Annotated in this window: 103 protein-coding genes, 1 other RNA gene, 2 pseudogenes and 1 riboswitch; of the genes and pseudogenes, 60 read left to right on the top strand and 46 right to left on the bottom strand. The window is 68.0% G+C overall.

Features of this window, described 5'->3' with window-relative positions:
- Positions 1–443: 443 nt before the first annotated feature.
- Entirely contained in the window at positions 444–1,241 is a 798-nt protein-coding gene (gene pcaD, locus EV666_RS13635) for a 3-oxoadipate enol-lactonase (protein ID WP_165910021.1), read from the top strand.
- Between the two features lie 52 nt (positions 1,242–1,293).
- On the opposite strand, the gene EV666_RS13630 is transcribed toward pcaD, so the two are convergent.
- Positions 1,294–1,989 (bottom strand): cytochrome c biogenesis protein CcdA, encoded by a 696-nt coding sequence (locus tag EV666_RS13630; protein ID WP_132009012.1) that lies wholly within the window; start codon positions 1,987–1,989, stop codon positions 1,294–1,296.
- A gap of 246 nt (positions 1,990–2,235) precedes the next feature.
- Between EV666_RS13630 and EV666_RS13625 the strand changes: the two genes are divergently transcribed.
- The gene (locus EV666_RS13625; protein WP_132009009.1) at positions 2,236–3,225 is read left to right on the top strand and encodes a P1 family peptidase; all 990 of its coding nucleotides are present in this window, start codon (positions 2,236–2,238) and stop codon (positions 3,223–3,225) included.
- A gap of 31 nt (positions 3,226–3,256) precedes the next feature.
- Here the strand turns inward: EV666_RS13625 and EV666_RS13620 are convergent, their stop codons facing one another.
- On the bottom strand, positions 3,257–4,561 hold the full coding sequence (locus EV666_RS13620) for an NAD(P)/FAD-dependent oxidoreductase (RefSeq protein ID WP_132009006.1): 1,305 nt from the start codon (positions 4,559–4,561) through the stop codon (positions 3,257–3,259).
- A 327-nt stretch (positions 4,562–4,888) separates the two neighbouring features.
- Here EV666_RS13620 and EV666_RS13615 point away from each other — a divergent pair, with 327 nt between their 5' ends.
- The 8 genes from EV666_RS13615 to EV666_RS13580 all read left to right on the top strand — a co-directional run bounded on the left by EV666_RS13615 (position 4,889) and on the right by EV666_RS13580 (position 12,188).
- On the top strand, positions 4,889–5,860 hold the full coding sequence (locus EV666_RS13615) for a hypothetical protein (protein WP_132009003.1): 972 nt from the start codon (positions 4,889–4,891) through the stop codon (positions 5,858–5,860).
- 89 nt (positions 5,861–5,949) lie between these two features.
- Complete coding sequence (gene rpe / locus EV666_RS13610) at positions 5,950–6,633, top strand: ribulose-phosphate 3-epimerase (protein ID WP_132009000.1); 684 nt, start codon at positions 5,950–5,952, stop codon at positions 6,631–6,633.
- Positions 6,634–6,721: 88 nt separating this feature from the next.
- On the top strand, positions 6,722–8,029 hold the full coding sequence (purB, locus tag EV666_RS13605; protein WP_132008997.1) for an adenylosuccinate lyase: 1,308 nt from the start codon (positions 6,722–6,724) through the stop codon (positions 8,027–8,029).
- 211 nt (positions 8,030–8,240) lie between these two features.
- Positions 8,241–8,810 (top strand): RBBP9/YdeN family alpha/beta hydrolase, encoded by a 570-nt coding sequence (locus EV666_RS13600; protein ID WP_132008994.1) that lies wholly within the window; start codon positions 8,241–8,243, stop codon positions 8,808–8,810.
- A gap of 229 nt (positions 8,811–9,039) precedes the next feature.
- Positions 9,040–9,270, top strand: a complete 231-nt coding sequence (locus tag EV666_RS13595) for a hypothetical protein (protein WP_132008991.1) — start codon at positions 9,040–9,042, stop codon at positions 9,268–9,270.
- 165 nt (positions 9,271–9,435) lie between these two features.
- Positions 9,436–10,434 carry a bile acid:sodium symporter family protein gene (locus EV666_RS13590; protein ID WP_132008988.1) on the top strand — a complete coding sequence of 333 codons (999 nt, stop codon included), beginning with the start codon at positions 9,436–9,438 and terminating at the stop codon, positions 10,432–10,434.
- A gap of 254 nt (positions 10,435–10,688) precedes the next feature.
- The gene (locus tag EV666_RS13585; RefSeq protein ID WP_132008985.1) at positions 10,689–11,348 is read left to right on the top strand and encodes a hypothetical protein; all 660 of its coding nucleotides are present in this window, start codon (positions 10,689–10,691) and stop codon (positions 11,346–11,348) included.
- A 234-nt stretch (positions 11,349–11,582) separates the two neighbouring features.
- Positions 11,583–12,188 carry a hypothetical protein gene (locus EV666_RS13580; protein ID WP_132008982.1) on the top strand — a complete coding sequence of 202 codons (606 nt, stop codon included), beginning with the start codon at positions 11,583–11,585 and terminating at the stop codon, positions 12,186–12,188.
- A 95-nt stretch (positions 12,189–12,283) separates the two neighbouring features.
- On the opposite strand, the gene rpsD is transcribed toward EV666_RS13580, so the two are convergent.
- From rpsD to glk, 5 genes are all read right to left on the bottom strand, one after another.
- Positions 12,284–12,901, bottom strand: coding sequence for a 30S ribosomal protein S4 (gene rpsD / locus EV666_RS13575; protein WP_132008979.1), 618 nt, complete (start codon positions 12,899–12,901; stop codon positions 12,284–12,286).
- A 279-nt stretch (positions 12,902–13,180) separates the two neighbouring features.
- Positions 13,181–14,038 carry a glutamate racemase gene (murI, locus tag EV666_RS13570; protein WP_132008976.1) on the bottom strand — a complete coding sequence of 286 codons (858 nt, stop codon included), beginning with the start codon at positions 14,036–14,038 and terminating at the stop codon, positions 13,181–13,183.
- An 88-nt stretch (positions 14,039–14,126) separates the two neighbouring features.
- Positions 14,127–15,461, bottom strand: coding sequence for an alpha/beta fold hydrolase (locus EV666_RS13565; protein ID WP_165910020.1), 1,335 nt, complete (start codon positions 15,459–15,461; stop codon positions 14,127–14,129).
- A gap of 261 nt (positions 15,462–15,722) precedes the next feature.
- Positions 15,723–16,547 carry an RNA methyltransferase gene (locus tag EV666_RS13560; protein ID WP_132008970.1) on the bottom strand — a complete coding sequence of 275 codons (825 nt, stop codon included), beginning with the start codon at positions 16,545–16,547 and terminating at the stop codon, positions 15,723–15,725.
- Positions 16,548–16,820: 273 nt separating this feature from the next.
- On the bottom strand, positions 16,821–17,834 hold the full coding sequence (gene glk, locus EV666_RS13555) for a glucokinase (RefSeq protein WP_132008967.1): 1,014 nt from the start codon (positions 17,832–17,834) through the stop codon (positions 16,821–16,823).
- Between the two features lie 314 nt (positions 17,835–18,148).
- Here glk and EV666_RS13550 point away from each other — a divergent pair, with 314 nt between their 5' ends.
- Entirely contained in the window at positions 18,149–19,363 is a 1,215-nt protein-coding gene (locus tag EV666_RS13550) for an NADP-dependent isocitrate dehydrogenase (protein ID WP_132008964.1), read from the top strand.
- Positions 19,364–19,697: 334 nt separating this feature from the next.
- Positions 19,698–20,093 (top strand): response regulator, encoded by a 396-nt coding sequence (locus EV666_RS18285; RefSeq protein WP_165910019.1) that lies wholly within the window; start codon positions 19,698–19,700, stop codon positions 20,091–20,093.
- Between the two features lie 118 nt (positions 20,094–20,211).
- On the opposite strand, the gene EV666_RS13540 is transcribed toward EV666_RS18285, so the two are convergent.
- Complete coding sequence (locus EV666_RS13540) at positions 20,212–21,297, bottom strand: acyltransferase family protein (protein WP_132008958.1); 1,086 nt, start codon at positions 21,295–21,297, stop codon at positions 20,212–20,214.
- 149 nt (positions 21,298–21,446) lie between these two features.
- Entirely contained in the window at positions 21,447–21,956 is a 510-nt protein-coding gene (gene hutX / locus EV666_RS13535; RefSeq protein WP_132008955.1) for a heme utilization cystosolic carrier protein HutX, read from the bottom strand.
- Between the two features lie 325 nt (positions 21,957–22,281).
- Between hutX and EV666_RS13530 the strand changes: the two genes are divergently transcribed.
- Positions 22,282–22,884, top strand: a complete 603-nt coding sequence (locus EV666_RS13530) for an SCO family protein (protein ID WP_165910018.1) — start codon at positions 22,282–22,284, stop codon at positions 22,882–22,884.
- On the opposite strand, the gene EV666_RS13525 is transcribed toward EV666_RS13530, so the two are convergent.
- The gene (locus EV666_RS13525; RefSeq protein WP_132008948.1) at positions 22,829–24,826 is read right to left on the bottom strand and encodes a glycosyltransferase; all 1,998 of its coding nucleotides are present in this window, start codon (positions 24,824–24,826) and stop codon (positions 22,829–22,831) included. The genes EV666_RS13530 and EV666_RS13525 overlap by 56 nt on opposite strands.
- Positions 24,827–24,841: 15 nt before the next feature.
- Between EV666_RS13525 and EV666_RS13520 the strand changes: the two genes are divergently transcribed.
- The 4 genes from EV666_RS13520 (at position 24,842) to EV666_RS13505 (ending at position 29,703) form a co-directional block, all read left to right on the top strand.
- Positions 24,842–25,813, top strand: coding sequence for a transporter substrate-binding domain-containing protein (locus EV666_RS13520; RefSeq protein ID WP_245514423.1), 972 nt, complete (start codon positions 24,842–24,844; stop codon positions 25,811–25,813).
- 238 nt (positions 25,814–26,051) lie between these two features.
- Positions 26,052–27,803 (top strand): lysine--tRNA ligase, encoded by a 1,752-nt coding sequence (locus EV666_RS13515; protein ID WP_132008945.1) that lies wholly within the window; start codon positions 26,052–26,054, stop codon positions 27,801–27,803.
- 398 nt (positions 27,804–28,201) lie between these two features.
- Positions 28,202–28,579: an FKBP-type peptidyl-prolyl cis-trans isomerase gene (locus EV666_RS13510; protein WP_245514422.1), complete on the top strand. Its 378-nt coding sequence runs from the start codon at positions 28,202–28,204 to the stop codon at positions 28,577–28,579.
- A gap of 320 nt (positions 28,580–28,899) precedes the next feature.
- Positions 28,900–29,703: an enoyl-CoA hydratase/isomerase family protein gene (locus EV666_RS13505; protein ID WP_132008937.1), complete on the top strand. Its 804-nt coding sequence runs from the start codon at positions 28,900–28,902 to the stop codon at positions 29,701–29,703.
- A gap of 71 nt (positions 29,704–29,774) precedes the next feature.
- Here EV666_RS13505 and EV666_RS13500 read toward each other — a convergent pair whose 3' ends face one another.
- On the bottom strand, positions 29,775–30,449 hold the full coding sequence (locus tag EV666_RS13500) for a S24 family peptidase (RefSeq protein WP_132008934.1): 675 nt from the start codon (positions 30,447–30,449) through the stop codon (positions 29,775–29,777).
- A gap of 602 nt (positions 30,450–31,051) precedes the next feature.
- Here EV666_RS13500 and apaG point away from each other — a divergent pair.
- Together apaG and argE are read left to right on the top strand one after the other, a co-directional pair.
- A complete protein-coding gene (apaG, locus tag EV666_RS13495; protein WP_132008931.1) occupies positions 31,052–31,459 on the top strand; it encodes a Co2+/Mg2+ efflux protein ApaG in 408 nt (135 codons plus the stop codon).
- Positions 31,460–31,611: 152 nt separating this feature from the next.
- Entirely contained in the window at positions 31,612–32,760 is a 1,149-nt protein-coding gene (gene argE / locus EV666_RS13490) for an acetylornithine deacetylase (RefSeq protein WP_280990843.1), read from the top strand.
- A 182-nt stretch (positions 32,761–32,942) separates the two neighbouring features.
- Here the strand turns inward: argE and EV666_RS13485 are convergent, their stop codons facing one another.
- From EV666_RS13485 to EV666_RS13475, 3 genes are all read right to left on the bottom strand, one after another.
- Positions 32,943–33,977, bottom strand: a complete 1,035-nt coding sequence (locus EV666_RS13485) for an Hsp33 family molecular chaperone (RefSeq protein WP_132008925.1) — start codon at positions 33,975–33,977, stop codon at positions 32,943–32,945.
- On the bottom strand, positions 33,977–34,918 hold the full coding sequence (gene argF, locus EV666_RS13480; RefSeq protein ID WP_245514421.1) for an ornithine carbamoyltransferase: 942 nt from the start codon (positions 34,916–34,918) through the stop codon (positions 33,977–33,979). The genes EV666_RS13485 and argF overlap by 1 nt, the downstream gene beginning before the upstream one ends.
- Positions 34,919–34,992: 74 nt before the next feature.
- Complete coding sequence (locus EV666_RS13475) at positions 34,993–36,195, bottom strand: aspartate aminotransferase family protein (RefSeq protein ID WP_132008919.1); 1,203 nt, start codon at positions 36,193–36,195, stop codon at positions 34,993–34,995.
- Positions 36,196–36,922: 727 nt separating this feature from the next.
- Between EV666_RS13475 and EV666_RS13470 the strand changes: the two genes are divergently transcribed.
- On the top strand, positions 36,923–37,486 hold the full coding sequence (locus EV666_RS13470; protein WP_132008916.1) for a GcrA family cell cycle regulator: 564 nt from the start codon (positions 36,923–36,925) through the stop codon (positions 37,484–37,486).
- A 381-nt stretch (positions 37,487–37,867) separates the two neighbouring features.
- Here the strand turns inward: EV666_RS13470 and phoB are convergent, their stop codons facing one another.
- The 8 genes from phoB to EV666_RS13430 form a co-directional block, all read right to left on the bottom strand.
- Positions 37,868–38,566 (bottom strand): phosphate regulon transcriptional regulator PhoB, encoded by a 699-nt coding sequence (gene phoB / locus EV666_RS13465; RefSeq protein ID WP_132008913.1) that lies wholly within the window; start codon positions 38,564–38,566, stop codon positions 37,868–37,870.
- Positions 38,567–38,785: 219 nt separating this feature from the next.
- Positions 38,786–39,496 carry a phosphate signaling complex protein PhoU gene (gene phoU / locus EV666_RS13460; RefSeq protein WP_132008911.1) on the bottom strand — a complete coding sequence of 237 codons (711 nt, stop codon included), beginning with the start codon at positions 39,494–39,496 and terminating at the stop codon, positions 38,786–38,788.
- A gap of 149 nt (positions 39,497–39,645) precedes the next feature.
- Positions 39,646–40,491, bottom strand: coding sequence for a phosphate ABC transporter ATP-binding protein PstB (gene pstB, locus EV666_RS13455; RefSeq protein WP_132009152.1), 846 nt, complete (start codon positions 40,489–40,491; stop codon positions 39,646–39,648).
- A gap of 20 nt (positions 40,492–40,511) precedes the next feature.
- Positions 40,512–41,360, bottom strand: a complete 849-nt coding sequence (pstA, locus tag EV666_RS13450; RefSeq protein WP_132008908.1) for a phosphate ABC transporter permease PstA — start codon at positions 41,358–41,360, stop codon at positions 40,512–40,514.
- Between the two features lie 3 nt (positions 41,361–41,363).
- Positions 41,364–42,362 carry a phosphate ABC transporter permease subunit PstC gene (gene pstC, locus EV666_RS13445; protein WP_132008905.1) on the bottom strand — a complete coding sequence of 333 codons (999 nt, stop codon included), beginning with the start codon at positions 42,360–42,362 and terminating at the stop codon, positions 41,364–41,366.
- A gap of 181 nt (positions 42,363–42,543) precedes the next feature.
- Entirely contained in the window at positions 42,544–43,590 is a 1,047-nt protein-coding gene (gene pstS / locus EV666_RS13440; RefSeq protein ID WP_280990842.1) for a phosphate ABC transporter substrate-binding protein PstS, read from the bottom strand.
- A 234-nt stretch (positions 43,591–43,824) separates the two neighbouring features.
- The gene (locus tag EV666_RS13435) at positions 43,825–45,249 is read right to left on the bottom strand and encodes an ATP-binding protein (RefSeq protein ID WP_280990841.1); all 1,425 of its coding nucleotides are present in this window, start codon (positions 45,247–45,249) and stop codon (positions 43,825–43,827) included.
- Positions 45,250–45,350: 101 nt separating this feature from the next.
- Entirely contained in the window at positions 45,351–46,442 is a 1,092-nt protein-coding gene (locus tag EV666_RS13430) for a lysylphosphatidylglycerol synthase domain-containing protein (protein ID WP_132008902.1), read from the bottom strand.
- A gap of 244 nt (positions 46,443–46,686) precedes the next feature.
- Here EV666_RS13430 and EV666_RS13425 point away from each other — a divergent pair, with 244 nt between their 5' ends.
- The 3 genes from EV666_RS13425 (at position 46,687) to EV666_RS13415 (ending at position 48,671) form a co-directional block, all read left to right on the top strand.
- Positions 46,687–47,715 (top strand): NAD-dependent epimerase/dehydratase family protein, encoded by a 1,029-nt coding sequence (locus tag EV666_RS13425; RefSeq protein ID WP_132008899.1) that lies wholly within the window; start codon positions 46,687–46,689, stop codon positions 47,713–47,715.
- 118 nt (positions 47,716–47,833) lie between these two features.
- Positions 47,834–48,262 carry an Hsp20 family protein gene (locus EV666_RS13420; protein ID WP_132008896.1) on the top strand — a complete coding sequence of 143 codons (429 nt, stop codon included), beginning with the start codon at positions 47,834–47,836 and terminating at the stop codon, positions 48,260–48,262.
- A 157-nt stretch (positions 48,263–48,419) separates the two neighbouring features.
- Positions 48,420–48,671, top strand: a complete 252-nt coding sequence (locus tag EV666_RS13415; protein ID WP_132008893.1) for a BQ00720 family protein — start codon at positions 48,420–48,422, stop codon at positions 48,669–48,671.
- A 209-nt stretch (positions 48,672–48,880) separates the two neighbouring features.
- Here the strand turns inward: EV666_RS13415 and EV666_RS13410 are convergent, their stop codons facing one another.
- On the bottom strand, positions 48,881–49,657 hold the full coding sequence (locus EV666_RS13410; protein ID WP_132008890.1) for an alpha/beta hydrolase: 777 nt from the start codon (positions 49,655–49,657) through the stop codon (positions 48,881–48,883).
- Between the two features lie 320 nt (positions 49,658–49,977).
- On the opposite strand from EV666_RS13410, the gene EV666_RS13405 reads away from it, so the two are divergent.
- The 7 genes from EV666_RS13405 (at position 49,978) to EV666_RS13375 (ending at position 57,422) form a co-directional block, all read left to right on the top strand.
- Entirely contained in the window at positions 49,978–51,180 is a 1,203-nt protein-coding gene (locus EV666_RS13405) for a glycosyltransferase family 4 protein (RefSeq protein WP_132008887.1), read from the top strand.
- 324 nt (positions 51,181–51,504) lie between these two features.
- Positions 51,505–52,029, top strand: a complete 525-nt coding sequence (gene infC, locus EV666_RS13400; RefSeq protein ID WP_245514420.1) for a translation initiation factor IF-3 — start codon at positions 51,505–51,507, stop codon at positions 52,027–52,029.
- Between the two features lie 316 nt (positions 52,030–52,345).
- Positions 52,346–52,546, top strand: a complete 201-nt coding sequence (rpmI, locus tag EV666_RS13395; protein WP_132008881.1) for a 50S ribosomal protein L35 — start codon at positions 52,346–52,348, stop codon at positions 52,544–52,546.
- Between the two features lie 43 nt (positions 52,547–52,589).
- The gene (gene rplT, locus EV666_RS13390) at positions 52,590–52,952 is read left to right on the top strand and encodes a 50S ribosomal protein L20 (protein WP_132008878.1); all 363 of its coding nucleotides are present in this window, start codon (positions 52,590–52,592) and stop codon (positions 52,950–52,952) included.
- Between the two features lie 283 nt (positions 52,953–53,235).
- Complete coding sequence (gene pheS, locus EV666_RS13385) at positions 53,236–54,354, top strand: phenylalanine--tRNA ligase subunit alpha (protein ID WP_132008875.1); 1,119 nt, start codon at positions 53,236–53,238, stop codon at positions 54,352–54,354.
- A 19-nt stretch (positions 54,355–54,373) separates the two neighbouring features.
- The gene (pheT, locus tag EV666_RS13380) at positions 54,374–56,788 is read left to right on the top strand and encodes a phenylalanine--tRNA ligase subunit beta (RefSeq protein ID WP_132008872.1); all 2,415 of its coding nucleotides are present in this window, start codon (positions 54,374–54,376) and stop codon (positions 56,786–56,788) included.
- 217 nt (positions 56,789–57,005) lie between these two features.
- The gene (locus EV666_RS13375) at positions 57,006–57,422 is read left to right on the top strand and encodes a hypothetical protein (protein WP_132008869.1); all 417 of its coding nucleotides are present in this window, start codon (positions 57,006–57,008) and stop codon (positions 57,420–57,422) included.
- 102 nt (positions 57,423–57,524) lie between these two features.
- Here EV666_RS13375 and EV666_RS13370 read toward each other — a convergent pair whose 3' ends face one another.
- Complete coding sequence (locus EV666_RS13370; RefSeq protein WP_132008866.1) at positions 57,525–58,313, bottom strand: HesA/MoeB/ThiF family protein; 789 nt, start codon at positions 58,311–58,313, stop codon at positions 57,525–57,527.
- Between the two features lie 394 nt (positions 58,314–58,707).
- Here EV666_RS13370 and EV666_RS13365 point away from each other — a divergent pair, with 394 nt between their 5' ends.
- On the top strand, positions 58,708–59,856 hold the full coding sequence (locus EV666_RS13365; RefSeq protein WP_165910017.1) for a BMP family lipoprotein: 1,149 nt from the start codon (positions 58,708–58,710) through the stop codon (positions 59,854–59,856).
- Positions 59,857–59,997: 141 nt separating this feature from the next.
- Here the strand turns inward: EV666_RS13365 and EV666_RS13360 are convergent, their stop codons facing one another.
- The 4 genes from EV666_RS13360 to EV666_RS13345 form a co-directional block, all read right to left on the bottom strand.
- Positions 59,998–60,900, bottom strand: a complete 903-nt coding sequence (locus EV666_RS13360; protein WP_132008860.1) for a C40 family peptidase — start codon at positions 60,898–60,900, stop codon at positions 59,998–60,000.
- A gap of 92 nt (positions 60,901–60,992) precedes the next feature.
- The gene (locus tag EV666_RS13355) at positions 60,993–62,384 is read right to left on the bottom strand and encodes a leucyl aminopeptidase family protein (RefSeq protein ID WP_132008858.1); all 1,392 of its coding nucleotides are present in this window, start codon (positions 62,382–62,384) and stop codon (positions 60,993–60,995) included.
- Between the two features lie 190 nt (positions 62,385–62,574).
- Entirely contained in the window at positions 62,575–62,754 is a 180-nt protein-coding gene (locus tag EV666_RS13350; RefSeq protein ID WP_132008855.1) for a hypothetical protein, read from the bottom strand.
- 248 nt (positions 62,755–63,002) lie between these two features.
- Entirely contained in the window at positions 63,003–63,425 is a 423-nt protein-coding gene (locus tag EV666_RS13345; protein WP_132008852.1) for a MerR family transcriptional regulator, read from the bottom strand.
- A 75-nt stretch (positions 63,426–63,500) separates the two neighbouring features.
- Between EV666_RS13345 and EV666_RS13340 the strand changes: the two genes are divergently transcribed.
- Positions 63,501–65,825: a heavy metal translocating P-type ATPase gene (locus tag EV666_RS13340; RefSeq protein WP_245514419.1), complete on the top strand. Its 2,325-nt coding sequence runs from the start codon at positions 63,501–63,503 to the stop codon at positions 65,823–65,825.
- Between the two features lie 216 nt (positions 65,826–66,041).
- Here the strand turns inward: EV666_RS13340 and EV666_RS13335 are convergent, their stop codons facing one another.
- From EV666_RS13335 to EV666_RS13315, 5 genes are all read right to left on the bottom strand, one after another.
- Entirely contained in the window at positions 66,042–67,700 is a 1,659-nt protein-coding gene (locus EV666_RS13335; RefSeq protein WP_132008850.1) for an ABC transporter ATP-binding protein, read from the bottom strand.
- Entirely contained in the window at positions 67,697–68,893 is a 1,197-nt protein-coding gene (locus EV666_RS13330) for an ABC transporter permease (protein WP_132008847.1), read from the bottom strand. The genes EV666_RS13335 and EV666_RS13330 overlap by 4 nt, the downstream gene beginning before the upstream one ends.
- A gap of 3 nt (positions 68,894–68,896) precedes the next feature.
- On the bottom strand, positions 68,897–69,985 hold the full coding sequence (locus tag EV666_RS13325) for a microcin C ABC transporter permease YejB (RefSeq protein ID WP_132008844.1): 1,089 nt from the start codon (positions 69,983–69,985) through the stop codon (positions 68,897–68,899).
- A gap of 40 nt (positions 69,986–70,025) precedes the next feature.
- On the bottom strand, positions 70,026–71,867 hold the full coding sequence (locus EV666_RS13320; RefSeq protein WP_245514429.1) for an extracellular solute-binding protein: 1,842 nt from the start codon (positions 71,865–71,867) through the stop codon (positions 70,026–70,028).
- A gap of 396 nt (positions 71,868–72,263) precedes the next feature.
- Complete coding sequence (locus tag EV666_RS13315) at positions 72,264–72,887, bottom strand: c-type cytochrome (protein ID WP_132008841.1); 624 nt, start codon at positions 72,885–72,887, stop codon at positions 72,264–72,266.
- Positions 72,888–73,032: 145 nt separating this feature from the next.
- Between EV666_RS13315 and EV666_RS13310 the strand changes: the two genes are divergently transcribed.
- The 3 genes and pseudogenes from EV666_RS13310 to EV666_RS18685 form a co-directional block, all read left to right on the top strand.
- Positions 73,033–73,770, top strand: a complete 738-nt coding sequence (locus tag EV666_RS13310; RefSeq protein WP_132008838.1) for a 3-deoxy-manno-octulosonate cytidylyltransferase — start codon at positions 73,033–73,035, stop codon at positions 73,768–73,770.
- 109 nt (positions 73,771–73,879) lie between these two features.
- Positions 73,880–74,797 carry a prephenate dehydratase gene (locus EV666_RS13305; protein WP_132008835.1) on the top strand — a complete coding sequence of 306 codons (918 nt, stop codon included), beginning with the start codon at positions 73,880–73,882 and terminating at the stop codon, positions 74,795–74,797.
- A 437-nt stretch (positions 74,798–75,234) separates the two neighbouring features.
- Positions 75,235–75,633: pseudogene (locus EV666_RS18685) on the top strand (N-acetyltransferase family protein); the annotation flags it as partial.
- A gap of 115 nt (positions 75,634–75,748) precedes the next feature.
- Here the strand turns inward: EV666_RS18685 and nudC are convergent.
- A complete protein-coding gene (gene nudC / locus EV666_RS13295) occupies positions 75,749–76,720 on the bottom strand; it encodes an NAD(+) diphosphatase (RefSeq protein ID WP_245514418.1) in 972 nt (323 codons plus the stop codon).
- A gap of 155 nt (positions 76,721–76,875) precedes the next feature.
- On the bottom strand, positions 76,876–77,298 hold the full coding sequence (locus EV666_RS13290) for an HIT domain-containing protein (RefSeq protein ID WP_132009134.1): 423 nt from the start codon (positions 77,296–77,298) through the stop codon (positions 76,876–76,878).
- Between the two features lie 222 nt (positions 77,299–77,520).
- Here EV666_RS13290 and ffs point away from each other — a divergent pair.
- From ffs to EV666_RS13260, 6 genes are all read left to right on the top strand, one after another.
- Positions 77,521–77,618: signal recognition particle sRNA small type (gene ffs / locus EV666_RS13285), an RNA gene on the top strand.
- Positions 77,619–78,013: 395 nt separating this feature from the next.
- Positions 78,014–80,014, top strand: coding sequence for a DNA polymerase III subunit gamma/tau (locus EV666_RS13280; protein WP_132008829.1), 2,001 nt, complete (start codon positions 78,014–78,016; stop codon positions 80,012–80,014).
- A gap of 113 nt (positions 80,015–80,127) precedes the next feature.
- Positions 80,128–80,448 (top strand): YbaB/EbfC family nucleoid-associated protein, encoded by a 321-nt coding sequence (locus EV666_RS13275; protein ID WP_132008826.1) that lies wholly within the window; start codon positions 80,128–80,130, stop codon positions 80,446–80,448.
- Positions 80,449–80,582: 134 nt separating this feature from the next.
- Complete coding sequence (locus tag EV666_RS13270; protein WP_132008823.1) at positions 80,583–81,104, top strand: hypothetical protein; 522 nt, start codon at positions 80,583–80,585, stop codon at positions 81,102–81,104.
- Positions 81,105–81,356: 252 nt separating this feature from the next.
- Positions 81,357–81,959 carry a recombination mediator RecR gene (recR, locus tag EV666_RS13265; protein ID WP_132008820.1) on the top strand — a complete coding sequence of 201 codons (603 nt, stop codon included), beginning with the start codon at positions 81,357–81,359 and terminating at the stop codon, positions 81,957–81,959.
- A gap of 243 nt (positions 81,960–82,202) precedes the next feature.
- Positions 82,203–83,141, top strand: a complete 939-nt coding sequence (locus EV666_RS13260; RefSeq protein ID WP_132008817.1) for a hypothetical protein — start codon at positions 82,203–82,205, stop codon at positions 83,139–83,141.
- 348 nt (positions 83,142–83,489) lie between these two features.
- Here EV666_RS13260 and EV666_RS18280 read toward each other — a convergent pair whose 3' ends face one another.
- Both EV666_RS18280 and EV666_RS13255 read right to left on the bottom strand, forming a co-directional pair.
- Positions 83,490–83,657 (bottom strand): hypothetical protein, encoded by a 168-nt coding sequence (locus EV666_RS18280; protein ID WP_165910016.1) that lies wholly within the window; start codon positions 83,655–83,657, stop codon positions 83,490–83,492.
- Positions 83,658–83,948: 291 nt separating this feature from the next.
- A complete protein-coding gene (locus tag EV666_RS13255) occupies positions 83,949–85,082 on the bottom strand; it encodes a DNA recombination protein RmuC (RefSeq protein WP_245514417.1) in 1,134 nt (377 codons plus the stop codon).
- Positions 85,083–85,260: 178 nt separating this feature from the next.
- Between EV666_RS13255 and def the strand changes: the two genes are divergently transcribed.
- From def to truA, 3 genes are read left to right on the top strand one after another with little or no spacing between them, the layout of a single operon-like run.
- Entirely contained in the window at positions 85,261–85,782 is a 522-nt protein-coding gene (def, locus tag EV666_RS13250; RefSeq protein WP_132008811.1) for a peptide deformylase, read from the top strand.
- 19 nt (positions 85,783–85,801) lie between these two features.
- On the top strand, positions 85,802–86,803 hold the full coding sequence (gene fmt, locus EV666_RS13245) for a methionyl-tRNA formyltransferase (protein WP_132009131.1): 1,002 nt from the start codon (positions 85,802–85,804) through the stop codon (positions 86,801–86,803).
- A 46-nt stretch (positions 86,804–86,849) separates the two neighbouring features.
- Complete coding sequence (truA, locus tag EV666_RS13240; RefSeq protein ID WP_132008808.1) at positions 86,850–87,617, top strand: tRNA pseudouridine(38-40) synthase TruA; 768 nt, start codon at positions 86,850–86,852, stop codon at positions 87,615–87,617.
- Here the strand turns inward: truA and dapE are convergent.
- A complete protein-coding gene (dapE, locus tag EV666_RS13235) occupies positions 87,587–88,780 on the bottom strand; it encodes a succinyl-diaminopimelate desuccinylase (RefSeq protein WP_132008805.1) in 1,194 nt (397 codons plus the stop codon). The genes truA and dapE overlap by 31 nt on opposite strands.
- 253 nt (positions 88,781–89,033) lie before the next feature.
- On the bottom strand, positions 89,034–89,894 hold the full coding sequence (gene dapD, locus EV666_RS13230) for a 2,3,4,5-tetrahydropyridine-2,6-dicarboxylate N-succinyltransferase (RefSeq protein ID WP_132008802.1): 861 nt from the start codon (positions 89,892–89,894) through the stop codon (positions 89,034–89,036).
- A 255-nt stretch (positions 89,895–90,149) separates the two neighbouring features.
- Between dapD and EV666_RS13225 the strand changes: the two genes are divergently transcribed.
- The 3 genes from EV666_RS13225 (at position 90,150) to EV666_RS13215 (ending at position 92,309) form a co-directional block, all read left to right on the top strand.
- Positions 90,150–90,605: an MliC family protein gene (locus EV666_RS13225; protein ID WP_132008799.1), complete on the top strand. Its 456-nt coding sequence runs from the start codon at positions 90,150–90,152 to the stop codon at positions 90,603–90,605.
- A 331-nt stretch (positions 90,606–90,936) separates the two neighbouring features.
- Positions 90,937–91,830 (top strand): alpha/beta fold hydrolase, encoded by an 894-nt coding sequence (locus EV666_RS13220; protein ID WP_132008796.1) that lies wholly within the window; start codon positions 90,937–90,939, stop codon positions 91,828–91,830.
- A gap of 155 nt (positions 91,831–91,985) precedes the next feature.
- Positions 91,986–92,309 (top strand): YXWGXW repeat-containing protein, encoded by a 324-nt coding sequence (locus tag EV666_RS13215; RefSeq protein ID WP_132008794.1) that lies wholly within the window; start codon positions 91,986–91,988, stop codon positions 92,307–92,309.
- Positions 92,310–92,390: 81 nt separating this feature from the next.
- Here EV666_RS13215 and EV666_RS13210 read toward each other — a convergent pair whose 3' ends face one another.
- Both EV666_RS13210 and thiC read right to left on the bottom strand, forming a co-directional pair.
- Complete coding sequence (locus EV666_RS13210; protein WP_165910015.1) at positions 92,391–93,068, bottom strand: YoaK family protein; 678 nt, start codon at positions 93,066–93,068, stop codon at positions 92,391–92,393.
- Between the two features lie 105 nt (positions 93,069–93,173).
- Positions 93,174–95,051, bottom strand: coding sequence for a phosphomethylpyrimidine synthase ThiC (thiC, locus tag EV666_RS13205; protein ID WP_132008788.1), 1,878 nt, complete (start codon positions 95,049–95,051; stop codon positions 93,174–93,176).
- Positions 95,052–95,254: 203 nt separating this feature from the next.
- Positions 95,255–95,390: riboswitch (TPP riboswitch) on the bottom strand.
- A gap of 190 nt (positions 95,391–95,580) precedes the next feature.
- Between thiC and EV666_RS13200 the strand changes: the two genes are divergently transcribed.
- The 3 genes from EV666_RS13200 (at position 95,581) to EV666_RS13190 (ending at position 97,514) form a co-directional block, all read left to right on the top strand.
- Positions 95,581–96,357, top strand: coding sequence for an SDR family oxidoreductase (locus EV666_RS13200; RefSeq protein WP_132008785.1), 777 nt, complete (start codon positions 95,581–95,583; stop codon positions 96,355–96,357).
- A gap of 89 nt (positions 96,358–96,446) precedes the next feature.
- Positions 96,447–96,716, top strand: coding sequence for a hypothetical protein (locus EV666_RS13195; protein ID WP_132008782.1), 270 nt, complete (start codon positions 96,447–96,449; stop codon positions 96,714–96,716).
- A 3-nt stretch (positions 96,717–96,719) separates the two neighbouring features.
- A complete protein-coding gene (locus EV666_RS13190; protein WP_132008779.1) occupies positions 96,720–97,514 on the top strand; it encodes a hypothetical protein in 795 nt (264 codons plus the stop codon).
- 57 nt (positions 97,515–97,571) lie between these two features.
- Here the strand turns inward: EV666_RS13190 and EV666_RS13185 are convergent, their stop codons facing one another.
- From EV666_RS13185 to EV666_RS13175, 3 genes are all read right to left on the bottom strand, one after another.
- Positions 97,572–98,420 carry a class I SAM-dependent methyltransferase gene (locus tag EV666_RS13185; RefSeq protein ID WP_132008776.1) on the bottom strand — a complete coding sequence of 283 codons (849 nt, stop codon included), beginning with the start codon at positions 98,418–98,420 and terminating at the stop codon, positions 97,572–97,574.
- A 31-nt stretch (positions 98,421–98,451) separates the two neighbouring features.
- The gene (locus tag EV666_RS13180) at positions 98,452–99,219 is read right to left on the bottom strand and encodes a pyrimidine 5'-nucleotidase (RefSeq protein ID WP_245514416.1); all 768 of its coding nucleotides are present in this window, start codon (positions 99,217–99,219) and stop codon (positions 98,452–98,454) included.
- 339 nt (positions 99,220–99,558) lie between these two features.
- Entirely contained in the window at positions 99,559–100,479 is a 921-nt protein-coding gene (locus EV666_RS13175) for a crotonase/enoyl-CoA hydratase family protein (RefSeq protein ID WP_132008773.1), read from the bottom strand.
- Between the two features lie 200 nt (positions 100,480–100,679).
- Between EV666_RS13175 and EV666_RS13170 the strand changes: the two genes are divergently transcribed.
- Positions 100,680–101,465, top strand: a complete 786-nt coding sequence (locus EV666_RS13170; protein ID WP_132008770.1) for an SDR family NAD(P)-dependent oxidoreductase — start codon at positions 100,680–100,682, stop codon at positions 101,463–101,465.
- 124 nt (positions 101,466–101,589) lie between these two features.
- Here EV666_RS13170 and EV666_RS13165 read toward each other — a convergent pair whose 3' ends face one another.
- Entirely contained in the window at positions 101,590–102,489 is a 900-nt protein-coding gene (locus tag EV666_RS13165) for an extensin-like domain-containing protein (protein ID WP_132008767.1), read from the bottom strand.
- Positions 102,490–103,168: 679 nt separating this feature from the next.
- Here EV666_RS13165 and rpmH point away from each other — a divergent pair.
- The 6 genes from rpmH to argB all read left to right on the top strand — a co-directional run bounded on the left by rpmH (position 103,169) and on the right by argB (position 108,123).
- The gene (gene rpmH, locus EV666_RS13160; protein ID WP_132008764.1) at positions 103,169–103,303 is read left to right on the top strand and encodes a 50S ribosomal protein L34; all 135 of its coding nucleotides are present in this window, start codon (positions 103,169–103,171) and stop codon (positions 103,301–103,303) included.
- A gap of 25 nt (positions 103,304–103,328) precedes the next feature.
- Positions 103,329–103,814 carry a ribonuclease P protein component gene (rnpA, locus tag EV666_RS13155; protein ID WP_132008761.1) on the top strand — a complete coding sequence of 162 codons (486 nt, stop codon included), beginning with the start codon at positions 103,329–103,331 and terminating at the stop codon, positions 103,812–103,814.
- Positions 103,811–105,634, top strand: coding sequence for a membrane protein insertase YidC (gene yidC, locus EV666_RS13150; protein WP_132008758.1), 1,824 nt, complete (start codon positions 103,811–103,813; stop codon positions 105,632–105,634). Before rnpA ends, yidC begins: the two co-directional genes overlap by 4 nt.
- Positions 105,635–105,876: 242 nt before the next feature.
- On the top strand, positions 105,877–106,605 hold the full coding sequence (gene yihA, locus EV666_RS13145; protein WP_132008755.1) for a ribosome biogenesis GTP-binding protein YihA/YsxC: 729 nt from the start codon (positions 105,877–105,879) through the stop codon (positions 106,603–106,605).
- Positions 106,606–106,738: 133 nt separating this feature from the next.
- Positions 106,739–107,122 (top strand): DUF423 domain-containing protein, encoded by a 384-nt coding sequence (locus EV666_RS13140; protein WP_132008752.1) that lies wholly within the window; start codon positions 106,739–106,741, stop codon positions 107,120–107,122.
- 113 nt (positions 107,123–107,235) lie between these two features.
- A complete protein-coding gene (gene argB, locus EV666_RS13135; protein ID WP_132008749.1) occupies positions 107,236–108,123 on the top strand; it encodes an acetylglutamate kinase in 888 nt (295 codons plus the stop codon).
- Positions 108,124–108,207: 84 nt separating this feature from the next.
- On the opposite strand, the gene EV666_RS13130 is transcribed toward argB, so the two are convergent.
- The gene (locus tag EV666_RS13130; protein ID WP_132008746.1) at positions 108,208–111,984 is read right to left on the bottom strand and encodes a hydantoinase B/oxoprolinase family protein; all 3,777 of its coding nucleotides are present in this window, start codon (positions 111,982–111,984) and stop codon (positions 108,208–108,210) included.
- Between the two features lie 244 nt (positions 111,985–112,228).
- Here EV666_RS13130 and EV666_RS13125 point away from each other — a divergent pair, with 244 nt between their 5' ends.
- From EV666_RS13125 to EV666_RS13115, 3 genes and pseudogenes are all read left to right on the top strand, one after another.
- Positions 112,229–112,708, top strand: a complete 480-nt coding sequence (locus tag EV666_RS13125) for a hypothetical protein (RefSeq protein WP_245514415.1) — start codon at positions 112,229–112,231, stop codon at positions 112,706–112,708.
- A 106-nt stretch (positions 112,709–112,814) separates the two neighbouring features.
- Positions 112,815–113,456 (top strand): ribonuclease T2 family protein, encoded by a 642-nt coding sequence (locus tag EV666_RS13120; RefSeq protein ID WP_132009122.1) that lies wholly within the window; start codon positions 112,815–112,817, stop codon positions 113,454–113,456.
- 145 nt (positions 113,457–113,601) lie between these two features.
- Positions 113,602–113,706, top strand: a pseudogene (locus EV666_RS13115) (23S rRNA (adenine(2030)-N(6))-methyltransferase RlmJ); the annotation flags it as partial.
- Between the last annotated feature and the right edge of the window lie 94 nt (positions 113,707–113,800).

Below are 113,800 nucleotides of genomic sequence, written 5' to 3'. Positions count from 1 at the left end.
TCGTCGCATTGCAGCATAAATTTTGCGCATACGCCGTGCGTCGGCGGCATGGGAAGCCGCCTGCTCCAGCGGCGACGTCCCGGCCGGACGCAGCGCATAGCCACAGTAAATCAATTGATATCAAACCTTTAATCACTGCCCCGCGCGTCGGGGTCGTCGCGCCGTTCAAGACGGACAGTTCAGGTCGCCAGTTCTTGCCCTGCCTTTGGGGCGCCCCTGCGGGGGATAACCTGCGCCCTGCGCAGCCCACAGCCACGCGCACGATCGCATCCGCGCGCAAATTGCAGGAGCCAACTCCTGCCCCTGGACACCGTGCATCACGCCAGCGCATGCTGGAGCGGCCCTCGCCCGGTGACCGCGGCTCCGCATGTTTTGGGAAAGCGGCCGGTTTGCGCAATCCTCATTTTTCGGGCCGCCCCGCCCCTTGCGCCCAGGAGACCACGATGCCGATGCTCCAGACCTCCCGCCAGCCGTTTCACGTCGCCATTGACGGCGCTGACGATGCGCCGCCGCTGGTGATGGCGCATCCGCTGGGTGCGGCGCTGACAGTCTGGGAGCCGCAGGCAGCGGAACTCGCGAAGCATTTTCGTGTGATCCGCTATGACGCGCGCGGCCATGGCGCCTCACCTGTTCCGCCGCAGGCCGCCGCAGATGCGGCGCGGGACGGCGTCGGCGCGCTGGGGCGGGACGCGCTCGCCATCATGGACGCGCTGGGGCTGACACAGGCGCACTGGTGCGGCCTGTCAATGGGCGGCATGGCCGGACAATGGTTGCTGGCGCATGCGCCGCAGCGGCTGCGCCGGGTGGTTCTCGCCAATACGGCCGCGGCGACGGGGCCAGCCACCGCATGGGACGAGCGCCTTGCCCTCCTGAAAACCGCTGGCATGGCCGGACTGATCGACGGCGTCATGGCGCGCTGGTTCACCCCAGGCTTTGCGGCGGCGCATCCGGCGACGGTCGCCGGCGTGCGTGAACTGGTGTTGCGCACGACGCCGGAGGGTTACGCCGCCTGCGCCATGGCGTTGGCCGGCATGGACCTGCGGGAGGCAATCAGGGGCGCCGCGCCGCCCACGCTGGTGATCGCCGGATCGCAGGACGCCGGCACGACGCCGGAGGAGGCGCGCTTCATCGCCGGGCAACTGGCCGACGCACGCCTGCTCACCCTGGAGGCGGCGCACCTGTCCAATGTGGAGCAGGCGGCGGCGTTCACCCGGGCGGTCAGCGATTTTCTGCGCGGCTGACGCGCCGCGCAGGTGGCGGCGCGGAGGGTCATGGCGGGGAGCTGGCGGCGCATTAGCCCAGCGCGGACGCGCCCGAGGCCAGCGCCAGCACGCCGGCGCGCCAGGCGCCGGTGAGCATCAGCAAGCCGCATAACACCAGAATGGCGGAGGCGATGACGCCGCCAGCGACGCCGCGGGCGTCGCGGCGCGCCAGGATGGCCGTTAGCGCCCACAGCACGGCGGCGGCGAGCAGGAACGGCAGGGCCTGCGCCAGCACATAGGCGGCCAGTGACGCGGCGCCTCCCTGCCGGGACTGGCCAACCAGCACCTTCGCCAACGCCGGGCCAATGACCGGCGTCCAGTTCAGCCCACAGGCAACGCCAAGCAGCCAGCCCCCCCACAAGCCGCCAGGGCGCGGCAGGTTGGCCCAGGCGGGACCGGGCCGACAGAACGACGCCAGCAGCGACAGGCCGGTGAGCACGATGGCCAGCGCGCCCACCTGACGCAGCACGCCCAGATGCCGCAGCAGCGGCGAGCCGCCAGCCAAAGCTGCGACCAGAACGGCCAGGGCGACGGCGAAACCGAAGGCGAAGGCCACGCACAGCATCAGCGCGCGGCCGCCGGCGCGGCGGGGGCGCCACGGCGGCGGCGCGTCGTGGGCCTCGGCGACGAGATAGGCCAGCAACGGCGCCAGCATCAGCGCCACGCCCGGCTGCAGAAAGCCGCTGAAGCCGCCAGCGATTGCCCTGAATATATCCGTCAGGCCCATGAATGCCCCTTCTGCGCTCGCTGTGGCAAACCCGTGCGGTCGCTGCGCCGTTGGCTGTTTATATGCGAGAATGACGACGCCGCCTGTCAAATCAGCATGGCGCGCTGTCAGACCATCCACAGGGCCGGATATATGGCGGACCCGCCGCAGGTTGCTGTTGTCATGGCGCGCGTGCGGGCTGGATTATGCTGTCCGCGAAGACGGATCACGTTCTGGCGTGGTGAAGCGCAACGGGGAAAGGGCGTCATGAGTCGCAATCTGATCACCGACGTGGCGGGGCTGACGGTCGGCAATGCTTCCGACGCGCGCGTGGCCACCGGCGTCACCGCCGTGGTTTTCGACACGCCAGCGACGGCTTCGGTCGCCGTGCTCGGCGGCGGGCCGGGCGGACGCGAGACTGACCTGCTGTCGCCGGAAATGACGGTGCAGCAGGTGGACGCCATTCTGCTGGGCGGCGGCTCGGCTTTCGGCCTCGCGGCGGCGGATGGGGCAATGATCGAGCTGGCGGCGCGCGGGCGCGGTTTCGCCGTGGGCGACGCCCGCATTCCCATCGTGCCCCAGGCCATCTGCTTCGACATGATGAACGGCGGCGACAAGAACTGGGGCGACGCGCCGCCATATCGCGACCTTGGCCGCCAGGCGGTGGCGTCGGCGGGCGTGGATTTCGCCCTCGGCAGCCATGGCGGCGGCCTCGGCGCCACCACCGCAAATCTCAAGGGCGGCCTCGGCTCGGCCAGCGCCGTTACCGCGAGCGGCCATACGGTGGGGGCGATCGTCGTCGTCAACGCCATCGGCTCGGTGCTGGTCAACGACGGCCCGCATTTCTGGGCGGCGCCGTTCGAGCGTGACGGCGAGTATGGCGGCCTCGGCTGGCCGGCGCAGGTGTCGGCCGCCAACCTGAAAACGCCGCTGAAGGGCGTAGTCGCCAACACCACCATCGCCGTCATCGCCACCGACGCCGTGCTGTCCAAGGCGCAGGCAAGGCGCATGGCCCTGTCGGCGCATGACGGCTTCGCCCGCGCCATCCGCCCGGCGCATACGCCGCTCGACGGCGACATCGTGTTCGGCGCATCCACCGGCCAGCGCACCCTCGGCGATCCGGTGATGGAGCTGACGGAGCTGTGCATATACGCCGCCGACGTGATGGCGCGGGCGGTGGCGCGCGGCGTCCACGCGGCGACCGCCCTGCCCTTCCCGGGCGCCCTGCCAGCGTGGCGCGACCGTTTCGGCGGATAAACGGACGCCGCGTCTTTCGCCGGACGAAGCCTTAACTGAACCGCGTCGCCCGGAACGGGGCCGGATCGACGAACGGGGGCTCGCCGGTGACCATGTCGGCGACGAGGCGACCGGTCACCGGGCCGAGGGTCAGGCCATGGTGGGCGTGGCCGAAGGCGAACCAGAGGTGATGGTGGCGCGGCGCCGGGCCGATGATCGGCAGCATGTCCGGCGTGCACGGCCGGGCGCCCATCCATGATTGCGGCTCCAGCCGCTCGCCCAGCGGGAAGAAATCGCGGGCGATCGGCTCGGCCCTTCCAAGCTGCACCGGCGTGCGCGGCGCGTCGCGCAAGGCGAACTCCGCGCCGGTGGTCAGACGTATCCCCTGACGCATGGGCGCGAGAAAATAGCCGCGCTCCACATCGAGCACCGGATGGTTGAGCCGGGCCTCCCCCGCCGGGCGATAGTGCATGTGATAACCGCGCTTCACGGCCAGCGGCAGATTGTAGCCGAGCGCGCGGGTCAGCACCTCCGCCCACGGTCCCAGCGCCACCACCGCGTCGCGGGCGGTGACCGGACCGCCCGGGGCCTGCACCCGCCAGCCGGCGCCGTGGGGGGCGAGCGAGCCGGCGTTGGCCTGAACGAAACGGGCGCCATGCCGCTCGGCCAGGCGCATGTAGGCGAGCACCAGGGCGTGGGGGTCGGTCACGGTCCAGGGGTCAGTCCAGTGCAGGGCGCCGGCGAGGCCCGGAACCAGAAACGGTTCGGCTTCGGCCAGGGCCTCCGGCGTCAGCGTGCGGTAGTTGACGCCGAATTCGCCGCGCCAGCGTTCGGCCTCGGCGAACTGCTGGTCGCGCGCCCGCTCGCTGCGGAAAGCCTTGATCCAGCCGTTGCCGCGCAGCAGGTCGCGGGAGCCGGCGGCGTCCGCCATGGCGAGGTGCTCCTCGACGCAATGGGCGATCAGCGTGACGTACTGACGGGCGATGGCGTCGTGGGACTTCACCTGTGAATGCCGCCAGTAGCGGTAAAGGAAAGGCGCGATGGTCAGCAGGGCTGACAGGTGATAATGGGCGTCGATGGTCCGGTTCATGCCGTAGCGCAGCAGCGCGCCAAAATCATGTGGGAAGCCATAAGGGTAAACGCCCTCACGCTGGATCAGGCCGGCATTGCCGTAGGAGGTTTCCTCGCCCGGCGCGCGCCGGTCGATAATGACGACGGACTTGCCGCGCATGGCGAGGCTGGCGGCGACGCAGACGCCAATAATGCCGGCGCCGAGCACCAGCACGTCGGCCTCGCCCTGCTCACCCCCGGCTCCCACCGCCCCACCTGTCGCCAGCCCCCCTGTGTCGATCGTCATCGGCCGTTCCCGTGTTCAGGCAAAATTCACTCAACCAGAAACAGAAGCCTGTTTCGCGCATATACATTGGGGTTTCCCAGCGGAGCGCGATGTCTGCTCCGCCGCAAAACGCGCGCACGGTCCTGCCTGGCTGCTCCATCGGGGAAGCATACCCTGCCAGCGAGAGAATGCCGCCATGCATAATGCGGCTGGCGGCGAAGCCCCGAAGATTCTAGACCGCATGCAGCGGGAAACACCGGGCGCCGCGCCGGCCGGCTGACGGACGCCGCGCCGCGCGTTCATATCTGCGCCGGCGGCAAACCCGCGCGGACGGGAGCCTCACCCTTCATGAAACTGTTGCTGGCCATCAACAGCCTCCTTGCCCTGATCGGCCGCTTTGGCGCCCCGGGCTTCGTTGTCGCGGTGATTTTCGGCCTTGCCTTTCCGCAACTGGCGCAACTGTTTCGCCCACTGCTGGCGCCCGTGCAGTTCGTCTTTCTCGCCATCATGTTCGCGCGCACCGATTTCCGGCCGATCGCCGCCATGGCCCGGCGTCCGGCGCAACTGGCCTACGCGTGCCTGTGGCTGATTGTCGTTCCCCTTGTGGTGACGTTCGCGGTGATCCTCGCCATGCGGGCCGCGCCCGTCGATCCGGGCCTCATCCTCGGCCTCGCCATCATGGCGGCGGCGCCGCCGGTGATCTCGGCTCCGGCCATCGCCATGCTGTTCCGCTTCGAGCCGTCACTGATCATTGCCGCCGTGGTGCTGACCACGGCGCTGGCGCCGGTGTTCGCGCCCTTCGCCACGGAAGCGCTGGCCGGCGCGCACATTCCGATGGACGCCCGCGCCCTGGCGCTGCGCCTCGCCCTGCTGATCGGCGGAGGCATGGTCGCCGGCGTGGCGCTGCGGCTCATCTGCGGCTCCGAACGCGTCGCCGGCGCGCGCCAGCAGCTCGATGGGGCCATCGTCATCCTGTTCGCCATTTTCGCCGCCGCCGCCATGGACGGCGTCACCCATATGGCCCTGGCCCAGCCGTGGACCGTGGCCGGCTATCTGGCGTTGGCCTGCGTCATCACCGCCGTTGGCTTTGGCCTGACCCTGGCCGCCCTACGCAATTTCACGCCCACCGACCGGTTTCTGGTGGCCTATGGCTCCGGCCAGCGCAACATGGGCCTGCTGATCGCCGCCATGGGGGCGGCGGTTCCCCAGAAAGCCTATCTGTTCTTCTCGCTGGCGCAGATTCCCATTTTCATCACGCCGCAACTGCTGTCGCCTCTGGCGCGCCGGTTGCAGGCTGGACCGGCCACGGGCGGAGGCTAACCGTCTTCAAACGTTGTCCGCGCGGCCCTGGAGTGGTAGAGCCCGGCGGCAGCTTCATATTTTTTTAATCTCAGGAAGGCGCGCGCCCCATGCGAGCTCCGGTCATCATCGCCCCGTCCATCCTCTCCGCCGATTTCGCCCGGTTCGGTGAGGAAGTCCGCGCCATTGACGAGGCCGGTGCCGACTGGATCCACGTCGACGTCATGGACGGCCATTTCGTGCCGAACATCTCCTTTGGCCCGGACGTGATGAAGGCGCTGCGGCCGTACAGCAGCAAGCTGTTCGACGTGCATTTGATGATCGCCCCGGTCGATCCTTATCTGGAAGCCTTCGCCAAAGCCGGCGCCGACCGCATCAGCGTGCATGTGGAGGCTGGCCCCCACCTGCACCGCTCGCTGCAGGCCATCAACGCGCTGGGCAAGCAGGCCGGCGTGGTGCTGAACCCGGCGACGCCGGTTTCCAGCATCGAGAACGTGCTCGACCTGATCGACATGGTGATGATCATGTCGGTGAACCCGGGCTTCGGCGGCCAGGCGTTCATTCCCCAGGCGGTGACCAAAGTGGCGCAGACGAAGGCGCTGATCGGCGACCGGCCGATCCACATCGAGGTTGACGGCGGCGTCAATCCGGAGACCGCCGCGCCCCTCGCGGCCGCCGGCGCCAACGCCCTGGTGGCCGGCTCCGCCGCCTTCAGGGGCGGCCCGGCCCATTACGCCGGCAACATCGCCGCCATCCGCCGCTCGGCCGAAATCGCCCGCGGCGACATCGTCTGAGTTTTCCATTCGCGGCGTCTCCGGGGCTCCAGGTCCCGGGCTTCCAGCCGGCGCCAGTCCGCAACGTCACATTGCAAGAGCCACGCCCATGATCCCGCGCTACAGTCGCCCTGAAATGGTGTCCATCTGGACGCCGGAGACCCGCTTCCGCATCTGGTTCGAGATCGAGGCGCACGCGACCACGGCGCTGGCAAAGCTGGGCGTGGTGCCGCAGGAGGCCGCCGACAAGGTGTGGGCGGAAGGCGCGAAAGCCGTGTTCGACATCGACCGCATCGACGAGATCGAGCGCGAGACGAAACACGACGTCATCGCCTTCCTGACGCATCTGGCGGAGATCGTCGGCCCGGAAGCGCGCTTCGTGCACCAGGGCATGACCTCGTCGGACGTGCTGGACACCTGCCTGAACGTGCAGCTGGCCCGCGCCGCCGACATCCTGCTGGCCGACATCGACGCCCTGCTCGCCGCCATCCGGCGCCGGGCGTTCGAGTTCAAGATGACGCCCACCATCGGCCGCTCGCACGGCATTCACGCCGAGCCGGTGACCTTTGGCCTGAAGATGGCCCAGGCCTACGCCGAGTTCTCGCGCAACCGCGAGCGCCTCGTCGCGGCGCGCAAGGAGATCGCCACCTGCGCCATCTCGGGCGCCGTCGGCACCTTCGCCAACATCGAGCCGCAGGTTGAGGAATACGTCGCGGAGCAGATGAACCTGAGCGTCGAGCCGGTGTCGACCCAGGTGATTCCGCGCGACCGCCACGCCATGTTCTTCGCCACCCTCGGCGTCATCGCCTCGTCGATCGAGCGCCTGGCCATCGAGGTGCGCCACCTGCAGCGCTCCGAGGTGCTGGAAGCCGAGGAGTTCTTCTCCGAGGGCCAGAAGGGCTCGTCGGCGATGCCGCACAAGCGCAATCCGGTGCTCACCGAGAACCTCACCGGCCTCGCCCGCATGGTGCGCGCCTTCGCCCTGCCGGCGATGGAGAACGTGGCCCTGTGGCACGAGCGCGACATCTCGCACTCCTCGGTGGAGCGCATGATCGGCCCGGACGCCACCATCACCCTGGACTTCGCCCTGGCGCGCCTCACCGGCGTCATCGACAAGCTGCTGGTCTACCCGGAGAACATGCAGAAGAACCTCGACCGCCTCGGCGGTCTGGTGCATTCGCAGCGCGTGCTGCTGGCCCTGACCCAGAAGGGCGCCAGCCGTGAGGACAGCTACCGCCTGGTGCAGCGCAACGCCATGCCGGTGTGGCGCGGCGAAGGCGACTTCCTGACGCTGCTGAAGAATGACCCGGAGGTGAAGAAATACCTCACCGACGCGGAGATCGAGGAGAAGTTCGACCTCGGCTATCACCTGAAGCACGTGGACACCATCTTCCGCCGGGTGTTCGGCGAGGCGTGAGCCCACAGAGCATGCCGGCCTGACGCACGCCCGCCATTTTCGGCGGGCGTTTGCTTTTGGCCGCGGCGCTTGCCACAACAGACAGTCCCTCCCCGGAGCAGAATCCGCTGTTGCTGAACCGGAGTTTTGCTCTGCCTGTCTGATTGAGTGCGCTTTCTTCACGCAACGTGGCCGCCACCTTGCCGGAAAGCGCCCTGGTATGGAGCCGCCCATGAAAGCCGCCGATTGCGACATTCTCATCATTCCCGGCTGGGCCGGCTCCGATGAGGACCACTGGCAGAGCCGGTGGGAGGCGAAGCTGTCCACGGCGCAACGGGTCGAGCAGGATGACTGGCACAAGCCGCACCTGAAGGCATGGACAGAACGCCTGCTCACCGCCGCCACAGGCAAGTCGCGCCCCCAGGTGCTGGTGGCTCACTCGATTGGTTGCATCGTGGTCGCCAACGCGGCGCAGCAACTGGCCTCCGCCACGGCCGCGCCGGGGCACATCGCCGGCGCATGGCTGGTGGCGCCGCCATCGGAACGGGCGGTGCGCGCCATTCCGGGCGTCGATCCGGCGTTCACGCCGTTTCCGCGCCAGCCGCTGCCGTTTCCCACCGTGGTGGTCAGCGCCAGCGACGATCCCTATTGCCCGCAGGAGGAGGCGAAGGCGCTGGCGGAGGCGTGGGACGCCCGCTTTCTCGACGCCGGCGAGGCCGGCCACATCAACACCTCCAGCGGCCATGGCCCCTGGCCGGACGGCACGCTGCGTTTCGCCACCTTCCTGCGCGATCTGAAATAGGGCGGCCGACGATCAGACAGCATGCAGCGCGGGGGGAAATATAGCGTGGCGGCATGACTGCCGGCGCCGTCATGCCGCGCGTTACCGAATGGGGCATGACGCCGTCCCACGCGTACAAGAAGATACATACTCCCGAAACGACAGCGAGGCATATTGAAAGATCCGCATCACCATGCGCGGATAACGGGAATTATTACTTAATTAAATCAATAATATACAAGGAAACGAAATGAATATTCCATTTAAACCTGTCATGGCGTCGCTCTTATTCATCGCCGGCGTCCTGGGTTCAACGGCAGCGCCAGCCCAGGCCGCAACGGCCGAAAACCACTGCAGCACCGTCATGTGCAAGGTCCAGGCCAAGGAGAAATGTTACGGGCGAACCGGCAGCAACTACAGGAAGTGCGTCGAGGCTGAATACAACGCCTGTATGAGCCGCTGCCTCGGCGGCCAGGGCTGATGATGGCGCGCCCGGGACGCACAGCCGGCGTTCCGGGCGGCGCGACCACAACGGCGCCCGTCGAACACGCCAGACATTCTCAACCCCGGCGCTACCAAAACGCGGCCTACGGTCTATACAAGGGGCACGACCTACAATTTGCCATGCGACCGGAACGGGCAACCCTTGCGTATTCTTTCCCTGCTTCGCCCTGACGCCTTCACCCTTTTGCTTGTCGGGACGGTGGTTCTCGCATCGCTTCTGCCCGTTACAGGCGCAGCGGTTCACTGGTTCACCCTGCTGACCAATGTCGCGATCGGCCTGCTGTTCTTCCTGCACGGCGCCAAGCTGTCGCGCGAAGCGGTGATGGAGGGCCTGACCCACTGGCGGCTGCACCTCACCGTGCTGGCGCTGACCTACGTGTTGTTCCCCGTGCTGGGCCTCGCCATGAACTGGTCGCTCGGCGCGCTGGTCAATCCGATGCTGGCGCTGGGGCTGCTGTATCTGTGCCTGCTGCCCTCCACGGTGCAGTCGTCGATCGCCTTCACCTCCATCGCCGGCGGCAATGTGGCGGCTGCGGTGTGCAGCGCCTCCGCCTCCAATATTCTTGGCGTGTTCCTGACGCCGCTGCTGGTGGCGATGTTCATGAACCTGAACGGCGGCGTCTCGTGGGGCGCGATTGTCGGCATCGTCTGCCAGATCCTGCTGCCGTTCGTCGCCGGACAGCTGCTGCGCCCATGGGTCGGCGGCTTTATCGCCAGGCACAGGCCGCTGACCCTGACGGTCGACCGGGGCTCGATCCTGATGGTGGTGTATCTGGCGTTCAGCGAAGCGGTGTCGCATGGCCTGTGGTCGCTGCTTGGCCCGCGCGACTTCATCATGCTGACGGTGATTTGCTGCGCTCTGCTCGCCGTCGTGCTGGCCTTTTCCATCTGGCTGGCGCGCTGGCTGGGCTTCTCCCGGGCGGACGAGATCGCCATCGTCTTCTGTGGCTCAAAGAAAACCCTCGCCTCCGGCCTGCCCATGGCCAGCGTCCTGTTTCCGGCCGCCAGCGTCGGCATTATCGTGCTGCCGCTCATGCTGTTCCACCAGATCCAGCTGATGGTCTGCGCGGTGATGGCCCGCCGCTACGCCGACAGCGCCCCGGCGGAAACCGGCGATGGCGCGGCTGGCGAGGGGATTTGACGGCCCCATGACCGTCTGGCGGCGCATGACCGCGATTTCGCGCGTTGCGGCCGCACGCTCCCGAAATCGCGTCAGACGCCCGCAGCGCCATTCTGCGCCAAACGCTTCGCAGTGAATGGGCTGAGGTTATTCTCATAGTACATTGAGCAGGCGCCCGAATGGAAAACGCCAGAGGTCATTCGTATTCACCGAAACCCCTGGAACACGCCGGCAGGCGCCAGAATTCAGCTCCTCTTTGACAGGATCTGAATGCAATGCCCGAGATCGACCCCACCACCGATTGTTTCATAGGCCCCGGCCAATCCTTCATTGCCTTCTGGCATGACTCCGGCGGCTGGCCTGTGCTGACGGTGCACGTCGACAGGGGCTCGTTTCCGAACCTCCAGGCAATGCTCGGAATCTATAACGACGGGCCTCTGCGCCACATGACGCCTGTTTCCGACCCCAGCAAAAAGCCCGCCGTGGAGTTGCTCTCCCCCAGAGGGGATAGCGTCACGTATGCTTTCGATATGGTGGAGATGACGAACGGGGCGCATGTCATCGCCTACCGGAAAGCCGACCGCGCCATCGCGAAGCTGGATCTGCGAAAGGCAGACTATCTCCGTGAAAATGAGACTGTCCCCTTCAGCAGTCTGAAGCCGGATATCACGGATCGCCTGGGGCAACTGGCCGAGCGCCAGACAACCGCCAGCGCAGGCATGATCCGGCGAGGCGGTCCCGCCGGGGTGGACAGGACTGGCGAACACCTGGTGCAACCCTTCCACGTCCTCCATCCCAGGGCGTCCACGTCGGGAGCCCCCGCAATGGCCGCCGACCCGGTCGGGTCCCTGCCGCGTCACGCCGCCCCGGGCTCTTCCAGGGTGAGGTGCAAGGATGAAGTCATGGATGGGCTAAGGGACACGGGGCTGATGTAGAGCGCCCCCCGTCAGCCTGCTCCACATCGCCGCGCCGGTTCTAAAATCTGGCGTTTTATTTGCCGGCAGGCGCATCCATTTGCTGCTTCCCGTCTCTCTGGCGAGACATCTCGAAGGTCAGCCCCCTCACGGCCAGCATTGAACAGGAGCATACCTCTGCCAGACTTACCAGGGCAAGCAAGGAGGTAACCATGGAAGGGGACAACTGGCGCAGCTGGTTTTAGCCTGAGCAACATGCGCGACACCCTCTTCCTAGTGGACAGCGATAGTAAGGAGATGCGGCTGATCCTGCAATCCATAGCACCGCACCCACCCGCGGCCTTAACGTGGCAGGCTCCATCCATCAATTACGGGATCATTGACCTTAACAACTTCCCCAACATCGTTAAGAAGACGGATGGCCGCCGTCTCACCGAAATCGAGCTTCGCCTCTACGGACGTCCATCCACCCTCGACTTCGTCCGCCGGTATCTGACTCTCCGAATGCCCGATACGAAAATCATATCGCGCGAGCCGAATGCAGAACAGGCGCTCAAGCCGGAAGATTTCAAAGGCATATCATCCGGCGAAACGTTTCCTCTCGACGCCCTTCCGCAAACAGCCAGAGCCAAAATCAGGAGCCTTGATCAAAGGAAGCTCCACCGGTTTGATGCCAAGGAATCTTTCCCCGCGGAACCCTCCCTGCCCGCGTCCGCTGCGCCCCCCGCAAAAAGAGGCCGCATTGAAAGAGACGCTGAATCGCCTGAGGCCTCCGCCGTGGGCGCCGCCGCTGACGACGCATATGCGAGGGGATATGCGGAAGGCCTCAGGTTCATACGCAATATTGCTCGCTCTTTTTGACCAGACATGAGGTCCTGGCGTCAGCAAAAAAGCCGCCCCAGGGGGCGGCTTTCGTATTCTGGCTGCCAGCCCCGGCGAACCGGAGCGGAAGCGGATCAGCGCGAGTAGAACTCGACCACCAGGTTCGGCTCCATCTGCACCGGGTACGGCACGTCGGAGAGGGTCGGAACGCGGGTGTAGGTGGCGGTCATCTTGCCGTGGTCGACGTCGATGTAGTCCGGCACGTCACGCTCGGCGAGCTGCGACGCCACGACGACGATCTCCAGCTGCTTCGACGCTTCCTTGACCTCGATGACGTCGCCAGGACGCACGCGGTAGGACGGAATGTTGACGCGGCGGCCGTTCACCTTGACGTGGCCGTGGTTCACGAACTGACGGGCCGCGAACACGGTCGGGACGAACTTGGCGCGGTACACCACCGCGTCCAGACGACGCTCGAGCAGGCCGATCAGGTTTTCAGCGGAGTCACCCTTCAGACGGATGGCTTCCTTGTAGATCTTGACGAACTGCTTCTCGGTGATGTTGCCGTAATAGCCCTTCAGCTTCTGCTTGGCGCGCAGCTGGGTGCCGAAGTCAGAAATCTTGCCCTTGCGGCGCTGGCCGTGCTGGCCGGGGCCGTATTCGCGGCGGTTCACCGGAGACTTCGGACGTCCCCAGATGTTCTGACCCATACGGCGGTCAATTTTATGCTTGGAAGCAAGCCTCTTCGACATGTCGCAATCCCTTCGCGCCGGCCCCTTCGCAATCAGGAGCCGCGCAAGACAAAAACCAGGGACGCGCCCTCCTCTGCCCGTTGGGGCCGACAGATCCGGTGCGGGAAGAACCGCAGGGACCACGGGAGCGCCAGGACGCCGGGACGAAACTTCACGCCCACCCGGCGACCGGTTAAAAAGCCACGCGGGCCCAGATGGACCCGCGCGACGTCGCCCCAGATACAGGGTGATGGCGGCCCTGTCAAACCACAGCCATGGCCGCGTCGGCGCCGCCTGTGGTCAGCCGGTCCGCGCCGGCGTCAGACGCGCGCCCGCGCTGGCGACCGGCGCGATGTGAATTTGCCGCAGGCCGAATTCCCCGAGCGCCGCCCGCAAGGCCGGATTGAGCCTGACGCCGCCCGTCAGCACCATCTGCGCCGGTTCGGCGCCCTGCGTCGCCGCAACGTCAAACCCGGACTTGCCCAGCAGATCGACCGTGCGACGGGCGATGGCCGGCGCCGGATCGACCCAGTCGACAGGCCACGGGGCCAGCGCCTGGAAACGCTCCAGCAACAGGGGATAATGCGTGCAGGCCAGCACCACGGCGTCGGTGCGCCGCGCGCCATCGGCGCTGACGTTGAAACACGGCGCCAGTTCGGCCCGGATATCGTCGTCGGCGATCGCCTCCCCCGCCATCGCCTGTTCGGCCAGGGAGGCCAGACGGCGTGAGCCGACCAGCGCCACGGCGCAATCGCCAGCCCAGGCGCGCACCAGATCGCGGGTATAGTCGCGCGCCACCGTGCCTGGCGTCGCCAGCACCGAGATCATGCGGCTACGCGACGCCGTCGCGGCGGGCTTGATGGCCGGCACCGTGCCGACGAAGGGCATCGCATGGCGGGCGCGCAGGTGCGGCAGCACCAGGGTGGAGGCGGTGTGGCAGGCGATGACGACGATGTCCGGCCGCCAGCGGGCGATCTGCGCATCCAGGACGTCATTGACGCGGGCGACCAGCGCTTCCGGCGTCAGCGCGCCGTAAGGAAACACCGCGTCGTCCGCCACATAGACAAAATGAGCGGCGGGCGCGGCCCGGACGATCTCGCGATAGACCGTAAGCCCGCCCAATCCTGAGTCGAACACCAGCACAACCGGCCCGGACATGCCCGTCTCCTGTGACCCTGGCGCCAGCGCAATGGCGCGCGCCCCCAACTTTAAGACCGTCTGGGTTAACTTTGCCTCACCAGGCCCATCAACGGGCGCCCTGGGAAACCTCCTGGCCGTCCTTGCGAACCACCGGCTTCGGCGTCTCGACGCTCAGGCGCCGCAGCGGCCAGCCGTCGCTCCACAACCCCATATCATACAGCCGTGGATCGCGCTTCAGGGTCATGGCGTCGCCGCCCGCCGTCACCGTGTCCATCGCCAGGTCAAATATCTTCCAGATGGCGTAATTGCCCGCGCCCACCGTGCGCCCCTCGAAACCGGCGAGGCCCCGGCGCTCCTCATAGCCGACGCGCCACAGGGCGGCGTGGCGCTTGCGCTGCTCCTCGCGCTGCTGGCGCGCCTCCTGGGGCGTCAGCTTCGGCGCGCCTTCCGCCGCCTTGCCGGCGGCCGGCTTGCCGCCAGCAGCGGCGGGCGCCGTCGCTGCTGGCGCGGCGCCCGGGATTTTGGCCAGGTCCCAGTCCTCATTGGGCGCGACGGCCGCATGGTGGCTGTAAAACACCGCCGGCAGGCCGTGATTGTCAGAGCCGGCTTTGGCGATCAGCCGGTGATCCTGGCCCAGATGGCCGGCGGCGGTCAGAATCTGGCGGGCGCCGCGATCGCCAGCCACGGAATCGCGGTCGCCGACCAGCATGATGGCGACCGTTTTTGCCGGCATTGACGCAAGATTGGCCAGCGGCGGCGCGTAAATTTTCTCGGCCCCGCCACGCGCCGGCATGGCGCCAAACAGCAGGCGGGCGGGCGGCAACTCATCCCGGCCCGACAGGGCGGCGAGGTTGGCGGCGATGACTGCGCCGCCAGAATGACCAAGGAAGCTGAGGCTGCTGACATCCGCCTTGACGTCCGGCATGGCGGCGATGCCGGCCAACGCGGCGCGCACGCCCTTCAGGGCCTCGCCGGTCATCTCGTCATAGGGAACGGCGCCGATGGTTTCCTCATACAGCGGATAGATCACCACATTGCCGCGCCGCGCCAGATGCTCCAGCCAGGCGCCGTACCAGGATGGGGAGATGGCGCCAGGCGCGTGGAGAAACACCACCACCGGGCGCGGCTTGGTCGCTGCGCCCCTGGGGAAGAAAGCCAGGGCGCGGCCATTGCCTTCGCCAAAAACCTTTTTTTCGATATCCGTGGCGGCGATCGCGTAATCCGAGCCGCCGGGCCCGGTTTTCGGCTGGCCTGGCGCGCCCATGGCGTGAACGGGCGCGCTGGCCAGCGGGGCCGCGACAACCACCGCCGCGAGGCCAGCGGCCAGCAGCGCCCGGCGGGAAAGCCCCATCGCGCAAAGGAAAAACGGCGCGACGCGGCGGACAGCCAGTTGCGCCGGCGCGGCGGCGTTGCGGAGCAAAACGGCCAGTGTTGCGGTCATCGCGGCGGCATCCATCTGTTTTCCGTGCGGACAATTGTCGATCGAACAGAACTGGAGCCATGCTCCAATTCCCTGATTTGTAACATTTTCCCGTGCGAACTGGAGTCCCGGGCGTCTCCTGCGAACCTGGCGCGCAGAAAATGTCCGGCCCGTTGCACGGGCGCATCTGCTTCACGGGAAGCGGCGGCGGCTTTCCTCAAGGTTGCCGGCGTCCGCTTCAGGCCCGCATGGGCCACCGGCGCTGACCGGGCCGCCAGCCGCTCAGGCCGGGGGCGCCCCATTCGTTTCGCTATCGGCGGCGGCGCCGCGCAACGCCTTTGGCGGGCGCACGCCGCGCCGGCCATTGACCAGCGCCGCGATGGCGCCGCGCAGGGTGCGCACGTCCTGCTCGGTCATGGTGAGGCGGTGGAAGATGTTCAACATGTTGCGGGTCATGACCGGCCGTTTTTCGGGCGGCGCGAAGAAGCCGACATGATCAAGCTCCTGCTTCAGGAACTCGAAAAACGACAGCACGGATTCCCGCCGCGCCGGCGGCGATTTCGGCAAGGCGGGCGCCGGCGCGGCCATGTGCGCCGTGCGGAACCATTCGTAGCCGACCAGCAACACCGACTGGGCGAGGTTGAGCGAGGCAAAGCCAGGATTGACCGGAAAGGTAATGATGGTGTCGGCGAGCCCGACCTCGTCGTTTTCCAGGCCACTACGCTCCGGGCCAAAAACAATGGCGACCGTTTCCTGCGCGGCCATGGCGGCCGTCGTGCGCGCGGCGGCCACGTCGGCGCCGATCACATCCTTGGCCTGCCCCCGCTCGCGGGCCGTGCAGGCATAGACGTGGTTGCAGTCAGCGACAGCGGACGCCAGATCGGGAAACAGCTGCGCATTCTCCAGCACGTGCACGGCGCCGGAGGCGGCGGCGAAAGCATCTTCCTGCGGCCAGCCGTCGCGCGGGGCGACCAGCCGCATCCGGCCAAGGCCGAAATTGGCCATGGCGCGGGCGGCCATGCCGATGTTCTGCCCCAGCTGGGGCCGCACCAGAATGATGACGGGGCCGCCCTCGATCAGGGGGCGGGTGTGATCTGTGCCAGCCATCGGCCTTCCAACTTTGCCTGCAACTTCGCCGGGGCAAACCGGCGTCTTTCAGGGCCAGCAGCGGAACTGGAGCCCGTCCGCCCCCGAGCCGGTTGCGTCACGCCCTTCCCGCCTGCCCCTGAGGCGCCCACACAGACAGCGGCCGCCGCTTTCGTGCGGGCCGTGGCCATATCGTCGTGAAACGTCCCGCCATGTGCAACAGACCGCGCCCGGGGCGCAACCCGCGTTCTGCGCGACCCGGACATGCAGGGCCGGCGCCGCCACGGCGAAAGCTCAGAGATTCTCCACCACCGCGCGGCTCGCCACCGCCTCAAGGCCAAGAAACGTGGGGTTGGGATGCAGCACCAGCCAGGTGGGCACCGGCTCCAGCCACGTGCGGAACCGGCCCTTGGCGACGAAGCGCTCGCGGAATTCGGAAGCCTGCAGCAGATCGATGATGCGCGGCGCGATGCCGCCGGCGATGTAGACGCCGCCGGAAGCGCCAAAGGTCAGCGCATAATTGCCGGCGATCTCCCCCAGCATGGCGCAGAAGATATCGACCGTCTCGACGGCGACGGGGTCGCTCCGGTCCAGCGCCGCGCCGGTGATGGCGGCCGCATCCTGCAGGCGGGCCGGCTTGCCCTCCAGCGCCGCCACCGCCCTGTAGGTGTTCTCAAGCCCCTGGCCCGACACCATCCGCTCCACGGAGACATGGCCGAGGTCCGAACGCAACCAGTCGATGATGGCGTCGATGCGGGCGCTCCACGAGGGGGCGTTGACGTGCCCCCCCTCGGAGGCGATGACCATGCCGCCGCCGCCGTCCGGATCGAGGCAGGCGACGCCAAGCCCCGTGCCAGGCCCCACCGCCACCAGCCGCCCGTTGCTGCCGGGGGTGGGTCCGCCGGGTGGCCGGACCGCGCCATAGCCAGCGGCCGGATGCCGGCCGACGATGCGGGTGAGATGTTCAGGACGCAGCAGCGGCAGCCCCCAGGCCAGGGCTTCGAAATCATTGAGCAGACGCACATTCGGGATGCCGAACCGCTCCGAGATATCGGCCTCGCTGAAGCGCCAGTGGCTGTTGGTGAGGCTGCCGGCGCCGCGCGACACCGGGCCGGCGATGGCGATGGCGGCGGCGATGGGGCGGCCGGCCACGGCCCGTCGCATCTGGAGAAAGCGATCCATGGCGTCGTCAAAACTTGCGTAGTCAGCGACCGCGAAGCGCGCCACTTCCCCCGCGCCGCCGCCGCCGGCCAACGCAAACCGGGCGTTGGTGCCGCCGATATCGGCCAGGACCACTGTTGATGCCATCCGGCGTCCTTCCATTGCCATGTTCAACGCGCTGGGGCGATGTTGGTTCATCAGGCGCCACAATTGCAACCACGCCGGCTGCCCCCATCTGGCGATGCCCCGCGCGCATCCGTCGCGCCGGCGCGGCCGGAGCCATGCGGCTGGCCATATTTCCGCTGTTGCAAATGCACGGGTTTTTTTGATTTGCGTGCTTTTGAAGCGATCAGACATTGCAGCCCGGCGGGAAATCGCCCAGAAAGCCCGGCGGGAGGCGCGCCGGCCCGAAGCCGGTTGCGCAGTATGTGACGACCGAACAATCCGCGAGGACAGAGTCGATGGCAAAGATCAAGGTAGCCAACCCCGTCGTCGAGCTTGACGGCGACGAGATGACCCGGATCATCTGGCAGCAGATCAAGGACAAGCTGATCCACCCCTACCTCGACATCGATCTGCTGTATTTCGACCTCGGGGTTGAGCACCGCGACGCCACCAACGACCAGGTGACCATTGACGCCGCCGAGGCAATCAAGAAGCACGGTGTGGGCGTGAAGTGCGCCACCATCACCCCCGACGAGGCGCGCGTCGAGGAATTCGGCCTGAAGGAGATGTGGAAGTCGCCGAACGGCACCATCCGCAACATCCTGGGCGGCGTGATCTTCCGCGAGCCAATCATCTGCAAGAACGTGCCGCGCCTGGTGCCGGGCTGGACCCAGCCGATCGTCGTCGGCCGTCACGCCTTCGGCGACCAGTACCGCGCCACCGACTTCAAATTCCCCGGCAAGGGCACGCTGACCATCAAGTTCGTCGGTGAAGACGGCCAGGTGATCGAGAAGGAAGTGTTCAAGGCGCCGGGTTCGGGCGTGGCCATGGCCATGTACAACCTGGACGATTCGATCCGCGACTTCGCCCGCGCCTCGTTCAACTATGGCCTCGCCCGCAAGTACCCGGTGTACCTGTCGACCAAGAACACCATCCTCAAGGCCTACGACGGCCGCTTCAAGGACCTGTTCCAGGAAGTGTTCGACGCCGAGTTCAAGGAGCGCTTCGACGCCCTCGGCCTCACCTATGAGCACCGCCTGATCGACGACATGGTCGCCTCGGCCCTGAAGTGGTCCGGCGGCTACGTCTGGGCCTGCAAGAACTACGACGGCGACGTGCAGTCCGACATCGTGGCCCAGGGCTTCGGCTCGCTCGGCCTGATGACCTCGGTGCTGATGACCCCCGATGGCAAGGTCGTGGAATCGGAAGCCGCCCACGGCACCGTCACCCGCCACTACCGCGAGCACCAGAAGGGCAAGGAGACCTCGACCAACTCCATCGCCTCGATCTTCGCCTGGACGCGCGGCCTCGCCCATCGCGCCAAGCTGGACAACAACGCCGAGCTGGCGAAGTTCGCGTCGACCCTTGAGAAGGTCTGCGTCGACACCGTCGAGGCCGGCTACATGACCAAGGATCTCGCCCTGCTGGTCGGCGCCGACCAGAAGTGGCTCTCCACCACCGGCTTCCTCGACAAGATCGACGAGAACCTGAAGAAGGCGATGGCCGCCTGAGGTCGCCCCTCCGGGTATTCCTCTTGCCAGGGCGTGGTCCCTGGCTGACGCATCTGAAAACGCGGCGATGATCTCGCCGCGTTTTTTCATGCCCGCCAGCGGACGGGCGCCTGCGCCCTGGCGGGCGCGACCGGCGCCTTTCCGGGACCGACGGTTTCCGCTAGAACCGGGTGGTTCAGAACAACGAAAACGCCGTCCTGCCGAAGCTTCCGCCCGGGCGGCGTTCGCTCAGGGAGAGGCGCGCCGTGAAGACGGACGGGATATCACGCCAGCAGCCGGTCATCGCCAATGGGCCGGTCCATGCCTGCCCGCCCACGCGCCCGGGTCGCCGCGCATGAACGGCGCCGCGCCATCGCCCGTCGTGCTTCTCGTCGAGGACGAGATGTTCGTGCGGATGACAACCCTGGACATGCTGGAGGAAGCAGGCTGCACGGTGCTGGACGCCCCCACGGGCGCTGAGGCGCAGGCGCTGCTGGAAGGCGCCCATATCGACCTGCTGGTGTCGGACGTGGGCCTGCCGGACACCACCGGCCAGGATTTTTACGCGGCCTGCCTGGCGCGCTTCCCCGGCCTGCCGGTGATCTTCATCACCGGCTATGGCGCCGGGGACCTGGAGGCCGAGCTGACTGGCAACCCGCTGGTGACCGTGCTCGGCAAGCCCTTCCAGTCCCGCAGTCTGGCCAGCGCCGTCGCGCGGGCGCTGGAGCGGGCGCGGGCCGCGCGCATTTAACCCCATGACCGCCGCGTGAACGCCATTTCGCGCGAGACGCGATGTCCTGCAAAGGCGGGCGCGATCCTGTCTGATGTGAACGCTCGCGGCCTGACCCATATGTCCGCGAATTTTGTGTTCAGGCGACGCCCGCCGTTTCCGGTCCACGCGGCGCGGGAGCCTTGACCGTCAGGCGCTGGCCACGGGCGAGGCGCGCGCCATAGCGGCGCGCCGGCTCCTCGATCAGCAACCAGCAGACATGCGACACGGCCAGCACCAGCGCTGTGGCCAGCACGGACCAGATCACCGGGCCGACGGCGCCCAGCAGCCATGCGCTTTTCGGCGCCGTGGCGAACACGCCAATTACCGGCAAATGCACCAGGTAGACCGAATAGGACACCTTGCCGAGCCAGTGCAGCGGCGCCTTTTCAAACACGGCGGCGACGGGACCGCGGCCGGTGAACAGCAGTGCGATCAGGACAGCGCCGAACATCGGCGTCAATTCCGGCCGGCCGCCGGCAAGCGCGGCGACAATGGCGAGGACGGCCGCCGGCTCCAGCAGGTTCTGGGCCCATTGCGGCAGGCGGGCGCCCCGCAGGCTAAGGGCGATGACCATGCCGAAGGCAAAGCCGGCGAAACCCCGCGCCACCGCGCCGCCGCCAGCCACAACCGCGCCAACGCGGCTCAGCACCAGGAACTCGATCACCCCAAACGCCACGACCAGCAAGGCAATGGCCACGCGGGGCAACGCCCGCACCAGCGGCAGGAACAGCGGAAAGGCCAGGTAGCAGGCCATCTCGACGCCGACCGACCAGCTCGCGACGTTCCACGTCAGCGGCTGGTCACGGAACGGCTGCAACAGCAGCAGGGCCCCAGGCAACCGCGACCAGTCGTATCCCGGCGGCCCAGGATGGCCGGCGAGCGTCAGCAGGATCGCCAGGCAGATCAGCCCGGTCATCACGAACAGGTGCAACGGATAAATGCGGAAAATCCGCCGGATCATGAAGGCGGGAACGCCGGACGGGGTCAGGTCGCGATAGGTCGCCGCCATCACCAGACCGCTGAGAATGAAGAAGATGTCGACGGCGACGCCGCCGGGAAACAGGAACCGGTCCGGGGTGGATAACCCAAGGTCAACAAAGCGCAGGACCAGATGATGGGCCACGACCCACAGCGCCGCGACGCCACGCAATGACGTCAGCGGCAGATTTTCCTGCTTCATCATGGTTCTGTGCTCCGCATCCGGATAATTCCCATTAGAATTATTCTGATGTGGAGACAATCCGGGAATGATGGCGTTCAGGTCACAGTGGCGGAAAAAAGGCGGCCTGACACGAGCCAGTACCGCCTGAAATCACGCAATGTCCATCCAGATCAGGCCAGGCTGGCCCGCAATGCCTCAAAACGGGCGATCTGTTGCGGGTTCAGTTCGCGCTGGGCGTCACGACCGACAAACACCTTGAACATGGCCTCGCCATCCGTGTTGATGAACACCAGCGAGCAGGAGCGGCGACCAAAGAACGGCCGGTCGACGAACCAGATCGAGTCACAGCGGTCGGCGCGGATATGGCCGCCCAGCGGGCTGTCGCCGTGGATGTTGAAATACCCCCGGCCATGGGAGCCTGGCGGAACCGGCGCCTTCGTTTCGAACACGCCGTCACGGGTATGGACGATGAAGGTAACGTCGCCCCAGGTCGCCAGGTCGGCCCACAGGTCCTCGAAACGGCTGGCCGGAACCGGCGTGGCCTGGCCTTCCGGCAACGCCGAGAACACGGTTTTCATCGTCGTCTGGTGACGCTCGGCCAGTGCTTCCAGCACGCCGTCGGGTTTTTCAGCGATCTCCGCCCGGAGCGCCGCAATCGTATTCGCATTCACATCCGTCATGCCCGCGTCCTTTCTCATCAGGCCGGCGCCTCCAAACATGGGGCCGCCGTCCCGGCCCATGTGGCACAGGCAGCGCATCCGCGCGAACTGTTTGTTCTGGAACGTTTCCAGCCTGAGGCGACGTCATGTCTCCCCCATGGTGGGTGACCCGGCGCCCCCGGACGGTTAAAGCATGGGCGCGTGATGCGGACGCCCCCGGCCGGATCCGCGCATGGCGGGCCGCGCCGGCGATCCGCAGGAACGGCAATCCGCGCCGCTTCAGCGCGTTTGCCAACAGATGCGCCGGCGTGGGCGCGTCCAGAGCACAGGAAACAGGAGCAAAGCGATGTCGTCCGGCCCCTCCCGCGCCCCCTCCCGCCGGCTCGCCCTGACGCTCGGCATGTTCGTCCTTGGCCTCGCAGCGCTGGCCGGCGGCCTGTTCGCCTGGCGCCAGATCCAGGGCGGAGCCGTGTCCTCCGGCGTTGGCGCGCCCTTCTCCCTGACCGACCAGAACGGCAATACGGTTACCGACGCCTCGTTGCGCGGCGCGCCCTACCTGCTGTTTTTCGGCTTCACCCATTGCCCGGACATCTGTCCCTCAACCCTCTATGAGGTTTCGCAGATGCTGGAGGCGCTGGGCAAGGACGCGAAGGCCCGGGCAGTGTTCATCACCGTCGATCCGGCCCGCGACAACCAGGGCGTCATGAAAGACTATCTGGGCAGCTTCGATCCGCGCATCATCGGCCTCACCGGCTCACAGGAACAGATCGACGCCGTCACGCGCGCTTTCCGGGTTTATGCCCGCAAGGTGGAGCAGAAGGACGGCGAATACACCATGGACCACACGGCGATGGTCTATCTGATGGATCGCAACGGTCACTTCGTCGGCGGCTTCAATCTGAAGCGTCCGCCCGCCGAGGCTGCGAAGGAGTTCCGCCGGTATATGTGAGGCGCCCCGACCGGGACGAGCGCGCCACCCCGTGGCGGGTCTTGTTCCAGTGGGCGGGCGCGCGGATCTGCTCGACCAGGGCGCGCCAGGCGGCGAGCGAAACCAGGGCATAGTAAGCGGGCAGCAGGGGCGCGAGCAGCAGCAGGGGCAGCAGGCGCCTGCGCCGCGCGCCAGCGACCAGCGGCGCGACGCCGGCGGCCAGCCCGGCCAAAGCCACCGCGGCCGCCGCGGCCGCCCCCAGCCGCGCCTGCCAGCCGTCCAGCGACAACAGGTCGCCGGACGCGAACTGAACGGCGGCGCCGAGGACAAACAGCGGAAACCCCAGCGCGCTCAGCACCACCCCGGCGCATTGGGCGGCGGCGGCCCAGGCGCCCAGCAGGCCAAGCTCACGCGCCGCCTGCCCGGGCGCGCGGCTGTGGGTAATGGCGACCTGCATCCAGCCCTTCAGCCAGCGGGCGCGCTGCGCCAGCCAGGCGCGGATGCTCACCGGCGCCTCCTCCAGCGTTGTGGAATCCAGATCGGCGACGCGCCAGCCAGCCCGCGCCAGGCGCAGACCAAGATCGGCGTCCTCCGTGACATTCCAGGCGTCCCAGCCCATCACCTGGCGCAAGGCCGTGGTGCGGAAATGATTGGACGTGCCGCCCAGCGGAATGGGCAGGCCAAGGCGCGCCAGGCCTGGATTGATGGCGTCGAATAACGCCGCATATTCCAGCGCGAAACAGGCGGGCAGCCAGCCATCGGCGCTGTTGTCGATGGCGAGGCGGGCCTGCAGGCAGGCGACGTCTGGCGGCGCGGCGCGAAAAGCGGCCACGGCCTTGCGCAACTGGTCCGGGTCTGGCGCGTCCTCGGCGTCATAGATGGCGGTGAATTCGCCCCGCGCCGTGACCAGGGCCACATTGAGGGCGCGCGGCTTGGTGCGGGGCTGGCCTGGCGGCGCCACGACGATGCTGATCCAGGGCGGCGGCTGCAGGGCGATCAGTGCGACCCGCGTGGCGTGGTCATCCGCCTCGACGACGATCCGCACGTCGAGACGCGCGCGCGGATAGTCGAGCCGTTGCAATGACTGCAGGATGTGCGCGGCCATGTTGGCCTCGCCATAAACGGGCGCGATCACCGTGTAGACAGGCAGGTCCGCCTCCGCAACGGGCGGCGCTTCGCCCTCGCCAGGAACCGCGCCAGGCATGGCGCCTGGCGTGGCGAAGGTCGCCGCCAGCCGGACGATGGCGTAGCTGAGGAACACCACGGCGAACAACCCGGCGAGCACCGCCGGCGCCAGCGCCGCCAGCACCGCGACAACAGCCGCCGCGGCGGCGAGCCCCCATGACTGGGAGCGCGTCAGACCCTCCCGGCAGGACAGGTCCGCCCGGGCGTCGGCCAGGGAATGGCCCGCATCGTGGGCGATGGCGGGCGCGTGGCGCCGCATTACGGCGCGCGCCAGCGCCTCCGGCGTGACGATGGCGGCGCCAGTCAGGCGCATCCGGCCATCGAGAAGGCGGGCCAGCGCTTCGCCCTGGGGCGCCAGCACGAACAGGCGGCGGCCGGCCGCGTCGGTCACCGGCGCGACGCCCGCCTGGATGCTGTCTGGATAGCGCGCCCCGTCGGGCGTCAGTCCGCCCCGGCGCAGGGCGTCAGCCGCGAAAGGCGCGCCCAGCTCCAGGGCAAGGGCGCGATAATAGGCGGCTGGCTCCATCATGCCGGCGGCGAACAACGCCTGTTCCGGCGGCACGCGCCAGCGCCGCGCCAGTTCCGCCGCCGCGTTCAGCGCGGGGCCGGTCAGGCCATGGCTGGTCAGGAAGGCCAGCTGCGGCGGCAAAGCCGCGCCCGCGGTGAAAAACGTCGCCGCCCGGTCGTCGCCGCCTTGCGTCGCCAGCGGGACGCCATCATCATTCGCGGGCAGAACCCGCGTCAGACGTCGCCGCTGGAGAACCGTGGCTGCGCGCATGGAGCACCGGACCGGATGAGGAGCGTTGCGTCGTTGCGGACGATATTCAATCCTAACTTGCGCATCGTTGCGACGGCAACCGTTGTTCTTGTCCTTCTCGCCGCCGCCTCACTGATGATGGCGCCAGCGTTCGCCGCGCCGGCGACCGCTGGATCCGCGACCACGGCGCCCGCCACAACCGGCCCCGCAGCCGCCGAAGCCGCCGCAGCAGGCTCCCGGCCGGCCGTGCGCATCCCCATGTTCGGCAATCCCAACACGCGGCTGGAGCGCCCCGACATGAGCGGCGCCGGGACCATCCGCATTCTCACCGACGACAGCTTCCCGCCGCTGAACTTCACCGGCGACGACAACCGGCCCACCGGCTTCACCGTCGATCTGGCCCGGGCCGCCTGCGACCGGCTCGCCGTGGCCTGCACCATCCAGGCCCGCCGTTTCGACACGCTGCTCGACGCCCTGGCCGCCGGTAAGGGCGATGTGGTCATCGCCGCCATTCCGGTGACGCCGCGACTGCTGGAGCGTTTCACCGTCACCCGGCCCTACATGCGGTTTCCCGGCCGTTTCATGGTGAAGAACGGCGCCGCTTTGCCCACGCCTGGCGCGAAGGATTTCGCCGGCAAGACCGTTGGCGTCGTGGCCGGCTCGGCCCATGAAGCCTGGCTGAAGGCCAATTTCCCCGCCTCGCCGCTGAAGGCCTATGCCGATCTGCCGGCGGCTGGCGCGGGGCTGCGCGCGGGGGAAATTCCCTATGTCTTCGGCGACGGGCTCAGCATGGCGCTGTGGCAGGACGGCAGCCTCGCCGGCAATTGCTGCGGCTTCACCGGCGGGCCCTACCTGTCGGACGCTTTTTTCGGCGAGGGGGTCGGCTTCGTTGTCCGCCGCAATGACGCGGCGCTGCAACGGGCGTTCGATTACGCCCTGCAACAGACATGGAGCGACGGACGCTACGACGAGCTGTATCTGCGGTATTTTCCTGTCAGCTTCTTCTGAGCAGTTTTTCGCCGGTCCACGGTTCGCAACGCCGCCCGCCAACGCTCCCCAGCCTTGACGCGGCGCGTCGCCGGCCACATTGAAGACATCGCCGACGCCGCCGGCGCCTGCGGCGTTTTCCGGCAAAACGCGCCAGTTCAGCAGCATGGGGACAGATCGCCGCCGTTGTGGCCGGGATCTGGCCCCACATGACGCCGGCCCCATGCCGGCAAAACATCTTGAAAAGAGTCGCAGTTCCATGACCACGTCCGCTTTCGACCCGCAACTCGTGGAGGCCGCCCAGACGTCCTCCGCCTGGCCGTTCGAAGAAGCGCGCAAGCTCGTTGCGCGCCGCGAAGCCGCGGTGAAAGCTGGCAAGGACAAGGGTTACGTGCTTTTCGAGACCGGCTATGGCCCCTCCGGCCTGCCGCACATCGGCACCTTCGGCGAGGTGGCCCGCACCACCATGGTGCGCAACGCCTTTCGCCTGCTGACCAATGACGCCGTGCCGACGCGCCTCGTCGCCTTCTCCGACGACATGGACGGCCTGCGCAAGGTGCCGGACAACGTGCCGAACGGCGAGTTGCTGGCGCAGCACCTCAACAAGCCGCTGACCCAGGTCCCGGACCCGTTCGGCACGCATGAGAGCTTTGGCCAGCACAACAACGCCCGGCTGCGCGCCTTCCTCGACAGCTTCGGCTTCGAATACGAGTTCCTGTCGGCGACGGAGTGCTACAGGTCCGGCCGTTTCAACGACACGCTGCGCCTGGTGCTGGCGCGCTATGACGCGGTGATGAAGGTGATGCTGCCGTCGTTGCGCGCCGAACGCGCCAGCACCTATTCGCCATTCCTGCCGATCCACCCGGTCACCGGCCATGTGATGCAGGTGCCGATCGACGAGGTGCGGGCCGACAGCGCCACCCTGGTCTGGCGCGATCCCGAAAGCGGCGCGCGCTTCGAGACATCGGCCCTCGATGGCCACGCCAAGCTGCAATGGAAGCCGGACTGGGCCATGCGCTGGACGGCGCTGGGCGTCGATTACGAAATGGCCGGCAAGGACCTGATCGACTCGGTGAAGCTGTCGGGCCAGATCGCCCGCGCCCTCGGCGCCCAGCCGCCGGAAGGCTTCAATTACGAACTGTTCCTCGACGAAAAGGGGCAGAAGATCTCCAAGTCGAAGGGCAACGGCCTGACCATCGAGGAGTGGCTGACCTATGGCGCGCCGGAAAGCCTGGCGCTGTTCATGTACGCCCGCCCGCGCGAGGCCAAGCGGCTGCACTTCGACGTCATTCCGCGCAACGTGGACGAATACCTGTCGTTCCTCGACGCCTATGCGCGGCAGGACGCGAAGCAGCGCCTCGGCAATCCGGTGCACCATATCCACGGCGGCAATCCGCCGGCGCCGGAAGTCGTGACCCAGGCTGGCGCGGAAACCGGCGAAAACGCGCCGCGCCCGACGCAGATTTCTTTCGGCCTGCTGCTCAATCTCGCCGCGGTCGCCAACGCCGAGACGAAGGAAGGCCTGTGGCAGTTCCTGAAGCGCTACGCGCCCGGCGCCGCGCCGGAAACCCACCCGCGCCTCGACAGCCTGCTGGGCTACGCGGTGCGTAACTTCCAGGATTTCGTCAAGCCGGCGAAGACCTATCGCCCGCCGTCCGACAGTGAACGCAAGGCGCTGGAAGACCTGGCGGAGCGCCTCGCCGCCCTGCCAGACAACGCCGACGCCGGCCAGATCCAGGATGTGGTTTATGAGGTTGGCCGCACCGTGCCCGACTATCAGGACCTCAAGGCCAAGGGCGCGACGCCGGAGCGGCCAGGCGTTTCGGGCGCCTGGTTCAACGCCCTGTACCAGATCCTGCTCGGCGAGGAGCGCGGGCCGCGTTTCGGCTCATTCGCCGCGATTCTGGGCGTCCCGGCGACGATCGCCCTGATCCGCAAGGGGCTCGACGGCCAGCTCATCGCCGATCATGAGGCTTTCCTGGCGGCCCGCGCCGCCGGCAAGGCCGGCTGACGGCGGGCGGGAGCGTTCCACGGCGGAGCTGGCGTCCGCTTCGCCTCTGGAAAGCGCCTTCATTCGGACTGTCAGGGCAGCCCGCCCGCGACTGGCTGTGGACATGCGGTGGCGGCGGCCCGTTCTGTCGCCATCGCGGGCCCCAGGCCATCGCAATTTCGACACGGATGCCGCTAATCTCTGCGCTGGCCGTCGCTTCGTCGAAGCACGCGCCAGAGCAAACGCCGTTCCCCTGAGCGGGGTTTGTTATCTGTCTGGTTTGACGTGCTTTCCAGCCAGGCGCCCCTGCGCAGCGAAGGCGCCGCCGCGCTGGAAAAGACATAAAGGAAGCCCACGGCATGTTCCGTTCGATGATTTCCCGCACCCTGATCCCTCTTGCAGGAGCAGCAGTTCTCGCCATGACCGCAAACGTATCCGCCGCCGAGACCACCACCCTTCCCTCCGGCCTGAAATACAAAGACGAGGTCGTGGGAACCGGCCCCGTGGCCAAGGCGGGCCAGCAGGTGAAGGTGCACTACACCGGCTGGCTGGATAACAACGGCAAGCCGGGCAAGAAGTTCGACTCCTCGCGCGACCGCAACCAGCCGTTCGAGTTCGGCCTTGGCGGCGGCCAGGTGATCCGCGGCTGGGACGAGGGCGTCGCCGGCATGAAAGTGGGCGGCAAGCGCATCCTGATCATCCCGGCCGAGCTCGGCTATGGCGCGCGCGGCGCCGGCGGCGTCATCCCGCCGAACGCAACGCTGATTTTCGACGTGGAGTTGCTCGGCGTCCGCTGAGCGACCTTCCAGACATCCGGCGTGCGCCACGCCAGGCCGCATAGATGCCGACGCATCCGCGGCCTGCAAAGCTCAAGCGCCGCCAGGGCTTTATCAGGGGCGATCCGCACGGATCGCCCCTGATGTTTTCTGGCTACCCCCGCGCCACGGACGGCCTTGCGCGCCCAGGAAAGGCACGCGCCAGTCTTGCCGGAACTGCTGAGGCGTTTTCCAGCGACGCAGGCGCCGCATGAGCTGAAGGTGGGTGCACAGATTGAAGGCGTTCCGCTAGCCTCCTGTCCCGGAAGACCGCCAGAAACGGCGGCGACGGGAGGAAGTCCATGTCCACGCCATTCGAGGTCGGGCCGGTCAGCGTCACGTTTGAGGACCGCATCGCCACGGTGACCCTGCGCCGGGGCGACCGCATCAACGCCCTGTCCGTGAAAGCCATCGAGGCGTTGCGCGAGGCGGCGTTGCGGTTGCGCGACGATTTTCATACCAGCGCGGTGATCCTTACCGGCGATCCGGTGTTTTCCTCGGGGGCTGACCTGGCCGATCCCGACCACCAGGCCCGCCGGACGGCGCCGCTGCTGGAAAAGCGCGAACTGCTGCGCCTCGCCCCCACCACATGCGCGGCGTGGGAGAACCTCGATCAGGTCACCATTGTCGCCATCGAGGGCTTCTGCCTTGGCGGCGCGCTGGCGCTGGCGGCCTCCTGCGACTTCCGCATCGCCGGTCGCGGCGCCCATATGCGCCTTCCTGAAATCCCCCTCGGCTGGAACCTCAACTGGAACGCCGCGCCCCGCATCCTGAACCTGCTCGGGCCATCCCGGGCCAAGCAACTGATCCTGTTCGGCGAGCGCGTTTACGCGCCCCAGGCGCTGGAATGGGGCCTGATTGACGACATGGCGGAAGATGGCCAGGCCCTGGACGTGGCGATGCGCTGGGCGCAGAAGGCCGCCGCCCTGCCGCCGATTGGCATGCGCATGGCGAAACGCACCATCACCGAACAGGCGACCGCCCTGAACCGCCTGACCGCCCACATGGACAACGACCAGTACATCCTGGCCTCGATGACCGAGGACAATGAGGAGGCGATCAACGCCTTCCTCGAGAAGCGCCCGCCCGTATTCAGGGGGCGTTGAGCATCGCCAGGCCGACGGCCTGGCTGATTCTGGTCCGTGACTGGCGCAGCTTCGGGATGACCTGGAGCCCGTTACTGGCTCGCCCAGACGATGCGGGCGATCCAGTCCAGGTCTTTCAGCGCGATCTCCCGCTCGGGGTGTTCGGGATTGAGCGAACGCAGCCGCACCAGACGGGCGGTGCGGGCGGCCAGTTCCTTGGCCATGACCTCGCCGTCGCGGGTGCGGGCGACCACCCGGTCCCCCTTGTGCACGGTGGCCGCCGGGTCGACGACGATGACGTCGCCGTCGCGATACACCGGCAGCATGGAATCGCCCGCGACCTTGAGGCCGTACAGGGAGCCGTCGCCGGGGCGTGGAAAGATCACCTCGTCGAACCCCGAGCCAACGGGGTAGCCGGAATCGTCGTAGTAGCCCCCCTGGCCGGCCTGGGCCATGCCGATGAGCGGCAGGCCGCGCGGTCGCGCCGGCTGCAAAGCCGGCTCGGGAGGCGTCTGCCCGACGCTGGCGGCGGGCGCCTCCCCTCCCACCAGCGCCAGAAACTCGTGGATCGAGGCGCCGGTGGCGTCGAGCACCTTGGCGACTGATTCCGTCGACGGCCAGCGCAGGCGACCATCCGCGGCGATGCGTTTCGAGCGGTTGAACGTGGTGGGATCAAGCCCGGCGCGACGGGCAAGGCCAGACGCCGACAGGCCGTGACGCTTCGCCAGCCCGTCAATCGCCTGCCAGATCTGCTGATGTGACAGCATGGCCCGTCTCCCTCTGAACACCTCCGGCATATGCATCACGCCAGGCGCGGCGCCGCTGGCGCGCCTGCCATGCAACATTCAAAACCCGTCCGAACCCTGCAGGGCCCCCTCTGGCGTCTCGCTCCCCGATGCGCCGGCGCGCCCGGATGGCCCTTCCGGGCCAACCGGACGCAGACCCACGGCATCCACAGGCCACGGCGCAACACCCTTATGTTGAAGAATTTATTCCCCTTTTGCCGCCCGGACAAGATAATACAATGGCGATGCTCCGGTCCCTCCTTCGGGCGCCATTGACGCCGGGCGGAAGGACGCCGATTCTTGGGAACGGGGCGGCCCTCAACGATCAGGAGCCCAGGGCCTGGAGGCCGGCGACGCCGATGGGAGGCCACCCCCGGCGGGAGCCGCCGCCTTGCCCGGGACGCGGCAAGCGCCGTCCGGTCCAGGGCCAGCCGGCCCAGGGGCGGACATGGCCTTGTCGGGGGGATATAACGTGGGGGATCATGGCCCGCCGGGCCGGGTGAGGCGGATGAACTGGCGAGGCGATATGGCCCGGCGAGGACATGTCGTCTCCTGTCAGGGTGCGTTTGCGAGTGGAGAGCGCCATGTACCGGGCACTGACTCACGACATCGAAGTCACGGTGACGCCCAGCTTCCTTGAGGACCAGTCCTCACCGGGGCATGGCGATTACTTCTGGGCCTACACGGTGCAGATCGCCAATCATGGCCCACGTCCCGTGCAATTGCGCGCCCGCACCTGGCGTATCGTTGACGGCGACGGCGCGGTGGAAGCTGTCACAGGTCCTGGCGTTGTCGGCGAGCAGCCGCATATCGCGCCGGGCGACGCCTACACCTACACCAGCGGCTGCCCCCTGCGCACGCCGCACGGCGTGATGAGCGGCAGTTACGCCATGATCGACGCCGCCGGCGAGCGCTTCGAGGTGACCATTCCCACCTTCGTGCTGGACAGCCCCTACGCCATTCGCGCCGGCCTGGCGCGCGTCATCCACTGAAGGGTCCGGGCGCGGGTCCGGGCGCGCGCGCCCGGGGCTGCGCGGCGACATGGCGGCGCGCGCGCGGTTGCGCCGGCGGGCCGCGCCGGACAGGATAGGCAAGCGAGGCGCGCCGTGGACGGACGGACGCGCTGGAACCATCAGGAGCCAATGTGACGCCTCTCGCCATGCTGGAGCGACTGGTCGCCTTCAATACGGAGAGCCACCGCTCCAACCTGGAGCTCATCGCCTTTGTCGAAGCCTGGCTGACGCAGCTGGGCGTCGCTTCCGTGCGCATCCCCGATGCAACCGGCGACAAGGCCGCGCTGTTCGCCAGCATTGGCCCCGCGCAGGATGGCGGCGTGCTGCTGTCAGGTCATACGGACGTGGTGCCCGTGGCCGGCCAGGCGTGGAGCGACGATCCCTGGCGGCTGCGGGTGGCTGACGGGCGCGCCTATGGACGCGGCGCCGTGGACATGAAGGGCTTCGTCGCCATCGTGCTGGCGCTGGTTCCCGAGATGCGCGCCGCCCGGCTGACGACGCCCATCCACATCCTGCTGTCCTATGACGAAGAGGTTTCCTGCCTTGGCGTGGTCGACGCCGTGGCGCGCATGGGGGTAGATCTGCCACGCCCTGGCGTCGCCATCGTCGGCGAGCCCACGGGAATGGACGTGGTCACCGCCCACAAATCCGTGGTGTCGCTGACCACCCGCATTACCGGCAAGGAGGGCCACTCCTCGCAGCCGGCGCATGGCGCCAATGCGGTGATGGCGGCGGCGGAGCTGATCCACTGGCTGGCGCGCCGGCAGGAACAGTTCGCCACGGCGGGCGACCCGACCGGCCTGTTCGATCCGCCCTGCTCGACCCTGCAGGTCGGCGCGATCCATGGCGGCACGGCGCGCAACATCATCGCGCGCGATTGCAGCTTTCTGTGGGAGTTTCGCGGCCTGCCCGGCCACAGCCACCGCGACCTGATGGACGAGCTCGCCGCCTTCGCCGAAACTTCGGTGCTGCCGGGCATGCGCCTGGGCGCCCCGGACGCCAGCATCGCCACCATCTGCGACGTGGCCGTGCCGCATCTGGCGCCAAGACCCGGCTCCGCGGCCGAGCAGCTGGCGCTGCGCCTCGCCGGGCGCAATCACACCGCGACGGTGTCCTTCGCCACCGAGGCCGGGCATTTCCAGAACGCCGGCGTCGCCACGGTGGTTTGTGGACCCGGCTCCATCGACCAGGCCCACCAGGCCGACGAGTTCATCACCCTGGCCGAGCTGGATAACGGAACCGCCTTCATCCGCCGGCTGATCCAGGCCATGAGCGCCTGAGGGCCTGGCCTCACGCCGTGGCGTGGAGCGACGCGAGGACGGCGCGGCGGCGGATACGGCAAAACAACGCGACCTGTCGCGGGCGCGACGCGCTGACGCCCCACGGAGGCCCGCTCAGAACGCAAAAAAAATCGGCGCGGCAGGGAGCCACGCCGGTTCAATGCCACCGCCGCCGCGCGCCATCAGGCGTCGCGTTCGCCGCCTTCGTCTGAATCCGCCAGGGCCGCGGCGGCGATCTCCGCCTCCACCTGTCCCGGGTCCAGATCGTAGTGACGCGAGCAGAATTCGCAGGTCACGCCGATGCGGCCGTCGTCGCCCACCATGTCGGCGCGCTCCTGGCGGCTGAAGCCGCCGAGCATGCCCATGATGCGCTCGCGCGAGCACTGGCAGGCCTCGCGCACGGGCTGGGCCGGGAACACCCGCACGCCGCGCTCGTGATACAGCCGGTACAGCAGCTGCTCGCTGGGCAGCAGGGGATCGAGCAGTTCGTGCGCCTCGGTGGTCTCCGCCAGCAGGCGGGCCTCGTTCCACGCCTCGTCCTCAACCCCGGCGGCGATCTGATGCCCGGTGGGGGCGTCGCCCGGCGACAGATCGGCCTGACGCAAACGGTCGGCCGAATGGGGCATGAACTGCACCATCAGGCCGCCAGCCCGGTAGTAGCGACCATTGGGGGACTGCAAGGTCATCTCCTCGCCGACGGCAAGGCGCACCAGGGTCGGAATCTGCTCCGACTGCTGGAAATAGGTGTGGGCGCATTCCTCAAGGCTCTGGCCTTCCAGCGGCACAATGCCCTGATAGCGGCTGGCGTGGCTGCCCTGGTCAATGGTCATGGCCAGATGGCCGTTGCCCAGCAGCGCGCCCGTCGCGGTTTCGCCGGCGGCGGCGGCCGCCGCCACCGCCTCCGCGTCGAAGCGGGCGCAGGCGCGCACCCGGTCCGGCGCGTCGAAATCCACGACAATCATGTTGACCGGCCCGGACGAGCGGGTCTGCAACTGGAAGCGACCTTCCAGCTTCAGCGCCGAGCCGAGCAGCACGGTGAGCGCCATGGCCTCGCCAACGACGCGGGACACCGCCGGCGGGTAATTGTGACGGGCCAGCACGGCGTCGAGCGCCGGCCCGAGCCGGACGACGCGACCGCGCACGTCCAGCGCCTCCACCGCGAACGGCAGGGACAGGTCGTCGCCAGCGTGCGAACCGGCTGCGGCTGCGCCGGCCATCACTCCGCCGCGCCCAGGCACCAGGCCAGAACGCCCTTCTGGGCGTGCAGCCGGTTTTCCGCCTCATCGAACACCACGGACTGCGGCCCGTCCATCACCTCGTCGGTGACCTCCTCGCCGCGGTGGGCCGGCAGGCAGTGCATGAAGATGGCGTTTTTCGCCGCCGCCGCCATCAGCGCCGCATTGACCTGGTAAGGTTGCAGCAGCTTCTGGCGCTCGGCCTCGCTTTCCTCATCGCCCATGGAAACCCAGCAGTCGGTGATCACCGCCTCGGCGCCGCGCACCGCCTCGCGCGGATCGTCGACAAGGCTCAGCTTCGCGCCGTTGGCGCGGGCGAAGTCCAGCACCTCCTGCGAGGGGCCGAGATCCTTCGGCGCCGCCACGGCGATCTCGAAATCGAGACGCGCCGCCGCGTGAATCCACGAGGCCAGCACGTTGTTGCCGTCGCCGGTCCACGCCACCTTGCGGCCGGTGATCGGCCCAAGCCGTTCCTCGAAGGTCAGCAGGTCGGCCATGATCTGGCACGGGTGCGACAGCTTGCTGAGACCGTTGATGACCGGCACGCTGGCGTATTCGGCCAGCTCCGTCATGGCGGCGTGATCGAGAATGCGGATCATGATGGCGTCAACGTAACGCGACATGACCCGGGCGGTGTCGGCAATGGTCTCGCCGCGACCGAGCTGCATCTCCGCGCCCGTCAGCATGATGGTTTCGCCGCCCAGTTCGCGCATGGCGAGGTCGAAGGACACGCGGGTTCGCGTCGACGGCTTGTCGAAGATCATCGCCAGGGTGTTGCCGGTCAGCGGGCGGAAGTCGGAGCGCTCGCCCCGGCGACGCGCCGCTTTCAGGCGCTTGCTGATCTCAAGAACATGGCGCAACTGCTCACCGGTGAAATCGGTGAGGTCGAGGAAGTTGCGCCGCTGCTGCGACGAAGCCGACAAATTCTGATCCTTCAATAACTCCGGTGACAAACTGACGGAGCCGCTGACCGGCGCCGTCCCGAAACGCGCATTCATCACGCCGCTCCCGCTGCGGCGCCGCGCGCCTCGCGCTGCAGGCGCCCCGCCACGGCCTCAAGCCGGGCCAGACCTTCCCGCGCCTCATCTTCCGTGATGGTCAGCGGCGGCAACAGCCGGACGGTGTTGTCGCCAGCCCCAACCAGGATGAGCCTTTCATCGAGCGCCGCAGCCGCGAAACTGGTGTTGGGCACATTCAGCTTCAGGCCCAGCAGCAGGCCCTCGCCGCGCACCTCGGCGATGATGTGGGGAAAGCGGTCACGCAACTCGGCCAGACGCTGGCGCAGCAGCAGGCTGATCTGGTTGACGTGATCGAGAAACCCCGGGGCCAGCACCACGTCGAGCACGGCGTTGCCGACAGCCACCGCCAGCGGGTTGCCGCCGAAGGTGGTGCCGTGCGTGCCGGCGGTCATGCCCTTGCCGGCCTCCAGCGTCGACAGGCACGCGCCCAGCGGGAAGCCGCCGCCGATGCCCTTGGCGATGGCCATGATGTCCGGCGTAACCCCGGACCACTCATGGGCGAACAGCTTGCCGGTGCGGCCGACGCCGGTCTGCACCTCGTCGAGGATCAGCAGCAGGCCGTGTTCATCGCACAGCTTGCGCAGCTCGCGCAGTTTGGCCGGCGGCACGACCCGCACGCCGCCCTCGCCCTGCACGGGCTCGATGAGGATGGCGGCCGTGGCCGGGCCGATGGCGGCCTTCAACGCTTCGGCGTCATCCACCCGCACCTGGTCGAAGCCGTCCACCTTCGGGCCGAAGCCTTCCAGATACTTGGCCTGGCCCCCGGCGGCGATGGTCGCCAGGGTGCGGCCATGGAAGGCGCCCTCGAAGGTAATGATGCGGTAACGTTCGGGCTGGCCATTGGCCGCGTGATACTTGCGGGCCATCTTGATGGCGCACTCCAGCGCCTCGGCGCCGGAGTTGGTGTAGAACACCTGATCGGCAAAAGAGTTGTCCACCAGCCGCTGGGCAAGCCGCTCCCCCTCCGGTATCCGGAACAGGTTGGAGGTGTGCCAGAGCTTGCCGGCCTGTCGGGTCAGCGCCTCCACCAGATGCGGATGGGCGTGGCCAAGTGAATTCACGGCGATGCCGGAGCCGAAGTCGAGATATCGCTCGCCGTCGCGCGTCGCCAGCCAGACGCCCTGGCCCTGTTCGAACTGAAGATCTACACGCGCAAAAGTTGGCAACAGCGGCGACGTCACGGACCGCACTCCCTGATGGCGACGCTGGTCCCGACATCAACCTGTCGTTTGCCGTCAGGCCGGAGCGTCGCGCGTGAAAACGCCAGGCGGGCGCCAAAGCGCCGGAAACCCAAACGTTCATGAAAATCAAAGTGCCGCCCTGTCGAGGGCGGCACTGGGGGTATTTTATGCCGGGCGACAAATCTGTCAATTACAGGATGCATTTACATTGCAACCCCTGACAGGCCGGAGATTTCTGGACGGCCGCCGGCCGCCGGAAGCACCGCGCAGTCCCGGCAGGCTTTTGGCGACGCCCGCCGGCAACCGTCCATATCCGCTCATGCCCCGATCCGCCCATGCCCGCCTGCGCGCCTCAGCGCCTTAACGCCGCCATGGCGCCCGCGCGCGACAATGACTGTCACGCCACAATGACAGTCACGCGACAATACGGGCGCGACTTTGGCCGCATCCGTGTTATCCAGCGCCAGCCGCCCTGGCGGGACCGCGCGACGGTTAAATCGTTGAAAAAAAGTGATCACGGACTCGTTTTCATCATGTTCCTGGGGAAAACGGTGGGGAGCGGGCGGCTGCGGTTGAAGCCGCATCCCGCCATCTTGTATGGTTCAGGGAATATCCCACGACATATCGTGGCGCCGTTACCCTGACGGATTGTTATTTTGCGTAGCTGAACCTGTTCAGCGCGTTTACGCAGATTTTCTGCATGAACGAATTTGGTGCGGAGGAACGGATGAGCGAGGCTGGAAGCGGCTGGAGCGACGAGCGCGTCGAACTGCTGAAGAAGCTCTGGTCGGAAGGGCTCAGCGCCAGCCAGATCGCCACCGCCATGGGCGGTGTGACGCGCAACGCGGTGATTGGCAAGGTTCACCGTCTCGGCCTGTCCGGCCGGGCCAAATCCCCATCTGGCGGCGCGCAAAAGCCGCGCAAGAGCGTTTCGGTCGCAACGCCGCGCGGCGTCGCCACCAATGCGCGGGCAACCGCCAGCATTCCGCTGGTGCAGGGCAACACGGCGCTCGCCGCCGTGGCCGTCGCGGCTGAACGCCCCGTGGAAACGCCCGCGCCGGCCGCCGTCGCCGCCGTGGCGACGTCGCCCGCGATCGCCGCGCCGGAGTCCCAGCGCGTCACCATCATGGAGCTGCGCGAGAACATGTGCCGCTGGCCCATGGGCGATCCGACCACGGCGGATTTCTGCTTCTGCGGCAACCGCACGACGCCCGGCATCCCCTACTGCACCTTCCACAGCCGCATCGCCTACCAGCCGCCTGAGCGCCGCCGCGACCGCCGGAGCAACTGAGGCCGGCCGTTCTCACGCGCCATATAACGTTATGCCCGCGCCAGCCGCGGGCATTGGCTTTTTTGGGCTGGTTGGGAGCCTGGGGGAGCCGGCGCTGTTTTTGGGCCGCGCCGCCTTGAGACGTCTTGCCCCCTGCACGCCCTCACCCGTCATGCCAGCCGTCCATGCCCCCCTCATGGCCAGCGCCCTCATGGCCAGCCCTCTCCCGGCCAGTCCTCTGCCGGCCAGTCCAGGCGCGCGCATTACAGTCTCGCCGTCACGCGGCGGACCGGATTGACGCACGCCGGCCGCCGCAACACGGGCGGGATGACCGACATGGGCGGGGAGGATGATCTGGCAGGGATCTGAAGGTGGCGTTTCGCGCGCCGTCAGGGCCGGCCCTCAGGAACGGGCGAACGTCTCGTCGAAGGAATAGCCGGCGCCGCGCACGGTGCGGATCGGGTCGGGCTGGCGCGGGCGGTTGATGGCCTTGCGCAGGCGGCCCACGTGCACGTCCACGGTGCGTTCGTCGATATAGACGTCGCGGCCCCAGACGCTGTCGAGCAGCTGCTCGCGGGTGAACACCCGGCCAGGGCTCTGCATAAGGAATTCCAGCAAGCGAAATTCGGTCGGACCGAGATGCAGTTCACGGTCGGCGCGGCGGACGCGGCGGGTTTCCCGGTCCAGTTCGATGTCGCCGGCGGTCAGCAGGGCGGCCACATGGCCTGGCTTGGCGCGGCGCAGCAGGGCGCGAACGCGGGCCAGCAGCTCCGGCACCGAAAACGGCTTGACGACATAGTCGTCGGCGCCGGTGGCCAGACCCCGGATGCGCTCCGCCTCCTCGCCGCGCGCCGTCAGCATGATGACCGGCAGGCGCGCCGTTTCCTCGCGCTGGCGCAGGCGGCGGCACAGCTCGATGCCGGAGAGACCCGGCAACATCCAGTCAAGCAGGGCGAGGTCCGGCGGGGCTTCCTGGAGGCGCACCTCCGCCTCGTCGCCGCGCGCCACCGCGTCGACCACATAACCTTCAGCTTCGAGATTGTAACGCAGCAGAAGGGCGAGGGATTCCTCATCCTCAACAATCAGAATGCGCGTCGCCATATGTCACTCCACGCCTGGCGGACAATTCACGCCCCGGCGGATCTCCAGCCGGCGGCGCGGCGCCGCCGGCTCATCAAGCATGCCGCGCCCGCTCCGGCCGGCCGCGCTGGCCAAAGGGCCATCCCCGCCAGGCGTGGTGAGCCGACGCATCCCCATCCCGGGAACGCGGGCGGCGCCCGGCGTGATCGATGGGGGCGCATCGCCCATCGCGCTCTGGCGTCAGCTCTCGCCAACCCGGGCGAAGCTGGTGTCGTCATTCTTGGGGCGCTCGCTGACGAGCGCGCTGCCGGTGACGAGATAATAAATCGTCTCGGCGATATTGGTGGTGTGATCGCCGATACGTTCGATATTCTTGGCGCAGAACAGCATGTGGGTGCAGAAGCCGATATTGCGCGGGTCTTCCATCATGTAGGTCAACAGTTCGCGGAACAGCGACGTGTACAGCGCGTCGATCTCGCCGTCGCGCTTCCAGACGTCGATGGCGACATTGACGTTCTGCTGGGTGAAGCCGTCGAGCACGTCCTTGAGCTGCTCCTGCACCAGGTCGCTCATGTGCTCGACGCCGACGACGATGCGGGTCGGCTGCATCTGGCCGCTGATGGCGACGGCGCGCTTGGCGATGTTCTTGGCGAGATCGCCGATGCGCTCGACGTCGCCGGCGACGCGGATCGCCGAGATGATCTCGCGCAGGTCCACCGCCATCGGCTGGCGCCGGGCGATGGTGAGGATGGCGTTTTCCTCGATCTCGCGCTGGAGATTGTCGAGGCGGGCGTCGGTATTGATGACCGATTGGGCCAGTTCGGCGTCACGGCGCACCAGGGCGCGGGTGGCGTCGTCGAGCATCTTCTCGGCGATGCCGCCCATTTCGACCACGCGGTTGCGCAGGGCGGCGAGTTCGGCGTCATAGGCGGAAACGATATGTTCGGCCATGGCTGTGTCTCCCTGGAGCGTCACCGGCGACTGGCGGCGGCGTCCTGTGCGGTTCTGGCGGAGGGGGCGATTTCGCCCTCGCCTCCGCGGCGTGTTGCTGTTGCCGGCCGGCGACCAATCCGCCAATCCGCCGGCGCGGACACCGCTCCTCAGCCGAAGCGGCCGGTGATGTAGTCCTGGGTGCGCTGGTCGGACGGGGTGGTGAAGATGCGCGACGTCTCGTCGAACTCCACCAGCTCGCCCAGATACATGAAGGCGGTGTACTCGGAGCAGCGCGCCGCCTGCTGCATGTTATGGGTGACGATGGCGATGGTGTACTCGGCCTTCAGCTCGTCGATCAGCTCCTCGATCTTGGCGGTCGAGATCGGATCGAGGGCCGAACAGGGCTCGTCGAGCAGGATGACTTCCGGCTTGATGGCGACGGTGCGGGCGATGCACAGGCGCTGCTGCTGGCCGCCGGAGAGGCTCTGGCCGCTGGCGCCCAGCTTGTCCTTCACCTCGTTCCACAGGGCGGCGCGGCGCAGCGAGGATTCCACACGCTCATCCATCTCCGCTTTGGACAGCTTCTCATAGAGACGCACGCCGAAGGCGATGTTGTCATAGATGGTCATGGGGAACGGCGTCGGCTTCTGGAACACCATGCCGACCCGCGAGCGCAGCAGGTTCTTGTCCTGCTTCGGCGACAGGATGTTCTCGCCGTCGAGCAGAACCTCGCCATCGGCGCGCTGGCCCGGATACAGGTCATACATGCGGTTCAGAATCCGCAGCAGCGTGGACTTGCCGCAGCCCGACGGCCCGATGAAGGCGGTGACCTTGCGTTCGTACAGCGGCAGGGAGATGCCCTTCAGCGCCAGCGTGTCGCCGTAATAGAACCTGAGGTTGCGGACCGAGATCTTCTCGTGCGCGGTTTCCTGGGCGTTGGGCATCTCGCGTTGGGCTCCGGCAGGCTGCATCGGGCGCGCCGACGACACGGCGGCGGATTGTGCGACGGTCATGTTCATGGGGCGGCTCCCGTTCACTGGCGGCTCCTGGAGGCGATGACGCGGGCCAGGATGGAGAGGGTGAGCACCGAGAGGGTGATGATCAGGGCGCCGGTCCAGGCCAGTTGCTGCCAATCCTTGTAAGGCGACAGGGCGAACTGGAAGATCACCACCGGCAGGCTGGCCATCGGCCCGTTGAGGTTGGCGCCGCCGAACTGGTTGTTCAGCGCCGTGAACAGCAGCGGCGCCGTCTCGCCGGAAACGCGGGCGATGGCGAGCAGCACGCCGGTGACCATGCCGGCCCGGGCGGCGCGGTAGGCGATGCGGCGGATGACCAGATGGCGCGGCATGCCGAGCGCCGAGGCCGCCTCACGCAGCTGGTTTGGCACCAGGTTCAGCATGTCCTCGGTGGTGCGCACCACCACGGGAATGACGATGATCGACAGGGCGACCGCGCCGGCAAAGCCCGAGAAATGGCCCATGCGGACCACCATCACCTCGTAGACGAAGAGGCCGATGACGATGGAGGGGGCGCTGAGCAGGATGTCGTTGATGAAGCGCACCACGAGCGACAGTTTCCCATGGGCGCCGTATTCGGCCATGTAGGTGCCGGCGAGGATGCCGATGGGCGTGCCGATCACCACGCCAAGCGCCGTCATGATCAGGCTGCCGACGATGGCGTTGAGTAGGCCGCCGGCCGAGCCGGGCGGCGGGGTGTTCTGGGTGAACACGTCCAGCGACAGGCCGCTGACACCGTTCCAGAGCAGCGCGGCGAGGATCATCACCAGCCAGGCCAGACCAAACAGGGACGCGGCCATGCACAGGCCCATCATCAGGTTGGAGCGGCTCTTGCGGCGACCATAGAAGGGGTTGGCGTTGCTCATGGCTTACTTCCCACCCTTCATTTCGAGGCGCAGCAGCATGTAGCGGGCGATGGCCAGCACAATGAAGGTGATGACGAACAGCAGCAGGCCAAGCGCGATCAGCGAAGAGGTGTAGATATCGCCGACCGCCTCGGTGAATTCGTTGGCGATGGTCGCAGAAATCGTGGTGCCCGGCGCCAGGATCGACGCGGAGATCTTGTGGGCGTTGCCGATGACGAAGGTCACCGCCATGGTCTCGCCGAGGGCGCGGCCAAGGCCCAGCATGACGCCGCCGATGACGCCGACGCGGGTGAAGGGCAGCACGACGTTCTTCACCACTTCCCAGCGCGTGCAGCCAATGCCGTAGGCGGCCTCCTTCAACACCGGCGGAACGGTGGAGAAGACATCGCGGGCGATCGAGGTGATGAACGGCAGCACCATGATGGCCAGGATCAGGCCGGCGGTGAGCATGCCAATGCCATAGGGCGGGCCGGCGAACACCGCGTTCAGCAGCGGAATGGGGCCGAACAGCGAAATGAGGAACGGCTGCACCGTCGTCTGGAGGAAGGGCGCGAAGACGAACAGACCCCAGATGCCGTAGATGATCGAGGGAATGCCGGCGAGCAGCTCGATGGCGATGCCGATCGGCCGGCGCAGCGGCATGGGACACAGCTCGGTGAGGAAGATGGCGATGCCCAGCCCCACCGGCACGGCGATCAGCATGGCGATCAGCGACGTGACGATAGTGCCGTAGATCGGCGCAAGGGCGCCGAATTTCTCGGTCACCGGGTTCCACGACTGGGAGGTGACGAAGCCAAAGCCGAACTCGCGAAGGGCCGGCGCCGCGCCCTCGATCAGGGCGACCATGACGCCGCCCAGCAGCACGAGCACCAGCACGGCGGCGGCGCGCGTCAGATTGAGAAACAGCAGGTTTCCCAGTCTGAACCTGTTCAGGACCGCCGTGCGCGCTGGCGCCGCATGGGCGGCCCCGGCCAAAGGTCCCGGAAATGATGTGTCAGCCATCAATAGCCCCGAATTGCCTCTTTTCGCGATCGTCCGGCCCGGACCGGCGGCATGTCATGCGCCGGCGGGCCTGACGCCTGCCCGCTCTCCCGTATACGCTCCCGGCCCCCCGGGTCCATATGCGGGCATGGCGGTCCGGCCAGATATCCGGCCGGACGCCTGACCGGCCCGTGCGGCCGGCTTACTTCGCGACGGCGACCGGCTTGCCGTCCGGGCCGACGATGGCGCTCCAGGCGTCGCGCACCTGCTTCACCACGCTGGCCGGCATCGGGATGTAGATCAGCTGCTCGGCCATCGGGCCGCCTTTTTCAAAAGCCCAGTCGAAGAACTGCAGGGCTTCGGCGGCGGCGGCCGGGTCATTCGGCTTCTTGTGCATCAGGATGAAGGTGGCGGCGGTGATCGGCCAGGAGCCATCGCCCGGTTCATCGGTGAGGATGACGCCGAAGCCCGGCGCCGACGACCAGTCCGCATTGGCGGCGGCGGCCTGGAAGCTCGTCACCTCCGGGCTGACGACCTTGCCGGCCTTGTTCTTCATGCGGGCGAAGGCGATGTTGTTTTCCTTCGCGTAGGCGTACTCCACATAGCCGATGGAGCCTTTGGTCTGGCCAACGTTGGCGGCGACGCCCTCGTTGCCCTTGGCGCCGAGGCCCACCGGCCACTCCACCGCGGTGGCGGAGCCGACCTTTTCCTTCCAGTCGGGGCTGACCTTGCCGAGGTAGTCGGTGAAATTGAAGGTGGTGCCCGAGCCGTCCGAACGGCGCACCACGGCGATGGCGGAGGAAGGCAGCTTCAGATCGGGGTTCAGGGCCTTGATGGCCGGGTCGTCCCAGGTCTTGATGTCGCCGAGGAAGATTTTCGCCAGGGTCGGACCGTCGAGCACCAGCTCGCCCGACCCGACGCCCTCAACGTTGATCACCGGCACGATGCCGCCCATCACCATCGGGAACTGGACGAGGCCGTCCTTTTCAAGCTCCGGGCCCTTCAGGGGCGCGTCGGTGGCGCCAAAGGTCACGGTGCGGGCGCGAATCTGCTTGATGCCGCCGCCGGAGCCGATCGACTGGTAATTCAGCTTCTTGCCGGTCTCCCTGTTCCAGGCGTCCGCCCACTTGGCGTAAACCGGAAACGGGAAACTGGCGCCAGCGCCGGAAATGTCGGCGCGCGCGGCGGCGGGCATCGCAAGCGCCGCGATGGCCATGCCGGCGGCAACGGCAAGCGATTTGAATTTCACGGTACGTCTCCAGGGTTGTGCAACCGTCCTGCGTCCCGTGGCGGAACGCGGCTGACCCACGCGAAGTTCTTCGCCCCGGTCAGCGCGGCCTGTTTAGGCCCCGCCAGTGACGCTTGTATGACATCTGGAAACCCATGACTATCAACATATTAGTCCCGCCCTGGCGCCGGCTGTCACAAAAAGCGGCGCATCAGCGTCGTCCACCGGTGAGTCCGGCCCCGCCTGATCGCGCCTTCAGCCGGCGTGGGAAGCGTCCGCCAGCGGCAACACCACGCGGAAGGTCGCGCCCTCGCCGGGGACGCTTTCGACATGCAGCCGGCCGCGATGACGGTTGACGATGTGCTTGACGATGGCGAGGCCAAGGCCCGAACCGCCCTTGCCGCGGCTGGCCTGGGCGTCGACCCGGTAAAACCGTTCGGTCAGACGCGGCACATGTTCGGCGGGTATGCCGGCGCCAAAATCGCGCACTTCGATGACGGCCTCCGATGGGGCGGCGGAGGCGGCCTGCCCGGCGTCCTCCCCGCCCGCCTCCGGCTTCGCGGCGCCCTCCCGCCGTGGCTCGTCCGGCGCGGCGCGCGTGGTCACCGTGATCGCGACGCGCTTGCCGCCATCGCCATATTTCACGGCGTTCTCCACCAGGTTTTCCACCACCCGCAGCAGTTCATCGCGATCGCCGGGAACAATCACCGGCTCCGCCGGCGCGGCCAGGCGAATATCGACCCCCGCATCCGTCGCCATCGGCCGCAGCGCCCCGGTGATCTGTCGCGCCACATCCACAAGGTCCACGGGCGCGGACGGGGCGTGGTGGGCGCGGCCCTCGATCCGCGACAGGGACAGCAGGTCGTCGATCAGCCGCTTCATGCGCAGGGACTGGTCGCGCATGATGGTGAGAAAACGCTCGCGCGCCACCGCATCGTTGCGGGCCGGCCCCTGGAGGGTTTCAATAAAGCCGAGCACCGTCGCCAGCGGCGTACGCAGTTCATGGCTGGCGTTGGCGATGAAATCGACCCGCATCTGCGCGACGCGCAGCTGGTCCGTCAGGTCGCGCAGGACCACAAGGGCGCCCCTGCGGCGGTCCGCTTCGAGCGGCGCCGTGGCGATCTCGAACGAACGCTCCACCGGCACCCGCTGCGTCACCAGCACGGTCCGTCCCGGGCCGCCGTTCAGCACGGCCTCCAGCGCCTCGACAAACTCGGGCGCGCGCAGCGCGAAGGACATGGGCCGGCCGATGACCAGGTGCGGAAACAGGCGCAGCGCTGGGGCTGAAATCGCCAGCACCACGCCGCGGCGATCCACGGCGACGCACGGATCGGGAAAGGCCGACACCACCGCCGGCAAGGCCAGATCGGTCGCGCCGCCGGCCGGGGTCAGCCGGCTTGGGCCCACGCCGCCGCCGGCGCGCGCCTGTCGCAGCGCCCGGCCAGCCAGCAACTGCATGAACCAGAGCGCCATGCCCGCCAGCGCCGCCCAGGGCCAGCCGCGCGCGGCGGCCTCCATCCCGGAGGCGACCAGCGCCAGGCCGCCAGCCAGCCCCAGGCACAGGGGAGCCAGCAGGCGCGCCGCGGCGCGAAACGCGCGCAGGGCCATCAGGCGGCGCGTCCCCGGCTCCGTCGCTCCCTGGCCCTGCTCCTGGGCCCCCCGGGTGAACTCGGCTGTCATCGGATCCGTCCCAGGATGTATCACCGCGCCATCGGGGTTTGCGACGCCCCCGGTCTGAACCGGAAAGCGCCGGGCGCCCTCCACAGGTTTCGCCGGCCCGGTTACGACGCTTCCCGACGCAGGCCCGGCCCGGCCCCGCCGCCAGAATCATCACACAGGCTGTCACGCCCGGATTTCAATCGTTTGACGATCTCATAACCACTCAGAAGCGCCAGCGCGAGCAGGAACGGCAACAGGTAATAACAGAGCCGGAACAGCAACAACGCCCCCAGCACCTGCGATCCCGGCAGCGACGACAGGGCCACCAGCATGGTCGCCTCGAACACGCCGATGCCGCCTGGCGCATGGCTGACGATGCCCAGCATGCAGGCGCAGACATAAATGGCGAGGAAGGTGGCGAAGTTGACGCCATGGCCATCGGGCAGCAGCACGAACAGAACGCCGGCGGCGGCGCAGGCGTCGCCAGCGCCAAGGGCCATCTGCCCCAGCGAGAGCCTGAGGCCCGGCAGTTCCAGGCGCCAGCCTTTCACCGCCACATAACGGTGCTTCACCGACACCCAGATGAGGTAGCCAACAACGGCGCAGGCGGTGAGCAGGCCGGCAAGCTGGTTGATGAAAATGCTGGTGTGGGCCAGCAGCGAAATGGCGCCGGCCTCGGCCATCAGGCTCCAGCCAAGCACGACGCCCATGCCAAGCCAGAAGGTGATGCCGGCGATCACCGTGAGGCTGGCGATCTGCGGGGCGCGCACGCCGCGCGCCGCGTAGATGCGATAGCGCACGGCGCCGGAGGTGAGCAGGGGAAACCCCAGGGTGAAGCTGACCGCATAGCTGGTGAACGACGCCAGCGCCGTGGTCCGGTACGGAACCTTGATGCGCATCTGCCGCAAGGCGAGGAAATCATAGCCGGTCAGCAGCAGATAACTCACCGCCACCAGCAGCATGGCCACGCCCAGTTGCCCGGCCGACACGCGCGCCAGCGCGGCGAGCACGTCCGCGGCGCTGATGGTGTGGGCGGTGCGCCACAGGACGAAGGCGGACGCGGCGAAAATCGCCAGGCTGGCGACAAGACCAACCCATGACCAGCGGCTTTTGCGGGCGGAAGGCTCCCCGAACGTGGCGTCAGGCGGCCCCGCTTCCGCGACCAGTTCGCCGGCGCCGGCGGCTCCAGAACTGAGCTTCGTGCTGCCTGTCATCAGAACCCTTCAATTCGCCGGCGGAACGCCATCGTCGCGGGCGAAACAGTCAAATGACAGGCCGCGCCCGACCATATGGGCGCGGAACGCCACTTACATTCCGTAACTCTGGCATATTTCAGCCCTGCGTCAGAATTTCAACCGCCGGGGTGGATGCGCGAAAATCTGGCGGCGGAGAACGGCGCCCGCTCTCATCACGCCCGGCGCTGTTGATTTCCGGCGCGGCCGCCCCCATGCCTTGGGGATGAATTTGCGCCCCCCTGATCCCATTGCCCGCCCTGCCCGCCGCGTCGCGCTGACTGGCGCCAGCGGCTTTATCGGTCGCTATTGCGCGCCGGCGCTGGCGGGCGGCGGGCATCAACTGACGCTGCTGCAACGGGCGGCGACCGCCGGACCGGAGGGCGCTCCGGTCGCGGGCGTTCCGGTCGCGGGCGCGCGCGTCGTGGCCATCGGCGATCTGGCCGACGCCGCCACCGCGTCTGGCGAAAATCTGGTCAACGCCTTGCGTGGCTGCGAGGCCCTGGTGCATCTGGCCGGCCGGGCCCACCGCGCCATTGGCGATGAGGCGGAGGCGCTGGCCCTGTATCGCGCCCACAACACCCTGCCGACGCTTGCCCTGGCGCGGGCGGCGGCCGCCGCCGGGGTGCGCCAGATGATTTTCGCCAGCACATCCTACGTGCATGGCCACGTGACCCGGCCAGGCCAGCCGTTCAGCAGCGACTCGCCGCTCGCCCCCTCGGGAGCCTATGCGATCAGCAAGGCCGACGCCGAGGAGGGCCTGCGCCGTCTCGCGCCGGAGCTTGGCCTCGCAGTCAGCATCGTGCGGCCGGCCGTGGTGCACGGGCCCCATCCCACCGCCAATATCCGGGCGCTGCTGGGGGCCGTGCGGCGCGGCCTGCCGCTGCCGTTCGCCGCCATCGACAATCGCCGCTCGTTCCTGGGGCTGGAAAACCTGACCTCGTTCATCGCCCATGCCCTGGACAACCCGCCGCCGCCCGGCGCCGTCGACGCCTGGACGCTGGCTGACGCGCAGACGCCATCGACGCCGGAGTTCGTCCGCCTGCTCGGCGCCGCGACCGGCCGGAAGCCGCGCCTCGTCGCCTTCCCGCCCCTGCTGCTGCGGCGGGCGCTGACCATGGCCGGGCGCGCCGGCATGGCAGAAAGCCTGATCGACTCCTTCGAGATCGACATAAGCCCCGTGCTGGCGCGCAGCGGCTGGACGCCGCCGCTCACCCTGGCGGAAGGATTGCGGCGGATGGCGATGGCGGACTGAACCCATGCGGAGCGCGCATGGTCGCCGCTTGAAACCAGCCCGGGCGCTCCCTAAATCTGCCTTGACGCCGCAGACAGCGGGTCAATCCACGAGGCGCCTTTTGAAAGGGCTTCGCCATATGACGCGAGCATCACCGTTTTCCCACCCGTTCCTGCTCGGGTTCGACGAGATCGAGCAGGCGCTGGACCGGGCCGCCAAGGCTGCGACCGACGGCTATCCGCCGTACAACATCGAGCGCATCCAGCGCGGCGACGCCGACCCGGAGCGGCTGCGCATCACGCTTGCGGTCGCCGGCTTCACTCGCGACCAGCTTGAAATCACCCTGGAAGAGAACCAGCTGGTGATCCGTGGGCGGCAGCTGGAGGACAAGTCGCGGGTGTTCCTGCACCGGGGCATCGCGGCGCGGCAGTTCCAGCGCTCGTTCCTGCTGGCCGACGGCATGGAGGTGCTCGGGGCGGACCTTTCCAACGGGCTTCTTTCCGTCGACGTGGCGCGACCGGACGCCCAGCGCGTCGTCCGCCGCATCGACATCGCGGCGCGGGACTGATCCCGGGCGCCGCACCAGATCATGCGCGGGGGAATGACTTCCGCAGCGCATGTCATGGCCGGGCCAATCGCGGCCGGCCGACCGTGATCACAGCGACAGTGGCGCCTGTGATGACGCACCAGCGTCGCCCGGAATGGGGGCGCACAGGAGGACAGCCATGACCAGACACGAATTTGACAACAGCCCGAAGAGCACCGACCTGGAGGCCGCCAATGGCCTCGCCTATGTGCGCGCCATCCGCTCGGAAGACGTGAAGAGCCTGTTTCCCCAGGCCCCGGCCCTGCAGCCTGGCATGGAGCTGTTCGCCCTGCTCGCCGGCGACGGCACGCCGATCCTCGTCACCGACACGCGCGACGCCGCCCTGGCCAACGCCTGGGCCAATGACCTGACGCCGGTGAGCCTGCACTGACAGCGCCTGTCGATCAGCCGCGATCGGCTGATCGATCCCAGGTCACTCAAAACAGGGAAGGCGCAATACGGGGAAGGCTTGGGCGGTTTCCGATCCGGACTGGTCGAAAACTGCTCCAGTGGCGCGCCATCCGCACGCCCGGGCTGCCTGGCCCGGGCAACTTCGCACCCCGTGGCCGCCACCCATCGCCCCTCTCCGTCGTCACACCCTCAAACGCCAGCGCGCATGGCGTCGACCACGCGCGTCAGCAGGGCGATGTCCTGGGGGCGCGACAGGCGATGGTCGCCATCCTTGATGAAGGTGAGATTGACGTTGACGCCGGGCAACGCCTCGAACACGTGCCTTGCGTGACGCCATGGCACGTCCGGGTCCTCCATGCCCTGCAGGATATGCACCGGGCAGCCAGGATCGATGGGGGCGTCGAGCAGGCTGTGGCCGGCGCCGTCCTCGATCAGCTTACGGGTGATGGGATAGGGCTCGTCGGAATATTCCGATGGCCGCAGCCAGACGCCATCGCGGAGCACCGCCTGACGCGCGTCCTCCGGCATCGCCGGCCACATCAGCTTTTCCGTGAAATCAACCGCCGGCGCGATCAGCACCATGGCGCCAGGCGCCTTGCCCTGGCGCGCCAGTTCGCGGGCGACCAGCAGGGCGATCCAGCCGCCCATGGAGGAGCCGACCAGCACCGGCCGCCCGCCGCCGAAGCGGTTGATGACGGCGAGGGCGTCCTCCAGCCAGGCGGTGACACACAGGTCCTCGAACCGGCCGCCAGATTCCCCGTGACCGCCATAATCGAACCGCAGGAAAGCGCCGCCGCAGGCCGCCGCGGCCGCATCGAGGGCGCTGGCCTTGGTGGCAAGCATGTCGGAGCGGAAGCCGCCGAGCCAGATCACCGTTGGCCCGGAGCCGGCGCGTCGTCTGAAAGCGATGCGACGGGCGGCGTCGCCGTCGCCAACTTCAAGAAACTCTGGAGCTTCTACCGTCATGAGCTTCCTCTTCAGCGTAACGCGCCCTGGTTGACGCGGGCGCAAAATTCCGGTCGGGGGAAACGAAATTTCGCCTCATGTTTCTGGTTGAGGCATGTTTCCACCGTGAAGCGACGCACGACGCGCCTGCAAACGCCTGACGCGCCGCCGGGCGGGGTGCGGTTCTGGCGCGGAGCCCGAAAATGTCCAGCGCCCGGACCGCGGAATCAGGACAATTCCGTTCGGTTAACATTTCTGCGGCATCATGGCGCGTCCAATCCGCCTGTCCTGGCGCAGGTTCGCCACGCTTCGTCCATTTTTCGTCACGACCCCGGTCAGCAATGAATCATTTTCCCACCACCGCCCACGCCCTCGCAGGCCGCACCATTCTCCAGATCGTTCCCGAGCTGGACGCTGGCGGCGCCGAGCGCACGGCGGTGGACATCGCCGCCGGGCTGGCGCGCTGCGGCGCCCGGGCGCTGGTGGCGACGGAAGGCGGCCGGCTGGTCGGCGAACTCCAGGCGGAAGGGGGCATCTGGATCCCCTTCCCGGCCCGCAGCAAGAACCCGGTCGCCATGGCGCTGAACGCGCGCAAGCTGATGCGCATCTGCCTCGATGAGGGCGTGTCGCTGGTGCACGCCCGCTCCCGCGCCCCGGCATGGGTGGCGCTGGCGGCCGCGCGCAGCCTCGGCCTGCCGTTCGTCACCACCTATCATGGCAGCTATTCCGGCAAGTCGCCGGTCAAGGTGCATTACAATTCCGTCATGGCGCGCGGTGATGTGGTGATCGCCAACTCCCATTACACCGCCGATCTGATCTGCGCGGCCTGGCCCCAGGCCCGCCCGCGCATCCGCGTCATCCATCGCGGCACCAATCTCAACGCCTTCTCGGCCCGCTCCGTGCCGGCTGAACGGGTGGAGGCGCTGCGCAAGGCGTGGAAACTGCCGCCGCATGAACGCATCGTGCTGCTGGCCGCCCGGCTGACCAGCTGGAAGGGGCAGAAGGTCCTCATTGAAGCGGCGAAGAAGCTGGTCGACAACGGCCTGCGCGACGTGGCTTTCGTGCTGGCGGGCGATCCGCAGGGGCGGGATTCCTACGTGCGCGAGCTGGACGGCATGATCAACAGGCTGGGCCTGCAGGGCGTTGTGCACCGCGTTGGCCATTGCACCGACATGCCGGCGGCGCTGCTGGCGGCGGCGGTGGTGACCGTGCCCTCCACCGAGCCAGAGGCGTTTGGCCGCGTCGCCGTGGAGGCGCAGGCCCTCGGCACCCCGGTGATCGTTTCCGATCTCGGCGCCGTGCCGGAAACCGTGCTCTACCCGCCGCGCGTGCCAGCGAGCGAACGCACCGGCTGGGTCGTCCCGCCTGGCGACGCCGACGCCCTGGCGGACGCCATCGGCGCGGCCCTGACCATGGGCGCCAGCGCGCTGGAGGGCATGACCCGGCGCGCCCGCATGCACGTGGAGCAGCATTTCTCGCTCGAAGCCATGGTCAACGCCACCCTCGACGCCTATGTGGCGGCGCTGGCGGCGGCGCGGTCCTGATTTCGCGCCCCGCCCGGCCCCGGCCCCGGCCGGTCAGGCCAGACGTCCGCCAAAAAACCATCCGGGCGCGACGTCACCGCGATTCATGAATGCGGTCTGCGTGACCCGGCGCCGCCGGGCGGACCGCCCGAACGTCTGGCGCCGGCGCGCCGTTGCCCCAGGCGGCCGCGGATCGCGCTGGCGCCTTGACTTGCCGGCGCATTCTGCGAATGTCCCGGCTTCAGATTATATTTGCGCGCTGGCGACCGCCGCCGTCCGGCGACACCCGCCCATTCCGCCGCGCAGTTAGAGGAGAAGACCGCCATTCGTCGCCCAATGCGATCCATGCAGGCCCCACAGAAGGAAGGGCCCCGCGCCAACCGCGACATTCGCGGCGTCCGCGAAGTCCAGCTCATTGACGACACCGGGCAGAACCGGGGAGTGGTGCCGTTTTTTGACGCGCTCAACATCGCCGAGGAAGCCGGTCTTGATCTGGTAGAGATCGCGCCCAACTCCACGCCGCCGGTGTGCAAGATTCTCGACCTCGGCCGCTTCAAGTTCCTCGAGCAGAAGAAACAGTCCGAGGCGCGCAAGAAGCAGAAGACGGTTGAAGTCAAGGAAGTGAAGCTGCGGCCGGGCATCGACGAGCACGACTACGAAACCAAGATGAAGGCGGTGCGCCGCTTCTTCGAGGAGGGCGACAAGGTCAAGGTGACCCTGCGCTTCCGTGGCCGTGAAATGGCGCACCAGGACATCGGCTATCGCCTGCTGGTGCGCGTGAAGACGGAAATGGCGGAAATCGCCAAGGTGGAGAGCGAGCCGATGCTCGAAGGCCGCCAGATGATCATGATTCTGGCGCCGCGCAGCTGAGCGCCGGGCCGCGCATGGTCGCGCATTTCGCCGGTCAGGCTCCCAGCCTGGCCGGTTTTCTTTTGGCGGCGCCAGGCCGGCAATGGCCCTGGGCCCGTAGGGGCCCCGGACCTGGGTTGGCCTGGGGCCGCATTTGTGGGCAATGACGTTTCGACGCGCCCGCCGGTCTTGTGGCGGCGCGATGTTTCTGCCATAAGCCACGCTTCATTCGGACCGACCGGCTTGTAAAGGGCTGCCGTGGCGGTTCGTGAAAGCTCATGAAAATCCCATGAGTTCAGGGGCGGTTCGCCGCCTCTCTCGCGTTGAGGAGAGCCAAATGCCCAAGCTGAAGACGAAGTCGGGCGCGAAAAAGCGCTTCAAGATCACCGGCACCGGCAAGGTGCTGGCCGCCCAGGCCGGCAAGCGCCACGGAATGATCAAGCGGACCAACAAGCAGATCCGCAACCAGCGCGGCACCACCGTGCTGTTCGAGGGCGACGCGAAGAACATCAAGAAGTTCTTCCTCCCCAACTACTGATCCATTCCGCCAGCATCTTTGACAGGTTCCCAGGAGATCCAACATGGCCCGCGTCAAGCGCGGCGTGACCGCCCACGCCAAGCATAAAAAAGTTCTCAAGGCAGCCAAGGGCTTCTACGGCCGCCGCAAAAATACGATCCGCACCGCCAAGGCGGCTGTCGATCGCTCGATGCAGTACGCGTATCGCGACCGCAAGAACAAGAAGCGCACCTTCCGCGCGCTCTGGATCCAGCGCCTGAACGCCGCCGTGCGTGAACATGGCCTGACCTACAGCCGCTTTATCGACGGCCTCGGCAAGGCCGGCGTTGAGATCGACCGCAAGGTGCTGTCCGATCTGGCCATCCGCGAACCGGTCGCCTTCAAGGCCATCGTGGACCAGGCCAAGGCTGCGCTTCCCGCGGCCTGATCGGCGGAGGCGTCCTGACCGGGCGCCCTCTCCCCAGCTTTACCGAGGCAGCAGCGCCGGACGGTCGCAAGACCGTCGCGGCGCTGTCGCATGTCAGGGGTCCGCGCAACGCCTTTTGCGCCGCGCGGCCTGACCGTTCCGGAGCAAGATCCGTTCACATTGAAACGGAGTTGCCCTGTCTCCCTGGTTTGACGCGCTTTCCTGACGCGATAATCCGCTCCGGCAGATCACGGCCCGCCATCGCCATGGGCGGCCCGGCTGGCCCGGAGCCTGCGAGGCCGCAATGACCGATCCCAACGCCAGTTCTTCAACCGATCCTGCTTCCGATCTCGCCGCGCTCGAACAGGGCCTGACGGCGGACATCGCCGGCGCGGCGGACGAGGCCGCCATCGAGGCCATCCGCGTGGCGGCGCTGGGCAAGAAGGGGCGCGTCTCCGAACTGCTGAAGACCCTCGGCGCCATGTCCCCCGAGGAGCGAAAGGAAAAGGGGCCGCTGATCAACGGCCTGCGCGACCGCGTGCAGGGCGCCCTGGCCGCCCGCAAGGAAGAACTCGCCGCCGCCGCCCTCACCGCCCGCCTCGAGGCCGAGCGCGTCGACGTCACGCTGCCGCTGCGCGAGGCGCCGCAGAGCAGAGGCCGGCTGCATCCGATCAGCCAGGTGGTGGACGAACTCACCGCCATCTTCGCCGACATGGGCTTCGCCGTCGCCGAAGGGCCGGATATCGAAACTGATTTTTACAATTTCACCGCCCTGAACTTCCCGGAAGGTCACCCGGCGCGTGAGATGCACGACACCTTCTTCCTGCCGGAAGGCGCCGACGGCAAGCGCAAGCTGCTGCGCACCCACACCTCGCCGGTGCAGATCCGCACCATGCAGAACGTGAAGCCGCCGATCCGCGTTATCTGCCCCGGCCGCACCTACCGCACCGATTCCGACCAGACCCACACGCCGATGTTCCATCAGGTGGAGGGGCTGGTGATCGACAGGGTCGCCAACATGGGCCACCTGAAATGGGTGCTGGAGGAGTTCTGCAAGGCGTTTTTCGAGGTGGACAGCGTGAAAATGCGCTTCCGCCCGTCGTTCTTCCCCTTCACCGAGCCCTCGGCGGAGGTCGACATCCAGTGCTCGCGCAAGGGCGGCGAAATCCGCTTCGGCGAGGGCGACGACTGGCTGGAGATTCTGGGCTGCGGCATGGTGCATCCCAACGTGCTGCGCAATTGCGGCATCGATCCCGATGAATACCAGGGCTTTGCCTGGGGCATGGGCATCGATCGCATCGCCATGCTGAAGTACGGCATGCCGGACCTGCGCCCCTTCTTCGAGGCCGACGTGCGCTGGCTGGAGCACTACGGCTTCCGCCCCCTCGACCTGCCGTCGCTGGCCGGCGGCCTGTCCTCCTGAGCGTCACCGGAGACTGACGATGAAATTCCCCCTTTCCTGGCTCAGGGATCACCTCGACACGGACGCTTCCACCGATCGCATCGCCGAAGCGCTCACCCAGGTCGGCCTTGAAGTGGAAGGCGTGCGCGACCGCGCCGCCGAGCTGGCGGCCTATCGCATCGCCCATGTGATCTCGGCCGAGAAACACCCGAACGCCGACAAGCTGCGGGTATGCATGGTCGATGACGGCTCCGGCGCGCCCATCCAGGTGGTGTGCGGCGCCCCCAACGCCCGCGCCGGCCTGAAGTCGGTGTTCGCGCCGCCAGGCACATATGTCCCCGCCAAGGACATCACCCTGTCGGTCGGCGTCATTCGCGGCGTCGAAAGCCGGGGCATGCTGTGCTCTGCCTTCGAGCTGGAGCTGTCGGAAGACCATGACGGCATCATCGAATTGCCCGAAGACGCGCCGGTGGGACAGCCGTTCGCCGTCTGGGCCGGCCTCGACGATCCGGTCATCGAAATTTCGGTGACGCCAAACCGCGCCGACGCGCTGGGCCTCGCCGGCATCGCCCGCGATCTCGCCGCCGCCGGCCTCGGCAAGGTGAAGACGCCCGCCATCGCCCCCGTGGCCGGCGCCGGCGCCAATCCGGTTGGCGTGCGCATCGACCTGGACGACGCCGCCCTGTGCCCGGCCTTCGCCCTGCGACTGGTGCGCGGCGTGAAGAATGGCCCCTCGCCCGACTGGCTGCAGAAGCGCCTGCGCGAGATTGGCCTGCGCCCGATCAATGCGCTGGTCGACATCACCAATTACATGACCTTCGACCGGGGCCGGCCGCTGCATGTGTTCGACGCCGGCAAGGTGAAGGGCGATCTGGTGATCCGTCGCGCCAGGGACGGCGAGGAGCTGCTGGCCCTCGACGGCAAGACCTACAAACTCGACGCCGGCATGGTGGTGATCGCAGACGACAACGGCGTTGAGTCGCTGGCCGGCGTCATGGGCGGCGAGCACTCGGGCGTCTCTGACGCCACCACCGACGTGCTGATCGAATCGGCTTTGTGGGACACGCTGAACATCGCCCGCACTGGCCGCAAGCTCGGGCTGATTTCTGACGCCCGCTTCCGCTTCGAGCGCGGCGTCGATCCGGCCTTCACCCTGCCGGGCATGGAGATGGCGACGCAGCTGGTGCTGGACCTGTGCGGCGGCGCGGCCAGCGACGTGACGCTGGCCGGCGCCATTCCGGACACGGCGCGGGTCATCGATTTCCCGTTCAGCGAGGTGCAGCGCCTCACCGGCCTCAATCTGCCGCGCGACGAAATGCGCGCCATTCTGGTCGCGCTCGGCTTCGCCGTCGCCGGCGAAGCCGACATCATCCAGGTCACGCCGCCGTCGTGGCGCGCTGACGTGGAGGGCAAGGCCGATCTGGTGGAGGAGATCGTCCGCATCGCCGGCATCGACCGGGTGGAATCGACGCCGCTGCCGCGCCCCGGCGGGCTGACCATCGGCGTGCTGACGCCGTTGCAGCGCCGCACCCGCACCGCCCGCCGCCTGCTGGCGTCGCGCGGCCTGGTGGAGGCGGTGACCTACTCCTTCATCTCCGAAAAGGAAGCTGTGGCCTTTGGCGGCGGCACACCGGAGCTGAAGCTGGCCAACCCGATCGCGGCCGACATGTCCGACATGCGGCCAAGCCTGGTTCCCGGCCTGCTGGCGGCGGCGCAGCGCAACGCCGACCGGGGCTTCCCGGATGTGGCGCTGTTCGAGGTCGGCCAGACCTTTGCCTCCGACGCGCCGGAGGGCCAGTCGATGGTCGCCGCCGGCGTGCGGCGCGGAACGGCTGGCGTCGCCGGCGCCGGGCGCAGCTGGGAGGGCGACGCGAAGCCGGTGAGCGTGTTCGACGTCAAGGCCGACGTGTTCGCCCTGCTGACGGCGCTCGGCGTTTCCACCGCCGGCGCGCAGATTGTTCCCGGTGGCCCCGCATGGCTGCACCCGGGCCGCTCGGCCACGCTGCAGTTCGGCCCGAAGGCGGTGATCGGCTGGTTCGGCGAGTTGCACCCGGCGACCCTGAAGGCGCTGGACGTCAAGGGGCCGCTGGCGGCGTTCGAGATCAATCTCAGCGCGCTGCCGCCGGCGAAGGCCAAGGCCAGCCGCGCCCGGCCGAAGCTGGCGCTGGCTGACCTGCAACCGCTGAGCCGTGACTTTGCCTTCGTCGTCGACGCCGGCGTCGCCGCTGGCGATCTGGTGAAGGCGGTGGCGGGGGCCGAGCGCAACCTGATCGTCGATGTCAGCGTGTTCGACATCTATGAGGGCGAGCGCGTTGGGCCTGGCAAGAAGTCGGTCGCCCTGTCGGTGACCCTGCAACCAAAAGAGCGGACGCTGACCGACGCGGACATTGAGGAGATCTCGGCGAAGATCGTCGCCGCGGCGACCAAACGCGCCGGCGCCATCCTGCGGACATAACTGGCGGGTTTGCTGACGCTGGCGTCAAGGGACCTCCCTGCGCCAGCAGTCAGGACCCTCGCCATGGGGCGGTCTGCCCTTCCCGGGAGGGCTGTCCCTGGCTGGGCGCGCCCCTAGCTGCGGACCGCTCTGCTGGCTGCGGGCCGCTCCTGGCTGTGGACTTGCCGGATGCGCGGCGGCGGCCCAGAATGCCGCCTCATCTGCGGAGACATGGCCCGTGCGGAGAACGGAATTCTGGTCAACAGGCATGGCGATGCTGCTCGCGGTCGCCATGACCATGGTTTTCACCGGGTTCGCTGGCCCGGCCGGCGCCAGCCCGCGGAAGAAACCGGCTGGCGCTCCCAAATCCATTGACGATTGCGAACGCTTCAAGGAAGCTCTCGCCTATAACGCCTGCCTCGCCAGTTTCGGCCCTGAGCGCCGCCACGGCGCGCCCATGGTGTCGCCGGAAGTCGCCACCGATGGCGACGGCAAGGCGGAAAGCACCGGTAAGACAGCCGGAAACCGTTACAGCCGGCGCGGCAACCGCTACGGGCGCAGCTATCGCGGCAGCCGCAGCAGATATGGACGCGCCTCCGCGACATTCACGGTGCCCGATTCAATCATCAGCGGGAATTCATTGCGCGGCCGCTGACCCGGCTCCGCCTGTCCGCTTCATGACGGCGCCGGGCGCCCAACCTGCCTGTCGCCCCCGCCTGTCGCCAATTTTCGCGCCAGTTTTCGCGCCTGCTTCCCGTCAGCCAGCCTGTTTGCCGGCCTGCCCGCCCGATAGCGGATTGTCCGGGTCCCAGCCATAAGCGAGATCGCGGAAGCGCATGCGTGCGGCGTCGAAGGTCAGCAGACGGCCGACGAGGCTGTCGCCGAAGCCGGTAATGGCGCGGATCACTTCCACCGCCATCAGCGAGCCGATCACCCCGGTCACCGCCCCCAGCACGCCAGCCTCGGCGCAGGTGGGGACCAGACCCGGCGGCGGCTGTTGTGGAAACAGGCAGCGCCAGGTGGGGTTGGGACGACCATCGGCCCCGGTTTCATGGGCGCGCACGGTCGTCACCGAACCGTCGAACATGCCAAGCGCGCCCATCACCACCGGCTTCTTCCCGTAAAAGCAGGCGTCCGAGACGGCGTAGCGCGTATCGAAGTTGTCGGAGCCTTCCGCCACCACGTCCCAGGCGCGTATCAGATCGCCGGCGTTGGCGACGTCGAGGCGCTGCTCAAGGGGGATGACCGTGACATGGGGGTTCAAACGCGCCGCCGCATCCACCGCCGCCGCAACCTTGGGGCGGCCCACGTCCGCCGTGGCGAACAGCACCTGACGTTGCAGGTTGGACAGGGCGACCACGTCGTCATCAATCACGCCGATGGTTCCAACGCCGGCCGCGGCCAGATATTGCACCAGCGGCGCCCCGAGGCCGCCGGCCCCCACCACCAGCACACGGGCCTGCTTGAGCCGCGCCTGGCCGGGGCCGCCGATATCGCGCAGCACCAGATGGCGGGCGTAGCGCTCAACCTCGTCGGCGTCGAACATGATCTCTCCTGTCTGCGGCGGCGCCAGGCGCGCGAAGACGCCCGCCCCTGCAACGAACGGTATAACGCGATGCGCCGTCCCGCGGGAAATGTTGCGGCGCCGGCCAGCCCCGGAGCGAGTTTTTGCCCCTGGCGACGCCTCGACCTGACCTGGCGGCGCCCCGGGCCCGCCTGGCGGCGCCTTTGACCTGGCTGGCGGCGCCTTTGACCTGGCTGGCGGCGCCTTGGCCTGGCTGGGCGCCTTGGCCTAGCTGGCGGCGCCTTTGACCTGGCTGGCGGCGCCTTGGCCTGGCTGGCGGCGCCTGGGCCTGCGATCAGCGCCCTGGCCTCACAGGCTATCACCAGTCTCCGATAACGGTCTGGCGCGCTCTGGCTGGCGCGTTAAGATGCGCACGATGACCAGGCATGACAACAGCGCGTTGCAGGCGCATCACCACACCCTGGCGACGGACGGCCTGCGCCAGCGTACAGCGCCTTTCCGGCGCAAAACCGCCGCCATGGCCCGGACCTGCGCCATGGCGCTGGCCGCGACGCTGGCCCACGCCCAACCAGCGGCGGCCCAGCAGGCTGCTCCGCCACCGGCCTCCCAACCCGCGCAACCGGCCGCGTCGCCGCCCGCGGGCATTCTCGTGGTCGACGATGGCGTCAGCGGCGCCGAGCCACTGGCTGGCGCCCAGGAGGCGGTGAGGCTTTACGGACAGAGCGGGCGGCGGGCCGATCTGGTGGCCGCCACCGCGCCGAAGGCGGCGGAGGCGATTCGCAACCTCGCCCAGGGACACCGGACCATCGTCGTCATCGCGGCCAATCTGGGCGCTGTCCTCGAGCAGGTGGCGAAAGAGTTCCCGGACAAGCGCTTCATCCTCATCGGCGGCGCGGCCAGCGGCCCCAACATTCGCGCCATCACCTTCCGTGACAACGAAACCGGATGGCTGGCCGCGTGGCTGGCGGGGCGGCTCGCCGGCGAAGGCCATGTGGGATTCGTTGGCGGCCCGGCGGCCCAGGAGCGCCGGTCGGCCCTGTGCGCGGCGGCGCAAGGGCTGCTGACAGCCAACCCGAACGCCCTGCTGTTCCCCGATCTGGAAAGCGCCGACGTGGAGCCGAAACAGGAGGCGCGACGCGGCGCCGAGCTGGCGCGCGGGCAGATAGATCGCGGCGCCAGCATCATCATCACGCCCGCTGGCGCGGCCGGCGCCGGCGCCATGGAGACGGTGCGGGATCTGGGCGCCCTCAGCGTCGCGCGCAACAGCAACGCCCTCAACCTGTTTCCCCGCAATGTGCTGGCCATGCAGGTCCGTCGCTATGACGCCGTCATCCTGTCGGCCCTGGAGGCGGCGGCCGGCGACGGCTGGACGGCGGGCGCCGCCAGCGTCGGCCTCCGTGAGCAGGGGATCGAGCTGCGGCTGAACGACGCCGCCGCGCCGCCAGCGCCGCCGGATGTGCGCGCCGCGTTGCAGGACAATGTGGCCGCCATCATCAGCGGCGCCCTGGTGATTCCGGGCATGACCCCTGAAGGTCTTTGCCCGACGCCGCAGCGCGCCCGGTAACCATTCGAAGCGCGCCCTGAAGGGAGGCAGCGCCTTCCCCGTGGTGGGTTGACCTGTCCGGTAACCAGCGCGGGCGCCACGACTGACGCGGGCATGTGGGTTTGGCCGGTGGCGGGCGACGGCGCGGTTAGCCGCGATGGGTCAGCGGACGGCGCGCAGGGCTGTCGCCGGGCCGCCGCCGGCGGCGGCGATGCGGGCCATGGCGCCCGCCAGCGGTTCGACAGCCACCTGCATGTGATGGCCGTTGGCGTGGATCAGCGTGCGCGGGTCCAGCATCATGCCGACGTGGCCGCGCCAGAACACCAGATCGCCGCGTGTCAGCTGGTCCAGCGCATCCACCGGCAACGCCTCGCCAACCCCGGCCGCCTGCATGTCGCTGTCGCGCGGGCAGGCCCGCCCCACCGCCATCAGCGAAAGCTGCACGAGGGCCGAACAGTCCAGCCCCAGCGAGGTGCGCCCGCCCCACAAATAGGGCGCGCCCACCAGCCGCTCCGCCACGGCGGCGTGGTCGCCGCCCGCCGCTGCCGCCGGCGCCAGATGGGCGGCGTAGACATAACCGCCTTCCTGGCCGTTTCCCTGGGCCAGGCGCGTGAAGCGCGCCGCGGCGGCGCCAGCGGCGGCGGCTTTCGCCGTTGCGTCAGCGCCGGCTGTCACCGACGCCGCCAGCGGCAGGGCGCCGAGGGGCGGCGCCTTGATGTCCGGGGTCGGGTAAATGAAGGTGCGCGGAGCGATGACGCGGTGGGTGGGCGCCGGCCCGGCGTCCACCAGGTCGTCAGCCGGGAGGTAGCCGACATAGCCGTCGGCAAGCAATTGCCCCCAGGCCCAGCCCTCGTCGTCCATGTCGTAAACGTCGACGGCCTCGCCATGCAGCGCTTCGGTGTCCAGCGGCGCATCGCGGCGCGGCGCGCGGCGCAAGCTGGCCGCATAGGCCCGCACCACCATGCGGCGTGGGGCGGCGTATCGCGGCGCGGAAACCTGGCCGCGCAGGGATTCAGCCGCCAGATCGGTCCGCGCCGGGGTCAGGCGGGGATCACGGGCGCTCATTGGCAACTCCACCACTCAGGGCAAACGGCGGCCTCGGGGAACGGAGGCGCCAAAGCATCGTCCAGGCGGCCCAGATTGTGCAGGGAATGCGCCTACCCTTGGCCATGGCGGGCGCGCACCAGGGCGTAGGTCAGGCGCGCCGCCTGGGCTTCGCCGCCTTCCGGCCTTCCTGGCCGGGCCGACGGCGTCCAGCCGTAGATATCGAAATGGGCCCAGGCTCCGGCCTGCGAGACAAAGCGGCCAAGGAACAGCGCCGCCGTGATCGAGCCGGCGAACGGCCCGCTGGAGACGTGATTGACGTCGGCGATCTTCGAATCCAGCAGCCGCTCGTAAGCCCCCCACAGGGGCAGCCGCCACACCGGATCGTTCACGGCCTCGCCAATCCGGGCGATGTCGGCGGCCAACGTCTCGTCGCGCGTGTAGAACGGCGGCAGGTCGGGGCCGGTGGCGACGCGGGCGGCGCCGGTGAGTGTGGCGTAATCGAACAGCAGCCCGGGCGCGTCGTCGTCCGCCAGCGCCAGGGCGTCGGCGAGGATCAGCCGGCCCTCCGCGTCGGTGTTGCCGATCTCCACGGTGAGGCCCTTGCGGCTCGGCAGCACGTCGCCGGGGCGGAAGGCATTGGCGGAAATGGCGTTTTCCACCGCCGGAATGATGACGCGCAACCGCACCGGCAGGTTGGCGGCCATGATCATCTGCGCCGCCGCCAGGGCCGCCGCGGCGCCGCCCATATCCTTCTTCATCAGCAGCATGGCCGATGAGGGTTTGATGTCGAGGCCGCCGGTGTCAAAGCTGACGCCCTTGCCCACCAGCGTCACCTTCGGCGCGCCGGTTTCGCCCCAGACCATGTCAATGAGGCGCGGCGCCGTCGCCGAGGCGCGGCCCACGGCGTGGATCATCGGAAAATTTTTGACCAGCAGATCGTCGCCGGTGACGACCGACACCCGCGCGCCGAAGCGGGCCGCCAGGTTCAGCACGGCCCGCTCCATGTCGGCGGGCGTCAGATCATTGGCCGGGGTGTTGATGAGGTCGCGCGCCAGGAAGACGCCGTCGACGATGCGGCCGATTTCAGCAGCGTCGACGCCATCGGGCGCCACCAGCGCCACATCCTTGACCTTTGCCGACGCCTTGTAGCGATTGAAGGCGTAGCCGGCGAGCGCCATGGCCAGCACGGCCAGTTGCGGATCACGCGGCGCGTTGGCGAAGCGCCATGCGCCGCCCGGCAACAGGGCATAGAGCGCGCCGGCCAGGAACGGATCGACATGGCGGGCGCCGGCGTCCTCCACGCCGAACACGGCGGCGCAGACGGCCCCGTCCGGCCCCGGCAGCAACAGCCCCTTGCCGGCGGCGCCCGTGAACTCCTGCGCAGCAGCGAAGGCCCGGGCGCTGGCTGGCAGGCCGGCGGCGATATCCGTCCAGGTGGACGCGGTGACGAACCAGATGGGAAGCGCCGTCGCTTCCGGCGCAAGCAACAGTTGAAGTGGCACGCGAACGATCCCTGGCTGTCGTGGCCGAAGCCATTCCGGCAAAAGCAACGGGCGCTTTTCTAACGGAACGGCGCCTGATCAAAGGTCTGGAGCGTCGCCGGTGATGCGGGAACGCAGTCTCATCTTACGCCCGTCGCGCGCGGCGGCACAATCGTTCTGGCCGCCGCCGGAGCCCTGCTCCGCCGCAAGGTCAGCGCGCGGCGTAGCTTTCGCCAACGCCCTGGACAGCGGCGGGCAGGCTGTTGCGGATGGTGCCCACGGCGGTGACGATCGCCACGGCGATGAGCGTGGCGATCAGCAACTGCTCGATGACCGAGGCCGTGAGACGGGACGGCGGCTGGGAGCTGGAGCGGCTACCGCGCAAAATCATATGGTTCCCCCGAAAACTCTGGCCATCGCCAGCTTGGGCGGAACGCTAGCCACGCGGTGTTGCGCGCTGATTAAGGATTGTCCTGAATCAATTCTTACCGGCCGCCGCCCGGGAGGCGCCCGGCTGGTGACGGCGTCATTTTGCCTTTCGCGCCAAATAAATGGCAGAAATACAACGCGGCCCCGCCGGTTCACAAAGTCGCCCGATGCCTTGCGGCGAATGGTAAACGCGGCGTAGCCGCGGCAGCCTCATGCGTCGCGCGGCGACAGGGCTTCGATGATGCGGCACTCGGCGATGGCGCCGGTGTGGGCGTGGGAGAGCAGCGCGTCCAGCTCCGCGCGCAGGGCGGTGAGGTCGGCGATCTTGCGGTCGATCTCGTCGCGGTGGGCGCGGGCGATGGCGTGCACGCCGGCGCAGGGCTGGCTGGCCTGACCAGACAACTCCAGCAACGCCCGCACCTGCTCCAGCGAAAAGCCGAGGCGCCGGGCGCGCATGACAAAGCTCAGCCGGCGCAAATGGGCGTCGCTGTAGAGGCGATAGTTGGCGGCGCTGCGCGCTGGCGGCGGCATCACGCCAATGCGTTCATAATAGCGCACCGTCTCCACATTGCTGCCGACGCGCTTCGCCAGTTCGCCAATCGACCACGCGCCATTGTCCGGGCAATCCGCCATATCCGCCTCTTGACCCTGTAGTGACTACAGGCCCTATGTGATGTCGGCAGTGGAAAATTACCAGCTGGTGAAGCCATGAATGCGCCCGCCGCCACCCGGCGCTATCGCGTCGAAGGCATGGATTGCGCCGCCTGCGCGCTGAAAATCGAGACAGCGGTGCAACGTCTGCCCGGCGTCACCGGCGTCGCCGTCAATGTCGCCCTGCAGCGCCTGACCATCGAGGCAGAGGCGCAACCGGCCGCCGCCGAGGTGGCCGCGCTGCTGAAACGGCTGGGATATGCGGCGCGGCCGGAGCCGGCTGGCGCCACGGCGAATGCGGCGGCCCACGCCCATGCCCCGTGCTGTGACGGCCCCGGTCACCACCATGGGCATGATCACGCTCATGAGCATGAGCATCAACATGGTCACGCCCATGATGACCATGGCAAGGATCATGGCGCAGACCATGGCGAGGACCATTTTGGCCACAGCCATGCGCCGGAGACGGCGCCGTCGTGGTTCGCCGCCCGCATGCCGGTATGGATGCCGGCGGGCAGCTGGCAGACCCTGCTCGCCATGGCGATCGTCGCGGCGGCGTTCGTTGTCGCCTGGATTGTTCCTTCATGGTCGCGCGCCGTGTGGAGCCTCGCCACCCTCATCGCGGTGGCGCCCATCGCCCGCCGGGCCTGGGCAGGGGCGGCGACGGGCTCGCCGTTCACCATTGAGACCCTGCTGGTGGTGGCCGCTGTCGGCGCCCTGCTGATCGGTGAATCGGTGGAAGCCGCCGCCGTCGTCGTTCTGTTCAATATCGGCGAGATGCTGGAGGGCGTCGCCGCCGGGCGGGCGCGAGCCGGCGTCACGGCGTTGCTCGACGTCGTGCCGCGCACGGCGTTGCGGGACAGGAACGGGACGCTGGAAACGGTGGGCGCCGACGCGCTCGCCGTGGGCGACACGGTGGTGGTGCGCCCGGGTGACCGCGCCCCGTCCGACGGCGAAATCCTCAGCGGCGCCTCTGACATGAACGAGGCGCCGGTCACCGGCGAGTCGACGCCCGTAGCCCGCCGGGCCGGCGACAAAATCTACGCCGGCGCCATCAATCTCACTGGCGAATTGCGGGTGCGCATCACCAGCGCGGCCGCCGACAACACCATCGCCCGCATTATCGCCATGGTGGAGGAGGCGCAGGAGAAAAAGGCGCCGATCGAGCGCTTCATCAACCGCTTCAGCCGCTGGTACACTCCCGCCGCCATGGCCTTCGCGGCGCTGGTCGCCATCCTGCCGCCGCTGCTCGCCGGCCAGCCGTGGGAAACCTGGATCTATCGCGGCCTGGCGGTGTTGCTGATCGCCTGCCCGTGCGCGCTGGTCATCTCGACGCCCGCCGCCATCGCCGCCGCCATCGCCAACGGCGCCCGGCGCGGCCTGCTGGCCAAGGGCGGCGCAACGCTGGAAACGCTGGCCCATGTGCGGACCATCGCCTTCGACAAGACCGGCACGCTGACGCGCGGCGAACCCCGGGTGACGAACGTGACGCCGCCCGGCGGCGACGACGCGACGCCGACCGATGCGACGGCGATCAACGCCGCTCTCGCCAAGGCGGCCGCCGTAGAAATGGGTTCGAACCATCCGCTTGGCCTCGCCATCATCGCCGAAGCGGAAGCGCGCGGGCTCACCATTCCACGCACCCTGGACGGCAGCGCGGCGACGGCCGGCAAGGGTGTTTCCGGCCGGCTGGACAGCGGCCTGGTGACGGTGGGCTCGCCCCGTCAGGCGCGCGAGTCCGGCGCCCTGCCCGCCAGCGCGGACGCGCGCGTGACGCAGCTGGAGAGCGACGGCAAGACCGTGGTGGTGGTCAGCGAGGACGGCGTGGCGCTGGCGCTCATCGCCCTGCGCGACGAACCACGCGATGACGCCGCCGCCGGCGTGGCGGAGCTGAAGGCGCTTGGCGTCACGCCGGTGATGCTGACCGGCGACAACGCCCACACCGCCGCCGCCATCGGCGCGGCGCTGGGCCTCGCGGTTGAGGCGGAGCTGCTGCCTGGCGACAAGCTGGCCGCCATCGACCGCCTGCAACAGGCTGGCCCGGTGGCGATGGTCGGCGACGGCATCAACGACGCCCCGGCGCTGGCCGCCGCTGCCGTCGGCGTCGCCATGGGCGGCGGCACGGACGTGGCGCTGGAAACCGCCGACGCGGCGCTGCTGCGTAACCGCATCGGCGACGTCGCCAGCCTGATCCGCCTCGCCCGCGCCGGCATGGGCAATATCCGCCAGAACCTGGTGATCGCGCTTGGGCTGAAGGCGGCGTTCCTGGTCACCACCCTGCTCGGCGAAACGCCCCTGTGGATGGCGATCCTCGCCGACACTGGCGCGACCGTGCTGGTGACCGCCAATGCGCTGCGGCTGCTGCGGTTGCGGGAGGCGTGAGGGAAACGCCCGCCATGGACGGCCGGGCGGTTCTGTCAGACAGCCCTGCCCGGCTGACGATTGCCCCCCTTGCGGCTGCGGCAAGGCATGGACGCCCGCAACAGGCGCGGGCGTGAGGGAGGAACCGGTGTGACCGACGGCGCACCGGCGGAAGCCATGGCGCGACGCACGGACAGCGCGCAGGCCTGACAACCGGCGGATGGACGCTTCCCTGCCCTATGTCGCGCCGGCGCCAGCCGCATCCGCCGCCGGCGCGGCGTCGATATTGAACGCCGCCGCGAACAGGGCGCGGGTGTAATCGGTTTTTGGCGACGCGAAGACGTCGCTCGCCAGCCCCTGCTCCACCACCACGCCGTTCTGCATCACCATGATGGTGTTGGCCAAAGCCTTCACCACTTTCAGGTCGTGGCTGATGAAGATGTACGACAGGTTCTTGCGCCGTTGCAGATCACGCAGCAGGTCAACAATCTGCGCCTGCACCGACATGTCGAGGGCGGAGGTCGGTTCATCAAGGATGACGAAGGACGGCTCCAGCGCCATGGCCCGGGCGATGGCGATGCGCTGGCGCTGGCCGCCGGAGAATTCGTGCGGATAGCGGTCCATGGTCGCCGGGTCGAGGCCGACCTCGTGCAGGGCCTCCGCCACCTTCTGGCGCTGGGCGGCCAGCGGCATGCCCGGCTGCTGCACCAGCAGGCCCTCGGCGATGATTTCCGCCACCGACATGCGCGGCGACAGGGAGCCGTATGGGTCCTGAAACACCACCTGCATGCGCTGGCGCAGCGGGCGAAGCTGGCGCGCGCCAACGCCGTCAATGCGCTGGCCGAGGACGACGATCGGCCCTTCCGACTGGATGAGGCGCAGCAGCGCCAGGCCGAGCGTGGTCTTGCCCGAACCGGATTCGCCGACCACGCCCAGGGTTTCCCCCTGACGCAGGCGGAGCGACACTCCGTCCACCGCCTTGATGTGCCCGGTGACGCGGCGCAGAAAACCCTTGCGAATCGGGAACCACACCTTGACCGGTCCCGCCTCCACCACCACCGGGGCGCTGGCGGCGACCGGCGCGGCTTCCCCCTTCGGCTCGGCATACAGGAGCTTGCGGGTGTAAGGGTGCTGCGGCGCGGCGAACACCCCGGCGACCGGGCCGCGCTCGACGATCTGGCCGCCGGTCATCACGCAGACGTTGTCGGCGATGCGCCGGACAATGCCGAGGTCGTGGGTGATGAACAGCATGGCCATGCCGAGCCGCTGCTTCAGGTCAGCGAGCAGCGCCAGGATCTGCGCCTGCACGGTAACGTCGAGGGCGGTCGTCGGCTCATCGGCGATCAGCAGGTCCGGCTCGTTGGCGAGGGCCATGGCGATCATGACGCGTTGACGCTGGCCGCCGGAAAGCTGGTGCGGGTAAGCGGAGAGCCGCTCGGCCGGCTGGCGGATGCCCACCAGTTCCAGCAGTTCGATGATGCGGGCGCGCGCCGCCTTGCCGCGCAGGCCCTTGTGCAGGGCGAGGATTTCACCAACCTGCTTTTCCACCGTATGCAGCGGATTGAGCGAGGTCATCGGCTCCTGAAACACCATGGTGATGTCATTGCCGCGCACGGCGCGCAGTTCCGCGTCGCTGGCCGTCAACAGGTCCTTGCCGCGAAACAGCACCTCGCCGCCCGGGTGGCTGGCCGCCGGATAGGGCAGCAGCCGCAGGATCGACATGGCGGTGACCGATTTGCCGGAGCCGGATTCGCCCACCAGCGCCAGGGTTTCGCCGCGCGCCAGATCGAACGAAACGCCATCGACCGCCATGCTGGTCTGGCCATCCTGACGGAAGGCGGTTCTGAGGCCGCGCACCTGGAGCAAGGGCGCCGTTGACGGGTTGGCCGCGCTCATGCCGGAGCCTTTCGCGGATCGAAGGCGTCACGCACCGCCTCGCCGATGAAGATCAGCAGCGACAGCATGAGCGCGATGACGAAGAAGCCGGAGAGGCCAAGCCACGGCGCCTCGGGATTGCCCTTGCCCTGGGCCAGCATCTCACCCAGGGACGGCGAGCCCGGCGGCAGGCCAAAGCCCAGAAAGTCCAGCGACGTCAGCGTGGTGATGGCCCCGTTGAGGATGAACGGCAGGAAGGTCAGCGTCGCCACCATGGCGTTGGGCAACATGTGGCGAAACATGATGCGGCCATTGCCAAGGCCGAGCGCCCGGGCGGCGCGGACATATTCCAGATTGCGGGCGCGCAGGAATTCCGCCCGCACCACGCCCACCAGCGCCACCCAGGAAAACAGCAGCAATATGCCGAGCAGCACAAAGAAGCTGGGGGTAATGACCGCCGAGAGAATGATGAGCAGATACAGCGACGGGATCGCCGTCCAGATCTCGATGAAGCGCTGGAAAACCAGATCGGTCCAGCCGCCGAAGAAGCCCTGCACGGCGCCGGCGGCGACGCCAATGACCGACGACAGCGCCGCCAGCGACAGGCCAAACAGCACCGAAATGCGGAAGCCGTAGATCAGTCGCGCCAGCACGTCGCGGCCCTGGTCGTCCGTGCCCAGCCAGTTCCATTCAATGTCGCGGCAGGGATTGCCGCTCACCGTCCGCCCGGCCTTTTCCGCCGCCGCCTTGCACTGCGCCTCGCTGAGCAGCCAGGTGGGCGGCGACGGCGCCGGCGTCGGCAGATTGAGGTTCTGGGTATTGTAGGAAAAGCGGATCGGCGGCCAGATCATCCAGCCATGGGCCCTGATCTCATCGGCGATGACCGGGTCGCGATAGTCGGTGACCGCGAGGAAGCCGCCGAACTTCTCCTCCGGATAGTGCACCAGGGCGGGAAACAACAGCTCGCCCTTGTAGGAAGCGAGAATCGGCCGGTCGTTGGCGATCAGTTCGGCGCACAGGGCAAGGACGAACAGGACGAGGAAAATCCACAGCGACCACCAGCCGCGCCGGTGGGCGCGGAAGTTGCGCAGGCGCCGGCGGTTGAGCGGCGACAGGCTGACAAAGCGGCCGCGCGGCAGGGACGGCGCGACGATGGCGGGCGCTACGACCGGCGACGCGGCGACGGCGGAGAGGACGGGTTCGGCGCTGGCCATGGGTCAGGCCTCCCGCGCGGCGAAGTCGATGCGCGGATCGATCCAGGCATAGGTCAGGTCGGAAATCAGGTTCACCACCAGGCCGAGCAGGGAGAAGATGTAGAGCGAGGCGAACACCGTCGGGTAATCGCGGTTGATGATCGATTCGAAGGACAGCAGGCCAAGGCCATCCAGCGAGAAGATGGTTTCGATGAGCAGCGACCCGGCGAAGAAAGCGCCAATGAACGCTCCCGGCAGGCCGGCGATCACGATCAGCATGGCGTTGCGGAAGACATGGCCATACAGCACCCGGCGCTCGGTCAAACCCTTCATCCGCGCGGTGAGCACGTATTGCTTGCGGATTTCATCAAGGAAGGAGTTGCGGGTCAGCAGCGTCGAGGTGGCGAAAGCGCCGAGCGCCATGGAAGTGATCGGCAACACCAGGTGCCAGAAATAGTCGGCGACCTTGCCGCCCAGGCTGAGCTGCGCCCAGTTGTCGGACGTGAGGCCGCGCAACGGAAAAATCTGGAAGAACGAGCCGCCGGCGAACAGCACGATCAGCAGGATGGCGAACAGAAAGCCAGGGATGGCGTAGCCAACGATGACCACCACCGACGTCCAGGCGTCGAAGCGCGTGCCGTCGCGCACCGCCTTGGCGACGCCAAGCGGAATCGAGACGGCGTAGGACAGCAGCAACATCCACAGGCCGAGCGAGATCGACACCGGCAGCTTCTCGCGGATCAGATCAACCACCGGCGTGTCGCGAAAATAGCTCTTGCCGAAATCGAAGCGGGCGTAATCCCAGATCATCTTGAGAAAGCGCTCAGACGCGGGCCTGTCAAAGCCGAACTGCGCTTCCAACTGTTTGATAAATTCCGGATCGAGCCCCTGGGCGCCGCGATAGCTGCTGTCCGCCGACGCCGACGAGGCGAAATCGCCGCCGCCGCCCCCGGAGATACGCGAGGTGGCGCCCGCGTCGGCGCCCTGCAACTGGGCGATCACCCGCTCCACCGGGCCGCCCGGCGCGAACTGCACCAGCACGAACGAGATCAGCATGATGCCCAGAATCGTCGGGATCATCAGCAGCAGGCGACGCAGGATATATCCGATCATCGCCGCGCCCCCATGCCCCTGTCAGCCGCCGCAACGGTCATCAGCGCCGCCCGCCGGTCTTCGCCGCCAGCGCGGCGTCCCACCACCAGATGGTCGGGAACGCCGCCGCGCCATATTCAGGCATGGTCTGCGGACGGCCGAAACGGTTCCAGCGCGCCGTTCGCTGAAAATTGTAGGTCCACTGCGGCACGACGTAATTGTGGTGCAGCAACACCCGGTCCAACGCCCGCGTCGCGGCCACCAGCTCCTCGCGCGTCGTGGCGTAAACCACCTTGCCGATCAGCGCGTCGACGCCAGGGTCGCTGATGCCGGCGACGTTCATGGAGCCGGGGCGTTTCGCCGCTTCCGAGCCCCAGAAATTCCACTGCTCATTGCCCGGCGACAGGGATTCCGGCCACAGGAAGGTGACGGCGTCAAAGTCGAAGGCGCGCAGGCGGTTCTGGTATTGGGTGGCGTCGACGACACGAAGATTGACGTTCATGCCCAGCCGCTTCAGGGCGTTCTGGTAGGGCAGGACGTAACGCTCGAACGAGGGATCGAAGCTCAGGAATTCGATGACGAAGGGCGCGCCGGTTTTGCTGTTGACCAGATTGCGCCCCTTCAACACCCAGCCAGCCTCGCCGAGCAACCGGTGCGCCTCGCGCAGATTGGCGCGGAACGCCTCCTGCGAACCGGCCACGGGATTTTTGTAGACCTCGGTGAAGACGCTGGCTGGAACCTTGTCGCGCACGCTTTCCAGGATCTCCTTCTCCAGGCCGTGCGGCAGGCCGGAGGAAGCCAGTTCCGTGCCGGAGAAATAGGAATCGATGCGCTTGTACTGGCCAAAAAACAGCGTGCGGTTCACTTCCTCGAAGTCGAAGGCGTAGTTCAGGGCGCGGCGCACCCGCTCATCCTGGAACTGCGGCCGGCGCATATTGAAAACGAACGCCTGCATGACGCCGCTGCTGCGCTGGGGAAACTCCTCCAGTATCACCCTTTTCTCGCGCACCGCCGGGAAGTCGTAGCCCGTGGCCCAGTTCTTGGCGACATTCTCGGTGCGAAAATCGAACTGGTCGGCCTTGAACGCCTCGAACAGCACCGTGATGTCGCGGTAATAATCAACGCGCACCACATCGAAATTGTGCATGCCGACGCGGATGGGCAGCTTCTCGCCCCAATAGTCCTTCACCCGCTCGTATTCGCACCAGCGGCCGGCGTCGAAAGCCTTGATGCGATAGGGCCCCGAGCCCAGCGGCGGCTCCAGCGTCGTCGCGGCGATGTCGCGCTTGCGGCCGCTGGCGTCGGTCCCTTCCCACCAGTGTTTCGGCAGCACCGGCAGCTGGCCAACGATCTGCGGCAACTCCCGGTTGCCGGTCGTGGCGAAACGGAATGTCGCCTCACGCGGGCCCGTTTTTTCCACGGCGGTCACATCGCGCCAGTAGGCGGCGTATTGCGGGCTCAGCTTCTTGAGGCTTTCAAAGCTGAAAATCACATCCTCGACGGTGACTGGTCGCCCGTCATGCCAGCGCGCCTCCGGGCGCAGACGATAGCTTGCCCAGGAATAGTCCCCTGCATGGCGCGCCGCCTCCGCGATCAGGCCATACTCGGTGTTCACCTCATCAAGCGAAGGCTCCATCAGCTGGTCGTAGATCAGGGTGAGCCGGTCTTCCACCTCCCCCTTCACGCCCGCGACGGCGAGGTTGAAGCTGTCAAAGCCCCCCTGGGAGCCGAAACGAACGACGCCAGCTTTCGGCGCCGCCGGATTAACGTAGTCAAAATGCGTGAAATCCGCGCCATATTTCGGCTGCCCCATCAGGGAGAGCGCATGACGCCATTGCGGCCCGGCGCCGGCTGGCGGCGGCGCGCCTTCCTGCGCCGCGCCGGCCCGCCAGAAGCCGGCCAGCGCGGCTGAAACCGCCCCGAGCAGGGCGCCGCGCCGGGTCACCGGCCCCAGGGCCGGAGCGGACGGCGCGGACAATAGCGCTTCGGGCTTCCTGACGGGCTTGGCATCGGGCACGGGCTTCTCCGGCGTTGGCGGCGCATGCGGCGGCATGTCTGACGAAAGCTGGGCAGCGACGTTGAATGGCGACGCCGGACAACGTTTCGGGGCAACGGCGGCAGAATCGACGCAACTGCCCTGCATAATTCTAATATCCCAGCGGGCGATCTCACAAACAGACCCGCAAAAGTTGGCCGCAAGGCGGCCTGCGTCATGCGCACGTGAAAAAGCCGGGCAAAAGCCCGGCTCGATCATCTCCCCTGGCGGCGCATGAGCCGCAGGGACTGAAACTGCGCAAGCTCAGTGCTTCGCAGGTTCCTTGGCAGGCTCTTTGGCAGGTTCCTTGTCAGCCGCTGGCGCCGCGTCGCCAGCCGGAGCCGCTTCGACCTTTGGCGCCGGCAGCGGGCTGTCGGAAAGCGTATTCAGGTAAGCCAGAATGTCGGCGCGCTCTTCTTCCTTGGGAACGCCAGCGAAGTTCATCAGGGTGCCCGGCACGACCTTCTTCGGGTTGGTCAGGAACTCGTTGAGGTTCTCAAAGTTCCAGGAACCGCCATGCTCCTTCATGCCCTTGGAGTAGGCGAAGCCTTCATGATGGGCCACCTGGCGGCCAAGCACGCCATAAAGATCGGGGCCGATCTTGTTGGGGCCGCCCTTCTCGAAGCTGTGGCAGGTCTTGCACTTGGCGATGGCCTTTTCGCCCTTGGCGGCGTCAGCCTTGGCCAGCAGCACGGGAAGCGGCGTCGCCGCCCTGGCCGCTGGAGCCGCGCCGCCAGCCGACGCCTCGGCCGCCTGCGGCAGATCATACCCCGGAACCTTCGGCGCATGGTTCTCAAACAGTTTCTCAGTGACGATATTCAGCCCAAGCACGAACATGAGAGTGCCCAGAACCGCGCCGGCAATCTTGTTAAGCTCGAAGGAATCCATAAACGGCGACTCCGCAAGGCGTGATCTGGATAAGGACGGCGCCCCGCAGGCGGAGCTTTGGGGCGATGATTAACCGCTTTGACGCGGCGAACGCAACTCGTATAGGTGAAACGCTCTTTGCTACTTTTTGACGCCATTCCAAATCATGATCCAGCCCCTCGTTCTCATTCCCGCGCGGATGGCGTCCAGCCGCCTTCCGGGAAAGCCACTGGCCGACATTGCCGGCGCCCCCATGATCGTTCAGGTCATGCGCCGGGCGCAGGAGGCGGACGTGGGTCCCGTGGTGGTCGCCACCGATACGCCAGAGATCGCCGAAGCCGTTGCAAAGGCTGGCGGAACGGCGGTGATGACCCGGGCGGATCATCCCTCCGGCTCTGACCGGATTCATGAAGCGTTGCAGGCCATCGACCCGGATGCGCGCCACGATGTGATCGTGAACGTGCAGGGCGATCTGCCCACCATCAATCCGGCGATCATCGCCGCCGCGCTGACGCCGCTGGCTGATCAGGCTGTGGATATCGCCACCCTCGCCGCCGTCATCACCCGCGCGGAAGAGCGCGCCGAGCCGTCGGTGGTGAAGGCGGTGGGGACGGAGCTGACGCCGGGGCGGCTGCGGGCGCTTTATTTTACCCGGGCCACCGCCCCGTGGGGCGAGGGACCATTGCTGCACCACATCGGCCTCTACGCCTGGCGGCGCGACGCGTTGCGGCGCTTCATCGCCCTGCCGCCGTCGCCGCTGGAGCGGCGCGAGAACCTGGAGCAGTTGCGGGCGCTGGAGGCCGGCATGCGGATCGACATCGTCGTGGTCGACGATGTGCCCCTGGGGGTCGATACTCCCCACGATCTGGAGCGGGCGCGGGCCGTGCTGGCGGCCCGCCCGTAAGCCGGCGCAGCCCTGTTCCGCAGCCCTGCCCCACGGCCGCATCTTCAATTGGACATATTTTGCGCGGCTGTAACGCGGCGCCGACGCGACCCTGTTGACTGGAGAGATCATGACCGGCGCAACGCCCGGCGCGCACGACGCCCCGGCTTCCGAGACAGACACCGCCCGCGGCTCGCGGCTGATTTCCTTTCAGGGCGAGCACGGCGCCAATTCGCAGATCGCCAGCCGGGAAGTGTTTCCCGACCGCGACACCCTGCCCTGCCCGACCTTCGACGACGCCCTGAACGCGGTGAAGGACGGGGCGGCGGAGTTCGGCATGATCCCGATCGAGAATTCGATCGCCGGCCGCGTCGCCGACATTCACCATTTGCTGCCGCTCTCGGGCCTGCACATCATCGGCGAGCACTTCCTGCCAATCCGCTTCCAGCTGATGGGCTTGCCCGGCGCGAAGATCGAACAGCTCACCAGCGTCTACACCCACGTGCACGCCATCGGGCAGTGCCGCCGCATCATCCGTGAGCTTGGCCTGAAGGCGGTGATCACCGGCGACACCGCCGGCGCGGCGCGCGAGGTGGCGGAATGGAAGGATCCCACGCGCGGCGCCCTCGCCCCGCGGCTGGCCGCCGAGGTCTATGGCCTCAACATCCTCGCCGAGGACGTGGAGGACGAGGCGCACAACACCACGCGCTTCATTATCCTGTCGCGTGAGCCCAGGTGGCCGAAGGCCGGCGAAGGCCCAACCATCACCAGCTTCGTCTTCCGGGTGCGCAACCTGCCGGCGGCGCTCTACAAGGCGCTGGGCGGTTTCGCCACCAATGGCGTCAACATGACCAAGCTGGAGAGCTACCAGCTTGAGGGCCAGTTCGCCGCCACCCAGTTCTATGCGGAAGTGGAAGGACACCCGGACGACCGGGGATTGAAGAACGCCCTGGAGGAACTGGGCTTCTTCTCGCGCGAGCTGCGCATTCTCGGCGTTTATCCAGCCGCGCCCTACCGCGACGAACTGCGGGCGATCGCCGCCGAATGAATGGCCCGCCGGGACGGCCCCGGCGTCATACCCCTGACATGCAAATGGCGCAGACAGCCCGCGAGCCAGCCACGGTTCGCGGGTTTTTCATGTTTCACGCCAGCCGTGAAGCCCACGGGCTGGCGGCGGCCGTGAAAAACCCCGGACGGCGTGTGGTTCCGGCCGGAAACGGCCGACCCGGCGGATTAACGGATTGGGAGTGTGAAACACGCAATCGCCCCGTTTCCGCCCTGAACCGTCGTTTTGTCGCCGTTGTCGGCGGGCAGGTTGTCGCAACTGACGGGTGACCCGGCTGGCAAGTTGCCCGGCGGGAAAAGACGCCGCCTGACGTTGGTCCGGCGGGCGCTCCCTGACCCCATCGCCGACGTCGGCGCCCCGACGTCATTCCCGGCTGGAAGGCCGCCACGACAACAGATGCACCAGGAAAGGAGCACGCCATGCGCGTTCATTACCGGCCCGCCATAGCGACCGACACCGCCGGCATCGCGGCGGCGCACGCCGCCGCGCATCGTGAAACCTGGCGCGGCCTCGTCGAGGACCGCGACCTGCGCCCCGGGTCGTCCGGCGACTATCTGGCGCGCTGGACGCAGCGCCTTTCGGACGCGAGCGTCAGCGTGTTCGTGGCGGAAGCGGACGGCCAGATCATCGGGGCCGGCGCCTGCGGCGCGGTCGACGGCGAGGGCGTCATTCTCGACATCCTGGTGCTGAAGTCCATGCAGTGCCGGGGCGTTGGAACCCGGTTGATGGGTCTGATGGCCTGCGACCTGAAGGCCCGCGGCCACGGCAGCGTCAGCCTGTGGGCGCCGGAGCGCAATGTGGTCGCCATCGTCTTCTTCCGCGCCATCGGCGGCGACATTGTCGACGCCGCGCCAACCGGCGGCTGCAAGGGCCTCCCGGCGCTGCGCCTGCGCTGGGAAAGCCTGGACGACCTGGCGTTCTGGAACGGCAGCGTCAGCCCGTCTCACCGCGCGCAAACGCGGCGAGCACGTGGTGAGCAATCGCCATCGGCGGCGGAACGAACAGCCTGCCCGGATGCCTTCCCGCCAGCATCAGCCGCGCTTCGTCGCGACTGAACCAGCGGGCGTCGTCCAGCTCGGTCCTGTCGATGACGATGTCGGCCGACAGGGCCTCGCCGACGCAACCGATCATCAGCGAGCCGGGGAACGGCCAGGGCTGCGAGGCGAGATAACGCACCGCGCCCAGGGGCACCCCCGCCTCCTCCATGATCTCGCGGCGCACCGCGTCCTCGATGGTCTCGCCCGGCTCGACGAAGCCGGCGAGGCATGAATACATGCCGCGCGGAAATTGCGGCTGCCGGCCCATGAGGCATTCGTCGCCGCGCACGGCGAGCATGATCACCACCGGATCGGTGCGGGGGAAATGCTGGGCCTTGCAGGCGTCGCAATCGCGCCGCCAGCCGCTCGACACCATGCGGCTCGGCGCGCCGCAGTTGGAGCAGAAGCGGTGGCGCTGGTGCCAGTAGGCCAGACCCTTGGCCTCGCCCAGCACGCCCATCTCCTCCGGCGGCAGGGCGCCCTGCATGGCCATGGCGCGCAGATCCGCCACCACCAGATCGCTGTAGCCCTGGAGTTTCTCGCCGAACTCCTGGGGATGAATGGCCAGGAACACCGGCCGCTCGTTCAGCGTGCCGAGAAATGGCAGCTCGCGCGGCTCGCCGAGCCGGAACACCTCATCCAGCGAGAACCACGGATCAGGCCGACCGCCAGGGCCGCTTTTGATCACCGGCCGGTCGCCGACAATGATGCAGGCGATGGCGTCCTGGGAGGCGCGGAAGCTGGCCATGCGGGCGTCGTCGTCGCGCCGCTCGGAGTGGCGGACCAGCGGATTGGTGGCGTAGCCTACCCGGGCGGAGAGTTCTGGCCGCAACGCGCCGTCACGCCGGTTATCGATATCGGTGGCCATGGGGTCTCCCGGACTGTGTCATTCAGTTTTTGTCGGCTTAAAAGAAAAACCTGCCCGGCCCGCCTGGCGTTTTTCCCCGCACGCGAGCGGTAGCCTACGGCGCCCGCGTCACGCAGCAAGAGGCTGGCGCGCGGACCGCGGATGAGGAAAACGCATCAGCCTGGCAGGCCGAGCGCCAGGCGCCAGCGGGCGCAGACCTGCGCCAAAGCGTCCTTGTCATGGGGTTCGATCAGGCCGGCGCCCCAGACCGGACCAGGCCAGGCGGCGTCGCCTTCCCGCCGGGCGATGATGTGGACATGCAGTTGCCGGACCATGTTGCCCAGCGCCGCCACGTTGAGCTTCAGCGGCGCGGCGTGACGGCGAACCGCCTCGCTGACCAAGCGTATTTCACCGGACAGCGCGGCGTAGGCGTCGGCGTCGAGGTCGATCAGTTCGACGACGCCGGCGCGACGGGGAACCAGGATCAGCCAGTCATAACGGCTGTCGTTCATCAGCAGCACGCGCGACAGGGGCAGATCGCCGATGACGCCGCAATCGCCGGCAAGACGGGAATCGAGCTGGAAACCGGCTTCACTCACGGTCGCCGACGATCCGGCGCCGGCGGAGCCTGTCGCGTTGTCATGCATGGGGGCCTCCCTGGCGGCTCACGTTGAACACAAGGCGGTTATCCCGCGCCTGCCGCGCCGATGCAAACCCTGTTGACGTCGGCGGGCGGGGCCGGCCGGATTGAGCCGGGGATGATCGTCGCATCCCGCGCCGGCGCCCTTGCATGTGGCGTCGCTTTGCCCGATATACGCCGTGGGAGGTTGGCGTTGGACGTTCCACTCGCCAACCGGGTCAGGTCCGGAAGGAAGCAGCCCTAACGAGCATCGGGCGGGTCTCCGTTCAGCCTCCCACCCTGGGCTTCGCCGCCCTATTGCCGCGCCGCCCCCTGGCGGCGCAGGCCATATGCAGGCGACGCTGGCGCATGCGCAAGGCTCGCCCGCGTCCCCGGCGAAAGCGCAGGCGAAGATGTTCGCCCATGGGGCGGCCTTGCAATTCCGCCATTCCACCCAATCTGCATCCCACACTTGATAGCCCTCCGGCCTGACGCAGCGCGGCCATGGCGTCGTCGCGCCGCCAAAGCCGCGCGGCGCGGACGGCCGGACCCGCCGGCGCCAATGGTTCGCATCGGACAGGGCTTTCGTGATAGCAAGGACCGGCGCGGCGACGCCCGCCTTGCCCCTGGCCGCCCCCGCCGCAATGGCCACGGATAACGGGCGGCCGCGCAGCCGAGGAGAACCACAGGCGCCCATGACCGATTCGCCGACCGATTCGCCAGACACCGCGCCCCAGGGCCAGGCGGGCGACGCAGCCCATATCGCAGCCAGTTCCCCTGGCCTGCCGGGTTTCGCCGCCCCGCCCGCCGCCAGCCAGCCCGCCGCCAACGCGACCGGATACCGGGTGCTGGCGCGGAAATACCGGCCGCGCAGTTTCGACGACCTGATCGGCCAGGAAGCCATGGTGCGCACCCTGTCCAACGCCTTCGAGACCGGGCGCATCCCCCAGGCGTGGATGCTGACCGGCGTGCGCGGCGTCGGCAAGACCACCACGGCGCGCATCCTGGCGCGCGGGCTCAACTATGAAACGCCAGACGGCTCCGGCGGGCCGACCATCCATCTGACCCAGCCCGGCGTGCACTGCCAGCAGATCATCGATGGCGCGCACATCGACGTCATGGAGATCGACGCCGCCTCCAACAATGGCGTCGACAATATCCGCCAGCTCAACGATTCGGTGCGCTACGCCCCGGTGTCGGCCCGCTACAAGGTCTACATCGTCGACGAGGTGCACATGCTGTCGACGGGGGCGTTCAACGCCTTCCTGAAGACGCTGGAAGAGCCGCCGCCGCACGCCAAGTTCATCTTCGCCACCACCGAAATCCGCAAGGTGCCGGTGACGATCCTCTCCCGCTGCCAGCGCTTCGACCTCAGGCGGGTGCAGGCGCCGGTGCTGGCGGCGCATCTCGCCCGCATCTGCGACGCGGAACAGGTAACGGCGGAAGACGAGGCGCTGGCGCAGATCGCCCGGGCGGCGGAAGGTTCGGTGCGCGATTCCCTGTCGCTGCTCGACCAGGCCATCGCCCACGGCGCCGGCCACGTGAGCGCCGAAACCGTGCGCGCCATGCTGGGCCTGGCCGATCGCGGCCGCATCATCGACCTGTTCGGGGCGGTGATGCGCGGCGATCTGCCGGCCAGCCTTGGCCAGTTGCAGGAGCAGTATGACGCCGGCGCCGACCCCGCGGTGGTGATGTCGGAGCTGGCCAGCTTCACCCATCTGGTCACGCGGCTGAAACTGGTTCCCGACGCCGCGAAGGACCCGTCGCTGACCGAGGCCGAGCGCATTCGCGGCGCTGATCTGGCCGGAAAACTCTCCCTGCGCGCCCTGTCGCGGGCCTGGCAGATGCTGCTGAAGGCCATGCCGGAGGTGCAGGACAGTTTCCGCCCGCTCGCCGCCGCCGAAATGGCTCTGGTGCGGCTCGCCTACGCCTCCGACCTGCCAACGCCGGACGAGGCCCTGCGCATGTTGCGGGACAGCGCGCCGCCAGCCGGCCGGTCCGGCGCCGGCCCCATGGGAGGCGGCGCTGGCGGCGGTGGAACCGGCGATGGCGGGGCGGGCGGCGGCGCGCCGGCGATGGCCCGGGCGGTTGGCCAGAACGACTATCGCGATGGCGGCGGGATGGGGCCTGACGACGGCGCGCGCGGACGCGCCAGCGCCCTTTCCCCCGGCGCCAGCATGCAGCTGGTTTCCAGCCAGCCTGCCCCGGCCATGGCGACGCCGGCCGAAGCCACGCCCAAAGCCGCCCCGCAGGTGCGCATCGCCCGGTTCGAGGACCTGGTGGCGCTGGCGGGCGACAAGCGCGACATTGGCCTGAAAGTGGCGCTGGAGCGCGACGTGCGCCTGGTGCGGTTCGAGGACGGGGTCATCGAGTTCGCCCTGGCGGAGAACGGCAGTCGCAGTCTCGCCTCCGAACTGTCCGGGCGCTTGCAGGAATGGACCGGGCGCCGCTGGGTCGTCGCCATCTCCTCGAAGCCGGGCGAGGACACCATCCAGCAGCGACGCGCCGCCGCGAAAGCCGAGCGCCATTCCGACGCCGCCGCCCACCCTCTGGTGCGCGCCGTGCTCGACCGGTTTCCGGGGGCGCAGATCGTCGATGTGATTGACGTGCGCGCCACGGCCGGGGAAGAGGACGCAGCAGACGCCGATGCGCCTTTCGCCGATGACAGCGACGGCGCAGGCGAATTCGACGATTGAAGCCAGCGCGCCTGACCGCGGGCGGCGTCAGGCGCGACCAGGCGTCCGGATTTGACAAGGACCCGCCGACCGGTTCCGCCGGCTGGTTCGCGCCGCTTTCAGGAGGGAATGACATGCGTGATCTGATGGGGCTGATGAAGCAGGCCCAGGCGATGCAGCAGAAGCTGGCGGACGCCCAGTCCGAGATGGAGAACCTGGAGGTTGACGGCGCGGCTGGCGGCGGCGCCGTCACTGTGCGCATGACGGCGAAGGGCGTCATGCGCGCCGTCCACATCGACGCCGCGCTGCTCAACCCGGACGAGAAGGAAATCATCGAGGATCTGGTGGTGGCCGCCGTCAACGACGCGCGGGCCAAGGGCGAGAAGCTGGTGCAGGACCGCATGCAGGACCTGACCAAAGGACTGCCGCTGCCCCCAGGCATGAAGCTGTTCTGAGCAGGACTGCCGTGGCGCGGCGTGACCCGGCCCCCCGACGCGCATTGCGCCGCCAGCCGGCGCCCGCGCGGCCAGGTTTGGGGGCCGCGCAACGCACGACCGGGACAGGGCGCGTCCGGGCCTTCGCACGGCGCATGCTGGCCCGCCCCACGCGGTGGTTCAAGGCCGCGACCGCGTGGCTGGCGCCGCTCCATCCCCGCGCCCGCCGGCGGTTGCGCGCGGCCACGGCCGACATGCTGGCGATCGCGCGCGAACTGCACGAAACCTACGCCGCCAGCGCGGTGCTGGACGTGGCGCTGGTCTACCGGCTGGAAGCAGCCCATAGGGCGCTGAACCACGCCCTCGCGGCCGTCACCCGGCCCGGCCCGCCGCCGGACACCGACCGGACGCGGATGGCGACAGCCCTGACCCAGGCGGTCTGGCTGGCCCAGGCGGCGCGGGAATGGCGGCAGGACATCGTGAACCTGCGCCATGCGCTGGCCGGGGAGGACCTGACCGACGCCCAGCGGGAGGCCGTGGAAAGCGGCGTGCGGCATTTGCAGGGTTATGTGCAGCAGAACATGCACGATTTCAGCCGCTGGCTGGAGGCCGCCAGCCGGCTCGGCGGCGGACGCCAGAAAGCAGCCAAGGGGCGGGGCCAAGCCGGAGACTTATAACCAGCATGGCCACGCGCCGGCGCAGCGGCAACCTTCGCCCGCCGCTCCAGCCCAGAGCTGCGCTGGCGCGGCGTCGTGCGTCAGCGGCCCGCTTTTCGTGGATGGCCGGAACAGGGCCGGTCATGATCGGACGGTTCGGGCAGGAAGCGGCGCGGCGGACGTTAAGGCCGCAGGGCCGATGGCGACAATCAATCCGGCTGGATGGCGATCCGGCCATTTGCAGAGCGCTCCGGCGCCATTTTCCAGGGCATCATGGCTTCGTCAACCGGTCCCGAACTTGAACGTCTCATCCAGCTGCTGGCGCGTCTGCCGGGGCTGGGGCCGCGCTCGGCGCGGCGGGCGGCGCTGCATCTGATTCGCAAGCGCGAGGCGCTGCTGGCGCCGCTGGCCGACGCGGTGCGCGTGGTCGCCGACCGGGTGGTGACCTGCACCGCCTGCGGCAATGTCGACACCAGCATTCCCTGCGCCATCTGCCAGGATCCGCGCCGCGATCCGGCCGTGCTGATCGTGGTGGAGAGCGTCTCCGACCTGTGGGCGCTGGAGCGGGCGGCGGCGCTGAACGCCCGTTACCACGTGCTGGGCGGGGTGCTGTCGCCGCTGGACGGCGTGGGGCCGGATGACCTCAATCTGGCGTCGCTGGCGGAACGGGCGGCGGACCCGGCGGTCGCGGAAGTCATCATCGCGCTCAACGCCACCGTCGACGGCCAGACCACGGCGCATTTCATCACCGACATGTTGCAGCATCTGCCGGTTAAAGTGACGCGCCTCGCCCACGGCGTGCCGGTGGGCGGCGAGCTTGACTACCTGGACGAAGGCACGCTGGTCGCCGCCATCCGCCAGCGCACCACATTGTAGCAGATGTTCGCGATGCGCCAGCGTCTTTTCCGATCAACCTGACGCTGCTTTTCATCGTCATGGCGCGTAACAGCGCATGACATTCGTCAATCAGAGCTACAGGACGCCGCCGCGCTCCTTCATCCGGCTCCGCCATTCACTTGCAATACCCGACATAGATCAGTCAGCCTCTGTCTTTGTCTGACGTTCCTCCTGATGCGTCATAGAGTTTTAACTCCATAACGCGCATCACCCGAGGATATCATGACATCGATCAAGGCAAATTTCGTCATGGCGGCGGCTGGCCTGGCCCTCGCAACCCTGGCGTCCACCGTCGGCCTGGCCCGCAGCGCCGATAGCGGCGCAGGCCAACGGCCGCCAAATGTTCCAGCCAATTACGTGCTGACGCCCTACGGCTATGTAGCCCCACAAGACATCGTGCAGCTGCGGAAAGGCGAAACCGTCGCCATGCGGCAGGCCCGGCGTCGCGCCTCGGGGGATGTAGTTCCCGGCGAGTGCAGCAGCCCGCGTTTCAGCACCACCGGGGTGAAGTTTGAAGCTCGCGGCAGCCGTCGCAGCGTGCGAGCCTACACAATGCACTACCTCGCCAACGCCGCTGTCAATTTCCCCAGGGATTATCAGACGATTCAGGTAACAACCGATGTTGTCGTGCCCCCCCCACCAACAAGCGAGCTTGAATCAATTCTGTATCTGGTCACCGGGCTGCATGACACCAAAGACCTTTCCGGACCCATGGTGCAATCCGTGGTGTCCTGGAAGATGATGGGCTTCTTTCCGGGCTGGACGGCCTCCAACTGGTTCGATTCGGAGGATGACGATTGCTTCTATTATTCGCGCCCGGTCAGCGTAACGCCTGGCCAAACGTTGAGGCAGACCATAGAGGCCCGGCAAAACAACGGGAAGCATGAAATCCAGGCATCGGTCATCGACCTGGAATCAAACACACCGGTGGCGCAGACAACCTTCATGCCGCCCTCGTTCAACCCAGATGAGATCGTCAACATCGGTATGTGGGGAATCGTCAGTGACTGTGACCGGATGCCCGCTGGAGGTGAAATCCGCTACCCCAACATTTCCGCCAATCTGACCATATCGGGTGAAAAAGAAAATATCACCGACAAGATTACCGTGCGCCCCGCGACGAAGCACATTTGCGACATTGCGCTAACCCTCGACGAATAATTGGGAACATATAAGAAATTGAAAATATATAATTTATTATTGACATCTGGTCGCGGAAATACTGTCAAACCCGCGACCTGCGAGGTCCCGTGCGCCCCTGCGGCGCACGCCGGACGGCATCGACGGCGCCCCGGTCCCGTTGCGTAAATCACCCGCCGGCGCCGCCAGCGCAGAGAAGCGACCAGGGCATCTACCTGTTCTCCACGCTGCATAACAGCGCGCACAAGGACGCGAACGCCCTCCTGTCCATGCTGGGCTGGAATATATTCGGCCTCGGCGCGGAATGGGGACTCGCCGCCATGAAACTGGACGACGGCGGCCAGCTGCCAATGCGCCCGGCATTGGCGGTCAATCCAGGGAAATCGTCAAGCTGGCGTTCACGTTTTTGGGCGGCGGCGCCTTCACCCCAACCGGCCCGTTCGAGGTCGACGCGGCCACGGCGAACTTCAACAAGAACTCCAGCTTTGACAGCATCACCGCCGACAGGCCAATCGACTCAGCCGCCGCGATGGTCATGATGTCCTATGGGGTGGACACATGCGAGAAACTGCCTGCCGGAAACAGCATTGGCGGGATTTATGCAGCGACCAGCAACGACTGGAATGCCCCCGACAATGACATCGCCTACCTCGTCAAGCCAATGGTGGCGCAACAAACCACGTGCAACATGAAGCTGACGCTCAGCGGCAACAAGACCTCCAAAAACATCAGTTCAACATCAGCTACGCGCCAGGCGCTCCGGAACAGCAGGCCCGGACACCCAGGATCACCTTCACGGCGCAGTGAGGCTGGCGCGCCAGGGCGACGCTACTGCTCCGCCCCCTCGAACTCCAGCGCCTCGATGCGGCCGCCGCGGCGGGCGATCTTTTCCACCGACACGTTCAACGCCGCCAGGTCCTCCCGGGCCTGGCGGAAATGCGCGTCCAGCTTGCCGGCGCGGTCCTGCAGACGGCCGAGGTCGTCGAGCAGGCGGCCGACCTCGGTCTGGATGGCCTGCGCCTCGTCGCGGATACGGGCGTCGCGGGCCAGCGCCCGCACCAGCTGGATGGCCAGGGCCAGCAGAGACGGCGACACAATGATGACCCGCGCCCGCGTCGCCAGCTGCGCCACATCCTCAAAATGCTCGAGCAGGTCGGCGTAAAGCGATTCCGACGGCACGAACATCAGCGCCATGTCCTGGGTTTCGCCCGGCAGCAGATACTTGCCGGCGATATCGCGGATGTGGGTGGCCACATCCTGGCGCAGGCGGGCGGCGGCGGCGCGACGGGCCTCCTCGCCCGGCGCGGCGCGAAACGCCTGAAACCCCTCCAGCGGGAATTTGGCGTCGATGGCCAGCGGCCGGTCGCCGGGCAGTTGCACCAGGCAATCGGGCCGGCGGCCATTGGACAGGGTGGCCTGAAAGCTGAAAGCGCCCGGCGGCAGGCCGTCGCGGACAATCGCCTCCATGCGTCCCTGCCCCCAGGCGCCGCGCGTCTGCTTGTTGGCGAGAATATCCCGCAACCCCACCACCTGGCCGGTGAGCGCGTTGAGGTTCTGCTGGGCCGCATCGATCAGCGCCAGGCGCTCGGAGAGATGGGCAAGACCGCCGCCGGTGCGCTCCATCATGTCGGCGAGCCCGCGCCCAACCCGGTGCTGCAGCACGTCCATCTGGCTGGCGACGGCCCGCTGGATCTCCGCCTGGTGCGCGCCCAGCCCCTGCACGCCGGCGTGCAGGCCGCCGTGCATTTCCGCCTGGGCGCGGGCCAGATGCTCCAGCCGTGCGTCCATATCGCGGGCATGGGCGTCGAGGGCGGCCAGCAGCTCCTCCGCCTCCCAACCAGGCGCGATCCGCCGCCGGCCGCTGGCGCGCCACAGCAACGCCAACAGCGCCAGGACGCCGCCGGCGACCGCCAGCGCCAGCCATGTTTCATTCTGGCTGAAACCGTATCCGGCGACTGTCACCCACGCGTCCCTCATGCGTCCGCCATTGTCTGAAGTCATCCGCCGGAAGCCGCATGCGCCCCGCGCGGCATGAACCCCGGCATGTCGCCGCCGCGCCGGGCGGTCGCCACTTTCATTTCAGGAACAAAACAGGTACAACATTGACCGGGCGCCTGGAAAGCCCTATCTGGCGGAGATCATGACAATTCGCCCTCTTGTAATCCTTCCCGACGCCATGCTGCGTCAGGCCTCGGCCCCGGTCGGCGCGGTCACGCCGGAGATCCGGCGGCTGGCCGACGACATGCTGGAAACCATGTATGACGCGCCGGGAATCGGCCTCGCCGCCGTGCAGGTGGGCGAGCTGAAACGCCTGCTGGTGCTCGATGTGGTGCGCGACGAGGGCGTCGACGGCAATCCCATGATCTTCATCGATCCGGAAATCACCTGGAAGTCGGAAGAGGCCAACATTTACCGCGAGGGTTGCCTGTCGATCCCGGAGTATTACGAAGAGGTCGAACGGCCGGCGCAGGTGCGGGTGCGCTATCGCGACATCCACGACAAAATGCAGGAGATCGAGGCGGACGGCCTGCTCGCCACCTGCCTGCAGCACGAGATCGACCACCTGAACGGCGTGCTGTTCATCGACTACCTGTCAAAACTGAAGCGCGACCGGGTGAACACGAAGTTCGCCAAGCTGGCGCGGCAGATGGCGCGGGGTTAACGGCGTGCGCGTCATTTTCATGGGAACGCCGGATTTCTCCGCCCCCACCCTGGCGGAGCTGGTCGGCCACGGCCATGAGATCGTCGCCGTTTATACGCGCGCGCCGCGGCCGGCCGGGCGCGGCATGAAGGAACGCAGGAGCCCGGTGCACGAGATGGCCGACAGGTTCGGCATTCCGGTGCTGACGCCATCGACGTTGCGCACGGCTGAGGCGGCGGACGCCTTCCGCGCCTTTGACGCCGACGTCGCCGTGGTGGTGGCCTACGGCATGATCCTGCCGCCGGAGATTCTGGCGGCGCCGCGGTTTGGCTGCATCAATCTGCACGCCTCGCTGCTGCCGCGCTGGCGCGGGGCGGCGCCGATCCAGCGGGCGATCATGGCCGGCGACGCGGAGAGCGGCGTCTGCGTCATGCAGATGGAGGAAGGGCTCGACACCGGACCCGTGGCCATGTGCGAGCGGCTGGCGATCGGCCCGGAGATGACGGCGGGCGAACTGCACGACGCCCTGTCCGCCCTCGGCGCCGATCTGGCCGCCCGCGCCCTGGCGGCGCTGGAGCGCGGCTCCCTCGGTTTCACGCCGCAGCCGGAAGCCGGCGTCACCTACGCCCACAAGATCAGCAACGCCGATGGCCGCATCGACTGGTCGCAGGACGCACGGACGGTGCATGACCAGATCCGGGGCCTGTCGCCGTTCCCGGGCGCGTTTTTCGAAGCGGACCTTGGCAAAGGCAAGCCTGAGCGGGTCAAGGTGCTGCACGCCACCGTCGCCCATGAGTTTCCGGACGCGACCTCGCAGGGCGCGCCCGACAACCCGGCGGGGCCTTATAACCTGGCGGGGCTTTATAACCCGGCGGGGCTTTATAACCTGGCGGGGCCTGGAACGCTGATCGCTCCCGACATGACCATCGCCTGCGGCAAGGGCGCCATCCGCGTGTTGCGGGCGCAGCGGGCTGGCAAAAGCGCGGTGACGGCGGAAGAGTTCATGCGTGGGGCGCGGCTGGCGCCCGGGGCGCAGCTCTGACTTTCGCGACCGTTTTCCCCGCCGCCCAACCAGACGGAGTTCCAACGTGCCGCGCTACCGGCTGGTGATCGAATATGACGGCGGCGCCTATGTGGGCTGGCAATGGCAGGACAATGGCCGCTCGGTGCAGCAGGCCATTGAGGAAGCCATTGTCAAATTCGCCGGCGAGCATCCGCGCGTGCAATGCTCCGGCCGCACCGACGCGGGCGTGCACGCCGTTGGCCAGGTCGCTCATGTGGACCTGACGCGCGACTGGCGCACGGATACGGTGCGCGACGCCATCAACGCCCATCTCAAGCTCGGCGGCGACCGGATCGCCGTGGTTTCGGCCCACCTGGCCCCACCAGCGTTCGACGCCCGGCACAGCGCCCTGAAGCGCCATTACATCTACCGCATTCTCAACCGCCGCTCGCCGGCGGCGCTGGATTTTGGCCGGGCCTGGCACGTGCCGCGGCCGCTCGACGCCGCCGCCATGCACGCGGCGGCGCAGACGCTGCTGGGCAACCACGATTTCAGCACGTTTCGCGCCTCCGAATGTCAGGCGGCGAGCCCGATCCGCACGCTCGACCGGCTCGATGTGGAGCGCATTGGCGACGAAATCCGCATCCACGCGGCGGCCCGTTCGTTCCTGCACCATCAGGTGCGCTCCATGGCCGGCTCGCTGGAGCAGGTGGGATGCGGGCGCTGGCAAACCAGCGACCTGCGCGCGGCGCTGGAGGCGCGCGACCGCCGCCGCTGCGGCCCCATGGCGCCGGCGCAGGGGCTGTATTTCGTCAGCGTGGATTATCCGGCCGAACTCATGCTGGAAAAATAGGCTTCGATCATCCGCCGGTAGATGCGGGCCAGCGCCTCCAGGTCGGCAACCGGCGTGCGTTCGTCCACCTGGTGCATGGTGTCGCCCACCAGGCCGAATTCAATGACCGGGCAATAGTCCTTGATGAAGCGCGCGTCCGAGGTGCCGCCGCTGGTCGACAGTTCCGGGCGGCGACCGGTTTCGGCCTGGATGGCGTCGCACATCAGGTCGACGAACGGGCCGGGCCCGGTCAGGAACGACACGGAGTTGCTCGGGTCGAAGCGAACGGTTGCTTCAGGAAGCCCTTCCTGCGCGGAAGCCAGGCGACGGCGCACCTCGGCCTGCAACGTCTCCAGCGTCCAGATGTCGTTGAAGCGGATATTGAACACCGCGTGGGCCTCCGCCGGAATGACGTTGGTCGTCCGGTTGCCCACATCGACGCTGATGACTTCCAGATTGGAGGCGTCGAAGCGTTCGTTGCCGGCGTCGAGCGGCGTCGCCAGCAGCGCGTCGAGATAGCGCATCAGCGCCGGGATCGGGTTGCGCGCCCGGTGCGGGTAAGCCACGTGGCCCTGGACGCCATGCACGGTGAGCCGGCCGGTGAGCGAGCCGCGCCGCCCCACCTTGATCATGTCGCCCAGCGCCCGCGGATTGGTGGGCTCGCCAAGAATGCAGTGATCGAATTCCTCGCCCTGCTCCTTCGCCCATTGCAGCAGTTTCACCGAGCCGTTGACCGCCGGGCCCTCCTCGTCGCCGGTAATCAGGAAGGCGATGGAGCCGGGGAAATCCGGATTGGCGCGGATGTAATCGAGGACCGCCGCGGCGAAGGCGCCGACGCCGCCTTTCATGTCCACGGCGCCGCGCCCGTAGAGCAGGCCGTTGTCGGTGACCGCGCCGAACGGATCATGGGTCCAGGCGGCTTCGTCGCCCACCGGCACCACATCGGTGTGGCCGGCGAACACCAGGCAGGGGCGCGCGCTGCCGTAACGGGCGTAGAGGTTCTCCACGTCGGGGGTGTCCGGGGCGCTGAAGGTCAGGCGCTCGACGTCGAAACCATCGGCGCCCAGCACGCCCTCCAGCAGGGACAGGGCGCCGCCCTCCTCGGGCGTCACCGAGGCGCAGCGGATCAGGGCGCGGGTCAGCTCCACGGCGTTTTCCGCCAGAGGGGAACGGGACTCGGACATGGCTCTCTCACCTGCTGGCTGGGGCGGAAGGTTTGGGTGATGGAGGGTGAAGTATAACGTCAAAATGCCCGCGCGGCGCGGGCAGCGGTGGCCATGGCGGCTGCGCGTGCGGCCAGGGGAGCCAGCCGGAAGCGCCGGACAAGAGCGCCGATGGGCAGCCACCGTGGATGGCCGGGACAAGCCCGGCCATGACGCGATTGGGAAGGACGCGGCGCTCGTGGCTGTTGGCTGACGCCGTCCGCTCCCGGCGACGTCAGTCGCGCAGCAGATCGTTGATCGAGGTCTTGGAGCGGGTCTGGGCGTCGACCTTCTTGACGATCACGGCGCAATACAGCGACGGCCCCGGCGTTCCGTCCGGCAGGGGCTTGCCCGGCAGGCTGCCGGCCACCACCACCGAATAGGGCGGCACGCGGCCCACATGCACCTCGCCGGTGGCGCGGTCGATGATCCTGGTCGAGGCGCCGAGATACACGCCCATGGAGAGCACGGCGCCCTCGCCGACGATGACGCCTTCCGCCACTTCAGAACGGGCGCCGATGAAGCAATTGTCCTCAATGATCACCGGACCGGCCTGGAGCGGCTCCAGCACGCCGCCGATGCCGACGCCGCCGGAAAGGTGCACGTTCTTGCCGATCTGGGCGCAGGAACCGACCGTGGTCCAGGTGTCGACCATCGTGCCCTCGTCCACATAGGCGCCGAGGTTGACGAACGACGGCATCAGCACCACGCCAGGCGCGATGAAGGCGCTGCGGCGGGCGATGGCGCCTGGCACGGCGCGGAAGCCGGCGGCGCGGAACTGGGTGTCGCCCCAGCCGTCGAACTTGGACGGCACCTTGTCCCACCACGTCGCGCCGCCAGGGGCGCCGGAGATCGGGGCCATATCGTTGAGGCGGAACGACAGCAGCACCGCCTTCTTCAGCCACTGGTTGACCGTCCATTCGCCGTCAGCGCCCTTTTGGGCGACGCGGACCTTGCCGCTGTCGAGCAGGTTCAGCGCCGTGTCGACGGCGTCGCGAATCTCGCCCTTCGTCGCGAATCCCACTTCGGCGCGCTGTTCAAACGCGTTTTCGATGATGGTTTCGAGTTGCGCGTAATCGCCCGTTTGCGTGGCCATGATCATCCCAATGCTGGCTGCCAGTCCCGCGCCCGGTCGCGCGCTGGCGGGAAAGCCCGGTTGTCCCCGCAACCGGCGCGTGGAGTCAAGCGCCTGACGGGTTACCGCGCGGGACTGACGGGACCACTGGCGGCGGAGCCGGGCAGTCCCCGTTTGCTTCGCGCGCCATTTGCGGCGAGGCTGCGCAGCGAGGCCAGCGACACGCCAGCCGGGCGGCCCCAGTCTCGCCGTTCGACAGGCCCGGAAAGGAACAGGATGCCAGACGACAGATTCGCCGCCGCGTTTTACCGGGGCGTGGGCCGGGTCATGCGCCGCCAGGCTGCGCCCCTCCTCGCGGCCGCGCTGGCCTGCTGCGGCGCGGCGGCGCACGCGACGGCGCCCGACAGCGCGACAGCCACCGGCGGACAGGTCGCGCCACATCAGCAGGCCCCCATCAGTCGCCAGCCGGAGCGACCGCCGCCGCCGCCAGCGCCGGTCACCTACAGCTGCGATGACGGAACGAAAATTGTCGCCCGCTTCCCCGATTCCGTGCTGGCCATGCTGACCATCGGCGAGGACCGCTATGAACTGCGCGCCGCCATCGCGGCTTCCGGCGTGCGCTACGTGGGCGGCGACGTCGAATTCTGGACGCATCAGGGGACAGCGCGCTTCACGCGCGGCGGCAATGCCACGGAATGTCGCGCGGCGGAGCCGGCAAAGCCCGACCGGTAACGCCGCCAACGCCCAGGAAGCAGGCCGTCGCAAGCCAGACAGGCGCGCCAGGGCGGCGCAAGTCACGCACGGCGCAAATCAGGCGCGGCGCACAAGCCATGCACTGCACAATTGTCGCGTCTGTTACCGGTTGGTGATGACATGAAGGCCGCCAGGCGGGATAGTACGGAAGGCCTCCGCCGGGGGTCGATCCGGTTCAGCCCAGACCAGATCCGGCCCCGTTCGTGTCCTTGCATTCCCCAGCGCCGGGCGGGTCCGCCCATTCTGGACGAGTGCGCCATGCGCCAGCCCGCCGTCAGCTCCCCGAACCGGCGGCTGCTACAGGTTACCGATGAAACGAGAAACCATCCGCCTCGCCGATGGCGACATGTCCGTGCTTCGCTGGGATGAAGCCGGCCAGGGCGCGCCGCTGATGCATCTGGCGCACGCCACCGGCATGAACGCCCAGAGCTACCGCCGCATTGGCGAATTGCTCAAGCACCGTTTCCGCATCGTCATGAGCGATGCGCGCGGCCACGGCTTCAGCACCCTGCCGGCGGACCCGGCGACGGTGCATGACTGGTCCGGCTTTGAGAACGATCTGCACGGGCTGCTGCAGCACCTGGGCGAGCCCGCCCTGCTGGTTGGCCACTCCATGGGCGCGGCCGTCACGTTGATGTATGCGGCGGCGCGGCCGCAGCTGGCGCGCGGCCTGGTGCTGATCGACCCCGCCGTCATCGGCCCGGACGCCGCCCCCGCCCTGCTGGAAGCGCGCCGCAACGGAACCATCACCGACAACGAACTGGCGGCTGGCGCACGCAAACGCCGGCGCGACTGGTCTTCGCGCGCCGAGATTCGCGCGAAGTACGACGGGCGCGGCATGTTCGCCTACTGGGCCGACGGCATCCTCGACGATTATCTGGACGGCGGCCTGATCACCCACGCCGACGGCAGCGTCTCGCTGGCCTGCGCGCCGGAGTGGGAGGCCAATATCTTCAACTCCATCGACATCCTGCGCGTCTGGGAGCGGGCCGCCCAGGTCAAGCTGCCGGCCGCGCTGATGCGCGCCGACGCCCGCAGCACGGTTTCCGACATCTCGGCGGCGGAGTTCCAGAAGCTGATTCCCCAGCTCCACGTCCACCACGCGAAGGGCCTCAGCCATTTCGCGCCCATGGAAGACCCGGAGCTGACGGCGAATTTCATTCTCGCCCAGGCGGAGCGGATGCTGACGCGGGAAGCGGCGTGAACCGCCAGAGCATTTCCGGTCAATCTGGACCGGAAATGCTCCAGCTTCCGTTATTTTTGGCGAATTCTGGTCGATCGATTCTGGCTGATCGGAAAGCGCTCTGACGGCGCCGTCCGTGAACCAGCGGGCGGCGAACGAACAGGGAGACTGGCGACATGTTTTCGAGACGTTCCTTCCTTGTCGCGCTCGTCGCGGCCGCGGCGACGCCCCTGGTCGCCCTGACGCCAGACGAGGCCGAGGCCAGGTCCTGGCCGCCAGCCAACCGGCCGCCGCCGCCGCCACGTCGTGAGCGGCGGCCGCCTGGACGGCCCGGGCATGTCTGGGCCGCCGGCCACTGGGCGTGGGATTCGCGCCGGCGCACCTATGTCTGGATTCCCGGTCGCTGGATTCCGCACCGTCGCGGCCACCGCTGGCGGCAGCCGCGCTGGGTCCGTCGCCACGGACAGTGGGTGTTCATTCCCGGCGCCTGGGTGCGATAGGACGGTTCAGGCCAAGCGGGCGCGCGTCGCCCAGCCCGTCTGGCCCCACCAGTTCGCACGCCGTCAGTTCGCCTGACCCCGTCAGGCGACGTCGCGGCGCGCCGCCAGCCAGTGGACGATGGCCAGGGCCACCGCCCACGCGACAGGGACAACCAGCGCCATCACGTCGCCGAGGCGCAGCACCAGCGCCGCGCCAATGAGCGCGCCAATGACCAGCGCCAGCCAGGACAGGGCGTAAGGCGCGAAGGCCGCCGGCCCCGCCCGCCCCAGCAGCCATTGCGCCAGGCCCTGGGCGGCGGCGACGAAAGCGCCGGTGACGAAGGTGCCGCCCACCGCCGCGCCGGCGATGTGGCGGCGGGCGTTGTTCAGCATACCCATGGCGAAGGACAGCGGCAGCAGATGCAGCGGCTCCAGGCCATCGAACCGCACCAGCAGGAACGACAGCCCCAGCATCAGCGCGACAAGCACGAAGACGCCCGTCTGTGAACGCCGGCGCGCCAGTTCACGCCACAGCGCCCCGGCGAACACGCCGATGAAGAAGCTGGCGAGCACGGCGGCGATGCGTCCGGCCAGCAGCCATTTGCCATCGGCCAGGGCGGCCGCGAGCTGGGTGCTGTTGCCGCTCATGAACGAGACGAACAGACCGCCGAGCAGCAGCCAGCCAATGGCGTCGACGCAACCGGCGAGGGCCACCTGGCCCAGCAGCAACGCCACCTGCCCCACCAGGGGTAACCCGTCCGTCGGCGATGGTTTGTGCACGCCAGCCCGCCTTTCCGAAACATCCCGGTTTCCAGCCTGGCGGGAGCATATACCGGATTGCGCCCGGGTGAAGCGGCGCGCGCCTCCCCCGGGACGCGAGGCGCGCTATTCGCCCGCGGCGACGCCCGTCTCCACGTAGATCTGGCCGCCGCCGGCGGTGAACTCGGCGCTCTTGGCCTTCATGCCGGCGGCCGCCTGCTCCAGCGCCTGGCGTTCGTTGTCGCCCATGGCGGCGACCTCGGCGCGCAGATCCTGGGTGATCTTCATGGAGCAGAACTTCGGTCCACACATGGAGCAGAAATGCGCCACCTTGTGCGCGTCCTTCGGCATGGTTTCGTCATGGAAGGCGCAGGCGGTGTCCGGGTCGAGGGAGAGGTTGAACTGATCTTCCCAGCGGAAGTCGAAGCGCGCCCGCGACAGGGCGTCGTCGCGCACCTGCGCGGCGGGGTGCCCCTTGGCGAGATCGGCGGCGTGGGCCGCCAGCCTGTAGGTGATGACGCCGGTTTTCACGTCGTCGCGGTTGGGCAGGCCCAGATGCTCCTTGGGGGTGACGTAGCAGAGCATGGCGGTGCCAAACCAGCCGATCATCGCCGCGCCGATCGCCGAGGTGATGTGGTCGTACCCCGGCGCGATGTCGGTGGTCAGCGGGCCAAGCGTGTAGAAGGGCGCCTCGCCGCAGGCCTTCAGCTGCTTGTCCATGTTGGCCTTGATCTTGTGCATCGGCACGTGACCTGGGCCCTCGATCATCACCTGACAGCCCTTGTCCCAGGCGATCTTCGTCAGTTCCCCCAGCGTCTCCAGCTCGGCGAACTGGGCGGCGTCGTTGGCGTCGGCGATCGAGCCCGGGCGCAGGCCGTCGCCCAGCGAGAAGCTGACGTCATAACGGCGCATAATGTCGCAAATCTCGTCGAAGCGCTCGTAGAGGAAGCTCTCGCGATGGTGCGACAGGCACCAGCGCGCCATGATCGAGCCGCCGCGCGAGACAATGCCGGTGACGCGGCTGGCGGTCAGCGGCACGTAAGGCAGGCGCACGCCGGCATGGATGGTGAAGTAATCGACGCCCTGCTCGGCCTGTTCGATCAGCGTGTCGGCGAACACCTCGAAGTCGAGTTTTGCCGGGTCGCCGCCGACCTTCTCCAGCGCCTGATAGATCGGCACGGTGCCGATCGGCACGGGCGAATTGCGCATGATCCAGCTGCGGATATTGTGGATGTTGCGGCCGGTGGAGAGGTCCATCACCGTGTCCGCGCCCCAGCGCGCGGCCCACACCAGCTTCTCGACCTCCTCCGCCGCGGTGGACACCACCGCCGAATTGCCGATGTTGGCGTTGATCTTCACCAGGAAGTTACGACCGATGATCGTCGGCTCCAGCTCCGGGTGATTGATGTTGGCGGGGATCACGGCGCGACCGCGCGCCACTTCGCTGCGCACGAACTCCGGCGTGATGAAGGTGGGGATTTCAGCGCCGAAATCCTCGCCGTCGGCGCGACGGGCCGCGGCGCCGTCAGCCATGGCCTGGCGACCGGCGTTCTCGCGGTGGGCGATGTAGATCATCTCCTCGGTGATGATCCCGGCGCGCGCGAACTCCAGCTGGGTCACCATCTGGCCGTCGCGGGCGCGCAGCACCGGACGTTGCGCCGGGCAGGCCGGCACCAGGCGCGCGCCGGCGGCGCCGCCGTTGTCCTCCGGCTTCACGGCGCGGGGGGCGACGCTCTCAAACCCGCGCCGGGCGATCCACGCGGCGCGGGTTTGCGGCAGACCCGCCGTCAGGTCGATACGGACGTCCGGATCGGTGAACGGGCCCGACGTGTCCTGCACCAGCAGCGGCGGCTCGCCCGAAGCCTCCGTCAGGGTGATCTCGCGGAATGGCACGCGGATATCAGGATGCGCGGCCGGGGCGGTGTAAACCTTGCGCGAGCCACGGATGGGGCTGGTGGTGACGGCGGCGGGCGCGCTGGCGCCGCTCAGGATGGCGTCGGTCATGATGGTCTCTGCCCTGAATTGTTGCCTGGCTGGAATGTTGATCCGGCCAGACGAAGGCAGAGGCAGAATGGACGGCCTCGCCACAGGCAAGGCTTTCGTCCAGCGCGCGCAACATCGCCGCCGGGAATCCGGTGGTCATGCCGCCGCCAGCGTACCGGACCGTCACCAGACGGCTGGCCGCAGCGGACACATGCAATAGCTGTGTGGCGCGCAAGTTCCTGTCCCTCCGCCGGCATGACCCGGATCAGGTTCAGCGGGTCACCACGGCGTCGACAGGCGAATAAAAGCCGCCGGCAGGTGGAATCTCAGCCCCCTCACGGGGCCCCCCTCGGAATGTTTCCAGACTGCGTGAGGACGCGGCGGGTGTCAATCCGCCGGCCAGCTCGCCCCACGTCGCGCGCCCTCGCAGCGCGCCCTTGCCCGCCGTTGCCGCGCCGCAGCTTGTGTCGCGGAGGCGCGGGCGGCACAACAGCGGACCGATGCGCGTGGGCCGATGCGCCGCGCCGCCAACGCGGGAGAGGAGCCAGGCATGAGCAACAGGGACGCCGCGCCATTTCGTCTTGACGGGCAGGTGGCGCTTGTCACCGGCGCCGGACGCGGCTTGGGACTGGAAATGGCGCGTGGCCTGGCCCGCGCCGGCGCGACCGTCATCATCAACGGCCGTGACGCCGGGCGGCTGGCGGCGGCGCGCGACGGACTGGCCCAGGATGGCTCCGACGCGCAGGCCCTGGCCTTCGACCTGACCGACGACGCGGCGGTGACGGCGGCGCTGACGGACATCATGGCCCGCTTCGGTCGCCTCGACATCCTGGTGAACAACGCCGCCGCGCGCGACCGGCGGGCGCTGGCGCAGTTCGGCCCCGGCGACATGGAGGCGCTGCTGGCCGCCAATATCGCCGCGCCGTTCGAGATCAGCCGCAAGGCGGCGGCCCTCATGAAGGCGGCGGGTTACGGGCGCATCATCAACATCACCTCGATCGCCGCCAGCATTTCCCGCGCCGGCGATGCGCTCTACACCACCTCCAAGGGCGGCCTCGACGCCATGACCCGGGCGCTGGCGGCGGAGCTGGGACCGCACGGCGTCACGGTAAACTCCGTGGCGCCCGGCTATTTCGCCACCGAGGCCAACGCCGGCATGGTCGCCGACGCCGGCGTCGAAGCCTGGCTGGGCCAGCGCACCTCGCTGGGACGCTGGGGCCGGCCAGAAGAGATCGCCGGGGCCGTGGTGTTCCTCGCCTCGCGCGAAGCCTCGTACATCACCGGCCATGCGCTGGCCGTGGACGGCGGCTTCCTGGCGCATTTCTGAAACCGGACGACCTGCGGATTCAGCCGCGACAGATCAGAGACATGTCAGGGTTTGCGCGTGATTCCTTTCCCGTTGGAGGCGCCTTTCTCATGACGACGGCACGAAACACCATTTCCATTCCCCTCAAGACCGGGGACCTGGAGCCCGGATTCTTCACGCTTGCAATTTCCGGCAATGACAGGACCAACGACATCTATGCGACCTGCACCAATCCAGGTCGCCGGCAAAACCAGACCTTTCTGACAACCCTCTCCCACGACGGCGTCGTTCAGGGTTACGGCACGCCCGTCGAACAGCGGGACGGCGTCATCATCACCAGCGCCTGGGCAAACCCGGAGGCTGGACGCCATGAAATCTAGCGGATGACAGCAAGCAACGACGGGTTCTCAGCCATCTGCGCCATCGAAATGTATGACGCCGCAACGCAGGAACTCATTTCGTTCCCGCCCCAGGGGCGCAACTCCCCATTCGCCAGCTTCGCGTTCACGCAGGACAAAACCTTTGTGATGGCGACGTTTGACGGCTTGCAGATCGTCAGTTTCGAGGCGCGAAGCCGGACGATGGTGCAGAACCCGCAGGCGACAGTCACCGGACCGGAGATCAAGCCGGCGCTGATCTGGGCGCCGTCCCTCTATGACGGCGGCGCCAGGGTATGGCAGGCCAATCGCATGCAGGTGATGGCCGCGGAGCAGACGATCACCACGCTTCAGCCCCCTGCGGGCGACATCACGCGCGTCGTCACCAATTTTTCGCCGCCCCCGCCCGCACAACCGGCGGTCATCTGGACCGGACAGGATCCCCGGCGCCCCGCCGAGATCTGGGCGCTCTGCGACGTCGGTCCGCGGACGGACATTATCGAAATCATCACCTGCGTCACGGAACCGTTCAGGGACGCGCTGGTTCAGGTTCCCTACAGCAACTATAGCGGCGCCATTTCCCCCTGCGCCAACCCGGCCACGGGGGCGCTGCAGTTCATCGATCCGTCGACACGCGCCGTCGTCGCGGTAGATGTGGGGTCGGCTGCGGCCACGGTGCTGGTCAAATCGCCGCTCGCCGCCGAAGGCGCCGCGATGCGCTGCGACAGTTCGGGCCGGACATGGATTGTGGGCAACCATCCGCAACGCGGCCCGATGCTGTGGGGTTATATGCCAGGCTGAGAGTCTGTCTGGAAATTCGCAGCCGGAATCCGCGCTTTCAAACAGGCGCCAGGCGCATCACGCCCGCGCGCTGACCACCCAGACGGCGGCGTCGAGCCAGACGCCGTCCGGCGTCTCGTGGCGGCGCAGCGCCTCGGCCACGCGCTGGCGCGCCGCGTCGGCGACTTCGGGCTGTTCGCGCAGCAGGCCGGCGAGCGGGCCGATGCGCAGCGCCTGGGCCAGCGCCTTTTCGAACGGCAGGCCGCCCACCTTCTGGTCGTGCGGGCGGATGTCGATGGCGCTGAAGCCGGCCTCGCCGAGAATGCTGTCGATGCGCCTGGCGTCGGCGAAGGCGAATGGCCCGGGCGCCAGCGGATCAGTCTTCGGCGGTTTCACCGGGAAGGCGTCGAGCGCCGCCCGGTAAGGCGCGAGCATCACCGGGTTCTCGTCCGGCCGGCGCCAGCAAATAAAGGCAAGGGTCGCGCCTTTGCGCATGTGGCGGCGGATATTGGCGAAAGCGGCGACGGGATCATCGAAGAACATGACGCCGAAACGCGAGAACACCCCGTCGAACGGCGCGCCGCCAGCCGAGAGATCGGCGATCTGGGCGTCCGCCTCGACGAATGACGCATTGACGGCGCCCCGCTCCCCCGCCAGCTCGCGCGCCCGCGCCAGCATCGGGGCGGAAATATCGACGCCGACCGCAGCGCCCTGCGGGCCGACGCGCCCCGCCAGCTCCACGGTGTTGGCGCCGCAGCCGCAACCGACGTCGAGCAGGCGCTGCCCCGGGGCCGGCCGCAGCGCGGCCAGCGCCTGATCGGACAGGGGCGCGAACTGCCGGTCCAGATCCGCGTGCAGATCGACCCAGGAGCACACGGCCCCGGCGTTCCAGAATTCGGCCTGGGCTGCGTTGGGCGCCTTGTCCATAGGTCGCTCCCATATGTCAGAGGTTCATGTATCAGAGGTTGTTGTCGGCGATGACGCCCTCGAGAAAGCCGCCCAGATCATCGGTGATGTGGTCAACATGCGCCAGCTCCTCGCGCGCCTGTTCGAACGGCTCGCGCCAGGGGTCAGGCGTCGCCGGCAGCACCAGCGCCGTGGTCATGCCAAGCGCATGGGCCGGGGCAAGGTTGCGGGCCATGTCCTCGAAGAAAGCGGCGCGGGTCGGGTCCACGTCATACTGCGCCAGCAGCATGTCGTAGGCGCCCTGCTCAGGCTTTGGAATAAAGTCGGCGGCGACAATATCGAAATAGCCGCTGAAGTGACTGTCCAGCCCCAGCTTGCGGCAGATATTTTCGGCATGGCGGGCCGAGCCGTTGGTGAAGATCAGCTTGCGGCCAGGCAACGCGCCAATCGCGGCGGCAAGACGCTCGTTGGCCGGCAGCAGGCTGAGATCGACGTCATGAACGAAGGCGAGGAAATCCGCCGGGTCCATGCCGTGCTCCAGCATCAGCCCGCGCAGGGTCGTGCCGTGGCGATGATAATAGTACTTTTGCAGGGCGCGGGCCGAGATGCCATCCAGATCGAAGGTTTCGGCGAGGAAGCGCGTGATGCGCTGGCCCACCTGCGGCCACACCTGGGCCTCGTGCGAGTACAGGGTGTTGTCGAGATCGAAAATCCAGGCGTCGACATGCGCAAAGCCGCGCGGCGCCAGGGCGTCCGCGGCCAGAGTATCTGCGGACAGGGTGTCTGCGGCGGGTCCGGGGACGGGAGACATATGGTTCATGCGCTTCATATACATGAAGTTTGTGAACGATTGCAGCCGCGGCGCGTGCAGCCCCCCGCGCTTCCGCCTCCATCATGCCCCCCGGTCACAGGCCCGGCCCTGACGTGATCGGGAGGGATGATCCCGGCGCCTGCAAGGCGCACAAAGGGAAACGGGCGCATCAGCAACAGGGAGCGCCGACGCCCACAAGAGAAGCGCGGAGCGTGCGCGAGCATGCCGGACGCCCGCGCGGGCCGGTTTTGTCGACGAACACAAAAAACCCCGGAGCAGGCTCCGGGGCTTCATGGTGCTGGCGCTCCCTCAACGCGGCGGCCGGTCAGGCCGCCGCCGGGGGCTGGATTACTTGTATTCCGGCTCGTCATACCAGGGGAAGAACGACGGCATGTCGGTCGACACCTTGTCAGGGAAGTTGGGCAGGCGCTTTTCGAGGAAGGAGGTCACGCCTTCCTGCACGTCGCGCTGCTTGCCGCGCCAGAAAATGCCGCGGCTGTCGACGCGGTGCGCCTCCATCGGGTGATCGGCGCCCAGCATCCGCCACATCATCTGGCGCATCAGCGAGACCGACACCGGAGCCGTGCGCTCGGTCCAGCTGCGGGCGATGGCGCGGGCGCGCGGCAGCAGTTCGTCGGCCGGCACGACCTCCTTGACCAGGCCGCCGGCCAGGGCTTCCTGGGCATCGAACACGCGGCCCGAATAGGCCCAGTCCGCCGCCTGCTGGATGCCGACCAGACGCGGCAGGAACCAGCTGGAGCAGGCTTCCATGACAATGCCGCGCTGGGAGAACACGAAGCCGAAGCGGGCGTTCTCGGAGGCGATGCGCATGTCCATGGGCAGCTGCATGGTGGCGCCGATGCCAACGGCCGGGCCATTGATGGCGCCGATCACCGGCTTCAGGCTGTTGAAAATGCGCAGGGTCAGGCGGCCGCCGCCATCGCGCATCGCCGGGTCGGCGGCGAGGTCGGGCTTGCCGTCGCGGCCGAGCGGCAGGTCGGTGGTGGAGGTGCGGCTGTCGTAGTTGAAGGTGTCGCCGCCCGCGGCCAGGTCAGCGCCGGCGCAGAAGCCGCGGCCCTCGCCGGTGATGATGATGGCGCGCACCGAATCGTCGGCGTCCGCCTTGTCGAACACCGCGATCATCTCCTGCATCATCTGGCCGGTGAAGGCGTTCAGACGATCGGGACGGTTCAGGGTGAGGGTCAGGATGCCGTCGGCGAGATCGGTCTTGATGGTGGCGCCGTCGGTCTTGATGGAATCGTATGACATGCTGCTTCCCGCGTTTGCTCCCGTTCCGCCACCCGGCGCGATCGACAGGCTGACCATTGGGCAGCCCGCAACCTGCCCCCCGGAAGGCGGCCTGCGCTGTTGTGACAGATCAAACGCTAGATAGGAAGCCGCTTCCGCTCCGGCGCCTGGCCGTGTTAGGCAATCTCACGCCCAGAAAAGCATTGCGCGGAGGAGTACGCATGAACAAGGATTTTGACCTGTCGAACCGCGTCGCGGTGATCACCGGCGGCAACGGCGGCATTGGCCTCGGCATGGCCGACGCCCTCGTCCGCGCCGGCTGTTCGGTGTCGATCTGGGGCCGCAACCCCCAGAAGAACGAGCAGGCGCTGGCGCAGCTCAAGACCCATAACGCCGGCAAGGTCGAAGCCCGCATCTGCGACGTGTCCGACCGCAGCTCCATCGAGGAAACCTGGCGCGCCACCCTCGGCGCCTTTGGCCGCGTCGACGGCTGCTTCGCCAACGCCGGCATTGGCGGCGGCGGCCGCAAGGCCTTCATCGACCGCACGCCGGAAGAATGGCGGCAGATGTTCGCCACCAATCTCGACGGCGTGGTGCAGGTGTTCCAGCTCGCCGCCCGCCACATGATCGAGCGCGCCGAAAAGGGCGACGCCTTCGGCCGTCTCGTTCCCACCTCCAGCCTCGCCTCGATCTCGGGCACGGCCCGCAACGAGCACTACGCCGCCACCAAGGCGTCGCTCAACGCTCTGGTGCGGGCGCTCGGCGTCGAGCTGGCCCGCTACGGCATCACCGCCAACGCCATCCTGCCGGGCTGGATCAAGAGCGACATGACCGAGGGCATCATGGGCAATGACAAGTTCGTGGCCAATGTGCTGCCGCGCATTCCCATGCGCCGCTTCGGCGAGCCTTCCGACTTCGGCGGCATCGCGGTTTACCTGATGAGCACGGCCTCGTCCTACCACACCGCCGACACGCTGCTGATCGACGGCGGCTACGCCATCTACTGAGCCGCGTCCGGCGCCACGCGAAACAGACGGGCCGGACCTGACGATCCGGCCCGTTTTTGCATGCCGCGGCGCATTCCGGCAAAGCCTGGCCGCGAAAGACGCCGATCCACATTTTCCAAAAACGCTAGCGCAGCAGATCGTTGATCGACGCGGCCTGGCGATCCTGGGTCAGGCCGGCGCCGCCGCCGTTATCGCCAGCTTCGCTCCCGCCGGCCACGCCCTGCCCGGCCGCCTCATGATCATGTGCGGCCTCCACGTCGCTGTCGGATGTCGCCGCGCCCCGGTCGTAGGGCGTGATGTTGCCCGCGCCCGCCTGTGCGACCATGCCCGGCCCCGGCTCGAAGGGCGGCGGCGACATGGGCGTCCATTTCAGCACCGGTTTGCAGATGGTGCGGCCGCGCCCGTGACGGGCCAGATCCATGTGCAGGTGGTTGTAGTGGTAAACGTCGGACCCGGGCGCGAGCACCGTGCTGAACTGGCCGCAGGCGCCGACGAAGATGGTGCGCAGGAATTCCTGATCCGCGGGCGAGCCACGCCAGCCCCTGATCACCGAGAGCTTGCGGCCGTCGGCGAGGGTCATGCCCATGAAATCGGCGGCGTTGCCGTAGGAATGCTCTGAGCGGCGCCCGCCGGCCCGGTTGTTCATGCCCCGGCAGGAATAGGAGCCAAAGTGAATCTCGGCGACGGCCACGCCATAATACTGGCGCGCCGCCGGCTGCACGCTCTCCGCCACCCATTGCTCCAGGGCGGCGATCATCGGGCAGCCCAGCACGGCGCGGGACTTCAGCGCCACGGTTCCATTGAGAATCGCCGTCACCCTGAATGGCGAATCCATGCCGCAGGAGCCTGGACCGTTCATCGCCTTCATCGGCTGCATGAATTCAGACGGCCGCACCTGCTTGCGGGCAAGGCACTGCGCCTCGGCCTCGCCGCGCCAGGGCGCGCGCTTCTCACCCGGAAACAGGCCGCAACCAGCCAGCAGAACAATCAGTGCCGCGGCCGCCAGGCCACCGAAACGGCGCATGCGCTGTCTCCCGTCCGGCGACGGCGCGCGCCCCCGAACCCTTGAAGCTGGCGCCCGCGACCAACTCCTGGGGTGGACCTGGATCGCGACGGAACCAGCCGCCACATCTCACGGACGGCGGCCAAAAGGGCGCGCCGGTCTGCTCAGGAATGGCGCCGGATCCCTAACGGCTGCTGAATCGGCGAACAGGCCCCAGGGCCGGCATGGCGGCGACGGCCAAGATGACGTAAGGGCATGCCGTTGATCCGGCGCGGTTTTTCGTCGCGCGGCCGCCAGTCGGGCGCATACCGGCGCTCCCCGTCCCCTGTCCCAGGCGATTCGGTCATGGTTAACCGGCGGTTGACATCCCGCCCCCGGCGGCGGCGCGGCAGCAGCCGTCCAGACATGGGCGCGCCGGCAAAACGCCACATTGATCGGCTCATGACAGGGGCCGCCGCCTGGGGGCCGCGTCCCGACAGCCGCCACCGGCCCGTTTCACCGGCAGGCGCCGGGGCAGGAGTGCGTTGACTTTCAAAACGGCTTCATCCATAAGCCCGCCATGGGTTGGCGGGCGCCCGCGTGGGCGCCGTTTGCTTTTTTAACCACTGATTTTAGTCGGCGCCGCAGGCGGGCTCGCGTTGCTCACCGTGTGGCTGAGGGCGCGGAGCAAACCGCAGCCGCTTATGACCGGAGATGAGCCGTGAAGAGGACCTATCAACCGAGCAAACTCGTGCGCAAGCGCCGTCACGGCTTCCGTGCGCGCATGGCGACCGTCGGCGGCCGCAAGGTTATCGCCGCCCGCCGCGCCCGTGGCCGCCAGCGCCTCTCGGCCTGATCCGCAGCCTGTGGAGGCTGCGTCCGTGACGAGCGTCCCGGCGGCGGCCCGCAGACTGACCAGGCGGTCCGAGTTTCTCGCGGCGGCGGCGGGACGCCGCTTTCACACGCCGCGCATGACGGTTCAGGGCATTATGCGCACTTCGGCTGCCGACAGCGGCGCAGGCATGCGCGTTGGCTTCACCGTCACGAAGCGCGTCGGCAACGCGCCTGAACGCAACAGAATTCGCCGTCGCCTCCGGGCGGCGGTTGACCTCGCCAGCACATCCTGGCCTGCCGCTTCGCTTGACCTCGTGTTGATCGCGCGCCGCGAAGCCATCTCCGCCCCCTTTGACCAGCTTGTCGACGATTTGCGCAACGCCGCGCCGGCCCTGGCCAGCGGCAAGGGCGCAGCCGCGCCCAAATCCTCGCGCAACGGCGGCCGCCGCCGGGGCAAGGGCAGCGCGCGCCCGAACGGCGCCGCGCGAGGCGCCGGAACCGATGTTCACGAAAAGACGGACAAAAGCCCATGAGCGATGACAATCGCAATCTGATCCTGGCGATCGGCCTGTCGATCGCCGTGCTGATTGGATGGACTTACTTCTTCGGTCAGCCGGGCCAGTCCGCCAAACCGCCGGCAACGCAGACCGCGCAGCAGGTTCCCGGCCAGCCGCAGACGGGCGCCGCGATCCAGCCCGGCGCGCCCGGGCAGGCGCCCCGGCCGCTGGACCCGGGCCTGACCGGACAGACGCCGCCCGTGATGACCCGCGAGGCCGCCCTGAAGGCCTCCCCGCGCGTGGCCATCGACACGCCCGCCATCGCCGGCTCCGTCAACCTGGTGGGCGGGCGCATCGACGACGTGTCGCTGAAGCAGCACCGTGAGACCGTCAACCCGAACAGCCCGATCATTGTGCTGTTCGAGCCGGTGGGCGCGCCGGACCCGTATTTCGCCGACTTCGGCTGGATTGGCGAGGCGGGGGCCAAGGTCGCCCTGCCCCAGGCCAACACCCTGTGGACCGCCGACAGCGACCGCCTGACGCCCGGCAAGCCCCTGACCCTGACCTGGGACAACGGCCAGGGCCTCGTGTTCACCCGCGTCATCTCGGTGGACGACAACGCCATGTTCTCCGTCCGCCAGGGCGTGAAGAACACCGGCGCCGCGCCGGTGACGCTGTATCCGTTCTCGCTGATCTCCCGCTGGGGCAAGCCGCACACCCAGGGCTATTTCGTGCTGCACGAAGGCCCCGTGGGCGTGCTCGGCAAGGCTGGCCTGCAGGAGCCGACCTACGACAAGCTGGCCAAGAACGACATCCTCTACGGCAATGTGCGCGGCCAGGTGTTCAAGGACACGGTTGGCGGCTGGATCGGCGTTACCGACAAGTACTGGGCCGCGGCCCTGGCGCCCAACCAGGAAAAGCCGTTCGAGGGACGTTTCACCGTCACCGAAGCGCACAAGCCGATTTACCAGACGGACGTGCGCGGCGCGGCCATCACCATTGCCCCCGGCGCCTCGGCCGACGACACCGTGCAGCTGTTCGCCGGCGCCAAGGAAGTGGCCGCCATCGACGGCTATGAGCGCAAGTATGGCATCAAGAGCTTTGACCTGCTGATCGACTGGGGCTGGTTCTATTTCATCACGAAGCCGATGTTCTTCGTGCTGGATTTCATCTTCAGGCTCGTCGGCAACTTCGGCATCGCCATCCTGCTGGTGACGGTGCTGGTGAAGCTGGTGTTCTTCCCGCTGGCCAACCGCTCCTACGCCTCCATGGCCAAGATGAAGGCCGTGCAGCCGGAGATGATGGCCATCCGCGAGCGCTACGCCGACGACAAGGTGAAGCAGCAGCAGGAAACCATGGAGCTGTACAAGCGGGAGAAGATCAATCCCGTCTCGGGCTGCCTGCCGATGCTGATCCAGATCCCGGTGTTCTTCGCGCTGTACAAGGTGCTGCTGGTCACCATCGAAATGCGGCACGCGCCGTTCTTCGGCTGGATTCGCGACCTCGCCGCGCCCGATCCGACCAACCTGTTCACCCTGTTCGGCCTCATTCCGTGGAACCCGCCGACCCTGCTGCATCTCGGCGTCTGGCCGATCATCATGGGCGTGACGATGTTCCTGCAGATGAAGATGAATCCGGAGCCGCCGGACCCGGTGCAGAAGGCGATGTTCAGCTGGATGCCAGTGATCTTCACCTTCACCCTGGGCTCGTTCCCGGCCGGTCTGGTGATCTACTGGAGCTGGAACAACCTCCTCTCCGTGTTGCAGCAGGGCTTCATCATGAGAAAGAACGGCGTGAAGATCGAGCTGTTCGACAATCTGAAGAAGATGTTCACCCGCAAGACCAAAAGCGCCTGAGGCAAGCCCGGCGCAGCGACGATCCGGACTCCCGGCGGCCCTGGCCGCCGGGAGTTTTTCTTGTCGTCAGTTTTTCTTGCCGCCCGCAGGCCGGGCGGCTCTCCGGGGGGCCCGTGGTGGCCGCTGCGTCACGCCCATCTCTCTGGCCCCATCTCTTTGGTTTGACGCGTTTTCTCCGTGCAAAGATGTAGCCCCTTTGCCGGAAAACGCTTTATAAGGACCCCGGCAACGGGAGAAGCAGCATGAGCGACGAACAGCCGGCCACGCCTGACACAGCTCCCGCCGTCGCGCCCGGGGCGGACGCGGACTTTGACGCCGGAACCCTGGAGATCGGCCGGCGGCTGTTCGCCGGACCGGCGGAATTCTACTGGGCGACCGCGAAGATCGACGGCCTGCCGCCGATGCAGGGCATGGAAATCGCCTTCGCCGGGCGCTCCAATGTGGGCAAGTCCAGCCTGGTGAACGCCCTCACCGGCCGCAACACCCTGGCCCGCACCTCCAACACGCCGGGGCGCACCCAGCAACTGAACTTCTTCCGCGTCGGGCCGGAATGGGGCCAGTTCTCGCTCGTCGACATGCCTGGCTACGGCTTCGCCGCCGTGGGCAAGGAGAAGGTCGCCGCGTGGACGCGGCTGATCCAGGATTATCTGCGCGGCCGGGCCAATCTGGCCCGGGTCTATGTGCTGATCGATTCGCGCCACGGCGTGAAGCAGATCGACACCAACGTGCTTGATGGCCTGGACCGGGCCGCCGTGTCCTATCAGGTGATCCTGACCAAGGCCGACGCCCTGAAGAAATCGGAGCTGGAGGCGCGCATCGCCGCCATCCGCCAGGGCCTGCTGCGGCGCCCGGCCGCTTTCCCCCAGGTGCTGGCCACCTCCAGCCGCTCCGGCGCGGGCGTGGAGAACGTGCGCGCCGCCGTGGTGCAACTCATGCGCGAGCGGGGTTTCGACCCGGTTCCGCCGACCTGACCCGTCCTGAGCGAAATCCGTTGTTATCGCACGGTATTTTGCTCCAACTCCCTGACTGGCGGCGTTTTCCTGATGCGGTGACCGATCCGCTTCAGGGGCGAACGCTTTAGCAACGACAAACCAGGAGCCTGCGATGCCTGAGCGTTTTCTGCTGTTTCTCGGCGCCCTTTGCGGCCTTGCCGGCGTGATGGCCTCGGCCGCGGCCGCTCATGTCAGCGGCGACGACAACCTCAAGACCGCCGCGCAGTTCCTGCTGTTCCACGCGCCCCTGCTGGCGGCGGCGCCGGCGATCGTGCGCAGCGGCGCCGTGCACCGTCACATCGCGCTGCTGGCGCTGATGCTGGTTTTCATTGGCGTGGCGCTGTTCAGCGGCCAGCTGGCGATGCGGGCGCTGAAAGATGCGTCCCTGTTCGCCATGGCGGCTCCCACTGGCGGCACGGTGCTGATGCTGGGCTGGGCGTTGCTCGGCGTCGCCGCCCTGGTCCCGATCCGCAAACCGGCCGCGCCATCGGCCTGACGCGCGCCCCGGGAGGCGCTGGCGCGACGGCGTGCGTTGACCGGGCCCGCCAGAACGTGTTGAAAACGGCGCGACACTCGCTGTGTTTTGTATCCGGCTGACGGCAGGCGCTCATGACCGAACTTCCCGACGTATTCACCCAGGCTGAAATCCTGGTTCAGGCGCTGCCGCACATGCAGCGCTACGACCAGGAAATCATCGTCATCAAATATGGCGGCCACGCCATGGGCGATCCGGAAGCCGCCCAGGACTTCGCCCAGGACGTGGTGCTGCTGGAGCAGGCCGGCGTGAAGCCGATCGTCGTGCACGGCGGCGGACCGCAGATCGGCCGCATGCTCGACAAGCTCGGCATCAAGTCCGAGTTCGCCAACGGCCTGCGCATCACCGACAAGGCCACCGTCGAGGTGGTGGAGATGGTGCTGGCCGGCTCGATCAACAAGCAGATCGTCGGCACCATCTCGGCGGAGGGCGGCAAGGCCATCGGCCTGTGCGGCAAGGACGCCAACATGGTGATCGCCCGCAAGGTCGGCCGGACGACAGCCACCGATTCCAACATCGAGAAGCACGTGGACCTCGGCTTCGTCGGCGAGCCGGAGCGCGTCAACCGGGCCGTGCTCGACGCGGTGCTGGCGGCGGAGCTGACGCCGGTGCTGGCCCCGGTGGCCAATGGCGCCGACGGCGCCACCTATAACGTGAACGCTGACACCTTCGCCGGCGCCATCGCCGGCGCCATGCGCGCCAAACGCCTGCTGCTGCTGACCGACGTGCCGGGCGTGCTCGACAAGGACAAAAAGCTGATGCCGGAGCTGACGGTGGATGAATGCCGGGCGCTGATCGCCGACGGCACCATCACCGGCGGCATGATCCCCAAGGTGGAAACCTGCATCTACGCCCTGGAGCAGGGCGTGGAGGGCGTCGTCATCCTCGACGGCAAGCAGCCGCACGCCTGCCTGCTGGAGCTGCTGACCGATCACGGCGCCGGCACGCTGATCCGCAAATAGGCCAGGCCCGGCGAACTGGATTCATGTATTGAGAGAAGAGATGGCCGGCGCTTCGCCGGCCATTTTGTTGCGGCGAAGCGTGAATCACCTGCTCCGCAACGCCGGATCGCCGAAGCCGCCGCCGGTGGGGGTGACGATGGTGACCGCCTCCCCGGGCGCCAGCGTCACGGCGGCGCAGCCAGGCAGTTGCTCCACCTGACCGTCGCGCCGGCGCACGAGGTTGCGGCCGGGTTCGCCGGGCAGACCGCCGGCCAGGCCGTGCGGCGGCAGGCGGCGGTGACCGGAGAGCACGGCGCACTCCATGGCCTCGCGGAAGCGGATGGTGCGGCTGACGCCGTCGCCGGCGTTCCAGCGGCCCCGCCCGCCCGAGCCATGGCGGATATGGAAATCCTCCAGCACCACCGGAAAACGGCTTTCCAGAACCTCCGGATCGGTGAGGCGCGAATTGGTCATGTGGGTGTGCACGGCGTCGGCGCCATCGAAGCCATCTTCCACTGTGGCGGTTTGCGGATCATAGGCCTGGCCGTGAACGCCGGCTGGCGCGCCGGAGCAGATGGTTTCGTAATACTGGTAGCGGTCGTTGCCGAAGGTGAGGTTGTTCATGGTGCCCTGGGCCGAGGCCAGCACGCCCAGGGCGCCGAACAGACAATCGGTCACCGCCTGGCTGACCTCGACATTGCCGGCGACCACCGCCGCTGGCCAGCGCGGGGCCAGCATGGAGCCTGGCGGCACAATGATGCGCAATGGCCGCAGGCAGCCGGCGTTCATGGGAATATCGTCGGCCGCCATCACCCGGAAGGCATAGAGCACGGCGGCGCGGGTCACCGGCTCCGGCGCATTGAAATTGTCCGGCTGCTGCGGCGAGGAGCCGGTGAAATCCACCGCCGCCCCCTGACGGTCGGCGTCGACGCGGATGCGGACGCGGATGACGCAGCCCTGATCCATCTCCACGGCGAATTCGCTGTCCGGCAGTCGCGCCAGCACCCGCCGCACGCTGGCGGCGGCGTTATCCTGAACGTGGCCCATATAGGCCTGCACCGCCGCCAGGCCGAAGTGGGCCAGCATCTTGCGCAGCTCCGCCACGCCCTTCTCATTGGCGGCGATCTGCGCCTTCAGGTCGTTGACGTTCTGGTCGAGGTTGCGCACCGGCCAGCGGGCGCCAGCGAGCAGCTGCCGCAATTCCCTCTCGCGCAGGGCCCCCTGATCGACCAGCAGGAAATTGTCGATATAGACGCCCTCCTCCTCAATGGTGACGGCGCGCGGCGACATGGAGCCCGGCGCGATGCCGCCGATATCGGCGTGATGGCCGCGCGAGGCCACCCAGAACAGGATGCGTTGCTGGCCGTCGTCGAATACCGGCGTGCAGACGGTGATGTCGGGCAGATGCGTGCCGCCATTGTAAGGGGCGTTGAGGCAAAACACGTCGCCGGGGCGAATGCGCGGATTGCCGGCGATGACGGTGGCGACGGAGGCGTCCATGGAGCCCAGATGCACCGGCATGTGCGGGGCATTGGCCACCAGGTTGCCGGCGGCGTCGAACACGGCGCAGGAAAAGTCCAGCCGCTCCTTGATGTTCACCGAACTGGCGGTGTTCTGCAGGGTGACGCCCATCTGCTCGGCGATCGACATGTAGAGGTTGTTGAAGATCTCCAGCATCACCGGATCAACGTCCGATCCCGGCAGGTTGCGGCCAGGCAGCGGCCGCACCCGCGCCAGCACCAGATCGCCATTGGCCTGCATGTCGGCCCGCCAGCCGTCCTCGACGATCACCGTCTGGTTCGGCTCGACAATCACGGCGGGGCCGTCAACGAAGCCGCCCGGTTGCATGGCCTCGCGGCCGACCACCGCGGCGTCGCGCCAGGCGCCCTGGCTGAAGAAGCGCGTGTGGCGCAGCACCGGCGCGGCGTGGGCAGGCGCCTCCCCCCCGGCCCCCGGCGCATCCGCCGCCGCGCCGCCGCCGGCGCACGCCACCTCCACCGCCTCGACCGCCAGGGCGCGCGACGGCTCGATAAAGCCATAGCGCTGGCGGTGGGCGGCGTTGAAACGGGACGCCAGGGCCGCCGCGTCATCCCCCACGCGGAACGGAATATGCAGGGCCGAATCGGAGCCGGCGTAGCGCACGTGAACGCGGATGGTGGTGCGCAGGTCCTTGCGGATGCCCTGGGCCGCCAGCTCGGCGTGACATCCGGCGGCAAGCCGGTTCGCCAGAGCGATGATGGCGCCCGGCGCCTCCGCGTCCAGGGCCAGGTCGAGGCCGGCGTTGCGGGAGGCGGCGATATCGGCGAGGCCCATGCCGTAGGCCGACAGCAGGCCGGAAAACGGGTGGATCAGCACCCGCTCCATACCCAGCGCATCGGCCACCAGACAGGCGTGCTGGCCGCCAGCGCCGCCGAAGCAGTTGAGGGCATAAGCGGTAATGTCATGGCCGCGCTGCACCGAGATGCGCTTGATCGCCTCGGCCATGTTGGCCACGGCGATTGCGATGAAGCCATCGGCCACGTCTTCCGGCGAACGGCCATCGCCAACCTCGCCGGCCATGCTGGCGAAGGCGGCGCGCACCATGGCCACGTCCAGCGGCTGGTCGCGACCTGGGCCGAAGATCGCCGGAAACAGCTCGGGGTCAAGCTTGCCGAGCATGACATTGGCGTCGGTCACCGCCAGCGGGCCGCCGTTGCGGTAACACATGGGGCCTGGGTCGGCGCCGGCCGACTCCGGCCCGACGCGGAACCGGGCGCCGTCGAAGCGCAGCAGCGAGCCGCCGCCCGCCGCCACCGTATGGATCATCATCATCGGCGCGCGCATGCGCACGCCGGCGACCTCGGTTTCAAAGGCGCGTTCGAAATCGGCGGCCTCCGCCTCCCCGGCCGATGCGCCGTCGAAATGCGCCACATCGGTGGAGGTGCCGCCCATGTCGAAGCCGATGACCCGCTCAAAGCCAGCGGCAAGGCCGGTGCGGGCCATGCCGACGACGCCGCCGGCCGGGCCGGAGAGGATGGCGTCGCGTCCCTGGAACAGGCTGGCGGCGGTGAGGCCGCCGGACGAGGTCATGAACATCAGCCGCACGCCGTCGGCTGATGCGTCGTTGAGCGCGTTGACGCCCAGCTCCTCCGCCACCTGGGCGACATAGCGGTTCAGCACCGGCGAAAGATAGGCGTCCACCACCGTGGTGTCGCCACGCCCGACAAACTTGATCATTGGCGAGGCTTCGTGCGAGGCGGTGACCTGGGCGAAGCCCATGTCACGCGCCAGCCGCGCCGCCAGCTGCTCATGGGCCTGCCAGCGCCAGCCGTGCATGAAGACGATGGCCAGCGCCTGCCAGCCGGCGTCCAGCAGGCCCTGCAGGGCGCGCCGCACCCCGGCTTCATCCAGCCGCTGCTCAACGGTTCCATCAGCCAGCACGCGCTCATCGACTTCCGCCACCACGCCATACAGCGCTTCCGGCTTGACGATCTGGCGGGCGAAAATTTCGCGCCGCGCCTGGTAGCCGATGCGCAGGGCGTCACGAAAGCCGCGCGTGGTCAGCAGCGCCGTCGGCTCGCCCTTGCGCTCCAGCAGGGCGTTGGTGGCGACGGTGGTGCCCATGCGGACATCACCGACGAGCCCCGGCGGGATCGCCGCGCCGACGTCCAGGCCCAGATGCTCGCGGATGCCCTGCACCGCCGAATCGCGCCATGCCGGGCTTTGCGACAGCACCTTGCGGGCGTGCAGGCGCCCGGACGGATCGCGGGCGATGACATCGGTGAAGGTGCCGCCACGATCAATCCAGAAATCCCACCGGCCTGCGCCCCTGACGCCCGACGTCGCCTCCGCCGCACTGGCGCTGGCGGAAGACGACGGCGTTGGGGAAAGCGTGGCGGGCATCACTGGGTTCTCCTGCATCGCATGGCGGCGGCGCGCTTCCGGGCGCCCGGGGCATGGTCATGGCCTTCGGGTCGTGGCATAACCGATTCAGGCACAGGCGCGACCGGAGCCTCGCCGGTTGGGCCGATCCTGTCTTTCCCAGGAGGCGGGCTCCGCGAGCGCTCTGGTGGGAAGCAATGTCGCCGGTTGCCCCGGGGCCTTTGTCCGGGGCGGTGATGATGACTGATTGCGACGGGTAATGACCATGTTCAAGCGGCTTTCGCCCCTGTTTTTCATGTGCGCCGCCACCGTTGCGGCGGCCGCCTTCGCCGGCCCCGCCACAGCGCGCGATCAGGTTCCGGCGGAAACGCGCACCCGGCCGTGGTCGGCGGTGCTTCCCGGCTGCGCCGACAACATGGTGCTGTACAAGGTTTCCGACCGGTTCGCCCGCACCGAATCGAATTACTGGAACTCCAGCCTCACCATCACCGGCTATGACCGCATCACCACCCTGGCGGACCGCCCGGCGGGGCTGGACTATATTCCGCGCCGCTTCTGCAGCGCCCGCGCCTGGATGTCGGACGGCTATTACCGCACGGTGTATTATTCGGTGGCCGAAGCGCTGGGGCTTCCCGGCCCGGGCATTTTCAATGTCGGCTACGAGCCCTATGGCGTGAACTATTGCGTTGTCGGCCTCGACCGCGGCTGGACCTATCCGCCAGGCTGCCGTTCGGCCCGCCCCTGATCCGGCAGGCTTCCGCATCTTGATCACGCCGCGATCCGTCGCCGCTCTGGCCCTGACGCGCCGGCCCCGCCTGGCGCGGCTTGTTGCGGCGCTGCCTGGCGCCGTGATGCTGCTCGCCATTGCGCCGGCTGGCGCGCAATGGGGCGGCGGGCCGCGCGCCGATCGTGGCGCCGCGCCTGGCAATTTCGACCATTACGTGCTGGCCCTGTCGTGGTCGCCATCCTTCTGCATGCGCGAAGGCCAGCGCAAACAGCGCAGCCAATGCGATGTGGGGCAGAAGCTCGGCTTCGTGGTGCATGGGCTATGGCCGCAATACGCCAGCAATGGCTACCCATCCGAATGCGCGCCATCACCACGATTTCCGTCGCGCATGGCGCTGCGCGCCGCCGATGGGGTTTTCCCCGATGAAGGGCTGGCGCGGCATGAGTGGCGGGTGCACGGCACATGCTCGGGCAGCACCGCCGTGGACTATTTCCGCGATGTGCGCCGGGCCCGCGACGCGGTGACCATCCCCGACGCCTATCGCGGCGCCGGCGGGCCGTTCAGGGACAATGTCATGGCGTTGAAGCGGGCGTTCGTCGCCGCCAATCCGCGCCTGCGCGTCGACATGATCGACGTTGCCTGCTCGCGCGGCGCCCTGCGGGAAATCTACATCTGCTTCAGCAAGGACCTGCGGAGTTTCGCGCCCTGCGGCGACATGGGGCCGCCGCGTTGCCGCGCCGGTTTCGAGGTTCCGCCACCGCGCTGACGGTCCCGCTCCACATCCCGGCGCAGCGGCGGCGCGGATGTGAATTTGACATTTGCGTCCGGTGGCGGAAAGCAGGACCAGGCTCAGATCCGCCCCGGCCGGATTTGCGCCTTCTCCGATCCAGCCAGCATTTACGGAACGCGTCGTGAATTATCGCCATGCCTTTCACGCCGGCAATTTCGCCGATGTCATGAAGCACGCCCTGCTGACGCGCATCCTGACGCATCTTGGCCGCAAGGATACGCCCTACTGCGGATTCCACGGATGATGGGCATCGATTCCACGCGATCGTGGGCATGGATTCCACGGCATCGTGGGCATCGATTCCACGCCTCGGGCAGCCT

This window comes from Camelimonas lactis (assembly GCF_004342915.1).
Taxonomy (GTDB): Bacteria; Pseudomonadota; Alphaproteobacteria; order Rhizobiales; family Beijerinckiaceae; genus Camelimonas; species Camelimonas lactis.
The sequence above is the reverse complement of the archived record's forward strand: the minus strand, read 5'-3'. Positions and strand labels throughout refer to the sequence as shown.

Bases quoted from the DNA above. Each gene is read 5' to 3' on its own strand.
- EV666_RS13310 (WP_132008838.1), top strand. From the start codon at position 73,033: ATGATCCAGCCCCTCGTTCTCATTCCCGCGCGGATGGCGTCCAGCCGC.
- infC (WP_245514420.1), top strand. From the start codon at position 51,505: ATGCAGGCCCCACAGAAGGAAGGGCCCCGCGCCAACCGCGACATTCGC.
- pstB (WP_132009152.1), bottom strand. From the start codon at position 40,491: ATGACCGTCGCACAATCCGCCGCCGTGTCGTCGGCGCGCCCGATGCAG.
- EV666_RS13500 (WP_132008934.1), bottom strand. From the start codon at position 30,449: ATGCTGTCACATCAGCAGATCTGGCAGGCGATTGACGGGCTGGCGAAG.
- EV666_RS13565 (WP_165910020.1), bottom strand. From the start codon at position 15,461: ATGACCGCAACACTGGCCGTTTTGCTCCGCAACGCCGCCGCGCCGGCG.
- EV666_RS13470 (WP_132008916.1), top strand. From the start codon at position 36,923: ATGAGCGAGGCTGGAAGCGGCTGGAGCGACGAGCGCGTCGAACTGCTG.
- pstA (WP_132008908.1), bottom strand. From the start codon at position 41,360: ATGAGCAACGCCAACCCCTTCTATGGTCGCCGCAAGAGCCGCTCCAAC.
- EV666_RS13530 (WP_165910018.1), top strand. From the start codon at position 22,282: ATGTCGTCCGGCCCCTCCCGCGCCCCCTCCCGCCGGCTCGCCCTGACG.
- EV666_RS13185 (WP_132008776.1), bottom strand. From the start codon at position 98,420: ATGGACAAGGCGCCCAACGCAGCCCAGGCCGAATTCTGGAACGCCGGG.
- EV666_RS13260 (WP_132008817.1), top strand. From the start codon at position 82,203: ATGACATCGATCAAGGCAAATTTCGTCATGGCGGCGGCTGGCCTGGCC.
- EV666_RS13435 (WP_280990841.1), bottom strand. From the start codon at position 45,249: ATGACAGCCGAGTTCACCCGGGGGGCCCAGGAGCAGGGCCAGGGAGCG.
- EV666_RS13615 (WP_132009003.1), top strand. From the start codon at position 4,889: ATGAAACTGTTGCTGGCCATCAACAGCCTCCTTGCCCTGATCGGCCGC.
- EV666_RS13330 (WP_132008847.1), bottom strand. From the start codon at position 68,893: ATGGCCAGCGCCGAACCCGTCCTCTCCGCCGTCGCCGCGTCGCCGGTC.
- EV666_RS13630 (WP_132009012.1), bottom strand. From the start codon at position 1,989: ATGGGCCTGACGGATATATTCAGGGCAATCGCTGGCGGCTTCAGCGGC.
- EV666_RS13215 (WP_132008794.1), top strand. From the start codon at position 91,986: ATGTTTTCGAGACGTTCCTTCCTTGTCGCGCTCGTCGCGGCCGCGGCG.
- EV666_RS13540 (WP_132008958.1), bottom strand. From the start codon at position 21,297: ATGATGAAGCAGGAAAATCTGCCGCTGACGTCATTGCGTGGCGTCGCG.
- EV666_RS13170 (WP_132008770.1), top strand. From the start codon at position 100,680: ATGAACAAGGATTTTGACCTGTCGAACCGCGTCGCGGTGATCACCGGC.
- EV666_RS13335 (WP_132008850.1), bottom strand. From the start codon at position 67,700: ATGAGCGCGGCCAACCCGTCAACGGCGCCCTTGCTCCAGGTGCGCGGC.
- apaG (WP_132008931.1), top strand. From the start codon at position 31,052: ATGTACCGGGCACTGACTCACGACATCGAAGTCACGGTGACGCCCAGC.
- EV666_RS13350 (WP_132008855.1), bottom strand. From the start codon at position 62,754: ATGATTTTGCGCGGTAGCCGCTCCAGCTCCCAGCCGCCGTCCCGTCTC.
- EV666_RS13130 (WP_132008746.1), bottom strand. From the start codon at position 111,984: ATGCCCGCCACGCTTTCCCCAACGCCGTCGTCTTCCGCCAGCGCCAGT.
- EV666_RS13220 (WP_132008796.1), top strand. From the start codon at position 90,937: ATGAAACGAGAAACCATCCGCCTCGCCGATGGCGACATGTCCGTGCTT.
- dapD (WP_132008802.1), bottom strand. From the start codon at position 89,894: ATGGCCACGCAAACGGGCGATTACGCGCAACTCGAAACCATCATCGAA.
- dapE (WP_132008805.1), bottom strand. From the start codon at position 88,780: ATGTCCGAGTCCCGTTCCCCTCTGGCGGAAAACGCCGTGGAGCTGACC.
- EV666_RS13425 (WP_132008899.1), top strand. From the start codon at position 46,687: ATGAATTTGCGCCCCCCTGATCCCATTGCCCGCCCTGCCCGCCGCGTC.
- EV666_RS13120 (WP_132009122.1), top strand. From the start codon at position 112,815: ATGCTGCTCGCCATTGCGCCGGCTGGCGCGCAATGGGGCGGCGGGCCG.
- EV666_RS13345 (WP_132008852.1), bottom strand. From the start codon at position 63,425: ATGGCGGATTGCCCGGACAATGGCGCGTGGTCGATTGGCGAACTGGCG.
- EV666_RS13520 (WP_245514423.1), top strand. From the start codon at position 24,842: ATGAGGAGCGTTGCGTCGTTGCGGACGATATTCAATCCTAACTTGCGC.
- EV666_RS13550 (WP_132008964.1), top strand. From the start codon at position 18,149: ATGGCAAAGATCAAGGTAGCCAACCCCGTCGTCGAGCTTGACGGCGAC.
- pheS (WP_132008875.1), top strand. From the start codon at position 53,236: ATGACCGATCCCAACGCCAGTTCTTCAACCGATCCTGCTTCCGATCTC.
- phoU (WP_132008911.1), bottom strand. From the start codon at position 39,496: ATGGCCGAACATATCGTTTCCGCCTATGACGCCGAACTCGCCGCCCTG.
- EV666_RS13625 (WP_132009009.1), top strand. From the start codon at position 2,236: ATGAGTCGCAATCTGATCACCGACGTGGCGGGGCTGACGGTCGGCAAT.
- EV666_RS13305 (WP_132008835.1), top strand. From the start codon at position 73,880: ATGACCGGCGCAACGCCCGGCGCGCACGACGCCCCGGCTTCCGAGACA.
- pcaD (WP_165910021.1), top strand. From the start codon at position 444: ATGCCGATGCTCCAGACCTCCCGCCAGCCGTTTCACGTCGCCATTGAC.
- yihA (WP_132008755.1), top strand. From the start codon at position 105,877: ATGAGCGACGAACAGCCGGCCACGCCTGACACAGCTCCCGCCGTCGCG.
- EV666_RS13515 (WP_132008945.1), top strand. From the start codon at position 26,052: ATGACCACGTCCGCTTTCGACCCGCAACTCGTGGAGGCCGCCCAGACG.
- rpmI (WP_132008881.1), top strand. From the start codon at position 52,346: ATGCCCAAGCTGAAGACGAAGTCGGGCGCGAAAAAGCGCTTCAAGATC.
- EV666_RS13415 (WP_132008893.1), top strand. From the start codon at position 48,420: ATGACCAGACACGAATTTGACAACAGCCCGAAGAGCACCGACCTGGAG.
- EV666_RS13190 (WP_132008779.1), top strand. From the start codon at position 96,720: ATGACAGCAAGCAACGACGGGTTCTCAGCCATCTGCGCCATCGAAATG.
- EV666_RS13560 (WP_132008970.1), bottom strand. From the start codon at position 16,547: ATGGCTGGCACAGATCACACCCGCCCCCTGATCGAGGGCGGCCCCGTC.
- nudC (WP_245514418.1), bottom strand. From the start codon at position 76,720: ATGGCCACCGATATCGATAACCGGCGTGACGGCGCGTTGCGGCCAGAA.
- thiC (WP_132008788.1), bottom strand. From the start codon at position 95,051: ATGACCGACGCCATCCTGAGCGGCGCCAGCGCGCCCGCCGCCGTCACC.
- EV666_RS13410 (WP_132008890.1), bottom strand. From the start codon at position 49,657: ATGACGGTAGAAGCTCCAGAGTTTCTTGAAGTTGGCGACGGCGACGCC.
- pstC (WP_132008905.1), bottom strand. From the start codon at position 42,362: ATGGCTGACACATCATTTCCGGGACCTTTGGCCGGGGCCGCCCATGCG.
- EV666_RS13340 (WP_245514419.1), top strand. From the start codon at position 63,501: ATGAATGCGCCCGCCGCCACCCGGCGCTATCGCGTCGAAGGCATGGAT.
- EV666_RS13600 (WP_132008994.1), top strand. From the start codon at position 8,241: ATGAAAGCCGCCGATTGCGACATTCTCATCATTCCCGGCTGGGCCGGC.
- argB (WP_132008749.1), top strand. From the start codon at position 107,236: ATGACCGAACTTCCCGACGTATTCACCCAGGCTGAAATCCTGGTTCAG.
- EV666_RS13360 (WP_132008860.1), bottom strand. From the start codon at position 60,900: ATGAGCGCCCGTGATCCCCGCCTGACCCCGGCGCGGACCGATCTGGCG.
- EV666_RS13505 (WP_132008937.1), top strand. From the start codon at position 28,900: ATGTCCACGCCATTCGAGGTCGGGCCGGTCAGCGTCACGTTTGAGGAC.
- EV666_RS13595 (WP_132008991.1), top strand. From the start codon at position 9,040: ATGAATATTCCATTTAAACCTGTCATGGCGTCGCTCTTATTCATCGCC.
- pheT (WP_132008872.1), top strand. From the start codon at position 54,374: ATGAAATTCCCCCTTTCCTGGCTCAGGGATCACCTCGACACGGACGCT.
- recR (WP_132008820.1), top strand. From the start codon at position 81,357: ATGGCTTCGTCAACCGGTCCCGAACTTGAACGTCTCATCCAGCTGCTG.
- purB (WP_132008997.1), top strand. From the start codon at position 6,722: ATGATCCCGCGCTACAGTCGCCCTGAAATGGTGTCCATCTGGACGCCG.
- EV666_RS13200 (WP_132008785.1), top strand. From the start codon at position 95,581: ATGAGCAACAGGGACGCCGCGCCATTTCGTCTTGACGGGCAGGTGGCG.
- yidC (WP_132008758.1), top strand. From the start codon at position 103,811: ATGAGCGATGACAATCGCAATCTGATCCTGGCGATCGGCCTGTCGATC.
- EV666_RS13270 (WP_132008823.1), top strand. From the start codon at position 80,583: ATGCTGGCCCGCCCCACGCGGTGGTTCAAGGCCGCGACCGCGTGGCTG.
- EV666_RS13485 (WP_132008925.1), bottom strand. From the start codon at position 33,977: ATGGCCGGCGCAGCCGCAGCCGGTTCGCACGCTGGCGACGACCTGTCC.
- glk (WP_132008967.1), bottom strand. From the start codon at position 17,834: ATGGCATCAACAGTGGTCCTGGCCGATATCGGCGGCACCAACGCCCGG.
- EV666_RS18280 (WP_165910016.1), bottom strand. From the start codon at position 83,657: ATGACCATCGCGGCGGCTGAGTCGATTGGCCTGTCGGCGGTGATGCTG.
- EV666_RS13275 (WP_132008826.1), top strand. From the start codon at position 80,128: ATGCGTGATCTGATGGGGCTGATGAAGCAGGCCCAGGCGATGCAGCAG.
- EV666_RS13195 (WP_132008782.1), top strand. From the start codon at position 96,447: ATGACGACGGCACGAAACACCATTTCCATTCCCCTCAAGACCGGGGAC.
- EV666_RS13420 (WP_132008896.1), top strand. From the start codon at position 47,834: ATGACGCGAGCATCACCGTTTTCCCACCCGTTCCTGCTCGGGTTCGAC.
- EV666_RS13405 (WP_132008887.1), top strand. From the start codon at position 49,978: ATGAATCATTTTCCCACCACCGCCCACGCCCTCGCAGGCCGCACCATT.
- rplT (WP_132008878.1), top strand. From the start codon at position 52,590: ATGGCCCGCGTCAAGCGCGGCGTGACCGCCCACGCCAAGCATAAAAAA.
- EV666_RS13280 (WP_132008829.1), top strand. From the start codon at position 78,014: ATGACCGATTCGCCGACCGATTCGCCAGACACCGCGCCCCAGGGCCAG.
- EV666_RS13180 (WP_245514416.1), bottom strand. From the start codon at position 99,219: ATGAACCATATGTCTCCCGTCCCCGGACCCGCCGCAGACACCCTGTCC.
- EV666_RS13325 (WP_132008844.1), bottom strand. From the start codon at position 69,985: ATGATCGGATATATCCTGCGTCGCCTGCTGCTGATGATCCCGACGATT.
- rpe (WP_132009000.1), top strand. From the start codon at position 5,950: ATGCGAGCTCCGGTCATCATCGCCCCGTCCATCCTCTCCGCCGATTTC.
- EV666_RS13315 (WP_132008841.1), bottom strand. From the start codon at position 72,887: ATGGATTCCTTCGAGCTTAACAAGATTGCCGGCGCGGTTCTGGGCACT.
- EV666_RS13225 (WP_132008799.1), top strand. From the start codon at position 90,150: ATGCCAGACGACAGATTCGCCGCCGCGTTTTACCGGGGCGTGGGCCGG.
- rpsD (WP_132008979.1), bottom strand. From the start codon at position 12,901: ATGTCGAAGAGGCTTGCTTCCAAGCATAAAATTGACCGCCGTATGGGT.
- EV666_RS13585 (WP_132008985.1), top strand. From the start codon at position 10,689: ATGCCCGAGATCGACCCCACCACCGATTGTTTCATAGGCCCCGGCCAA.
- EV666_RS13430 (WP_132008902.1), bottom strand. From the start codon at position 46,442: ATGACAGGCAGCACGAAGCTCAGTTCTGGAGCCGCCGGCGCCGGCGAA.
- fmt (WP_132009131.1), top strand. From the start codon at position 85,802: ATGGGAACGCCGGATTTCTCCGCCCCCACCCTGGCGGAGCTGGTCGGC.
- EV666_RS13175 (WP_132008773.1), bottom strand. From the start codon at position 100,479: ATGTCATACGATTCCATCAAGACCGACGGCGCCACCATCAAGACCGAT.
- EV666_RS13525 (WP_132008948.1), bottom strand. From the start codon at position 24,826: ATGCGCGCAGCCACGGTTCTCCAGCGGCGACGTCTGACGCGGGTTCTG.
- phoB (WP_132008913.1), bottom strand. From the start codon at position 38,566: ATGGCGACGCGCATTCTGATTGTTGAGGATGAGGAATCCCTCGCCCTT.
- EV666_RS13140 (WP_132008752.1), top strand. From the start codon at position 106,739: ATGCCTGAGCGTTTTCTGCTGTTTCTCGGCGCCCTTTGCGGCCTTGCC.
- hutX (WP_132008955.1), bottom strand. From the start codon at position 21,956: ATGACGGATGTGAATGCGAATACGATTGCGGCGCTCCGGGCGGAGATC.
- EV666_RS13165 (WP_132008767.1), bottom strand. From the start codon at position 102,489: ATGCGCCGTTTCGGTGGCCTGGCGGCCGCGGCACTGATTGTTCTGCTG.
- EV666_RS13370 (WP_132008866.1), bottom strand. From the start codon at position 58,313: ATGTTCGACGCCGACGAGGTTGAGCGCTACGCCCGCCATCTGGTGCTG.
- def (WP_132008811.1), top strand. From the start codon at position 85,261: ATGACAATTCGCCCTCTTGTAATCCTTCCCGACGCCATGCTGCGTCAG.
- EV666_RS18285 (WP_165910019.1), top strand. From the start codon at position 19,698: ATGAACGGCGCCGCGCCATCGCCCGTCGTGCTTCTCGTCGAGGACGAG.
- EV666_RS13365 (WP_165910017.1), top strand. From the start codon at position 58,708: ATGACCAGGCATGACAACAGCGCGTTGCAGGCGCATCACCACACCCTG.
- EV666_RS13580 (WP_132008982.1), top strand. From the start codon at position 11,583: ATGCGCGACACCCTCTTCCTAGTGGACAGCGATAGTAAGGAGATGCGG.
- EV666_RS13125 (WP_245514415.1), top strand. From the start codon at position 112,229: ATGTTCAAGCGGCTTTCGCCCCTGTTTTTCATGTGCGCCGCCACCGTT.
- murI (WP_132008976.1), bottom strand. From the start codon at position 14,038: ATGTCCGGGCCGGTTGTGCTGGTGTTCGACTCAGGATTGGGCGGGCTT.
- EV666_RS13510 (WP_245514422.1), top strand. From the start codon at position 28,202: ATGACCGCAAACGTATCCGCCGCCGAGACCACCACCCTTCCCTCCGGC.
- EV666_RS13620 (WP_132009006.1), bottom strand. From the start codon at position 4,561: ATGACGATCGACACAGGGGGGCTGGCGACAGGTGGGGCGGTGGGAGCC.